General features: G+C 44.1%; 109 protein-coding genes, 4 pseudogenes and 2 riboswitches (1 of these 115 cut by a window edge). Of the genes and pseudogenes, 59 read left to right on the top strand and 54 right to left on the bottom strand.

Annotated features, from left to right (window positions below; translation table 11 throughout):
- The 4 genes from napA to R7Z50_RS01635 form a co-directional block, all read left to right on the top strand.
- Positions 1-372: the final stretch of a periplasmic nitrate reductase subunit alpha gene (gene napA, locus R7Z50_RS01650; RefSeq protein WP_005389060.1), read on the top strand. Its footprint begins 2,118 nt before the window's first position; only the last 372 of its 2,490 coding nucleotides appear in the window; its start codon lies beyond the left edge, outside the window; its stop codon occupies positions 370-372.
- A gap of 78 nt (positions 373-450) precedes the next feature.
- A complete protein-coding gene (locus R7Z50_RS01645) occupies positions 451-906 on the top strand; it encodes a nitrate reductase cytochrome c-type subunit (protein ID WP_005389061.1) in 456 nt (151 codons plus the stop codon).
- Positions 907-934: 28 nt separating this feature from the next.
- A complete protein-coding gene (locus tag R7Z50_RS01640) occupies positions 935-1,513 on the top strand; it encodes a NapC/NirT family cytochrome c (RefSeq protein WP_005373542.1) in 579 nt (192 codons plus the stop codon).
- An 11-nt stretch (positions 1,514-1,524) separates the two neighbouring features.
- On the top strand, positions 1,525-1,659 hold the full coding sequence (locus tag R7Z50_RS01635) for a TIGR02808 family protein (RefSeq protein ID WP_005373546.1): 135 nt from the start codon (positions 1,525-1,527) through the stop codon (positions 1,657-1,659).
- 170 nt (positions 1,660-1,829) lie between these two features.
- Here the strand turns inward: R7Z50_RS01635 and phaC are convergent, their stop codons facing one another.
- The 4 genes from phaC to R7Z50_RS01615 all read right to left on the bottom strand — a co-directional run bounded on the left by phaC (position 1,830) and on the right by R7Z50_RS01615 (position 6,025).
- Positions 1,830-3,605 carry a class I poly(R)-hydroxyalkanoic acid synthase gene (phaC, locus tag R7Z50_RS01630; RefSeq protein ID WP_005373548.1) on the bottom strand — a complete coding sequence of 592 codons (1,776 nt, stop codon included), beginning with the start codon at positions 3,603-3,605 and terminating at the stop codon, positions 1,830-1,832.
- Between the two features lie 66 nt (positions 3,606-3,671).
- A complete protein-coding gene (locus R7Z50_RS01625) occupies positions 3,672-4,019 on the bottom strand; it encodes a phasin family protein (protein ID WP_005373550.1) in 348 nt (115 codons plus the stop codon).
- Positions 4,020-4,063: 44 nt separating this feature from the next.
- Positions 4,064-5,272 carry an acetyl-CoA C-acetyltransferase gene (locus tag R7Z50_RS01620; protein WP_161440639.1) on the bottom strand — a complete coding sequence of 403 codons (1,209 nt, stop codon included), beginning with the start codon at positions 5,270-5,272 and terminating at the stop codon, positions 4,064-4,066.
- A 12-nt stretch (positions 5,273-5,284) separates the two neighbouring features.
- On the bottom strand, positions 5,285-6,025 hold the full coding sequence (locus R7Z50_RS01615; RefSeq protein ID WP_005373555.1) for an SDR family oxidoreductase: 741 nt from the start codon (positions 6,023-6,025) through the stop codon (positions 5,285-5,287).
- Positions 6,026-6,764: 739 nt separating this feature from the next.
- On the opposite strand from R7Z50_RS01615, the gene R7Z50_RS01610 reads away from it, so the two are divergent.
- Together R7Z50_RS01610 and R7Z50_RS01605 are read left to right on the top strand one after the other, a co-directional pair.
- Positions 6,765-7,385, top strand: a complete 621-nt coding sequence (locus R7Z50_RS01610; RefSeq protein WP_021035942.1) for a LysE family translocator — start codon at positions 6,765-6,767, stop codon at positions 7,383-7,385.
- Between the two features lie 15 nt (positions 7,386-7,400).
- Entirely contained in the window at positions 7,401-7,667 is a 267-nt protein-coding gene (locus R7Z50_RS01605; protein ID WP_017635186.1) for a hypothetical protein, read from the top strand.
- Between the two features lie 58 nt (positions 7,668-7,725).
- On the opposite strand, the gene secF is transcribed toward R7Z50_RS01605, so the two are convergent.
- The 4 genes from secF to R7Z50_RS01585 all read right to left on the bottom strand — a co-directional run bounded on the left by secF (position 7,726) and on the right by R7Z50_RS01585 (position 11,950).
- Positions 7,726-8,628 (bottom strand): protein translocase subunit SecF, encoded by a 903-nt coding sequence (gene secF, locus R7Z50_RS01600; protein ID WP_005373567.1) that lies wholly within the window; start codon positions 8,626-8,628, stop codon positions 7,726-7,728.
- 2 nt (positions 8,629-8,630) lie between these two features.
- On the bottom strand, positions 8,631-10,469 hold the full coding sequence (gene secD, locus R7Z50_RS01595) for a protein translocase subunit SecD (RefSeq protein WP_017635185.1): 1,839 nt from the start codon (positions 10,467-10,469) through the stop codon (positions 8,631-8,633).
- A 164-nt stretch (positions 10,470-10,633) separates the two neighbouring features.
- Positions 10,634-11,113, bottom strand: a complete 480-nt coding sequence (locus R7Z50_RS01590) for a hypothetical protein (protein ID WP_318148818.1) — start codon at positions 11,111-11,113, stop codon at positions 10,634-10,636.
- Between the two features lie 168 nt (positions 11,114-11,281).
- Positions 11,282-11,950, bottom strand: a complete 669-nt coding sequence (locus R7Z50_RS01585; protein ID WP_005385650.1) for an SH3 domain-containing protein — start codon at positions 11,948-11,950, stop codon at positions 11,282-11,284.
- A 103-nt stretch (positions 11,951-12,053) separates the two neighbouring features.
- Here R7Z50_RS01585 and R7Z50_RS01580 point away from each other — a divergent pair, with 103 nt between their 5' ends.
- Positions 12,054-12,602, top strand: a complete 549-nt coding sequence (locus tag R7Z50_RS01580) for an ATPase (protein ID WP_318148817.1) — start codon at positions 12,054-12,056, stop codon at positions 12,600-12,602.
- Positions 12,603-13,128: 526 nt separating this feature from the next.
- Here R7Z50_RS01580 and R7Z50_RS01570 read toward each other — a convergent pair.
- Together R7Z50_RS01570 and R7Z50_RS01565 are read right to left on the bottom strand one after the other, a co-directional pair.
- A pseudogene (locus R7Z50_RS01570) lies at positions 13,129-13,753 on the bottom strand (class I SAM-dependent methyltransferase).
- Positions 13,754-13,758: 5 nt separating this feature from the next.
- The gene (locus R7Z50_RS01565; protein WP_005373581.1) at positions 13,759-14,214 is read right to left on the bottom strand and encodes an Lrp/AsnC family transcriptional regulator; all 456 of its coding nucleotides are present in this window, start codon (positions 14,212-14,214) and stop codon (positions 13,759-13,761) included.
- Between the two features lie 148 nt (positions 14,215-14,362).
- Between R7Z50_RS01565 and R7Z50_RS01560 the strand changes: the two genes are divergently transcribed.
- Positions 14,363-15,289 (top strand): DMT family transporter, encoded by a 927-nt coding sequence (locus R7Z50_RS01560; protein WP_017635181.1) that lies wholly within the window; start codon positions 14,363-14,365, stop codon positions 15,287-15,289.
- Positions 15,290-15,383: 94 nt separating this feature from the next.
- Positions 15,384-16,046, top strand: a complete 663-nt coding sequence (locus R7Z50_RS01555; protein ID WP_064369362.1) for a flagellar brake protein — start codon at positions 15,384-15,386, stop codon at positions 16,044-16,046.
- 2 nt (positions 16,047-16,048) lie between these two features.
- Here the strand turns inward: R7Z50_RS01555 and R7Z50_RS01550 are convergent, their stop codons facing one another.
- The 8 genes from R7Z50_RS01550 to R7Z50_RS01515 form a co-directional block, all read right to left on the bottom strand.
- Positions 16,049-17,086, bottom strand: coding sequence for a DUF2955 domain-containing protein (locus tag R7Z50_RS01550; protein WP_065275183.1), 1,038 nt, complete (start codon positions 17,084-17,086; stop codon positions 16,049-16,051).
- Between the two features lie 12 nt (positions 17,087-17,098).
- Complete coding sequence (locus tag R7Z50_RS01545) at positions 17,099-18,157, bottom strand: HlyD family secretion protein (RefSeq protein WP_065275182.1); 1,059 nt, start codon at positions 18,155-18,157, stop codon at positions 17,099-17,101.
- Between the two features lie 35 nt (positions 18,158-18,192).
- The gene (slyA, locus tag R7Z50_RS01540) at positions 18,193-18,648 is read right to left on the bottom strand and encodes a transcriptional regulator SlyA (protein WP_017635177.1); all 456 of its coding nucleotides are present in this window, start codon (positions 18,646-18,648) and stop codon (positions 18,193-18,195) included.
- A gap of 295 nt (positions 18,649-18,943) precedes the next feature.
- A complete protein-coding gene (gene luxQ / locus R7Z50_RS01535; RefSeq protein WP_158155831.1) occupies positions 18,944-21,520 on the bottom strand; it encodes a quorum-sensing autoinducer 2 sensor kinase/phosphatase LuxQ in 2,577 nt (858 codons plus the stop codon).
- Positions 21,520-22,617 (bottom strand): autoinducer 2-binding periplasmic protein LuxP, encoded by a 1,098-nt coding sequence (locus R7Z50_RS01530; RefSeq protein ID WP_005385634.1) that lies wholly within the window; start codon positions 22,615-22,617, stop codon positions 21,520-21,522. The genes luxQ and R7Z50_RS01530 overlap by 1 nt, the downstream gene beginning before the upstream one ends.
- Positions 22,618-22,948: 331 nt before the next feature.
- Positions 22,949-23,266 (bottom strand): GIY-YIG nuclease family protein, encoded by a 318-nt coding sequence (locus R7Z50_RS01525; protein ID WP_132937186.1) that lies wholly within the window; start codon positions 23,264-23,266, stop codon positions 22,949-22,951.
- Positions 23,263-23,913, bottom strand: a complete 651-nt coding sequence (locus R7Z50_RS01520; RefSeq protein ID WP_005373594.1) for a YceH family protein — start codon at positions 23,911-23,913, stop codon at positions 23,263-23,265. The genes R7Z50_RS01525 and R7Z50_RS01520 overlap by 4 nt, the downstream gene beginning before the upstream one ends.
- Before the next feature lie 165 nt (positions 23,914-24,078).
- Entirely contained in the window at positions 24,079-24,303 is a 225-nt protein-coding gene (locus R7Z50_RS01515) for a hypothetical protein (RefSeq protein WP_005385630.1), read from the bottom strand.
- A gap of 220 nt (positions 24,304-24,523) precedes the next feature.
- Here R7Z50_RS01515 and R7Z50_RS01510 point away from each other — a divergent pair, with 220 nt between their 5' ends.
- Entirely contained in the window at positions 24,524-24,838 is a 315-nt protein-coding gene (locus R7Z50_RS01510; protein WP_005373603.1) for a DUF496 family protein, read from the top strand.
- 121 nt (positions 24,839-24,959) lie between these two features.
- Positions 24,960-26,297 carry an MATE family efflux transporter gene (locus R7Z50_RS01505; RefSeq protein WP_054574588.1) on the top strand — a complete coding sequence of 446 codons (1,338 nt, stop codon included), beginning with the start codon at positions 24,960-24,962 and terminating at the stop codon, positions 26,295-26,297.
- Between the two features lie 74 nt (positions 26,298-26,371).
- Here R7Z50_RS01505 and R7Z50_RS01500 read toward each other — a convergent pair whose 3' ends face one another.
- Positions 26,372-29,008 carry an ATP-binding protein gene (locus tag R7Z50_RS01500; protein ID WP_318148816.1) on the bottom strand — a complete coding sequence of 879 codons (2,637 nt, stop codon included), beginning with the start codon at positions 29,006-29,008 and terminating at the stop codon, positions 26,372-26,374.
- 615 nt (positions 29,009-29,623) lie between these two features.
- Between R7Z50_RS01500 and R7Z50_RS01495 the strand changes: the two genes are divergently transcribed.
- On the top strand, positions 29,624-31,057 hold the full coding sequence (locus R7Z50_RS01495; RefSeq protein ID WP_017819877.1) for a glyceraldehyde-3-phosphate dehydrogenase: 1,434 nt from the start codon (positions 29,624-29,626) through the stop codon (positions 31,055-31,057).
- 240 nt (positions 31,058-31,297) lie between these two features.
- Positions 31,298-31,519: a hypothetical protein gene (locus R7Z50_RS01490; RefSeq protein ID WP_005373607.1), complete on the top strand. Its 222-nt coding sequence runs from the start codon at positions 31,298-31,300 to the stop codon at positions 31,517-31,519.
- Positions 31,520-31,644: 125 nt separating this feature from the next.
- Here the strand turns inward: R7Z50_RS01490 and R7Z50_RS01485 are convergent, their stop codons facing one another.
- From R7Z50_RS01485 to R7Z50_RS01470, 4 genes are all read right to left on the bottom strand, one after another.
- A complete protein-coding gene (locus R7Z50_RS01485) occupies positions 31,645-31,974 on the bottom strand; it encodes a hypothetical protein (RefSeq protein WP_213915845.1) in 330 nt (109 codons plus the stop codon).
- Positions 31,975-32,303: 329 nt separating this feature from the next.
- Positions 32,304-32,918, bottom strand: coding sequence for a LysE family translocator (locus R7Z50_RS01480; protein WP_017819876.1), 615 nt, complete (start codon positions 32,916-32,918; stop codon positions 32,304-32,306).
- A 109-nt stretch (positions 32,919-33,027) separates the two neighbouring features.
- Positions 33,028-33,942 (bottom strand): LysR family transcriptional regulator, encoded by a 915-nt coding sequence (locus R7Z50_RS01475; protein ID WP_017819875.1) that lies wholly within the window; start codon positions 33,940-33,942, stop codon positions 33,028-33,030.
- Positions 33,943-33,982: 40 nt separating this feature from the next.
- Complete coding sequence (locus R7Z50_RS01470) at positions 33,983-34,438, bottom strand: Lrp/AsnC family transcriptional regulator (RefSeq protein ID WP_005373615.1); 456 nt, start codon at positions 34,436-34,438, stop codon at positions 33,983-33,985.
- A gap of 327 nt (positions 34,439-34,765) precedes the next feature.
- On the opposite strand from R7Z50_RS01470, the gene yjeH reads away from it, so the two are divergent.
- Positions 34,766-36,028 carry an L-methionine/branched-chain amino acid transporter gene (gene yjeH, locus R7Z50_RS01465; RefSeq protein ID WP_005373616.1) on the top strand — a complete coding sequence of 421 codons (1,263 nt, stop codon included), beginning with the start codon at positions 34,766-34,768 and terminating at the stop codon, positions 36,026-36,028.
- Here yjeH and R7Z50_RS01460 read toward each other — a convergent pair whose 3' ends face one another.
- Complete coding sequence (locus R7Z50_RS01460; RefSeq protein WP_213915846.1) at positions 36,029-37,474, bottom strand: PLP-dependent aminotransferase family protein; 1,446 nt, start codon at positions 37,472-37,474, stop codon at positions 36,029-36,031. It lies immediately after the preceding gene.
- Between the two features lie 100 nt (positions 37,475-37,574).
- Between R7Z50_RS01460 and R7Z50_RS01455 the strand changes: the two genes are divergently transcribed.
- The gene (locus R7Z50_RS01455; protein ID WP_064369367.1) at positions 37,575-38,231 is read left to right on the top strand and encodes a pyridoxamine 5'-phosphate oxidase family protein; all 657 of its coding nucleotides are present in this window, start codon (positions 37,575-37,577) and stop codon (positions 38,229-38,231) included.
- Here R7Z50_RS01455 and R7Z50_RS01450 read toward each other — a convergent pair.
- Together R7Z50_RS01450 and R7Z50_RS01445 are read right to left on the bottom strand one after the other, a co-directional pair.
- Positions 38,212-39,534, bottom strand: coding sequence for an ATP-binding protein (locus R7Z50_RS01450; RefSeq protein WP_005373622.1), 1,323 nt, complete (start codon positions 39,532-39,534; stop codon positions 38,212-38,214). The genes R7Z50_RS01455 and R7Z50_RS01450 overlap by 20 nt on opposite strands.
- Before the next feature lie 3 nt (positions 39,535-39,537).
- A complete protein-coding gene (locus tag R7Z50_RS01445) occupies positions 39,538-40,230 on the bottom strand; it encodes a response regulator transcription factor (RefSeq protein WP_005373624.1) in 693 nt (230 codons plus the stop codon).
- A gap of 366 nt (positions 40,231-40,596) precedes the next feature.
- Between R7Z50_RS01445 and R7Z50_RS01440 the strand changes: the two genes are divergently transcribed.
- Together R7Z50_RS01440 and R7Z50_RS01435 are read left to right on the top strand one after the other, a co-directional pair.
- Complete coding sequence (locus tag R7Z50_RS01440) at positions 40,597-42,138, top strand: hypothetical protein (RefSeq protein ID WP_031777160.1); 1,542 nt, start codon at positions 40,597-40,599, stop codon at positions 42,136-42,138.
- A 12-nt stretch (positions 42,139-42,150) separates the two neighbouring features.
- Positions 42,151-42,840 carry a hypothetical protein gene (locus tag R7Z50_RS01435; RefSeq protein ID WP_065275176.1) on the top strand — a complete coding sequence of 230 codons (690 nt, stop codon included), beginning with the start codon at positions 42,151-42,153 and terminating at the stop codon, positions 42,838-42,840.
- A gap of 86 nt (positions 42,841-42,926) precedes the next feature.
- Here R7Z50_RS01435 and R7Z50_RS01430 read toward each other — a convergent pair whose 3' ends face one another.
- Positions 42,927-43,928, bottom strand: a complete 1,002-nt coding sequence (locus tag R7Z50_RS01430; protein ID WP_053304538.1) for an AraC family transcriptional regulator — start codon at positions 43,926-43,928, stop codon at positions 42,927-42,929.
- Positions 43,929-44,035: 107 nt separating this feature from the next.
- On the opposite strand from R7Z50_RS01430, the gene R7Z50_RS01425 reads away from it, so the two are divergent.
- From R7Z50_RS01425 to R7Z50_RS01360, 14 genes are all read left to right on the top strand, one after another.
- Complete coding sequence (locus R7Z50_RS01425; RefSeq protein WP_017635162.1) at positions 44,036-44,362, top strand: MFS transporter; 327 nt, start codon at positions 44,036-44,038, stop codon at positions 44,360-44,362.
- Positions 44,362-45,585, top strand: coding sequence for an HlyD family secretion protein (locus tag R7Z50_RS01420; protein WP_054577755.1), 1,224 nt, complete (start codon positions 44,362-44,364; stop codon positions 45,583-45,585). Before R7Z50_RS01425 ends, R7Z50_RS01420 begins: the two co-directional genes overlap by 1 nt.
- Before the next feature lie 101 nt (positions 45,586-45,686).
- Positions 45,687-47,009, top strand: coding sequence for an ABC1 kinase family protein (locus tag R7Z50_RS01415; protein ID WP_158173404.1), 1,323 nt, complete (start codon positions 45,687-45,689; stop codon positions 47,007-47,009).
- A 112-nt stretch (positions 47,010-47,121) separates the two neighbouring features.
- The gene (locus R7Z50_RS01410; RefSeq protein ID WP_158173403.1) at positions 47,122-48,468 is read left to right on the top strand and encodes a magnesium transporter; all 1,347 of its coding nucleotides are present in this window, start codon (positions 47,122-47,124) and stop codon (positions 48,466-48,468) included.
- An 805-nt stretch (positions 48,469-49,273) separates the two neighbouring features.
- Complete coding sequence (gene codB / locus R7Z50_RS01405; protein WP_158173402.1) at positions 49,274-50,512, top strand: cytosine permease; 1,239 nt, start codon at positions 49,274-49,276, stop codon at positions 50,510-50,512.
- A 9-nt stretch (positions 50,513-50,521) separates the two neighbouring features.
- Positions 50,522-51,799 carry a cytosine deaminase gene (locus R7Z50_RS01400; RefSeq protein WP_158173401.1) on the top strand — a complete coding sequence of 426 codons (1,278 nt, stop codon included), beginning with the start codon at positions 50,522-50,524 and terminating at the stop codon, positions 51,797-51,799.
- A gap of 248 nt (positions 51,800-52,047) precedes the next feature.
- Positions 52,048-52,686, top strand: coding sequence for an HD domain-containing protein (locus R7Z50_RS01395; RefSeq protein ID WP_017819864.1), 639 nt, complete (start codon positions 52,048-52,050; stop codon positions 52,684-52,686).
- Positions 52,687-53,445 carry a helix-turn-helix domain-containing protein gene (locus tag R7Z50_RS01390; protein WP_104980491.1) on the top strand — a complete coding sequence of 253 codons (759 nt, stop codon included), beginning with the start codon at positions 52,687-52,689 and terminating at the stop codon, positions 53,443-53,445.
- Between the two features lie 146 nt (positions 53,446-53,591).
- The gene (locus R7Z50_RS01385) at positions 53,592-55,445 is read left to right on the top strand and encodes an MFS transporter (RefSeq protein WP_104980487.1); all 1,854 of its coding nucleotides are present in this window, start codon (positions 53,592-53,594) and stop codon (positions 55,443-55,445) included.
- A gap of 117 nt (positions 55,446-55,562) precedes the next feature.
- Positions 55,563-56,180, top strand: a complete 618-nt coding sequence (locus R7Z50_RS01380) for a hypothetical protein (RefSeq protein WP_005373653.1) — start codon at positions 55,563-55,565, stop codon at positions 56,178-56,180.
- 104 nt (positions 56,181-56,284) lie between these two features.
- Positions 56,285-56,425: riboswitch (FMN riboswitch) on the top strand.
- Between the two features lie 113 nt (positions 56,426-56,538).
- Complete coding sequence (gene ribB / locus R7Z50_RS01375) at positions 56,539-57,195, top strand: 3,4-dihydroxy-2-butanone-4-phosphate synthase (protein WP_005373655.1); 657 nt, start codon at positions 56,539-56,541, stop codon at positions 57,193-57,195.
- Positions 57,196-57,300: 105 nt separating this feature from the next.
- The gene (locus R7Z50_RS01370) at positions 57,301-57,846 is read left to right on the top strand and encodes a glutathione peroxidase (protein ID WP_033906358.1); all 546 of its coding nucleotides are present in this window, start codon (positions 57,301-57,303) and stop codon (positions 57,844-57,846) included.
- 10 nt (positions 57,847-57,856) lie between these two features.
- The gene (locus R7Z50_RS01365) at positions 57,857-58,300 is read left to right on the top strand and encodes a DUF3429 domain-containing protein (RefSeq protein WP_064376220.1); all 444 of its coding nucleotides are present in this window, start codon (positions 57,857-57,859) and stop codon (positions 58,298-58,300) included.
- Positions 58,301-58,452: 152 nt separating this feature from the next.
- The gene (locus R7Z50_RS01360) at positions 58,453-58,698 is read left to right on the top strand and encodes a hypothetical protein (RefSeq protein WP_005373664.1); all 246 of its coding nucleotides are present in this window, start codon (positions 58,453-58,455) and stop codon (positions 58,696-58,698) included.
- Between the two features lie 70 nt (positions 58,699-58,768).
- Here R7Z50_RS01360 and R7Z50_RS01355 read toward each other — a convergent pair whose 3' ends face one another.
- Positions 58,769-59,368, bottom strand: a complete 600-nt coding sequence (locus R7Z50_RS01355; RefSeq protein WP_005373667.1) for a thiol:disulfide interchange protein DsbA/DsbL — start codon at positions 59,366-59,368, stop codon at positions 58,769-58,771.
- Between the two features lie 83 nt (positions 59,369-59,451).
- A complete protein-coding gene (locus R7Z50_RS01350; RefSeq protein ID WP_005373669.1) occupies positions 59,452-59,832 on the bottom strand; it encodes a hypothetical protein in 381 nt (126 codons plus the stop codon).
- A 278-nt stretch (positions 59,833-60,110) separates the two neighbouring features.
- Here R7Z50_RS01350 and R7Z50_RS01345 point away from each other — a divergent pair, with 278 nt between their 5' ends.
- The 10 genes from R7Z50_RS01345 to R7Z50_RS01300 all read left to right on the top strand — a co-directional run bounded on the left by R7Z50_RS01345 (position 60,111) and on the right by R7Z50_RS01300 (position 69,147).
- Entirely contained in the window at positions 60,111-60,407 is a 297-nt protein-coding gene (locus tag R7Z50_RS01345; protein ID WP_017635151.1) for an isoamylase early set domain-containing protein, read from the top strand.
- A 213-nt stretch (positions 60,408-60,620) separates the two neighbouring features.
- Entirely contained in the window at positions 60,621-61,334 is a 714-nt protein-coding gene (locus R7Z50_RS01340; RefSeq protein ID WP_005373673.1) for a response regulator, read from the top strand.
- Positions 61,334-62,632 carry an ATP-binding protein gene (locus tag R7Z50_RS01335; protein WP_017819858.1) on the top strand — a complete coding sequence of 433 codons (1,299 nt, stop codon included), beginning with the start codon at positions 61,334-61,336 and terminating at the stop codon, positions 62,630-62,632. Before R7Z50_RS01340 ends, R7Z50_RS01335 begins: the two co-directional genes overlap by 1 nt.
- Positions 62,633-62,751: 119 nt before the next feature.
- On the top strand, positions 62,752-63,144 hold the full coding sequence (locus tag R7Z50_RS01330) for a hypothetical protein (RefSeq protein ID WP_005385575.1): 393 nt from the start codon (positions 62,752-62,754) through the stop codon (positions 63,142-63,144).
- Positions 63,145-63,271: 127 nt separating this feature from the next.
- The gene (locus tag R7Z50_RS01325) at positions 63,272-63,628 is read left to right on the top strand and encodes a diacylglycerol kinase (protein WP_017635149.1); all 357 of its coding nucleotides are present in this window, start codon (positions 63,272-63,274) and stop codon (positions 63,626-63,628) included.
- A gap of 21 nt (positions 63,629-63,649) precedes the next feature.
- Complete coding sequence (locus R7Z50_RS01320) at positions 63,650-65,305, top strand: phosphoethanolamine transferase (RefSeq protein ID WP_170890196.1); 1,656 nt, start codon at positions 63,650-63,652, stop codon at positions 65,303-65,305.
- A 123-nt stretch (positions 65,306-65,428) separates the two neighbouring features.
- Positions 65,429-66,361, top strand: coding sequence for a Gfo/Idh/MocA family oxidoreductase (locus tag R7Z50_RS01315; protein ID WP_318148815.1), 933 nt, complete (start codon positions 65,429-65,431; stop codon positions 66,359-66,361).
- Between the two features lie 218 nt (positions 66,362-66,579).
- Positions 66,580-67,011 (top strand): YccF domain-containing protein, encoded by a 432-nt coding sequence (locus R7Z50_RS01310; RefSeq protein ID WP_005373685.1) that lies wholly within the window; start codon positions 66,580-66,582, stop codon positions 67,009-67,011.
- 692 nt (positions 67,012-67,703) lie between these two features.
- Positions 67,704-68,042 carry a hypothetical protein gene (locus R7Z50_RS01305; RefSeq protein ID WP_318148814.1) on the top strand — a complete coding sequence of 113 codons (339 nt, stop codon included), beginning with the start codon at positions 67,704-67,706 and terminating at the stop codon, positions 68,040-68,042.
- 256 nt (positions 68,043-68,298) lie between these two features.
- Positions 68,299-69,147, top strand: coding sequence for a patatin family protein (locus tag R7Z50_RS01300; protein WP_318148813.1), 849 nt, complete (start codon positions 68,299-68,301; stop codon positions 69,145-69,147).
- Positions 69,148-69,289: 142 nt separating this feature from the next.
- Here R7Z50_RS01300 and R7Z50_RS01295 read toward each other — a convergent pair whose 3' ends face one another.
- Positions 69,290-70,138, bottom strand: coding sequence for a pirin family protein (locus tag R7Z50_RS01295; protein WP_318148812.1), 849 nt, complete (start codon positions 70,136-70,138; stop codon positions 69,290-69,292).
- 401 nt (positions 70,139-70,539) lie between these two features.
- Here R7Z50_RS01295 and R7Z50_RS01290 point away from each other — a divergent pair, with 401 nt between their 5' ends.
- The 5 genes from R7Z50_RS01290 to R7Z50_RS01270 all read left to right on the top strand — a co-directional run bounded on the left by R7Z50_RS01290 (position 70,540) and on the right by R7Z50_RS01270 (position 73,433).
- Positions 70,540-70,749 (top strand): cold-shock protein, encoded by a 210-nt coding sequence (locus tag R7Z50_RS01290; RefSeq protein ID WP_005373691.1) that lies wholly within the window; start codon positions 70,540-70,542, stop codon positions 70,747-70,749.
- Positions 70,750-70,989: 240 nt separating this feature from the next.
- A complete protein-coding gene (locus R7Z50_RS01285; protein WP_005373692.1) occupies positions 70,990-71,199 on the top strand; it encodes a hypothetical protein in 210 nt (69 codons plus the stop codon).
- A 50-nt stretch (positions 71,200-71,249) separates the two neighbouring features.
- Positions 71,250-71,390 carry a PA3496 family putative envelope integrity protein gene (locus R7Z50_RS01280; RefSeq protein ID WP_017633782.1) on the top strand — a complete coding sequence of 47 codons (141 nt, stop codon included), beginning with the start codon at positions 71,250-71,252 and terminating at the stop codon, positions 71,388-71,390.
- 237 nt (positions 71,391-71,627) lie between these two features.
- Positions 71,628-71,727: riboswitch (purine riboswitch) on the top strand.
- A gap of 89 nt (positions 71,728-71,816) precedes the next feature.
- Positions 71,817-72,833, top strand: coding sequence for an adenosine deaminase (locus R7Z50_RS01275; RefSeq protein WP_017819853.1), 1,017 nt, complete (start codon positions 71,817-71,819; stop codon positions 72,831-72,833).
- Positions 72,834-72,959: 126 nt separating this feature from the next.
- Positions 72,960-73,433, top strand: a complete 474-nt coding sequence (locus R7Z50_RS01270) for a peroxiredoxin (protein ID WP_005373699.1) — start codon at positions 72,960-72,962, stop codon at positions 73,431-73,433.
- Between the two features lie 50 nt (positions 73,434-73,483).
- Here the strand turns inward: R7Z50_RS01270 and R7Z50_RS01265 are convergent, their stop codons facing one another.
- From R7Z50_RS01265 to yghU, 3 genes are all read right to left on the bottom strand, one after another.
- On the bottom strand, positions 73,484-73,891 hold the full coding sequence (locus R7Z50_RS01265) for an SPOR domain-containing protein (protein WP_005373701.1): 408 nt from the start codon (positions 73,889-73,891) through the stop codon (positions 73,484-73,486).
- Positions 73,892-74,103: 212 nt separating this feature from the next.
- On the bottom strand, positions 74,104-75,273 hold the full coding sequence (locus R7Z50_RS01260) for a D-alanyl-D-alanine carboxypeptidase family protein (protein ID WP_171342685.1): 1,170 nt from the start codon (positions 75,271-75,273) through the stop codon (positions 74,104-74,106).
- 1,183 nt (positions 75,274-76,456) lie between these two features.
- Positions 76,457-77,314 carry a glutathione-dependent disulfide-bond oxidoreductase gene (gene yghU, locus R7Z50_RS01255; protein ID WP_005373705.1) on the bottom strand — a complete coding sequence of 286 codons (858 nt, stop codon included), beginning with the start codon at positions 77,312-77,314 and terminating at the stop codon, positions 76,457-76,459.
- Between the two features lie 253 nt (positions 77,315-77,567).
- Here yghU and R7Z50_RS01250 point away from each other — a divergent pair.
- Positions 77,568-77,687: pseudogene (locus R7Z50_RS01250) on the top strand (dihydrofolate reductase); the annotation flags it as partial.
- Positions 77,688-77,751: 64 nt separating this feature from the next.
- Here the strand turns inward: R7Z50_RS01250 and R7Z50_RS01245 are convergent.
- The 3 genes from R7Z50_RS01245 to R7Z50_RS01235 all read right to left on the bottom strand — a co-directional run bounded on the left by R7Z50_RS01245 (position 77,752) and on the right by R7Z50_RS01235 (position 81,766).
- A complete protein-coding gene (locus R7Z50_RS01245; RefSeq protein ID WP_042523221.1) occupies positions 77,752-79,206 on the bottom strand; it encodes a sucrose-6-phosphate hydrolase in 1,455 nt (484 codons plus the stop codon).
- Between the two features lie 31 nt (positions 79,207-79,237).
- Positions 79,238-80,161, bottom strand: a complete 924-nt coding sequence (locus R7Z50_RS01240) for an aminoimidazole riboside kinase (protein ID WP_053349293.1) — start codon at positions 80,159-80,161, stop codon at positions 79,238-79,240.
- 165 nt (positions 80,162-80,326) lie between these two features.
- Entirely contained in the window at positions 80,327-81,766 is a 1,440-nt protein-coding gene (locus tag R7Z50_RS01235) for a sucrose-specific PTS transporter subunit IIBC (RefSeq protein ID WP_062731055.1), read from the bottom strand.
- Positions 81,767-82,001: 235 nt separating this feature from the next.
- On the opposite strand from R7Z50_RS01235, the gene R7Z50_RS01230 reads away from it, so the two are divergent.
- Positions 82,002-82,988, top strand: coding sequence for a LacI family DNA-binding transcriptional regulator (locus tag R7Z50_RS01230; protein WP_053349295.1), 987 nt, complete (start codon positions 82,002-82,004; stop codon positions 82,986-82,988).
- Between the two features lie 63 nt (positions 82,989-83,051).
- On the opposite strand, the gene R7Z50_RS01225 is transcribed toward R7Z50_RS01230, so the two are convergent.
- The 5 genes and pseudogenes from R7Z50_RS01225 to R7Z50_RS01205 all read right to left on the bottom strand — a co-directional run.
- Positions 83,052-84,425: a carbohydrate porin gene (locus R7Z50_RS01225; protein ID WP_054574597.1), complete on the bottom strand. Its 1,374-nt coding sequence runs from the start codon at positions 84,423-84,425 to the stop codon at positions 83,052-83,054.
- A gap of 742 nt (positions 84,426-85,167) precedes the next feature.
- Entirely contained in the window at positions 85,168-86,046 is an 879-nt protein-coding gene (locus tag R7Z50_RS01220; protein ID WP_017819845.1) for an alpha/beta hydrolase, read from the bottom strand.
- A gap of 32 nt (positions 86,047-86,078) precedes the next feature.
- Complete coding sequence (locus tag R7Z50_RS01215) at positions 86,079-88,022, bottom strand: TonB-dependent receptor domain-containing protein (RefSeq protein ID WP_033906196.1); 1,944 nt, start codon at positions 88,020-88,022, stop codon at positions 86,079-86,081.
- 151 nt (positions 88,023-88,173) lie between these two features.
- The gene (locus R7Z50_RS01210; RefSeq protein ID WP_017819843.1) at positions 88,174-89,127 is read right to left on the bottom strand and encodes a LysR family transcriptional regulator; all 954 of its coding nucleotides are present in this window, start codon (positions 89,125-89,127) and stop codon (positions 88,174-88,176) included.
- A 196-nt stretch (positions 89,128-89,323) separates the two neighbouring features.
- Positions 89,324-89,647 (bottom strand): annotated as a pseudogene (locus tag R7Z50_RS01205) (IS1-like element transposase); the annotation flags it as partial.
- A 394-nt stretch (positions 89,648-90,041) separates the two neighbouring features.
- On the opposite strand from R7Z50_RS01205, the gene R7Z50_RS01200 reads away from it, so the two are divergent.
- Entirely contained in the window at positions 90,042-91,646 is a 1,605-nt protein-coding gene (locus tag R7Z50_RS01200) for a S8 family peptidase (protein WP_225477487.1), read from the top strand.
- 257 nt (positions 91,647-91,903) lie between these two features.
- Here the strand turns inward: R7Z50_RS01200 and fabG are convergent, their stop codons facing one another.
- The 4 genes from fabG to R7Z50_RS01180 all read right to left on the bottom strand — a co-directional run bounded on the left by fabG (position 91,904) and on the right by R7Z50_RS01180 (position 95,798).
- Positions 91,904-92,623 (bottom strand): 3-oxoacyl-ACP reductase FabG, encoded by a 720-nt coding sequence (gene fabG, locus R7Z50_RS01195; protein WP_206970363.1) that lies wholly within the window; start codon positions 92,621-92,623, stop codon positions 91,904-91,906.
- Positions 92,624-92,923: 300 nt separating this feature from the next.
- On the bottom strand, positions 92,924-93,718 hold the full coding sequence (locus R7Z50_RS01190) for a metal ABC transporter permease (protein WP_206970364.1): 795 nt from the start codon (positions 93,716-93,718) through the stop codon (positions 92,924-92,926).
- Between the two features lie 3 nt (positions 93,719-93,721).
- Positions 93,722-94,666 (bottom strand): metal ABC transporter solute-binding protein, Zn/Mn family, encoded by a 945-nt coding sequence (locus R7Z50_RS01185; protein WP_318148880.1) that lies wholly within the window; start codon positions 94,664-94,666, stop codon positions 93,722-93,724.
- Positions 94,656-95,798, bottom strand: coding sequence for a hypothetical protein (locus R7Z50_RS01180; protein WP_017633595.1), 1,143 nt, complete (start codon positions 95,796-95,798; stop codon positions 94,656-94,658). The genes R7Z50_RS01185 and R7Z50_RS01180 overlap by 11 nt, the downstream gene beginning before the upstream one ends.
- A 208-nt stretch (positions 95,799-96,006) precedes the next feature.
- Between R7Z50_RS01180 and R7Z50_RS01175 the strand changes: the two genes are divergently transcribed.
- A complete protein-coding gene (locus tag R7Z50_RS01175) occupies positions 96,007-96,678 on the top strand; it encodes a cupin domain-containing protein (RefSeq protein WP_206970367.1) in 672 nt (223 codons plus the stop codon).
- A gap of 73 nt (positions 96,679-96,751) precedes the next feature.
- On the opposite strand, the gene R7Z50_RS01170 is transcribed toward R7Z50_RS01175, so the two are convergent.
- Positions 96,752-96,991 (bottom strand): YdcH family protein, encoded by a 240-nt coding sequence (locus tag R7Z50_RS01170; RefSeq protein ID WP_005373737.1) that lies wholly within the window; start codon positions 96,989-96,991, stop codon positions 96,752-96,754.
- 228 nt (positions 96,992-97,219) lie between these two features.
- Between R7Z50_RS01170 and R7Z50_RS01165 the strand changes: the two genes are divergently transcribed.
- Complete coding sequence (locus tag R7Z50_RS01165; protein WP_025767963.1) at positions 97,220-98,023, top strand: SDR family NAD(P)-dependent oxidoreductase; 804 nt, start codon at positions 97,220-97,222, stop codon at positions 98,021-98,023.
- A 77-nt stretch (positions 98,024-98,100) separates the two neighbouring features.
- On the opposite strand, the gene R7Z50_RS01160 is transcribed toward R7Z50_RS01165, so the two are convergent.
- Both R7Z50_RS01160 and R7Z50_RS01155 read right to left on the bottom strand, forming a co-directional pair.
- Positions 98,101-99,003 carry a LysR family transcriptional regulator gene (locus R7Z50_RS01160; RefSeq protein ID WP_206970368.1) on the bottom strand — a complete coding sequence of 301 codons (903 nt, stop codon included), beginning with the start codon at positions 99,001-99,003 and terminating at the stop codon, positions 98,101-98,103.
- An 80-nt stretch (positions 99,004-99,083) separates the two neighbouring features.
- Positions 99,084-99,953, bottom strand: a complete 870-nt coding sequence (locus R7Z50_RS01155; RefSeq protein ID WP_033906341.1) for an AraC family transcriptional regulator — start codon at positions 99,951-99,953, stop codon at positions 99,084-99,086.
- A 124-nt stretch (positions 99,954-100,077) separates the two neighbouring features.
- Between R7Z50_RS01155 and R7Z50_RS01150 the strand changes: the two genes are divergently transcribed.
- Positions 100,078-101,226 carry a PLP-dependent aminotransferase family protein gene (locus R7Z50_RS01150; protein WP_017819834.1) on the top strand — a complete coding sequence of 383 codons (1,149 nt, stop codon included), beginning with the start codon at positions 100,078-100,080 and terminating at the stop codon, positions 101,224-101,226.
- A gap of 411 nt (positions 101,227-101,637) precedes the next feature.
- On the top strand, positions 101,638-102,666 hold the full coding sequence (locus R7Z50_RS01145; protein WP_206970369.1) for a hypothetical protein: 1,029 nt from the start codon (positions 101,638-101,640) through the stop codon (positions 102,664-102,666).
- Between the two features lie 79 nt (positions 102,667-102,745).
- Here the strand turns inward: R7Z50_RS01145 and R7Z50_RS01140 are convergent, their stop codons facing one another.
- Entirely contained in the window at positions 102,746-103,072 is a 327-nt protein-coding gene (locus tag R7Z50_RS01140) for a DUF4156 domain-containing protein (RefSeq protein ID WP_206970370.1), read from the bottom strand.
- 42 nt (positions 103,073-103,114) lie between these two features.
- Here R7Z50_RS01140 and R7Z50_RS01135 point away from each other — a divergent pair, with 42 nt between their 5' ends.
- From R7Z50_RS01135 to R7Z50_RS01125, 3 genes are all read left to right on the top strand, one after another.
- The gene (locus R7Z50_RS01135) at positions 103,115-103,270 is read left to right on the top strand and encodes a hypothetical protein (protein WP_206970468.1); all 156 of its coding nucleotides are present in this window, start codon (positions 103,115-103,117) and stop codon (positions 103,268-103,270) included.
- A gap of 27 nt (positions 103,271-103,297) precedes the next feature.
- Positions 103,298-104,005: a biotin/lipoate A/B protein ligase family protein gene (locus tag R7Z50_RS01130; RefSeq protein ID WP_225477489.1), complete on the top strand. Its 708-nt coding sequence runs from the start codon at positions 103,298-103,300 to the stop codon at positions 104,003-104,005.
- A gap of 289 nt (positions 104,006-104,294) precedes the next feature.
- Entirely contained in the window at positions 104,295-105,863 is a 1,569-nt protein-coding gene (locus R7Z50_RS01125; protein ID WP_064369387.1) for a DEAD/DEAH box helicase, read from the top strand.
- A gap of 89 nt (positions 105,864-105,952) precedes the next feature.
- Here the strand turns inward: R7Z50_RS01125 and R7Z50_RS01120 are convergent, their stop codons facing one another.
- A complete protein-coding gene (locus tag R7Z50_RS01120) occupies positions 105,953-108,832 on the bottom strand; it encodes an MGH1-like glycoside hydrolase domain-containing protein (protein WP_318148811.1) in 2,880 nt (959 codons plus the stop codon).
- Positions 108,833-109,052: 220 nt separating this feature from the next.
- On the opposite strand from R7Z50_RS01120, the gene R7Z50_RS01115 reads away from it, so the two are divergent.
- Complete coding sequence (locus tag R7Z50_RS01115) at positions 109,053-109,964, top strand: LysR family transcriptional regulator (protein ID WP_206970374.1); 912 nt, start codon at positions 109,053-109,055, stop codon at positions 109,962-109,964.
- Here R7Z50_RS01115 and R7Z50_RS01110 read toward each other — a convergent pair.
- Positions 109,917-110,852: a LysR family transcriptional regulator gene (locus tag R7Z50_RS01110; RefSeq protein ID WP_136976622.1), complete on the bottom strand. Its 936-nt coding sequence runs from the start codon at positions 110,850-110,852 to the stop codon at positions 109,917-109,919. The genes R7Z50_RS01115 and R7Z50_RS01110 overlap by 48 nt on opposite strands.
- A 216-nt stretch (positions 110,853-111,068) precedes the next feature.
- Here R7Z50_RS01110 and grxB point away from each other — a divergent pair, with 216 nt between their 5' ends.
- Positions 111,069-111,698: a glutaredoxin 2 gene (grxB, locus tag R7Z50_RS01105; RefSeq protein WP_054576145.1), complete on the top strand. Its 630-nt coding sequence runs from the start codon at positions 111,069-111,071 to the stop codon at positions 111,696-111,698.
- 10 nt (positions 111,699-111,708) lie between these two features.
- Complete coding sequence (locus R7Z50_RS01100) at positions 111,709-112,833, top strand: alkene reductase (RefSeq protein WP_318148810.1); 1,125 nt, start codon at positions 111,709-111,711, stop codon at positions 112,831-112,833.
- Between the two features lie 82 nt (positions 112,834-112,915).
- Here the strand turns inward: R7Z50_RS01100 and R7Z50_RS01095 are convergent.
- The 3 genes and pseudogenes from R7Z50_RS01095 to R7Z50_RS01085 form a co-directional block, all read right to left on the bottom strand.
- Positions 112,916-113,973, bottom strand: a pseudogene (locus R7Z50_RS01095) (zinc-binding dehydrogenase).
- Between the two features lie 4 nt (positions 113,974-113,977).
- Positions 113,978-114,490 carry a 2,4'-dihydroxyacetophenone dioxygenase family protein gene (locus R7Z50_RS01090; protein WP_104976255.1) on the bottom strand — a complete coding sequence of 171 codons (513 nt, stop codon included), beginning with the start codon at positions 114,488-114,490 and terminating at the stop codon, positions 113,978-113,980.
- 40 nt (positions 114,491-114,530) lie between these two features.
- Positions 114,531-115,292 carry an SDR family NAD(P)-dependent oxidoreductase gene (locus tag R7Z50_RS01085; RefSeq protein ID WP_064354539.1) on the bottom strand — a complete coding sequence of 254 codons (762 nt, stop codon included), beginning with the start codon at positions 115,290-115,292 and terminating at the stop codon, positions 114,531-114,533.
- Positions 115,293-115,343: the final 51 nt, after the last annotated feature.

Here is a 115,343-nt window from a genome sequence, read left to right as displayed (position 1 = left end):
GTACCGAACGATGAATTTGATATGTGGTTATGTACTGGTCGTGTTCTTGAGCATTGGCACACAGGCACCATGACTCGTCGTGTACCTGAATTATACAAAGCAGTACCAGACGCAGTGTGTTACATGCACCCAGAAGACGCAAAAGCACGCAATGTTCGTCGTGGTGAAGAAGTACTCATGGCAAACAAACGCGGTGAAGTACGCGTTCGTGTTGAAACTCGCGGTCGTAACCGTCCGCCAAAAGGCTTGGTATTCGTACCGTTCTTTGATGCACGTATTTTGATTAACAAGCTTATCCTAGATGCGACTGATCCACTGTCTAAACAGACAGACTTTAAGAAGTGCCCAGTCAAAATCACTAAGATTGCTTAACCTTCAGATACTGAATGCTACGGCCGTCATTATGGCGGCCTAATAAAGAATTTAAGCCATAAAGGCGGAGATGAAATGATGAAAAAATTACTTGTCGCAGTTTTATCTGTAGGTGCGTTAGTGACAGGCATTGCGCAAGCTGAGTTGGATAATCCTGGTGGTATTGGTGGTCTAGAATCTTTACGTGGAATGTCTCAATTGGAAGATACGCGTCCAGCAGACGAGTTCAAAGACTTCCCTAAAGATCAAATTGTTGAAGACAGCTATGTTTATCAACCACCGTTGATCCCACACAGTATTCGTCACTACGAAATTTCGTTAAATGCTAACAAGTGTCTTGCATGCCATAGCTGGAAAAATGCAAAAGAGTCAGGTGCGACTAAAATTAGCGTAACGCACTATGTAAACAGAGAAGATGCGGTACTGGCAGATATGTCTCCACGTCGTTACTTCTGTTTGCAATGTCACGTTCCACAAACGGATGCAAAACCACTAGTGGAAAACGAGTTTAAGGCAGTCGATTCGCTTCAGTAATTGAAACGCGAGTACTAAGAGGTTACTTATGAAAATACTTAAAGCGTTTTGGAAGAGACTGTCGAGCCCGAGTAAAGCTGCCGCTGGTGTGGTTTTATTTCTAGGCTTCGCTGGTGGCCTTCTATTTTGGGGCGCATTCAACACAGGTATGGAAGCAACCAACACAGAAGAATTCTGTTCTGGCTGTCACGCGCCGATCGTTGCTGAAATTCAAGAAACAATTCACTACTCCAACCGATCTGGTGTTCGTGCGATTTGTTCAGACTGTCACGTTCCTCATGAATGGACGGATAAGATCGTTCGTAAAGTACAGGCATCTAAAGAGCTATTTGCACACTTCGTAACGAAGACGATCGATACGCCAGAGAAGTTCCAAGAGCGTCGTGGCCACCTCGCAGAGCGAGAGTGGGCACGTATGAAGAAGAATGACTCTCTTGAATGTCGTAACTGTCATGAGTTTGATTTCATGGATTACTCTCAGCAAGGATCACGTGCGGCAGAACAACACTCCACCGCTCTCGCTTCAGGCGAGAAAACATGTGTAGACTGTCACAAAGGTATTGCGCACAAACTACCAGACATGAGCGGCGTTGAAGGCTGGCACTAAGGAGACTTACCATGAGTACATTAGAATCTGTAATTTGGCATATCCTTGGCTACAGTGCTATGCCAGTGATTATTCTTTCCGGCTTTGTGGCGGTAGCAGCAATCTCTCTCTGGCTGCTGTCATTTGGTAAGGATAAAGAGGTGTAACGTAACGCATCTCTACTCGTCAACTAGCCTATTTGTTGACACTGAGCGCCGAGCAAATGCTCGGCGCTTTTTATTTATTGCTCAATGGTACTTGCCAACAATAAACAAGCAATCATACATAAAAAAAGCGACCATAAAGGCCGCTAAGATTTACTGCTATAGGGAGTTATTTAAGATTCTTTTACTGGCAGAACCTGTTTGACGTATTGTCCTGGCGCTTCATCAATAACCGGATGGTTTTCTGAGCCAATAGGGAAAGGCTCAACTTGCTCTTTAGGGTTGAATTGGAGTAACCACTCGTTCCAGTGTGTCCACCACGATCCCTCTTTGTGTTCCGCGTTATTCAACCACTCATCAGCAGAGTCATCCAAATTATCGTTCAACCAATAACCATACTTATTTTTAGCTGGAGGGTTCACGATGCCCGCAATATGACCAGACTCACCGAGGACAAATGTTTTGTTGCCACCCGTGTTCAGCGCACCACGGTAAGTTCCCTGCCATAACGCAATATGGTCTTCTTTCGTTGACACAAAATAGCTAGGAATTTTGATCTTATTTAGATCAATCCACACTCCACCAATTTTGACGCCTTTATCTTGCACTAGCTTGTTCTCTAAATAGAGCTCGCGAAGCAAGAAATTGTGAGATGCAGCGCTGACGTTGGTGCTGTCACTATTCCAGTACAACAAGTCAAAATCGACTGGGCTATTGCCTTTCAAGTAGTTGTCTACGTAGTAGTTCCAGTACAAGCTGTTTTCACGCAGTAAACTAAACGTCACGCTTAAGGAACGGCCGTCCATATACCCTTTTGCGTTATTTTGCGCTTCAATTGCACTAACAATGGTGTCATTGATATACGCGCCGACTTCACCTGGTTGAGAGAAGTCGAGCAACGTGGTGAAGAAAGTGGCAGACTTGATGCGCTTCTTCATACGTTTTGCAGCGTAGTACGCAACCGTGCTTGCTAAAACAGTACCACCAATACAATAACCAGCCGCATTGATTTGCTCTTGTCCTGTTATATCTTCAATCGCAGCGACGGCTTTCACCACGCCTTCTGTCACGTAGTCACCAAACTCTATGTGCGCTTGAGCCTTGCCTGGGTTACGCCAAGACATCATAAATACACTGTGCCCCTGCTCTAACAACCATCGAACCATTGAGTTCTTTGCTGTTAAATCAAGGATGTAGTATTTATTGATGAAAGGTGGGACGATGAGCAGCGGCGTCGCATTCACTTTCTCTGTTAGAGGTCGATATTGAATCAACTCAAACAATTCGTTTTGAAAAACCACATTGCCCTGTGTCGTCGCAACGTCATCGCCCACGCGGAATGCATTGTTATTCGTCATACGAATTTTTAAAATGTCTGCGCTCGACTCAACGTCTTCTTTCAACTGTTCTAAGCCTGCCAGTAAGTTTTGACCGCTTTGCTCAAGTGTCAGCTTCAAAAGCTCTGGGTTAGTGGCGATGAAGTTGGAAGGAGAAAGGGCGTTAATGGCTTGGCGAGAGAAAAAAATAATACGTTCTTTCGTCTTTTCATCTAAGCCTTCCAAAGACTCGATGGTGTCCAGATAGGTCTTACTAAATAAAAGGTAGGATTGTTTGATGAAGCTATACATGGCTTCATTTTGCCACGCTTCGTTTGAGAAACGCTTATCCCCTTTTTCAGCTTCGACGATTTGTGCTTGGTTCCCTGCCAATGCAACATTCTGCCAAATTTGCAGCTGCTGTTCCCACCACTGTGCTTGCAGCTTTAAAATCGCAGCAGGCTGATTCGCAGCTTGTTCGAACAGTTTGGCAGTATCCTCAAAGTTCACTTCTTGCATGGCCTTGTTTAAAGGAGAGTTCACGACTGCCTTGTTCACTTCGAAATCATGCCACCACTGATGATTGGTTTCCTGAAGCTTCACAAGATAGTCCGAAAAGAAGTGTTGAAACATAGTCTTACTCCTATATTCGGAAAAAACAACGCCGCCCAAATCTAGGGGCGGCGAGAATCGGACAAATTACGCTGGAGTAACAGTCTTTAGATTTTCCGAAGTCATTTTCTCAACGTCTTCTTTGAACTCTTTTGCAATCGCTTGAAGCTTGTTGCTGTCATCCATCATTTGTTGAGAAAGTTTAGTAAGTACGCTTAGTTGCTGACTGTTGAAAGCAGTCAATGACGTTACGTCTTTGATTTCTGTCGCTGCTTTCATCTGGTTTAGACCCACTTCACTGTATGTGCGAATGGCGTTCAATTGAAGCTCGGTCAACACTTCTACGTTTTTTGTCACTAGCTTGTTGAACTTCAAGTAAGGTTCTAGATTTTTTTCAGTTTGATCGCTAAATGTTTTGAAGAAATCTGTGTACATGGTTTGTCTCCTAGAGAAAGAATTAAAAATGTCCGTTTAAATAATTACTTAACTGTCTTTACAACCACAGCCGTGCCCATGCCGCCGCCCACACAAAGTGAAGCAACGCCATATTGACCATTTTGTTTATGAAGCTCGTGAACCAGCGTGACTAAGATTCGGTTTCCAGATGCACCAAGCGGGTGTCCTAGCGCGATAGCACCACCGTTAAAGTTCGCTTTATCTTGAATCGCGTTAACTGGAACTTGGTTTGTTTCCGCCAACTGATGAATCACGCCAAGTGCTTGCGCTGCAAATGCTTCGTTTAACTCGTAAACGTCGATATCATTTACTGTGAGTTCTGCTTTTTCGAGTGCTTTATTGACCGACTCAACAGGACCTAGGCCCATGATCTTCGGATCAAGACCCGATTGCGCGTAGCTTACGATCTCAGCAAGCGGCGTTAATCCATGCGCTTTAACTGCGCTTTCAGACGCCACGATAATCGCACTCGCTCCATCGTTAATGCCTGATGCATTACCCGCAGTCACAGTGCCTTCGCGGTCAAAAGCAGGACGTAGCTTGCTTAAGGCTTCCATTGTCGCGTTCGCTTTTGGGTATTCATCCGTATCAAACATCACGGCTTCACGGCGTTGCTTTACTTCCACTGGCACAATTTCGTCTTGAAATTTGCCAGCTTCGATAGCGGCTACCGCTTTCTGTTGGCTAGACAGCGCGTATTCGTCTTGCTGCTGGCGAGTTAAGCCGATTTGTTTTGCTACGTTTTCTGCCGTCACACCCATGTGATATTGGTTGTAAACATCGGTTAAACCGTCCGCTACGAGCAGATCTTTTAGCTCCAGATTGCCCATTTTGTTGCCATCACGAATGCTGCTTGGTGCAGCAAACGGAATCTGAGACATGACTTCAACACCCGCTGCTACAACGATCTCAGCATCGCCACTACGGATATGGGACACGGCATCCATGACCGTTTTCATGCCACTACCGCAAACCATGTTTACGCCATATGCAGGAACAGATTCAGGAATCCCCGCAAACAGTGCCGCTTGGCGGCCAACACCCATTCCTTGACCTGCACCAACAACGTTGCCAACAATCACTTCGTCAACCTTGTCGCCAGGCAACTTTGCCGCTTCCAACGCGCCTTTAATCGCTACTGCTGCCAGATCGCCAGCAGAAGTATTTTTCAGGCTGCCACCAAAAGCGCCGATTGGGGTACGCTTCGCCGCTACGATAAATACTTTTTCCATCATCTTATCTCCTTAGTGCATGTATAGGCCGCCGTTCACCGACAAAGTCTCTCCGGTGATATAGGCGCCCGCATCGCTGACCAAGAAGCTCACTGATGCTGCAATTTCTTCTGGTGTCGCAAGACGTTTCATTGGAATTTGGTTCGTGATAGATTCCAGCACTTCTGGCTTCATTTGCTCAACCATTGGCGTACCCGTGTAACCCGGCGCGATAACATTAACTGTTACACCAGAGCGAGCACCTTCGTATGCTAAGGCTTTAGAGAAACCGATCATCCCAGCTTTCGCCGCCGAGTAGTTTGCTTGACCAAACTGCCCTTTAAGACCATTGACTGAAGAGATATTGATGACACGACCACCGCCTTTTTCGCACATTGCAGCAAAGAGGGGTTGCGTAACGTTGAATAAACTATTGAGGTTGGTATTGATGACATCATTCCAAGCTTGCGCAGTCATCTTTTTAAACACGCCATCACGTGTAATTCCTGCGTTGTTGACAACAACATCAATGGTTCCTTCCTCCCCAAGCAATTGCGCCAATTTCTCTGCACACTCTGTCGTGTTTGTTACATCCAACTCAAAAAGGCGAACCTGATCTTTGGTAAACCCTTTGCTGTTGAACCACTCCAGCGCACATTCGTAGTTACCTGTGAAATAAGTAGCGATTACACGGTAACCGTCATTGACTAATTGAGAGGAAATAGCAGAACCAATTCCGCCTTTTGATCCAGTGATCAAAGCGACTTTCTTCATTGAAGACTCCATTCTTAACGGCATTTAAAAAGCAAACTTAATACACTGATGAAATAGTTCATCAACTGACGTGTTTATTTATTCTTTTGACAACCAATCCCGTGCTGCCTTTATTTTAAGTTAACCTAGAAATATTACATTTCAAATAAAAAACTCACCCAATTGCATAAGATTGATTTAGATCTCATTACTCGTGAAATGTTATAAAATGGTTAATTTTATATAAGCCATTGTTTTAAATCACACTTCCACAAAAGCCACACCAACAGAAATAGAAACATAATTATTAAATATCATGCACTTACATACAGAATGGTAGACGTTAAATTATGTCATGATTTAAGATCTGAATTTTAAGCCTATATGATTACAACAAACTTGAGATTAGAATAATAATTCAATTATCAGTAAAAATAATTATCAAACATATCATTTAATTACTGCATTTAATGATAATTTAGTTATCAATTCGATTATTTTAATACAGTGATGATTAATACCGATAAAATATAATAAGTTAAATATATTTAATCTAAAAATGATATAAGAGCTTGTCTCATACTGGTGCAATACGCACTATTATGACGCATAGATTAAAATATAATTTCATTTTAAATTTATATATTCGAAGAACATCAACTAGCTACTAGTGAAAGTAATCGCTCGCTTTGTAGTAGCATCCTTTTCCACTTTGCACTATCTTTGTGGCTTCTCTTTAATCACTAAATCATCAACAGATATGAATCTTGCATTGCTCAGTATGTTCATCCCTACTTTCTTTTTTGTCTCAATCACGCCTGGTATGTGCATGACTCTCGCCCTAACGTTAGGTATGAGTATCGGTTATCGTCGCACGTTATGGATGATGATAGGAGAGCTTCTCGGTGTTGCGCTGGTGTCAGTCTCTGCGGTGTTAGGTATCGCTGCGATTATGCTCAATTATCCTTGGATGTTTATCGCGTTAAAGTTCATTGGTGGCGGTTATTTACTCTATCTTGGAGTTGAAATGTGGCGATCGCGAGGGAAACTTGCGATTAATGTCGACAACTTAGAAACACCAAAGAGTGACAATATCGCACTTATCATGCAAGGCTTCGTTACCGCAATCGCAAACCCAAAAGGCTGGGCATTTATGATTTCTCTTTTACCGCCTTTTATAGACCAAAACGCAGCGCTTGCACCGCAACTGATCATACTTGTCTCCATTATTTTACTGTTTGAGTTCATTTGCATGTCTCTGTACGCTACTGGTGGTAAAGGGTTGAAACACGTATTAGGTCAGTCTAAGAATGTACGCCTAATGAACCGTATCGCAGGCACTTTAATGATGGGAGTTGGTGTCTGGTTGCTACTAAGCTAAGGCAAACTGGAAACAATGAAAAATATTCTGAATAAAATCGCTAAAGTCATGGGTGAAGTATTGGACTTTCAAGCCCGAGTTTGGGTTGTGAACGTCTATAGCGGTGAGCATAAAGGCGAGTCTTATGTCGTTAATGAAGATGCTTTCTCTGTACCTCTTCAGTGGATGAAGAAGAAAGGCTACCAAGAGTCGATGTTGAATAAAGTCGAAGCAATGAAGCGCTCACAAGTCTTAGAGTTCGATTTGGGACTTGTGAAACATCGCTTGATGCGCGTGAAATAAGCACAAAAAAGCGCCACTCAAGATGAGTGGCGCAAGCACTTTTACCTTAAAAATAATGCTACGGCGCTGCGTCAATCTCAACTGGAAGATAATGTTTCGGCTCCAGTTTCAACCACTCCGGCAGCACAGTACCAATCGAAATCGAAGACCATGTACCCGACAGAACGCCAATAAACATGGCGGTTGAGAAACCAGCCAAAGGCGCTCCTCCCATAATCCATAATGCACCAACAGTGATCAATGTCGTACCAGATGTCACCATAGTGCGTGAAAACGTCGCGATAACAGCTTGATCATTGATGTCTTCTGTTTTCCAACTCTGTTTCGCAATCAACAGCTCACGGATTCGGTCTGCAATGATGATCGAGTCATTCAATGAGTAACCTAAAATTGCTAACACCGCTGCAAAAACGGTTAAGTTGAACTCCATTTGAGTAATTGCAAAGAAACCAAGCACTAAGATCACATCATGGGCCAAAGCAAACAGTGAACCACTGGCCAAACGCCACTCAAAACGGAAACACAAGTAACCGAGAATACTCAACACACAAATCAACAATGCTAAGCCACCTTGTTCAAACAAGTCTTGGCCAACTTGAGCGCCAACTATACTGTTGCTGACAACATCAACTTGGTGAGAGATTGGCTTCAACACCTCTTCTACACTTGGCAACGTTTGTCCATCTTCCGGCGCAGAGTAACGAATCACCCAACGGCCATCTTCACCAGAGCGTGTCACTGACGCAGATTCACCAAGCTTTGGTTGCAGAACGTCAAGCAGATCATGGTTAGTTAGCTGCTTATCTACCTTTACTTCTGTCACCATACCGCCAGTGAAGTCCAAACCTAGGTTCAACCCTTTAAAGCCTAGAGCGACGATCGCGATCACCGTTAAAATGATGGAAACTAGCGTAGTAAAGTAGCGAATTTTACGAATATTTTGTTTTAGCATTTCGACCATGATTAAACCCTCACATCACGACGGGCATCGCGGCCCCAAATTAAATTGATCATTGCTCGAGAGGCAAATACGCCTGTAAACATACTGGTTAACAAACCTAATCCGAGTGTTAAGGCAAAGCCTTGGATTGGGCCATTACCGATGGCGTACAAAATCACGGCGGTGATCATGGTAGTAATGTTGGCATCAAGGATGGTCGAGAATGCGCTGTCAAAGCCAAGATCAATCGCTTGAGCGAAGCTGCGGCCTTCACGCATTTTATCCTTAATACGTTCAAAGATAATAACGTTGGTGTCTACTGCCATACCGACGGTTAACACTAAACCGGCAATACCCGGAAGCGTTAGAACCGCTCCTGGTAACAAGGCGATTAAGCCAAGCAAACAAAGCATGTTGGCGCAAAGCGCCACGTTCGCTACCCAACCTAAGCGGCGGTACCAAAGTGCCATAAAGGTCAGTGTTAGTCCCATACCTAAAGCCAGTGCTGCAAAACCGTTTTCAATGTTTTCTGCACCCAGAGAAGCACCGATTGTTCGCTCTTCCACAATAGTAACCGGCGCGGTCAGTGACCCCGCGCGAAGCAATAGCGCCAACTGCTGCGCATCGTCCATGCTACCTGCCCCAGTAATACGGAACTGGCTACCAAGCTGAGATTGAATAGTCGCGACGCTGATAACGCGCTCACTACGCTCAGTTACACCGCGATCGTTTGTTTTGTATTCACGGTAAACGGTCGCCATTGGCTTGCCGATGTGAGTTGCTGAGAAGTCACTCATTTTCTTACCACCAGCGTGGTCAAGAGAAATATTGACTTCTGACATGCCCATTTTGTCGACACCAGCACGAGCGTTCACGATGTGCTCGCCCGTTAGAACTGGTCGTTTTGCCAAAATCACAGTACGACCATCATTATCTTGAAGAACAAGATCTTGGCTGCTGTGTGCTTGGCTCGCATCTTTCACTTCATAAAACGCCAAGCTTGCTGTTGCACCAATAACGTTTTTCGCTTGAGCAGGATCTTGTACACCAGGGAGTTCAATTCGAATACTCTCTTTACCTTGGCGTTGCACTAGTGCTTCTGTGATACCAAGTTCTTCAATACGACCACGCATGATCTTCAGGTTTTGTTGAAGAGTCGACGATTGAAATTCTTGGATATTTTGTTCACTCGGTTCAAGCACAAAGCCACGAGATGAACTTTTTGAAATCCAGCCCGGGTAATTTTGACGCAAGAACTTGTTCACTTCCGACAATGCTTGCTCGCTGTCACTGTTTACCGTAATTCGGTTGCCGCTTTCTGCTCGAACTTGCACACCACGAACACGTTGATCACGTAGGTTCGCTTTGATTTCATCAATCAATGCATCACGTTGTTCTTCAAACGCTTTATTCACATCAACATTCAACAAGAACTGAACGCCACCACGAAGGTCAAGACCGAGCTTAATTGGGCTAAAGCCCATCTCATTCAACCATTCTGGCGCAACCGATACGTATGAGAAAGTGATGCTGTCGTCTTTATTTAGCTCTTTGTTTAACAACACACGAGCTTTACTTTGCGCATCTTCACCATCGAATACAATGGTTGTTTTGCCGTCTTTTTCGATGATTTTGTCGGCTGAAATATGGTTGGTTTTTAGCAGTTGATTCAAATGAACAACCGACATTTCACTGTTGTTTTGCTCCGAAAACGTCAACTGGATAGAAGGCTGTTCGCCAAACCAAGTTGGTATAGCACTTAGGGTTAAAATAATGACCGTCGTGATTAATACTACATATTTCCAAGCTGAGTAGTGATTCATCAGCTTTCTGTTCTTTTGCTGCTTTGGTGTTTTTTTCATGTAAACATCATCCCTTCACGATGAAGTGAAGCTTTTAATAACAAGGCTTAACACACGACAGATGCTCCCAGAATAAATTCAGGGTATGAAATGCTCAGAACGCTCACGTCCTGTCGAATACAATCGTCGTGTTAAGAGTGCACAATGGTGCAAATAAATGGTGTTTAGGCAGAAAACTGACTATTGAGTGCGACGTACATGGCATTGGTCTCTTTCCAACCAGAGATGCGATGATCGCTTGTGAAATGATAAAATGTGGACTGGTTGTGACGCCAGTTAATGTCCATCAAGCTGTATGCGTAACCCGCATCAGCGTAAAACGGAGTAGTGAGATCGCCGACAAAATCTACGTGCTCGTCATCAAGCCCTTCCCGTAAGTAAGACGTCCAGCGCTGAGAGTTAAACAAAGCAACGGAATCGAGACTTGCATGGCCTTCAGATACTGGAGATTGAGAGCTTTCTTCTGAAACTTCAGAAAAATCGACGGAAGAGTTTGGCGATACACTTGCGGCTACAAAAGGTTGTAGCTTAGAAAAGTGCGGTACGTGAGCCTTGTGGCCGATTTGCGCAGCAGATACATGCACTGGTAGCAATACCATTGCAAATAGCAGCAAAATCAATTTTCTAAGGTAAATCCAATGCATAGGAACTCACTAAAAACACAAAGAGCCAAGTTAGGTCACTTGACTCGTTGATAGTATTCCTATTGATTATGGTTCACAACTAAAAAGTTATAAATCTCTGATTTCAGGTTTGCATCGTTATTGCATTTATCAAAACGTCTTTAGAAAACGAGTGTAATTGGTGGTGAGTTATCGATAAAAAATATCGCCCTTATCAACATCTAAGTAGATCTTGTTCTCTTGCTCCAAACCGCCACAATAGATGAAGTAAACGTTGCGCTTTTTGAACGTCACAGAACGAACCCAGCCTCCGAGCTCCTCAAAATCACTCGGATCACAGGTTTCATCGTCTAACAATTGCTGTGTTTTCTTACGGAAAATATCCAAGTGAACTTTTAAATCATCCGACTTCTGTAGGTATTCATCCAATATCTCTAAGCGCTCTTGCTCTTTAATAACTGGCTCTGCATCAGATAACCCTTCAGCATTCAACCATTCGGCTTTTTCTTCTCCACCCTCTTCATAGACAAGATAGCCGGAGATTCGGTACCACCCATCTACTTTTTCTAACACCGATACTTTTTCTCCCTTATAGAGCGTATCGACAACTAAAGCATTAGGGTTAGGCTTGTTGTAAACATTGACACGACGCTCAATAACGTAGTACTCGGTAACTTCCGGGGGAACGGCTTCTAAATCCAGAATCGGTTTGGATGTTTCTTTTTGCAGTGACGATTGCTCGACTTGTGTAGCCTTTGGTGCTTCAGGTTCATCTTTCTGCATAAAGAAGAAATAGTATCCAGCCCCCGCTCCGCCAAGCAACAGCATGACAATCAATGCGACGAGAATTTTCTTCATGCCCTTTTCCTTTTCATTCTTTATTCTTATCCCACCAGCAGCACGCATGTCGTAGAAATTTGGGTATATACTCAAAAGAGCAGGTCAACTAACGCGAGCAATAATGATCAACAGACTCAATTGGATACTACTATTTCTTCTGTTCCCGATAACGGGGCACGCCAATATTCAATGCAACCCATCGTCGTGGAACGACAATCTTACCCAATTCAATCGTTTAGAGTCCAATTACAATCAGCATGTTGAGGTATTCAATACACTTTTAACCGAACATAAGCAGCGTCAGTTATTGTCCAAAACCTTTTCACTGCATGAGCTCGTGCTACTTTGGCGTGCCAAGTCGAACCAAAATGTGTTCAAAGCGCAATTAAAAGCATCGATTCAATACAAAGAAGAGCTCACAACTAAAGCGAATCAGCTGCTTAAATTGAGCACACAATCCCAATGGTCAGCTAATGGGTGGGAGATCCTGGCCCAAAAGTGCCGCGAGTCAAACAAAACCATCAATCAAATAACTGCGGAATGGTATAACACCAACGCTTTGGAACTTGCTGAAGATTACAAGCGCCTCTCTTCACAATATCAAACTCTGTCACAAGTCTATGATAAAGAAGCTCGAGCGCTTCAATACGCTCAAGATGTTTCGAAGTAAAAACAGAGCCAGTTTTGAATAGACGATGTTGGTTTTTCACTCCAATATTGGACGTTATTCGTGCTTTTTATCTTTCCTTAGTCGTGAATGATATCAAATATAAATAATGGGATTGTTCCCTTTGACAAACTTGACTAAACCATGACCAAGACAATCAATTTATAGAGACATACGTCACATTAATGCTTTACTTATGGACATTTTTTGGTTAGTTTAGCCATTAATAAAATTTAATAAAAAGTCACATTTGGCTGGAGATGATGCTACAAACATGGTTATCAATCGATTAAGTAACAGGGAATGTCCTAATGCTACCAAAGCCAAGTTTTTGTCAGTAGTTAGGCACGTAAAAGAGTTCGGTTCAATCAGTGATTTGGATCTGTGTAAAATCTTCGGAGAAACAATATGGAGTGATGGGAGGGAATACCATTCAGCCGCGTTCTCATTCAAGGTTGATAGATACACAGGTAACTGTGAAATCTCACAATACAAAAACCAATAAGGCTTAAGAATTTATAAAGCGGAGTCAGGAAACGGACTCCGCTTTTTTGATCATGGCAATCGTAAAGTCGTGTTCGGAGTACCCCTCAATCAATCGTGTATTCGGACACAGCAACCGACAATAGCGAAAGACACCTTCTTTATTGTGCGACGCTAACATTTTCATGCTGGGTAGTTTGGATTCATCCAACAAGTTAAACACACAACCTTTCTCTGTCGTTCGGAACATTTTATCAATAATTTCAATGGCATGATTTGGGTTGGTGGATTGATAGTTCAATGATCCGGAAGCAAAAACAAAATCGCAACGAGGCAATACCAACGTTGAAAAGTCACCGCATATAAACTTACTTTGCGTGCGAAAATCTCGTTTTCTGGCTTCAGAGATAAACTGTTTTTGCTGATCAATGCCAATGTAGCTTTGAGGAAGCCCCCCCCGTAAGTTCGATAAACGCTAACAAGTCTCCGTAGCCGCACCCAATATCTAAAATACTTGAACCGTCTAACGTTAACCCTCGGCACAACGCCTCAAAACGGCTGATCTGACTATACTTATCTGCCCATCCCAGAGTTCGGGCTCTGTCTTTACCAAACTGTCTATATCGCTTTCGATGATAGTGGGCAATCTTAAGTCTATCGAAAAATTTCATCTTTCTTATGCATAAATCGGCAAACTGCCATTTCCTTTCACTTGTCTAATCGCTAGGTGGGTATGAATATCTTTCACATTTTCTAATCGCTGTAACTTTCTAGTAAATGTTTCATAACCAGCGAGATCTTTACTGACCACCTCTAACAGGTAATCATAGGCCCCTGATACGACATGGCATGAGATCACTTCATCCATCTCAACAACGGCATGTTCAAACTCATCAATCGAAGAAGCTTGGTGGTTATTTAAACTCACTTCAACAAATACAGTCATCGCGATGCCTACAGTGTCTCTGGACACAATAGCTCGATAACCACTAATTACACCTTCCTGCTCCAAACGCTTAATGCGCCTTGCACAAGGTGATGCCGATAGCCCTACTTGGTCAGCAAGTTCTGCAGTTGTCAGAGTGGCATCCTTCTGCATTAGGTTGATAAGTTGCCTGTCAATTTTATCCATTTATTCTTCCGTGCCTTTAATCACTAATAATTAACATTTATACGCAATTTATCACCAACATCAAGCCTAATTACGTCAAACTTTGCCTCCCTTTGGCAAGAGTTTTATTCAACAATTAACACATCATTTACAAATGGACATGTCGATAATGATCTTGGGATACGCTGCTATATTAACGACCTTACTGCTTTGGTCTGGTTTCTTTATTTCTTTAAAAGGGGGCGCAATTTCTGCCTTGCAGCCAGCCGATATCGCGTTAGTTCGCTTTCTAATCCCAAGTATAATTTTATTACCATTTGTGATTAAGCATAAACAGTCGCTGCGCGTAGTGCCTAAACGCTACCTGGTTGGTGTTGTGGTTGGAAGCGGCCTTCCCTATCTTCTGGTCGTCGGAACGGCTATGCATTTCGCTCCCGTGGCGCACGGCAGTGCATTAGTACCTGGCACTTTGCCATTGTTTGTTTCTGCTATCGCGGTACTTTGTTATCAACAGTCGCTGAGTGCTCACCGCTTAATCGGGCTTTCTACGGTGTTGTTAGGGATTTTCGTATTCCTTCTTTCTAATAGCGGCGCAGAGTACAACTGGTCTCAGTTGCAAGGGCATATCCTGTTTCTAACTGGCAGCATCATGTGGGCTGCTTTCACCATCAGCGCTCGTGTCGCCAATCTTAATGCACACGTCTGTGCAGGATTCGTTGCAATCGCGTCTTTGGCTCTGCTCATCATCGCCGTTGGTTTCGGGTGGGTAGACAGTTATTTGGTGGTAACACCGTTCAGCCAGTGGCCATGGGAGGAGTTATTTGGCCACGCGATGCTACAAGGTGTTGGCGCAGGTTTAATCGCTTCTTTCACTTTCATTTATGCAATTAGGATCATCGGTGCCGAAGCCAGCGCAGCTTTTGGTTCATTAACTCCAGTTGTCGCGACACTTCTTGCCGTTCCAATTTTTGGTGAACAACCAGATTCTCTCACTTGGTTAGCGCTGATGTTGGTCACATGCGGCAGTATTGTGGCAAGCCAAATCTTTATGAAAGGTGGAATGAGCCAAACTTATCGCCCACCACTTCACAGATAGCGATGATTTTACAAAAACTTATGCCTTACTATCTTGAATAACAAAATGGCGTTTTGATAGCCTCAGCTTAACTAATAATTAAAACGCCAATGTGATGCCAGCCACTCATACTAAAGATGAACTGCATAGGTTTCTCAAACCGGGAATGAAACTTTCTACTAATTTCGAATTTGGGCCTAAGGATCAATATACGTATTCCACCACCTATCTGGGGATGAAAGAAAATGCTTATTTGATTCTTGATATACCAATGCGTTTGCTTGAAGAGCAAGTGATGAGAAAACTCCCCAACGCCGATGTCATCGTGCGTGGTGTATCAGATACGGAGTTAGGCCATGTCATTGCGTTTAAGTCCAGCGTGCTGACGACGACCGTTCGACCATCCCCCCTTTTGTTTATCCGCATTCCAGGAACATTTGCAACCAAACCAGTTCGGGAACATGAGCGTTACAAGTTGCAAATGGACTGTAACGTTATTCATGCAGGGAATGTCTACGACGGTAGCCTTATCGATTTCTCTCTAGCAGGTGTTGGTATATCAACCTTGATTGAGCCCGAATTCAACGTGGGTGAGAGTGTTACCATCGAATGCCCGTTAAGCCACTATATCGGAGAAGAAAATCGATGTGTCATTGCCAACATTAAGAAATTGGTGAAGGGATGGGTAGTTGGAATTAAGTTTGCCAGTCCCATTGCGATGACTCACGAACTAAAAACAGAGTTACTGGAGCAATCCTTTCTAACCAGTAACGTCTGAACTTACTGCTCGCTAAAGCGCGTCGCCTCAAAGCTGTTGAGTATTCTGTGAACCGTATAGGTCACAAGCAGCGTCGCAACAATAGCAAACAAAATACTGCTCACGCGATACAGCGCACTGAACATTAAGTCACCATCCGGAGTAAGATATTGGCCGAACAAAATGCCTAATGTGGTTAAACCGCCAAATCCGGCTCCCGAACCGCTAGACTCTTTCACGTGCATATAACTGAACATCATTGCACCAATCCAAAGCAATGGGACGATAAACAATAAGGTATCCGACCAATCGTATAATACAAGTTGTCCGACAACACCAAAGGTCACCCCCATCAAGGTCCCCATTGCTCTTTTTCGCGCATACCCTAAAGCACCGTTCCAATGCATAGGAAACAATAAAAGTAAGGTTGTCGCCTGAGCAGACATAGAGTCACTGAGGTCAAATAGCTGGAATACAAGGAAAGACATTGTAGCGATACTCGCCCCCATAAGGGCTTCATGACGCATGCGATGACTCTGTTTAGGCTGCGACGGTTTCGCAGGTGGCTGACGAGGTTCCGCATCGGGAATCAAAAATGTCACCACATAAGCAACGATCACTGAAATAACATTCGCTTGCAGATTGCTAAATATTAGGTCATTTAAGTCAGTGGTTGGATAACTCGCAAAATGCAGCATGATGCTTAAGCTCAGTACGCTGTTCGCTCCAAATAAGAATAAGCTCCCTTTTGACATACAGGCGAATTTATACAGAAACAACCCGAATGCAATGATTGTCATCATGCCAGGGTGCCCACCAAATAACCCACCAAGAACACCAACTTCTAATCCACACACAACCGCTGAAAAAATCAGTTGTCGTGCGGCATGTAGACTCATGACTGGCACCATTCCAAGTAACAGCATCGGGGTTACAGTAAAGAATACGCCATAGTTCCAACCAAATACTTTACATAAAGTGAAACCAATGGTCGCACCAGTTGCAATGCGCAAACACTGACGGAAGTCGTTTTCCGACATGGGGTGGTCCCATAACTTCATATCGCCTCCTCGTTAATAAATATAATGAAGAAGACTCAAGAATTGGATCTGGCACCTCGCTAACCAGCCAGATAATGCGTTTTCTGGCAACAACTGCACGGTTGCTCGTGCCCCTGCTGGAAATGCGCGCTGCTGAGGTTCATCGATAGCTAAATGTAAACGTAAGCGCTGCGCGTCTCTCACCCAACGGTTTGAGTCAGTTGGTGTTGCTAAGCGGCCATCCGCATCGAATTGACCCGAGCTGACCCCGGCATCCACACTCGTAATACGAGCTTCAAATACATCACCAGGTAAGCTATCAAAAGCCACTAACGCACGGCTGTTCTGATTAAAGTGTCGTAAACTCTTTTCACGAAAGTCGGCAATGATATCCACGTCATCGGAGACTAAAGCGACAAGAGGTGTACCAGCTGCTGCATAGGCCCCCGTCTCCAGCTGCAAGTTAGCGACAACGCCATCATGTTCCGCCGAGACTTGAGTGTAAGACAGATTAAGTTCCGCTTGTTTTAGCTGGTTTTGCGCCACGCGGATATTCACATTCGTCGCGCCTAAATCACCGCGGTTTACTTCCAACTCTTTTAAACGAGCACGTGCGGCCAGTAAGTTCGCTTTAGCTGCCGTTGCGCTGCTCTGTGCGTCATCGCGCTGTTGTTGCGAAGTACCATTACGGTGAAACAGGGTATTAAGACGTTTCGCTTCGCGAACTTTTTGTTCCGCCACGATTTTGCTCGCTTCAACGTCTGCTTTTGCCGCCGCAATAGAAGCATCAAGTTGTTCGTTGTTTTGAATCACACGCTCAAGGTTAAGTTGAGCCTTTTCTACGGCGAGCTGATAAGGCAGGGGATCAATCTGAAATAGTAGATCGCCTTGGCTTATTTCTTGGTTGTTGGCAACATAAAGATGCGTAATCTGCCCACTCACACGGGGGGCCACTTTAGTTACCACACGCGTTGCCATTGCCTGAGGCGTCAACGGCATGGCGAGATCTGCAACTAGAAAATAGGCAAAGACAAGGACAAACGCGACGCAAGAATATTTGATCCAACGTGCGAATTTTTGATCTGGAGTCATAGGCGTTTACTTCTCTTTTTATTCGGTTTTCTGACTTATTCGCTAAGTGAATCAAGCGCATTGTGAGCAATCTGATCAAGAATCAATGAAAGCTGTTGAAGTTCCTGGTCGTTGATGTCCGTTAGGAGCTTGCTTCGAACTTGAAGAATTCGAGCCTCCATTTGCTTTAGTAGGGTTTTCCCCTCTTCTGTGAGGCTAACAATACGTGCTCGCTTATCGTGTTCACAGCAATGGCGAACGATCAGAGATTGCTCTTCTAATAATTTTAATGTTCGCATCAACGACGCTAACTCGATCTCAAGCGCTTCAGCCAAATGCTTCTGACTGATGTTGTCACCCATTCGATAAAGCTTCCATAACGCAGTCCAACGCGGATACGTTAGGTTTAAAGGCTCTAACTCGCGATCTGCAACCATTTTCCACAAACGAGCAACACGAGATAATTTTTCAGCCAGAGAAAGGTCTCGCAAACTGTTGATGTCTTGAATCATAAGAACTACTCAATTACTTAGCGTGCTAAGTAATATAAAATAGTTAGCACGCTAAGTAAATATTTTTTTGTGATTGAAATCACATTGGGTGTGTCAGTGAAGGGGCAGAAATCTAAGTAACACAACACTATGTTTGAATTTGAAATGCAGCGATGTACACAACAAACGTCGAGACCAATAAAGTCTGATTTGTATAAGAGTAAAAGGGTCAGATACAAAAAAGCACAACCCACAGTCATGGTGTTGTGCTTTTCAGATAATGAATAATTGGGTTATCTCGTAGTGAGCCAATTATTCATGTTCGCTCGACTAAGAACCGCTGTTTAAAATCCACAAATGCTTCATGGAGCGCATTTTCTTTAATCGGCTTGAGAAGCACGTAATTTGCACCCGATTCCATAAAGGCGTCACTGGTTTCTTTCGCGGTGTCAGCAGTACACGCATAAATTGGCGTGCCTAGTTTTAGCTTTTGTCGGATCTCTTTGGTCGTTTCAATTCCACCAAGATGCGGAAGTTGGTTGTCCATCAGTATCAAATCGTAAGTATGATCTTTTAAGAATTCCATTGCTTCTAACCCATCTTTCGCCCAATCAACCTGCATTTTGTACTTGTTACAAAACGCTTTTAGAATGAATGCGTTAGTATGGTTATCCTCTACCAACAACACTTTGAGACTCTCTGCAAATAGTTCACCTGGCTTAACTCGCAAACTCGAATCAAGAGGGGTGAGTACTCGCTCACGATCTTTCACTGGCATTGTAATGACAAAAGTCGTTCCTAAGCCTTTCTGACTGCGGACTTGAACATCACCTTCCAGCATGTCGACAAGGCTCTTCACAATGGTCAGCCCTAAGCCACTGCCACCGTATTCTCGAGTCGTTGTTGCTTCTTCTTGAACAAAAGGTTCGAACATTTGGTCGAGTTTGTCAGACTCGATGCCGATACCTGTATCCGTAATTTCCACGACCAGCACGCTATTGTCAGCACCATAGAACTGCTCCAGTTCAGCATGCAAGCGCACGCTACCCGAGGGCGTAAACTTTACTGAGTTACTGACTAGGTTGAATAAAATTTGGTTCAGACGAACTTGGTCAGTAAAGATTTCAACATTGGGATCTATTTTGTTTTCAATGACAAGGTTGACGCCTTTACTTTCACAAATAGGACGATAAATGTTTTCTAACGTTCGAATTGTATCAGTGAAAGAAAACGGGTGCTTTTGGATATTAAACTTACCCTGCTCAATCTTCGAAAAGTCCAAAATATCATTCAAAACAGCAAGTAAGTGCTCACCACTATGTCGAAGTACGTCAATTTGGTTATTCTGCTCTTCTGTTTCCACAGAGTCTTTTAGCAATTGAGCAACCCCTAAAATTCCATTGATTGGCGTTCGGATCTCATGGCTCATTTTAGCCAGAAAGTCGGCACGGGCTTGAGCAGATTTCTCTGCTTCTTTGCGCGCCAAGTTACTCTGTTTTTCCGCCTCAATTAGCGTGGTTATATCCTGACCTTGAACAATAATACCGCTAATATCTCCATCAACTCGAATCGGCGATAAGTTCCAGCGATATACTTTGTCTCCAATTGGCACATTAACGCCTGTCAACGTAGCTCCCTGAGCCGCCATGCGAAGGTGTGGCATCAACTTTTCTTTGAAACCTTTGAACACTGGGTGCATGGTTTCAATATCGTTTTCCATGACTAACTCTTTGCGTGCTGCCGGATTGATTTGGATAAGTACACCCGATTCAGACCACACCATAATAGGTGATAACGCAAAGTTAAACAGGTCTCGGAAAGACCGCTTTTGTGCTTCAAGCTCTTCAAAAGTGTTTTCTAGTGTCGAACCAATATGATCGAATTCCTCAATATCTGACCCCTCAAAACGCTCAAATCCTTTTTCTTCACGAGCCGAGCGGGTATATGCCATCAGGGATCCTAACTCTTCAACTACTCGATTCTCGATCCATTCTTTAGTCATTAGCGCAATCATAACCATACCGATAACTGAGGCTAGCATTGCTAGCAGGTGTTGGATTTGCAATGTCACCACGCTCTGATTGTCTTGCACAGTAAGCAAGCACAAGTCAGTCTCGGCGGCATTTACCTCAATAGGGGTTTTGATGATCAATAATTGGTCAAGCTTGTGCTGGGACTCTCGTCGTTTGAGTACGTCAAATATTTGATAAGCCTCATCTCCTACTAATGAGCTTGCCAATGGTGTGTTGTTAGCGACCAACACAACATTGTCGACGTTGCCTTCATTTTTTAACCTTTCCATCAACCCAAAGTTATTATCTAAAACAACAACATTGTAAGAGTACCCCATCACTTCACCGGTTTTAGGTTGTAAAACGGGTACACGACGAAGTAAAAGATGGCGAGTTCCCATCGGGGTCTGTGAGGGTAGATAATACCAGTTGTTGCTAAAGGTCACTTGACTGGCAAGTCGGCTAAGTATCAGGTTGTTGATGCCATAGAAATGCGCGTTGCCATCGTCCCAAATAATACCTTGATGATCGGTTAGGAAACGAAACTCCGGTGTATGGGAAGGATCACTCTGGTCAATACTCATGAAAAAGTAATTGAGTGCCTCTTCATCACGTTCTGTATAAAAATCCAATACAACATCACTTTTCGAATTGCTGTTGTGATGAATCTGAATCGCTGCAAAATGGCTATCAAAAATGTTCAGGATCAGGGCAGAGGTCTGCTGCTTGGTTCGGTCGACTTCCTGCCAAATAATCTGCTTCGAGAAGTAATAACTCTGAACAAAGATGCCTAGAATGATCGGAGCAAGTACGAGAATAATTATTTTGGTAATAAGCGTCGACAGTGAGCGACGCTTTCTTGTTTTTGATGTAGTTGTCATCAATTATCTGAGTATCTAAATGCACGTTTTCTTAATGCTTCAATTCTTTCTGGAGAGTCCGATTTGGTAACGACTTCAAAATCACCAGAGTAAACAGTGGGAACTGGCTTTCCTTCTAAATCCCACTTAATGGCCTCAGCCATTGCAATACCTGTATCATCGTTCATACGCATAACGGTAACGTCTAACTCCCCTTTAGAAAGCGCCTCTAACTCTGCTGAACCGCCGCCCCAACCATTGATCATGACATCATCACGACCTAACTCTTTAAGAGCGTCAACAGCACCTAATGCTACATCGGTAGAACACGCGTAAATGAAGTCAACGTCCGGATACTTCTCCAAACTGGCTTTTGCAGCTTCATACCCAGATTGCTTTGTTGCTTTGGTGTAGTAAGCAGATTGTAGTTCAAATTGATTATCGCGGTTCACTTGGTTGATAAAAGTGTTGCCTCTGATGTCACTAATGTAGCCCTCTGAGAAGTAGAGAACACTATAGTGGCTATGTTTAGGGAAACGCTTGCCAAACTCAACGGCCAATTCACGACTTCCTTCTGCGTGGTCGAAACCAACATAAAGAAACGGCTGATGATGTTCCCAATCCCTAACAGGTGTGGTGATATTTTGTAAAATTAACTTGGTTTTCTTTGAATCTAAGACATGCTCAACAAACTTACGATGTCTTGTGGTATCTAGAGTAAAGATCAAGTAATCGGAGTTGCTTTTCAGCGCCTCCATTAAAGACAAACTTTGCTGCTTTATATCTGCATTAGGACGAGTAAACACTTGATTTAGCTGATAGTCGATATCAAGCTTATCTAGGCGTTTTTCAAACGCGTCGATGTTTCGAATCCAATAATCAGAGATCTGCTGCCCTGGATAAACAACAGAAATTTTCAGTGGACGCTTTTTGTCTTTTGCTACGGGTACAGGGGTTTCTCTTACCACTTCAGCCAACGCACTAGTTAGCTGCTTCTGTTGTGGAAACTGGTCTAAAAACTCTTGATATGCCCAATACCCATTAAGAACTTGGGTGGCCTGCACATTCGGCGCAAAAGCGGCCATTGAAATCAGGGAGAATACTAACGCTTTTTTCATCTACTGCTCTTTTAGCTTTTTTATGAGCCTAATTCAGCTCTATTCATTACCTAGCCGAGTCATCCTATACTCTTGTAATCTACCTTCCTCTTAGTGCCTGTTTCAATAGTAAATTAGTTCTTGGTCTGAGTGGATGCAAATGAAAGTACATTGAGTCGCTTCCTTTGTCTCGATGACGCAAAGACATTTCGCGCTTTTCATATTCAGGACCTGTAAACAGAACACCAGCCCATTATGCGTCAGTTTATTCCTACATGGTACTCCAAAAACAAAAAGAAACCGCCAATGTGACATGGGCGGTTTCCGTGTATCTTTGCGTAGCAAGGGCTTATCAGAGTGCCACTATCTCTAACATCATTTGTTGATGTTCGTCGACGACAATATTTGCTTTTGACATAACGAGCAGCTCTTTTTTCGCTTTAGTTAGTTGCTTAATATAGTACTCTGCTCGCATGGCAAGCGTCTTTGAGTCAAAATCCAATGACCATTCCAATACCAAAGGGCCTTTTCCCTTCAAAGCTTTCGCTCCTTTTCCGGTTTGGTGCTGATTGAATCTTCGTTCAACATCATTGGTAACACCACAATACAACGCGTTGCGGTTATTTCGTATCAGGTAGACACTCCAACGCTGCGTTGTATTTTCCATCATGAAAGCAGTGACTCAACCTTAGCTTTTAATTCATCCAGCTCTTCTTTCAGCTGAGCGACTTCGAGCTCTAGCTGACTTACTCGATCGGAGCTCGAGCTTGCAGCAGACACAGGCGCTGCAAGTTCGGACGCATCAACATCACCACAGAACAAATGCATATAACGCGACTCCCGCTTACCAGCCTCACGTGGTAATTTGACCACTAATGGTCCTTTCTCTTCGCTTGCTAAATGCTCAAGGACCGTTTCCACTTCTTTTACATCATGAAATGTCGCGAGACGATTAGTACGAGTACGAATTTCCCCAGGTGTTTGAGCACCGCGCAAAAGCATACAGCATACAATGCCCTTCTCCTGCTCTGTCAGCTTTAAATCACCAAATTCCGTATTACAGAAACGGTGTTGATACTTGCTGACGCGGCTGTTGAACGCACTTTCGTCACTGACGAGCCTGCGCTCAATAAGAGCATCAACGGCATCGAGAACGTCTGACTCAGAGAGTGACATCACGGGATCACGGTTGCTTTTTTGATTACACGCGTTGGTTAATGCGTTCAGGCTGAGGGGGTAAAGATCTGGGGTAGTGACTTCTTTTTCGATCAAGCAACCAATAACTCGTGCTTCAATTGCCGTTAGCTCAACTTTCATAATGCATTTCCTTATTATTTTTGCATTTGACTTTGTACCTAAATCGCTTCGAAATCATACGCCATAAATTCACACAGCAGTGCAAGAAGCGTTAGCGGTTCAGGTGTTGGTGTCAGGCTAAAGCATAGCGTAAGACCTGACACCCCTTACGAATAGGGTCAGGTATCAATGCTCCGAGAGAATCGGCACTCTCGTCAAATTGCCATCTTGGTCGACCATCATTATTTTTGAACGATTAAGCTCAACTTCGATGATTTCGAGTTGCTCACGAGCGTTGATATACGCCGTTTTTAACTTTTCAGCCACAGAGCGAGTGACTTGCTCATTATCTTGACTATTTACTTGCTCCGCAGTGTTACCAGAGTCCATATCAAGTTCATCATTTTGCATTCAATGGTGTTGATAATATAGTGAAGGCCACGTTATGACAATGAATCGATGGATTCTACGTTGTTGGCCAAAACTCGAAGAAAGCAGCACGATTATATGGACACAGCGCAATTGGTTGAGAAATGTTCAACTCTGCATTGCTATTGATCTAAAGACTGTTATGCCACTGGATGTTGTGCTTTAATCGAGGAAGATATTCATAAAATTAGGAAAGAGAACTATGAGTAGCGTATTTGAAATCGTTAACCAAGCTCGTCGTAAAAACAAACTAAAACGTGAGCTTCTTGATAACGAGAAGAAAGTTCGTGATAACCGCAAACGTGTTGATCTTCTAGAAAACCTTCTAGACTACATCAAACCAGAAATGACTCACGATGAAATCGTCGCAATCATCAAAAATATGAAAGCAGACTATGAAGATCGTGTTGATGACCACATCATTAAAAGCGCTGAGATCTCTAAAGCACGTCGTGACATCAGCCGTCGCATTCGTGAGCTGACTGAAGAAGACAAGCAAACTAGCGGCAAAAAATAAACGCGTGAGCTAGATTTTCGAACCCCGAGCAAGAATATCTTCCTCGGGGTTTATTTTTGTCTCTAAACTAACCGCCGTGTACAATCAATCTAACTCTTATTCCTAACGCATTCAGCTTTCTATGTCTTCAACTACGACAAGTACACAACCAACGCTTGCAAAACAATTATTTACGATGACCTGGCCAATGCTTTTTGGCGTTCTGTCTTTAATGAGCTTTCAGCTTGTGGATAGCGCGTTTATCGGTCAGCTCGGCGTTTTACCGTTAGCCGCTCAAGGTTTCACTCTGCCTTTGCAAATGGTCATTATCGGCATTCAAGTCGGTCTAGGGATCGCAACGACAGCGGTCATTTCTAAAGCTCTTGGGGCGAATGAAAGCCAGTATGCCAAACAACTTGGCGGATTGGTATTGATGATCGGCTCAATTGGTGTCGCTATTTTTGGCGGGCTAATTTGGCTTTTGCGCTACCCCATTTTAGCTCTATTAAGCGCTCCAGAATCTGTTATGCCGATAATCGACAGTTACTGGCCTTGGTGGTTATTAAGCTCATGGACTGGTGCGGTTTTGTATTTTTATTACAGTATCTGCCGAGCTAATGGCAATACAATGTTACCTGGCACAATGATGATGATAACCAGCGGCGTGAACCTTGTGCTCGACCCGCTATTTATTTTCACGTTTGACTTGGGTATTAACGGAGCGGCAATAGCAACCATCGTCGCTTTTGGGTTTGGTATTTTAGTCGTCGCTCCTCGCGTGAAAAAGAATCACTGGGCAACGACACAATGGCAAGATCTTAACGTAGCCAAAAGTGTTGCATCTATCGGTAACATTATGGGCCCCGCGATGATTAGCCAACTGCTGCCACCGTTGTCTTCCATGCTAGCAACAAAATTATTGGCAAGCTTTGGAACCGCAGCAGTCGCCGCTTGGGCACTTGGTTCACGCTATGAGTTCTTTGCTATCGTTTCGGTCTTGGCGCTGACAATGTCTATGCCTCCAATGGTTGGACGCTTACTTGGAGCAAAGAACTATGAAGATATCCAAAGGCTCGTCAGTATTGCCGTAAAATTCATTCTAGGTTTCCAACTTTTGATTGCTGCCATTACATTTGCCGTCGCAAACCCACTCGCATTATTGATGACAAGTGATGTGCAAGTGGAGCAAGTCTTGGAAATGCATTTACTGATAGTGCCGATCAGTTTGGGTTCGTTAGGGGTTTGTATGCTAATGGTTTCTCTTTGTAATGCATTAGGCAAATCTTACACCGCGCTCACTATTTCAGCGCTGCGCTTGTTTGTCTTTTTCCTACCGTGCTTGTGGGTTGGCGCTCAAATGGATGGAATCCGAGGTTTACTCTTAGGCGCTTGTATCGGCAACCTGTTAGCTGGTGTTTCCGCATACCTAACCTATCGCCAAACCATACGCAAACTCGCAGGCGCTCAAGCCAACGCGTAACGATGAATAATCAGAACTAAGCCCCTGAAATGGGGCTTAATCGTTTTGACACCTTGTCTAAGTTGAAATGTTAGCTAGGCGAGTTTTAATTCACTAAAGAGCTCAAATAACTGGTTCGATTTATACGGCTTAGGTAAATAAGCATCCATGCCTGCCGCAAAACAGTTGTGGATGTCTTCTTCCAAAACACTCGCAGTGAGTGCGATAATCATCGTTTTTTCACGTCCTGCTTTCTTTTCCCAACGACGAATTTCTTTCGTCGCGGTCAGTCCATCCATCACGGGCATCATGCAGTCCATTAAAATTGCATCGAATTCTTCTCCCTTTGTGATGGCTTCTAACGCTTCTTGACCGTTGCTTGTTATCAAATAGTCATAACCTGCTTTATCCAGAAAAAAACTCGCTATTTTCTGGTTCATCAAATTATCCTCCGCAATTAAGATCCTCCGATGAGAGCGCGACGCTCGATATTCAGAGCTGACAACATTATTGGTGACATTGTCACTTGATATAGTCTTTTCAACCTTAGCTAAATCATCAATGACATGCTTAAATCGATTGCCAAGGAAAGGTAATGTGAGTACGGCATGTACTTTTTCTGCATTTTCGTAGGGAGTGGATAAATGATGCTGGCAAATAATCACACGGCGAAGATCGTAATTAAATGATAGATTATCCAAGATTTCATCGGTATTAGCGTCGTTACTGTGGCACAGAAATATGACATCAAAGTCATCATTTATCGCTTGCACTTCATTCACATTATTAACACCAAAGAGATTGATTTTCGCTAAGCGACACTCTTTTAATACTTGGTCGGCGTAGTCGTAATTTGAGCAGATCAAAAGCCCTTTATTAATCATCTCCGAACGCCAGCCAAACACCGGAATTGCTTCAACCTCAATCGAGAATTCAAAGCATGTGCCCACTCCTTTTGTAGATGTTGCTACGAGCTTGCCCCCCATCATCGACACAAGCTGACAACAAATTGCCAAACCCAACCCTGTGCCGCCAAATTGCCTCGACACTCCTTCATCTTCCTGAGTAAAGGGTTCAAAAATCGTGGTTAACTTATCTTGATCAATGCCTATTCCGGTATCTTCTACTTTAAACGTCAGCACTCCACGTTCTTTCTCAAGTAACTCCTCATAACTAACATCAACGCATACATGCCCACTTTCGGTAAACTTAACCGCATTCGATACCAGATTCGTAACTACCTGTTTGACACGATGATCATCGACCATCACGCGAATGGGGATATTTTCAGCTAAATTAATACCTAACTTTAGCTGTTTAGATGTTGCTTTGGATTGGAATAAAATCATCGACTGATACACGACTTCTCGGATATCCGCTTCTACTAGTGACAGCTCCAATCGTCCAGACTCGATTTTAGAGAGATCCAATATATCGTTAAGTAAAGTGAGCAGTGTTTGAGATGAGGAGTCAATGTCATCAACAACTTCTTGTTGATGCGAAGACAACTCACTTTGAGAGAGTATTTCTGTCATGCCCATGATCCCGTTAAGGGGCGTGCGTATTTCATGTGACATGTTGGCAAGAAACACAGATTTTGCACGATTAGCCGATACTGCTGACTCTTTTGCATGCAGTATTTCTTCAGTTTGTCTCTGCATTTCTTCAACCACTCGATTCACTTGCTGAGCAAAAATGGTCAGTTCATCACTTCCATCAACTTTGACTTTTGTTTGCTTCTCTTCGGAGTTGATCAACGCGTTTAAAGTATGAATGATCGCATCGAGTTTGCTGTTAACTCGGAACCAAGTACTAAATCCGAGCCAACAAAGCAGGATAACCACTAAGGCGACGCCAAAACTGATCATCGCTATATTGGCCTTTTGTTCATGAATCTGCGTGAGAAGCGACTGCTCAGTTTGTTTGGTGAACCCATCAATGAGCACTTGTAAGCGCTGCACACGAAAATCGAGTTCTTTTAAATACGCGGCGTAGTCACTTTGTGACATGTCTCCTGACATTAATTGTCCACGAGACGCCAAGTTTCTCTGATATCTCGGCGAAGTAAACAAGCCAAGCAATTTATCCACTTGCTCGTATGACCCACCTAAGTTTAAAAACGCATCCAAATTTTGCTGCTGTCGGTCAATCGCCTGATAAAACATACTTTGACTTAGCCAACTCTTAGGGTCTTGGACTAAACGGTTCGTCAGCCAAGCTTCTTTCTGTGTCCAAAAAGAGAGCTGAGCAAAGTAGGCAATAAAATTTTGCATGCGAATGCCATCGTCACTGCCATACCATTGATGATTTTGCAACAAAGAGCGCGACATATTTTGGAGCTGTTGAAATGCCCAATCACCCAGGTCGTCCATCTCACTCAATCTACCTGACAATACCCCCAGCATGGCTTCTTTCAGTTCATCAGCATACTCAGCAGTATTAGGGTTACTCACAAACTTTTGATGCAAAGAAGAAATAACTTCACCTTGCTCTTCAATATTAATGGCTGCAGAGACTTGAAGATCAGGCTGTCGGCGTACTTTCTCTATGGAGTAAATAAAGTGGGAGGCCTTGGATATCAATTGGAAACCTTGAATATTGCTAACCGTTTGATTGAGACGGCTCACGCGCAACGCATTATCAGAAAACTGCTGAACTGCAAATACCACTATTACCACAGCGGGTAATAGTGCGAGGAGTGCTAAGCGTGTTTTTATTGATAATCTCAACATCCATCAGCCTAATGGTTGATTTCATCCGTTTATTTAATATTAGACTAGTTTCTTGCATTGAAAGGCATATACGACATTGTTACTTTCAAACAACATTCACCTACCTAGACTATGGTTATTGTGAGTGTTTTATCATCGGCTAATGCAGTAAAAATTGTGATTTAAGTCATATTTTTTGATCTTAAAGTTGGATGCAAACAATAAAGTTTCACTCACAACTAAGAGTCGCATCACTTTTCAGGAAATCATCTATTGTATGTTTACCTATTGAGTTGCCTTGTCGAGTCAAATCACACAAAAATGCAAAATATCCATTTTTGTCAACAAAACTAATTTGAAAGCAAACGTTATCATCGCAAAAAAAGTAAGTTACTTTCTAAATGTCAATACGTGAAAACCACTGCTTTAGTCACATTAATCCACCACTAACGTCCCCTTAAGTAGTGTTTTACACTGGATTTAATTTTCCTAGCAGAATAAGGACTCCGACCTTAGAATCCGCACACATAACTATTACAACCCGATTACATAACCCACCACACTCTTGCACGCTGCCGAAGAGGCAACAGCAGAGAGTATGGTTAGCCCCCAAAACGTGAAAGGTCTAATACAACAATGAGTCCAGAGAAATATCTCCAAGACTGGCAAACTAGCCAAACGATTGCTGAATCTATTTCCCCTCTAATTGGTAAGCTATATCGTCAAAAAGGAATCGAAGTGGTTCTGTTTGGTAAAACGCTTATTAATGCTACTACTATAGACATTCTCAAAACTCATCGCGTTGCAAGACGTTATACCGGTAACCCACTTTCGCTTGAGCACACGATGCCTATTATTCAAGCGCTTTGTGAAATGAGCATTTCTTCATGCCGTGTCGATGTTGGCCAATTGGCAACTATGTACTGGAATGAACATGACGATACAAGCTCTCTAAACGATTTCCTTATCACTGCACTTGATGGCGCTCGCGACGCAGATTCTTCATTGAAAGCGCGTGATGTGGTTCTTTACGGGTTCGGTCGCATTGGTCGACTACTTACTCGCCTTCTCATTGAGAAAAGTGGTCCAGGTTACCCACTAAGACTACGTGCGATTGTGGTTCGTGGCGGTAAAAAAGGCGATTTGGGTAAGCGTGCTAGCTTGTTGCGTCGTGACTCAGTTCACGGTCAGTTCAACGGTAGCATTGTTATCGATGAAGAGCGTAAAGCACTGATCGTTAACGGCAACTACATCCAAATCATCTACGCAAATAACCCAAGCGAAGTGGATTACTCAGCTTTCGGTATCAATAACGCGCTAGTTGTTGATAACACAGGTGTTTGGCGTGATTCTGAAGGCCTGAGCCAACACTTAGCGTGTCAAGGTGCAGAGAAAGTACTGCTAACAGCACCAGGTAAAGGTGACATCAAAAACGTTGTATTCGGTGTAAATGAGTCGGTAATTAAAGAAGATGACACCATCATCTCTGCGGCAAGCTGTACAACAAATGCAATCACGCCAGTCCTTAAGGCTCTGAACGATAAATATGGTGTTCTTTCTGGCCATATTGAAACCGTGCACTCATACACAAACGACCAAAATTTGATTGACAACTTCCACTCTGGTGACCGTCGCGGACGTAGTGCTTCACTAAACATGGTTCTGACTTCAACAGGTGCGGCAAAAGCAGTTGCTAAAGCATTGCCAGAGCTTGCAGGCAAGCTAACAGGCAACGCGATTCGCGTACCGACACCAAACGTTTCTATGGCAGTCGCTAATCTAAACTTAGGTGAAGACGTAGACCGTGATTCACTGAACGATTACTTGCGTGAAATGGCGTTGAACTCTGAGCTTTCGGCACAGATTGACTACACCGATTCAACAGAAATTGTATCAACTGACTTAGTTGGTTCTCGTCATGCAGGCGTCGTAGATGGTCAAGCGACTATCGCACAAGACAAGCGTTGTGTACTTTACATCTGGTACGACAACGAATTCGGTTACAGCTGCCAAGTTGTGCACTGTATGGAACAAATGATGGGTGTTCGTTACCAAACATTCCCTCGATAGGTGAACTTTGCTCCACAACGTTAACCACATAGCGTAGCGGACAATATCTCATATTTGTTCTAAATAATAAGCGCCATGCGCATTACTAATATTTTTCCCCGTTTATACGCCTGATCACCCTCAGGCGTTTTTTCGTTTCATTCATTTGACACTCTCCGGACAAAGTGAACGTCAGCATTCATGTTTTGTTCATGTTCACAGCATTAATCTGAGCACATAAATTACAGAGAGGTCATGATTATGAATCGGATTATTGTAACTGCACTAGCACTGATTACCGGCTTTTTTACGTTAGTATTTAGCTTGATCATTGCGATTCCGTTGACCATCGCAGCATTAATTACCGGCAAGCGTATTGAAAAGCGCGTCAAGAAAATGCAGAGAGAAATGCACGAAGAGTATGAGTTTAATACAGGTAAAGCAGATGCGATTGAAGGTGAATTTGAAGAGGTTCGCCGGTAAGTAAATAAGATTTAGATGAGTTTCTCTCCCCCGACCGCTCCTGAGAAACTTCTTGCTTTCACCCTGTCCTTAAAATGGCAGGGTGCTTTTTTGAAAAGCACAATGTTGAATAAGCACCTAGCGGTTTATTGCTTTATCTTTTTGTTGTTGGAGGCTGTGTAACCAGCCTCCCATAAATCACCATCGACACCAGAGTATGGGTTGGATTCTTTCGGAGCGCCGCTTAGGCAAGCATCTTTGCCTTCCTTCTTAATTTCATCGATGTGATTTAAAACAAAGTCAAAGTGTTTAGGATCAGCCTTTTGTAGTAACCCGTACAAAAGGCCAAAGCCAAGCATCGTAAATACAAACAGTTCAAAAAACACCCAAATGCTCTTTGTTGAAAAGAATATCCAAGCAACGCTGCAAACACTGGTCAAAATTACTACTAGAGCTAGATCTACTATTCTTTGCATATTGCTCTCACCTTCTAAACGGTCATGAAGTCTCTACCCCTTTCATAGGGTAAGTAAGAGGAAAGTCCGTTTTTATCCAATAAAGCACTCTCGACTTAATATGCGACACTGTTAGTATTAACGTTAAGTGGCTATCGTTCTCATTATAACAATGCGTTGGAAAGTAGCTTTCACAGCAAATGAGAATATGAACCAAAGTAACACTATTGATAATATTAATTTTAGCAACGTTTAGCGTCAGAATTACGTAAATTGTGTAAGGGTTACTGAGAGTAGACAAAAAAGCAGCCACACGGGCTGCTTTTAGTATTTCTGTCTTGCGAGCTTGTCTATACCGTTACGACCACTCTAAGAGCCAGCAGCATGAGTACTACCCCTGACAAACGATCAATCAACACTGCCTTAGAGCGAATTCTGTCAACGACTTTAGAGCTCGATAGCACTAGGGTAATAAAGGTGTACCAAAGCCCATCCACAACAAACGGCGTGGCAACAATGATCATCTGATTACTCAAATCATTACCGAGCGCGACAAACTGACTGAATAATGCGATAAAAAACAAAGCAATTTTGGGACTTAAAATCGAGATAAAAAAGCCTTCTCGCGCAGACTGGATTACCGTTGTCTCCTCACCTGACTCCAACTTCGCAGCCACACCACCTTTTGAACGCAAAGCATTAAACCCTAAATACGCAAGATATGCCGCACCCACAAGGCTAATCGTCTTGAACAGCATCGGGCTTTGCTGCAAAACAACAGCGAGACCAATCAAGGTAATAAACGCATATATACCAATGCCAAACGCATGAGCCCAAGCCGTAGCTAATCCATGGATACGTCCACCAGCCAACGAGTGCTTAGCGACAATAGCTAAGCTGGGACCTGGTGACATAGCCCCTAATAAACACACGGTAAAAAGTGATAACCAAACTGTTAGTGTCATAAGAATCTCCCCTCTTTGAAGCTCACTCTATCAACGGAAGAGGTATAATTAGAAATCAAAGTTATTCATACTAATCATGACTTCAAGTCATAGCTAAACGGTGTACGTATTAGCGAATGGAATATTCAGAAATTTGCATTACTGAGCGAATCTCTTCTCGCACCCATTTATGCGCAGGATCCGTGTCGTATTTGGGGTGCCACATTAACCAATATTGATGAATAGGTGTTTCGAGTGGTAATGCTTTATGGGTTAAGTCCCAATGCTTAGCGAGGTTAACGGCAATATGTTCAGGAGCCACCATCAGGTGCTCACTTGCAACTAAGCGATTGATCGCAGCAGAGAAGAATGGAACCTTAAAGGTAACGTGGCGGGTGTGCCCTAGCTCTTTCAATGCTAAATCAGTGTAGGAATCTTTGTCTCCGCCGCCAGTCACTTTGATGTGTGAATATGAAATCAAGTCTTCAATACTGATCTGGTCCTGCTTTGCTAACGGATGAGAAGATTTCATCAAACAAACTGATGAATCCTCACCAATTTTAACGCTCGACACACTCTGTGGTTTTTCTGGATACATAGAAGACGCGATATGGATGCCCGTCTCATGAAGTTTATCAAGAAAGTTGGGTTGCCACAGTCGGTACGCCATATCTAACTGTGGCGCTTGTTCACCCAAGTGAGAGGCAATATCGGGCAATACGTATTGCGCCACGTAGTCACTAGAAGCAATAACAAGCTCACCTTGCCACTGCCGCGGCTCAAAAGGTTGGTCATCGAGTAAATGGTCAAACTCAGCCAGTAATGCATCAAGCTTTGATTTTAACGCTATTGCTCGTGGCGTTGGTATCAGTTGATTACCTTGACGAATAAGCAGTGGGTCACCACACAGATCGCGCAATTGTGCAAGCTGTCGACTGACGGCAGACTGCGTAATGTGCAAACGGTCTGCGGTCCGGCTGACATGACACTCCTCTAAAAGTACATGCAAGGATCTAAGTAGATTCAAATTAATGTTGTTTAACATATTCGCTCAGAAGGGTTTTCAACATGGCATCCATTCATGGTCACTTCACAAACAGGTTCCCAGTCGTGTTAAAGAATTCAGCTAAGACGGTATGAGTCATCAGGTTTCGAAGCTCTGGATATCGTTGAATTTGATCTCTGATTTCGTTCAAGCGAGCCATCGTAGGCACTTCGACAAAAACCATCATGTCCGTCTCACCGCTGATCGCATGACACCATTTTACGCCATCAATTTTGTATAACTCGTCCGCGTATGATTCGCAATAATACGTAGAGGTTGATTTATCGAACTTTAAGGCAAAATAGGCGCAAATCGAATCCCCACCCGAAGGCGCAATTTCAGCGTGATACCCTAGAATCACTTTGTCATGCTCTAGCTTACGAATACGGGCCGTTACCGCAGAACGAGAAAGGTTTACTTTATCCGCAATTTCAGTCACCGACAGCCGAGCGTTGTGCCTGAGCAGATCCACAATCTTATGATCAAACTTGTCCATACCGTTACCAAGCTTTCCTTATTTTTCTCATTCTATACCGATTCTAACTGCATAAGAAACCAACATTTTGTTGGAATTATTTAAAACAACCGTCATATTGACGGTTTAGTAAATCATTTTGTTATTAACATTTTGGATATGCTATTTGGTGGGCATGAGATGAGTGCTGTTATCCATTTCAACAGAAAATAGATAACACATTGAAATCAAATTCCCAACTTAAGTACTCAGCACATAAATAGCATCGCTTAAACACATAAAACGAAATAACCAGAAGCCACAAGCTTTTTCGTAATAAGCCTCATAACATTGGATGAATCAATTCGCATAGAAGAGCTCAAAAAAGACATTTCACTCACATCAGGTATCGCACAGTTATCCACCACATTAATGGGAACGGGGCTGTTTATGATCCCGGCTATCGCAGCAGGTATAGCTGGCCATTTTTCACTATGGGCTTGGATTTTATTGTTCATCGCGATTTGTCCTATTGCGCTGACTTTTGCTCAACTGGGTAAACGATACCCCAACGCGGGCGGAACAGCCTTTTTTGTACGCAAAGCCTTTAACGCCAAACTGGAAAGTAGTGTCGCTTGGCTATTTGTTAGTGTCATTCCGGTAGGGGTTCCGGCCGCGATTGCACTCGCCGCAGGCTTCCTACAACAAATATTGCCAGAGCCTATTAGCAACAATCTGTTTGCACAAGTTCTCACGGTAGTACTTCTTGTGTTCGTCAACTTGATGGGCACAAAATCATCAGGTCATTTACAAACTCTTATTGCTTTGAGTGTCTTCGCACTTGTTGGCGCATTTTTATGGAAAGGCGACGTTAACAACGCCGATCTTGTGATGCCCGCCATCACACAAGAGTCAATTTGGCCTATTACCGCAGCGTTAGGCGTGATGTTCTGGTGTTTTGTTGGCATAGAGGCTTTTGCCCATATGGGGGAAGAGTTCAAAAACCCTCAAAGAGATTTCCCTATTGCCATTGTGGTCGGTTGTTTTGTAGCAGGGGCTACCTATTGGGCATGCTCTGTCGTTATTTTAAAATTTGGCGCGTATGGTAACGCTCAATTTGATAACGCATCCATCCCCTGGCTTAGTGCCCAACTACTAGGCGATGGAGCCAAATGGATAATCAGCTTGATAGGTTTCTCCGCTTGTTTCGCGAGCGTTAACTTATACACACAGAGCCTAGCGCGAATGGTCTGGGCTCAAGCTCGTGAACATCGTCCTTCTAGTCCACTAGCCAAGATTTCACGTCGTGGTGTCCCTTTCTCAGCCACCATATTAGTTGGCGGCATATTATTGATATCTTGTGTGATAGGAACCCTATCACAGCTCGATCTGGAGTTTTTCCTAAAACTCGCGAACAGTGTATTCGTTCTGGTTTACATGTTGGCGATGTTAGCCGCTTTCAAATTGCTTCGAGGATTTGGTAAAACACTTGCGGGACTGTCCCTACTGCTTTGTACCGGTGTTTTTATATGTTTAGGCTGGTCAATGTTTTATGCACTTGGCATTTTTACTCTACTTTTACTGCCTTGGAAACAGTGGCGACATAAGCGACAAACACGTGTAGTTGAATAGTCATCGCTTCCCATTTCGAAATATGTGAGCTAAACGTTGGATACCAGCGTCTATGTTCTCTAACGCGATATTGCCGTAACCAAGCACGGCACCATGCCAGTGACGTGCTTGAAAATCTGGGTATTCATAATAGCTCAAAGGTCGCAAGATGATCCCTTCATGCTCTGCTAGTTTCGTAAAACGCTGCTCATCCATACCGTCTTGCCATTTCAACGTAATATGAAGCCCCGCCGCTTGGCTAACGACGCAAACACGGTCGCCAAAATGCTGTTGAATGGATAAATGCATCTGTTCATGCTTAGTTTTGTACAGTCGACGCATTTTTCGAATATGACGTAATAACCCACCTTCAGTAATAAAATCTGCCAATGCTTCTTGTGTATGCGTCGGCGAATCACCACTTAACGCATCCTTAACCACCAAACATTGCTCTACTAAACGTTCAGGAGCTACAAGGTAGCCAAGCCGCAATCCGTTAAACATCACTTTACTGAAGGAACCCACATACAACACACGCTCATCTCGACCCATTTGAGCCGCTAGCCCCTGTAAGCTGGTATAGGGACGATGAGCAAACTGGAATTCGCTGTCATAATCGTCTTCGATGATCCAACGTGACTGTTCGACTGCCCAGTTGATGATCTTCCCTCTTTGCTCAGTATTGAGTGTGGTGCCCATCGGATATTGATTGCTTGGGGTGATATACAGGGCATCGGCATCGCTTGTGGTCACCGCTTCCACATCAAAACCTAATGTCTCTCTTACGAACAAAGGCTCAAATTGATAGTTTTGGAACTGAATCAACTTCCGCATTTGCGCGTAACCTGGTTGCTCCATCAGAACCTTATCACCTTGTTTGAGCACTACCATCGTCGCAATCGACAACGCTTGCTGCGCCCCAGAGGTAATAATAATGCGCTCTGGAGAACAATTCACTGAACGGCTTGATGCGAGGTAGTCAGCTAAAGCACAGCGCAATGCCCAACTACCCTGAATATCTTGATTCCCCAACAAGCAAGTACGAGACATATGGCGAGTGAGTAACTTTTGCCATTGCGCCATCGGAAATGCGTCCAAATCCGGCACACCCGGTGCAAATGCGCGGTTGATATCAAAGTGAGCTTTCGGTGATGAGTCTCTCTGAACTGAACTAGGTTCAGGCAGGTACTGCTCTGGCAGTTCTACGGCAACATAAAAGCCAGAACCTTTTTGGCTGTTCAAGTACCCTTCCGCCACTAACTGTTCGTAGGCAGAAATCACGGTATTCCTACTTAGATTAAGCTCTTGTGAAAGCTTCCGCGTAGAAGGCAGCTTCCCATTCTTCACCCACAGTCCTTGAACAATTTTCTTGCGAATAGCCAAAAACAACGCTTGCTGACGCGTTCCTTCACTGTCTTTTAAATGTAGGTCACCGATATCAATCAAAGACAAACTGGATCCATCCATTAGTTAAAACTGGCTCTCTTTAAGCTACCAGTTAAACGCTACATTGCAATCAAAGAATGAGGATAAATCGCTCGTAATCGTGAGCAAGCAAGGAGAGAAAATGCTATCCAACACCAATAGAACGGAAATTAAGAAAGGCGCACATAAAGCCGTCTCTGATGTTAGCAAACTGCACGCCATCATAGATGAAAGCCTAATCGCTCATATTGCGATAACCAACGAGTCAGGCCCTGTGGTCATCCCTATGCTGGCATGGCGTGTCGATGATTACGTGTATATCCATGGTGCCAACAACAGTCGACTGTTACGCTCACTCAAACAAGGAGTGCAAACGTGCTTAACCTTTACTTTGTTTGATGGTTGGGTATTGGCTCGAAGTGCGTTTCACCACAGTGCGCATTATCGCAGTGCTGTGGTCTTTGGCCAGTTTGAGGTGGTGGAAGATAACCAAGAGAAAGACAGGTTGCTGAATCACTTTATTGAACAGATCGCTCCGGGGAGAACAGAACAAATCCGTTTGAGTAATGAAAAAGAACTCAAAGCCACCATGCTGCTGCGTATTCCACTCACAGAAGCATCGGTGAAAATCAGCAATTTTGGCGTCAACGACGATGCGGAAGACATGGACATCCCTGTTTGGGCAGGTGTCCTACCCTACCAAACCGTCGTAGGTCCGCTGCAAGCTTGTGACGATTTGTATGAAGGTATCGCAGAGCCAGACTACCGCAGTGCCTACTCTAACCGTTGGCAGGAATAAGCACCGTAAAACGTGCGCCGCCTAAGTGACTCTCGCCGACAGAAAGCTCCCACCCCAGTTGCCGCGCTGCACTGGTAGCGATGGCAAGCCCTAAACCAAAGCCTTTCATGTCGGCGTTGCGGCTTTTGTCTAAGCGCGAAAATGGCATAAATACTTCTTCTCGCATCGCCTCAGGGATGCCCGGACCATCGTCCTCAATATCGATGCTCCAGCAATCCGCTACCGTTCGAATCGTCACCTCAACGCAGGACTCACCATAACGCTTGGCGTTTTGCAGTAAATTATCGAGGACAAGGTTACCCAAAGTAGGCTGAAAGTGAATCAATTGGTTCGCGAGTTTATTTTCTGCTCTCAACATGGCGGACTCTAAGCCTAGGTAATTCATGCGGCTTTTACACCAAAGTGGCAGTTCCATGGTTTCAACAGAATCGATCCATGAGTGGTTTTTCACACTCAAGCGAGACAGCATGACAATGTCGGACGTTAAATCCGTCACGACATCAACGTATCGTTCAATATCGTCATGTAACTCTGCCTGCATTTCACCACTCGTGCGTCGAGCTAAATCCGTCGCTAGCTGAATACGACTCAGCGGAGTGCGCACTTCATGAGGAATAGCTTGAGTAAAGATGTGTGTTTGGCGCACTCGTCTCTCAATCTCTTCAGACATGCAGTTGAAGCCTTGGGCGAGCTCTTTCACGGGTTGCGAAAATTGCTTTAGCTCGACTCGCGTATTCAACTCACCAGAACCAAATTGTTGTTGCGCAGCCGTTAGTTGCCGAATTTGGCGGTCAAGACGTCGTACAGGTATGTAAACCATAATGCCTAAACTGCATACAACAACCAAAAGTAGAGTAAGTATAAATACAATCTCAGAATCTTCATTCCAATCAACGTGTGGGCTAAAGAAATCCGTTTTTTCTTTGAAAACTAAACTCTTCGAAGTGTTAGGCAAAGGGAATACCGCAGCATAGGTACTGCCATCAATAAGATAAACAGGTATCCCTTGCATACGGTACAGCAGATTACAATCTCGACAAGGCGGTGATCCGTCCCAGTTTTCAACCAATGTTAAATCAAAGATAAAGAAATCTTGCTTGCCGTTTTCGGTTAACTTCTTGTAGAGAGAATCCGGAGTGCCTCGTTGCTCAATGTATTGATCGACAAAATAAGCACCGTCACTCAAAAAAACACCGACTTCTGTTTTGCGCATGTACTCTTCCCCCATAAAGAGAAACAAAGCAACAGTCAGCGCAAGGCCAGTAACTAACCCCACATATAGACGAGTAAACAGGGAAAACATGCGTCATTTACCTGTCAGCATATAGCCGTGGTGACGTATGGTCTTAATGGTAGCAGTATGGATATGAGCCTTAGAGAATTTCTTCCTTAGTGAGGATATACGCATATCAATCGAACGATCAGTAATGCAGTATTCAATGCCTCTGGCAAGACGGCAACATGATTCACGAGATACTGGTTTATCGACATTCAGCATCAGGAGCTCTAGAATTTCAAACTCAGAGCTCGTTAAACCAATATCTTTTTGCAAATAAAATGCTTGGGAGCGACGAAGACAAAGACTAATGCCATATCGGCTCAGCTTTTCTTCTTCAACGATATCAACTTGACGACAATAGCGACGCAACGCTGCTTCAATACGGGCGAGAAGGATATTGCCTTTTATCGGTTTGGTAAGGTAATCATCAGCACCGAACTTAAATAAGCTCACCTCGCTCATTTCATCATCGGTCGCAGTCAAAACAATGATAATACCATGATAAAACTTACGCGCCTCTTGGCATATTTCTGCGCCATTTTTTCCTGGTAACATCAAATCTAACAGCACTAGGTCCGGCTTGAGCCCCTTAATCGTTTCTAATGCATTTTGACCGTTATCGATGACAGTTACCGTATATCCTTCGGCTTCGAGGTACATTTTGGTTAATCGAGCAATCTCTGAGTCGTCTTCTACCAGTAAGATTGTATTACCCACCATGAATCATTTACTCCACCAATATGATGGAGGGAGTATATCGCTCGTCCTATACTGCGCAACCTACTTAAATGATAATTTTAATAAAACGCAGGCTTACATACGCTTACAAACCATACATATACGATAATCCTAATCATTCTATACCCCTAAAACCATGCAATAACCTGAGGTTTTATTCATTATCAGAATATAGCTTCACATAGAAAATAAAATTCGGAATAAAAATCCACTATATTTTTAAATATATCGAATAATAGGTCTTACCAAAAAACAATATCAACATATATGACTTAGTTTGCTTATATAGACAGGACTTTATGTTGCTTCTAAGTTTCCTGCTCTAATAAAGTCTACGAGTAACATGAAATGAGATATTCCAAATTAACACCTTTAGCCATATTTTGCGCGATAAGTCTAACTGCTTGTGGCGGCAGTGAATCTAATTCGAAACCATCGACAACGACACCTCCAACACCACCAATGCCAACATTGAGCACTGTCACAATCCCAACTGTCGTTTCTACAGAGTTTCCGGCCAAGTTAAAAGTGGCTGCTGATTCGGGCTTCACCCACTATGTGAAAATCTCCCTTTCCGAAGCAAACAACAACGATACATTTCACATTGTGGCTGTTGATGACGGTGCGAATAATGAAAAAATCTTTCGTGCAGCCAAAATCATCCAACACCTTCTCACAAACCAACCAGACTCTAAGTACGGTGCTGACAAGTCTCGTATCGCTAAGACATTAGCCGAGCGTGATGCCACACTAATGCTGACCGAAAACGACGAACAGAATGATGAGATGTTAACCAAAATCTTTATCAACGAACTGATTCGCCAAGGCAAATTGAACGATGCAGTTACAAGCTCGGGCTTAGCACACTCTTTTGATACTAGTTCTCTAGAAAAGTTTGTTGTAAGCATGATGGTACTTAACGAAGATGATATGGATACACTTGTCACATCTATCGCGTCAACATTAGTAACTAGTAAAGAAACACCAAACTGGCTAAGGAATAGCCAATCTTTAATGTATCGAGAACTGACAGTTGAAGGCGATTGCCATTACATGAGTAATTTTGCCGATTACTGCGCCAATCTTGGTAAAAAAGCCGAACGAGACGCCGCTTTTGAAGAAATTTTACACTTGGTCCAAGCGCAAGGTATTGCACCTAACACGGCGACTGCGGCACTGCAAAATGACATTCAAGCTCATGCGTTAAGCATCTATAACGATATTCAATCGGGCAAACCGACGGTGTGGCGCCCTACTCAGTATGACTGGGACGATTGGAAATCGGACGACTTCGACCCTGAAAGTGTGAAACAAACGGGCCCTTCATATTCTCACGAATATTTTGCTGCCGCTTTTGAAGCTTACATGGGTGTAGCAAAAGCAAACGGACATGGTTTAGATGGCTACCAAGCGTTAACGCGTGAAGAAATGCAAACCCAAGATCCACAAGCCGTTGATTGGATCAGTGGCTTATTCCACGGATACTTGCAATATACCGCGAATATCGACTCTGCGGGCGTCAAGCTCTACACAGAAAAGACAAGTCCAGGCACAGTACCTACCTTCCGTATGGCTCCCAACAAAGACGGTTTGATAGAAGCGTACACCTACAAATCTCAGTGGCTAACAAAAGTGAAGATCATTGGCGGCGACGCGATGAATGTGATCGGTAATGATCAAAACAATACTTTTGAAGGCAACAGCAAAGACAACAGCATTTATGGTGAAGGCGGTATCAACACCTATATAGTGCCACACAAACTGGCGGAATGTACTGTTATCAAAGCAAAGAGCGTTTCTGTTGAGTGCCCGAGTACAGGCACTGACGAGTTGTACGACATTCAGAACATCCAATTCACCGACCAAACCCTAGATGTAACCAAGCTATAAAAAATGAAAAACATGAAGAAACTTATTCTATTCGCTCCCTTGCTCCTTGCTGGTTGTGGTGGCCTAGCCGTCATGGATCGTACTGATGCCGTAAAAGCACAACCAGAAATGCTGATCAAAACCGACGGTGATTTTTGGGGATTCGGTGCGGATGGCCATTTTGATTTTGCTGGTAAGTACAAAGGCAAGTATTCACGCAGTGCTTCTAACTCAAGTTGGTTTAACCGTATCTCTTTCAAAGAAGGTTCAATGGGCGCAGAAGTGATTCGTATCGACAGCGGGGAAACTTGGCTTTTGAACTGCACTGGAGGCGGTATGTCGGTTAACTACATGGGCGTCGATTTTGGTGGGAATGATCCTTACACCTGTGACATTACTCAAGATGGTAAAAAAGTCGGTGAGTTTGCGATGGAGCCAAAATCCGCTCTCATCGACATCAGCTTTGAGAAAAAAGAGACAGGCGTAGTGCGTATTGGTAGCACCCACTTTAATGTAGAAACTGTACATACTAGTCCTGACGCCATGATGGCGGTAGACATTCCATTGGGTTATAGCTTTAAGGAAGGCACACAAGAAATTGCCGCAGTGCAGACGAACGGTACCATTGCGGTACAGATGCTCCCTGAACTTAGCGAACAAAAAAAGGATGTAATTGCCATCGGCGCTGTTGCAAGTGCACTAAGTTGGCGTCCTAAGAAATAGCCACCACATAAAACGACACAAAAAAATAACAAAGCCCTCAACTTTGAGGGCTTTTATTGCTTGTACTCATAGAGATAAGTGGAGCACTACTTCTCTAATCTTCCCGTATACTGCTTGGGCGTTAATCCACGATGTTTCTTAAACATACGATTGAAGCTCGCCACATTGGTGTAACCAAGGCGCGTGGCAATGTCATCAATACTCACGCGCTTACTCAACAAACCAGCTGCAATATTACTCAATACATAGCCAGAAACCGTCGAAAAATTGAGCCCTAATTTATGCAAACGACGTTGAAACTGCTGTTCAGATAAATCAAGCAGAGAAGACACGCGCTCTAACGTTGGCAATCCATAATGGCTGCTGTAGTTCACCACTTCATAAATCACTTTCAACTCGTCTTCTGGATCGGGCATATTAAGCAAATCATCCAAATCGGAAAAACTCATCGCTAGACGGCTGTCTTCTCGATGGCTCACTTGGCGAGAAGCTAGTCGGTCATCTCCCGGGATCCATATCTCTGTTTTTGGCTGACTCCATTCCACCTCGCAGCCGAAATATTCCCGGTATCGCTCAGTATTTTTTCTCGAGCCTGAAACCTTGACACGTAAAGGCTGGTAATCTTTGCCAAGAAATTCGCGTAACACCTTAATCATAAATACCGCACAGCGGATACTATCGTGCACCTTTACTGACGTTTCTATAAACGGGTTGTGGTAAGTCCATTTGATGATTTTACCCGACTGTTCGCCAGCAAAAAACGCCCCTGATTGTAGGTTGCTCACACCATAATTCACTCGCCGAATGGTACTGGCTAAATCATTGCCGGAGAATAACCAGCGTCCCACTGGCCCTAGCTTTTGCAGTTCAATACCTCGGCTGAGACTCAACACCACATCCGGGTCACCACTAGCTTGTTCAACACAACGATACCATTCCGCAACGGCTTTTAGCGGGATCAGTGTCATTGGGTTACGAAACACCGATGCTGGGATCCCTAACTCATCCGAGTCCAAATTGTATTTAGATAACGCGAGGTTATGCATGTTTAGAATGCCCATCGCGCGAATAAATCGAACCGTTTTCATGACCAATTACATCAAATTTAATCCTATAGTGATTGAATCTGTCACAAATAAAGCCGTAAATCAAATTCAGATCACAATACGCCAACAGTTTGATAGAGGAGTGTTTAATGAGTTTACTGAGTGTCCCATTTGTCGGTACAGGCGCAGATACGGCGTTACATGTTGTCGCTGCTGTCGTTTTAATCGCGAGTGTCGCGGGCGCGTGTTACGGCTTTTGGAAAATCCATGAATTACCTATCAATAAAGCACACAGCAAAGACCATCATCAGATAGGGCTCATCACTGCGCTTACCTGGATAGGGTTTGTCTGGCACTGGGTTTGGGTGCTAGCCGTGATCTTTGCATTCGTTGATATGGAAAAAGCCATCATCAATCTGCGTGATACATGGAAAAGTAAACCGCAAACAGAAACACAGCCAAAAGAGGAAGCATAATGTTAGAAGGTTTAGCGGTATGGGCACTCTTCATCTATCTGTTGCGTTTGGTTGGCATGCCTTGGAACAAAGCAACCAAATCGTTCGCTTATCTTGGCGGCTTGGGTTGGCTAATGTTCGTCTGGGTAGGTTTGATTAACTTCACCCCGATGGATTTATCCGGCGGTTCTGTCGTGCAGTCACCACACATCCAATTGCGTCCAGATTCAACCAATGTAAAAGGTAAAGTTGACCACATTTACATTGAGCCGAATCAGCAAGTTAAAGAAGGTCAGCTCATTTATGAACTTGACCCAACGCAATACAAAATCGCATTAAATCAAGCGAACGTATCCGCTGATTCTGCTCGCGTTGCATTAGCTACAGCAAAAGGCGACATCGAGATTGAAGAAGCTAACCACGAAGCGCTAGTGCAAGATCTAGAAACATCAAAGAGCCAGTTGGAAGCGGCGAAAGTTGACTACAAATTGCAGAAAAAAATGCTAGATCGTTATGTTGAGCAAAACCGAGTGGTGCACAACACCATCACGGAAAGCGATATCGACAAACAATCGAGTGCGGTTGATATGGCACGTCACAACGTGTTGACCCTTGAGTCTCAAATCAAGAAGAAACAAGTCGATATTTCCCGTGCAAAACTGGCGATTCATAAAGCGGAACTTGCAGTTGAAACTAAACAAGCCGAACTGCGCCAAGCTGAAGAGCAAATTGCAAAAGCGCAATGGGATTTGAATAGCACAAAAGTTCATGCCCCAACAGATGGCTTTGTCACCAACTTTATCCTGCGTGAAGGTCAGCGTGTATCAATGATGCCGCGTATCAACATGTACACCAACGAAAAGTACGTACTAATGCGAGTGAACCACCAGGCGATTCGTAACATCAAACCGGGTCAGCCAGCGGAATTCTCTTCGTCCGTTTACCCAGGTAAGATCTTCTCAGCGACCGTCGAAGGCATTGTGGAAGCAACAGGTGAGTCACAAGGTAATCTACTGGGTTTCGATGATTCCGTACGTGTCACCACTGGAAAGAACTTACAGAACAAACACCACTTTGTTCGTCTTAAGATTGATGAGCCAGAAGGCTACGACATCCCTGTTGGCTCTGTTGGCCTCGCATGGGTCAGCGGTGAAAAACCGATAGGCTTCATGGCCTTCTTAGATGTGATTCGCGGGATCATCATCCGAATGAAGTCTCAACTGTACTTCTTCTACTCTATCTAAACTCGCAAACCGCCAGTTACGCTGGCGGTTTTCTTTTCATTTGTATCCAAACATATCCTTTTCCCGTATAACAATTAGTTAGTAAATAGCGGAAAAGATTCATGTCGGCAAAGGAAAGAAGCCTACCTACCCATCGCATCTCAAGATTCAGCAAGTTCGCTTCACTTGCTACCCGTGTCGCAGGCAATGTGATTGCAGAAGGCACGAAGCAGATAGCCAAAGGCAACAAACCAAAAGCGAAAGACCTCTTGCTGACGCCACAGAACATCGCGCGCTTAACTGACCAACTTGCTCACCTGCGTGGCGCTGCAATGAAGCTTGGTCAAATGCTATCAATGGATGCTGGTGATGTTTTAGAACCTGAACTTGCCGATATTCTTTCCCGTCTTCGTTCCAACGCAGACCCAATGCCTGCAAAACAACTCAACGCAGTAATGGAAAGTTCGCTGGGAACGAATTGGAAAGCTGAGTTTCTGTCATTTAACTTCAAACCAATCGCCAGTGCATCAATAGGACAAGTGCACCAAGCTTACAGCGATGCGGGCGATAACCTAGCCGTCAAAGTGCAATATCCGGGCATACGGAAAAGTATCGATAGCGACGTCGATAATGTCGGTACACTGCTCAAGGTCGTTGGGTTGATTCCCGAGTCTGTCGACTACAAAGGATTGCTCGAAGAAGCGAAAAAGCAGCTACATGACGAGGCCGATTACGCACGAGAGGCACAATTTGCCATTCGTTATCATGACGCTTTGAAGGAGCACCCTCATTTTGTCGTACCGAAGATTCATACTGAAAGTTGCTCAGACTCCGTTCTCGCGATGGAATTCATTGATGGTAGCCCGATTGAGCAAATCGAACATTATGATCAGAGTACACGGGATTTTGTCATGCACAGCCTACTCGAATTACTGTTTCGAGAGCTGTTCGAATTTAAGATGGTACAAACCGACCCAAACTTCGCCAACTACTTATATATCGAAAACACTCGTCAAATCGGCTTGCTAGATTTCGGGGCGACCCGCGAATACAGCGAACGGTTCAGTACCGGCTATCGCCAAGCTTTTGCGTCTGTCGTGAATAATGACGAACAAGGCTTAAATGATGCGCTTGAACAAATAGGCTTCTTCAGCCAAACCATCCTTCCAGACCAGCGCCAAGCGATTCTCGATCTAGTGAAAATGGCATGTGAACCGATGTTAGTTGATGAGCCTTATGACTTTAAAGCCAGTGGCTTAGCACAAAAGCTTCGCGAAGCTGGCACTATTTTAAGCATGGAACAAGAATACTGGCATACTCCACCAGCAGATGCCCTATTTTTGCACAGAAAAATAGGCGGAATGTACTTGCTGGCAGCCCGTATTGGCGCAAAAGTGAACATTCGCCAATTGGTACAGCCATATCTCACCATCAACAGCAAATAGCCTATTGTTTTTCTGTTACTTTCAAGTACCTTGAGCAAGGTTAAGATGCATAGTTGTGCATCTCAATAACATGCCATACTTCCATAAAACGAATTAACTATCGGGGTGCTCGGTGAGCAAGTTTCAAGATCTCTCCACTCTAATCCAGCAAATTGGCCAAGCCGAAGAAGCGGATCAAGTCGCAACGCTCAATGAATCTATTGAAGCGGGCCTCGAGCCCGGCGCGGTTGCCCTGATTCTAGAAGCATTTCCAATCGACGATCGTGTTCGCTTATGGCGAGCTTTACCACTAGAGCTACATATCGACGTGTTAACGGAAATGCGTGCGGACGTACGTTTCTCTATCATCAATGCGTTATCTGAAGTCGAGCTAAAGCTCACTCTCGCTAAACTCGACAACTTGTCGCTCATCGAATGGGCCGATTCGTTGCCAGAGTCGATCATCAACGAAGCGCTCTCGTTGATAGAAAAAGATGAGTTGGAACTTTACGATCAAGCAAACGAGTATGCTGATGAAGAACTCGGCCACTGGGCTGAACGTAAGATCATCACCCTGCCCTTCAACATTACGATTGGGACAGCTAAGCAGTTAATGGAGCGCTATAGCTACGACACGCCTCAACAGGTGTATCTGATTAATCGTAATAAACAGTATCGTGGAACGGTCAACTACTTCGATATCTTACGTGGTGACCCCGATACTCGCTTAAAAACACTCGTTATTGAGGCTGTGACGGTTCTAGACAGTAAAATGATGCTTCCTGAAGCGGTAGAGGCATTAGAACACAGCGCACTGCCCGCTCTCCCTGTAACTGATGCAGACCAAACACTGATCGGTGAAGTCGATTGGCAGTTTGCATTGAGTACACAGCGTGAAATCTACGAAGCACGTTTGATGGCCGGTACAGGTATGGATGAAGGCGATGACTTGTTTGCGCCAGTATTAAAAAGCTCGCAAAAGCGCGGTGTTTGGTTAGGCATCAATTTGCTTACTGCGATTTTGGCGTCTGTCACTATCGGACTATTTGAAGATGTAATTGCGCAGGTGGTGGCTTTGGCGGTGCTCATGCCAATTGTTGCATCCATGGGGGGCATTGCTGGCAGCCAAACGCTCACTCTAATGATTCGTGCGATGGCGCTTAATCAGATCACCCCAGGTAACCGCTTCAAGCTTTTGAAAAATGAGTTGGGTATTGGCTCTCTGAACGGCATTGCTTGGGCGTTAATCATCGGCGGGCTCGCCGGATTGTGGTTTCAATCTCCGGTTCTTGGGGGAACCATCGCGCTGGCCATTATCGTCAATATTATTACCGCAGCTTTATTTGGTGTGCTGATTCCCATTATTCTGGATAAGTTTAAATTGGACCCCGCTTTGGCTGGCTCGGTGATTCTAACAACAGTGACAGATGTAGTTGGTTTTTTCGCCTTTTTAGGAACGGCGAGTTTAGTCATGCTTTAAAAGGTTCATTGTTTATTAATCAATCATTAGCATAATAGAGTCAAATTGCATAACGCAGTTGCAAATTGCAAACATACTCAAACTTTAAGCAACGCATGTCACAGAAACTACGTATTTTAGGGCATATTAAAGTTGGCACAGTAACTGCATTATATAAATCGACCCTTCTTAAGCCGAGGGTCACCTAGCCAACTGACGTTGTTAGTGAACTTGATTTTGTTCACATGTATATAAGCCAATCGCACTCTTTGCGGTTGGCTATTTTTTTATGTGGCTATTGCCCTCTTATCCTCTGACCGAGCTCGGTTGTACTTTTCTTACCCACAACAGATTGTTTACTGTTTATAAAATTCAAATATTCGCCCACTAAACCATTAGAAATACCAGCTTCAACAAAAATAAATCACCTACATAAAATAAAACCAAGAAAACACACCCAAGAAAAGAACAAATAACGTCCAAACCAAAAATCTCATCATGAAATCGTTTTCTTTTCATAGAAATCGACTGAACAATCCAGAGTTATAGATAAATTTAATCCATAAAAACAAATGGCAATTCAAAACACTAATTTCACATAGAAAACCTGTCTATAAATCATAGAAAATACGTAAAAATAAATTTTTCAATTTTAGAATTTAAAAATTAAACCATTGTTATTAAAGGAAAAAATACAAACCAAAAACCAAGCAAACGTTTAAATTTCAATTTTATCATTGACTATTAAATTTACATCACGATAATACGCGCCGTTTGCCTGAAAACCAGGTGCTATAATTAAATATTTCAATGTGCGGAGGTAATAATGGCTGGAGACAATAATTACAGTCTTGGACCAGTTCCCAACACGGCCAGAAAAGGCGTGGCATCACTTACAATGGTGATGTTAGGACTCACTTTTTTCTCCGCAAGTATGTGGACTGGGGGTTCTCTCGGTACTGGGCTCTCCTTCAATGATTTTTTCCTCGCTGTTCTCATCGGTAACCTAATCCTCGGTATTTACACTTCTTTCCTCGGTTACATCGGCGCTTCTACTGGTCTCTCTACTCACCTTCTTGCTCGTTTCTCTTTTGGTTCTAAAGGCTCTTGGCTTCCTTCCGCTCTTCTTGGCGGTACTCAAGTTGGGTGGTTTGGAGTTGGTGTCGCGATGTTTGCGATTCCGGTGCATAAAGCAACGGGCATCGATACCAACACGTTGATCCTTGTATCCGGTTTGCTCATGACCGCGACCGTTTACTTTGGCATCTCCGCACTGATGGTGTTGTCAGCAATTGCCGTTCCTGCCATTGCGCTACTTGGCGGCTACTCTGTCATCGAGGCAATAAATAGCGTTGGTGGTATTGGCGAACTACAACAAGTTCAACCAACCGAGCCACTCGATTTTTCAATAGCTCTCGCGATGGTTGTCGGCTCTTTTGTCAGTGCTGGTACATTAACGGCGGATTTCGTACGCTTTGGTAAAAAGCCGCGCAGCGCCGTGATGATCACCATGGTGGCATTTTTCATCGGTAACTCGTTAATGTTTATCTTTGGCGCGGCAGGTGCGTCGGTGACGGGTCAATCAGACATTTCTGAAGTGATGATCGCGCAAGGTCTTCTTATTCCAGCTATCATCGTTCTTGGCTTGAACATCTGGACGACCAACGACAACGCGCTCTACGCATCGGGTCTTGGATTTTCCAACATCACAGGCTTACCAAGTAAATACATCTCAATGGCGAACGGTCTTGTTGGCACACTTTGCGCTCTCTGGCTCTACAATAACTTTGTTGGCTGGCTGACCTTCTTATCTTTGGCAATTCCACCGATTGGCGGTGTGATCATCGCTGACTTCTTCACGAACCGTAAACGCTACGCAAACTTTGAAGCCGCCCAATTCCAAAACGTTAACTGGGCTGGCATTATCGCTGTCGTGATTGGCGTTGGTGCGGGACACTTCCTGCCTGGCGTAGTGCCGATTAACGCTGTACTTGGCGGCGCAATTAGCTTCCTGATTCTTAATCCTATTCTTAACAAAAAAGCACTGGCTACACAGCCAGCGTAAGGAACCATCATGACAACACTACTGATCAAAAACGTAACGCTAAAAGGACAAGAAGGTCTGCAGCAAATTTTGATTGAAGATGGTCAATTCAAGCACATTGAAAGCAACGATGTGGAGCTTAGTCATAACGGTGACATCATCGATGCTGAAGGCGGTATGGCGGTTGCGCCTTTCTGCGAGCCACACATTCACTTAGATACAACTCAAACCGCAGGCGAGCCAAGCTGGAACATCTCTGGCACATTGTTTGAGGGTATTGAACGTTGGGCTGAGCGCAAAGAAATGCTGTCGATTGAAGACGTGAAAGCGCGCGCAAAACAAACCTTAAAATGGCAGATAGCAAACGGCGTACAACACGTTCGTACCCACGTCGATGTTTCAGACCCTACCCTAATTGCCCTAAAAGCGATGGTAGAAGTGCGTGAAGAGATGAAAGAATGGGTAGATATCCAAATCGTCGCCTTCCCGCAGGAAGGAATTCTCTCTTACCCAAATGGCAAAGAGCTGCTAGAAGAAGCCGTCAAATTAGGTGCGGACGTGATTGGCGCGATTCCACACTTTGAATTCACACGCGAATATGGCATTGAATCGCTGCACTACGTATTCGAGTTAGCGCAAAAATACGACCGCCTGATCGACGTGCATTGTGATGAAATCGATGACGAACAATCTCGCTTCGTTGAAACACTGGCAGCATTAGCGCACAAGTTTGATATGGGGAATAAAGTCACGGCCAGTCACACCACAGCGATGGGTTCCTACAACGGTGCATACGCATCTCGCCTGTTCCGTTTATTACGCATGTCCGGTATCAACTTCGTGGCAAATCCATTGGTGAACATTCACCTACAAGGCCGTTTTGATGATTACCCAAAACGTCGCGGCGTAACACGAGTGAAAGAGATGCTGAATGCCAACATCAACGTCTGCTTTGGACACGATGATGTATTTGACCCTTGGTACCCACTAGGCACTGCAAACATGCTGCAAGTGCTGCATATGGGTCTGCACGTGTGTCAGGTGATGGGTTACGACCAAATCAACAACTCACTGGATCTGATCAGCACCAATTCAGCACGTACACTGAACATTCAAGACAAGCACGGTATTGAAGAAGGCAAACCAGGTAGTTTACTGATTCTTCCCGCAGAAAATGGTTTTGACGCAGTACGTCGCCAAGTGCCGGTTCGCTACTCTGTTCGTCACGGTAAAGTGATTGCAGAAACAAAGCCTGCGACGACTCATATTCATCTTGAACAAGCAGAGCAAGTAACGTTCAAACGCTAAAAAGATCGGCGTGACGAAAAAGGCCTGACGACATCGTCAGGCCTTTTTTCTACTGGTAAACATCACTGCTCGCTCTGTCTATTCTTGTCTCATAAACCACTGAACACATTGAAAGGCCATATAAAACGGCTCAGTACCAAACGTTGCACAAGGTTCTGGTGGCTGAATCTCAATTACACCATCGCACTTGGAAATTATTCTAAGCGTTGGGCATACTTCTGACTTCATTTTAGTTGTAGATATGAACCATGACGTCATTAAGCCAGATAGAACCACAATTTTTGGAATTTATGCAGCAAGAGATGCAAGTAGATGCAGCTCATGATCTTAAACACGTAAAACGCGTGGTCAAAACAGCGAAACAGCTCTGCAAAGAAGAAAATGCAGACATCGCGATTGTATTACCGGCTGCCTATTTGCATGATTGCTTTACTTACCCGAAAGATCACCCAAATCGCAAAGAGAGCTCAATCATCGCAGCCAAAAAAGCGGTCGCATTTTTAGAGAGTATCGATTATCCGCAGCAATATCATGATGCCATTGCTCATGCGATAGAGGCACACAGCTTTAGCGCAAACATCAGGCCAAATACGTTGGAAGCCAAAATCGTCCAAGATGCCGACCGTCTGGACGCTTTAGGCGCAATTGGCGTGACGCGATGCATTCAAGTCAGCACTCAATTTAACGCGCAACTATACAACGACAGCGATATATTTGCCGAAGAGCGTGAACTTAACGATAAACAATTCACTCTGGATCACTTTCAAACCAAGTTATTCAAAATCGCTGAAACCATGAACACGGAGTCAGCGAGACGCGAAGCGCAAAAACGCAAAACCTTTATGCAAACGTACCTAGAGCAGTTACACGACGAGGTAACAGCGTAAATGTCAGAAAGCTATACGTTAATTAAAGAGCTTAAACGCCAACTAAAGTTAGCTGGGCTGCATTATGCGGATGTTGCACAACACCTTAATTTAAGTGAAGGAAGCGTCAAACGTTTACTCGCTGAAGGTCAGCACATTAGCCTTGAGCGCTTAGAACGAATTTGCCAATTGATTGGTTTAGAAATGGCGGAACTATTTAAGCTCGCGGCTGCGCACAATAAAGGTCTAGAGTCGCTAACGTTAGAGCAAGAAAAGCAGCTGGTTGACGATAAAGCCCTGCTGCTCGTGGCGATCTGTGTTGTAAATGGCTATCAGTTTGAACAAATCGTTCAGCAATATACCTTCAATGAGTTGGAACTGGTGCAAAAGCTTGCTCATTTGGATCGGCTGAACATCATCGACTTGCAGCCAAATAACAAAATTCGTTTGCGTATATCTCCGACATTTAAGTGGCAGATGGGCGGCCCTATTCAACGGTTCTTCCAACAGCAAGTTCAAGACGCCTTTTTCCAAAGCTACTTTTCTGGTGAAGATGAAAAGTTCTCCATGGCAACAGGATTGATGAGTGTACCAACCAACAAGAAGCTACAACAGAAACTGCAAAAGGTCATCGATGAGTTTTATCAGGCTTGCCAAAGTGATAGCTCTCTCGATATGGACGAAAAACACGGCACCTCTCTGATTATTGCGATGCGTCGCTGGACGTTCCCTTTGTTTGAACCATGGGAAAGAAAACTCCCCAATAAGTCTCGCAATTAGTAACTCAATAAATAAATGGAAATAAAAGTAACGAATTTCGTTACTTTTGGTGGCGTACAACGTCACTTGAAAGAGAAAGCTGGTTTAATCGTTCATTGAGCATAAAGTGCTCCCATCTCATTCGACTTTGTTTAATCGGGGCCCGTATGTTTTTCTCAAAACGCTTTTTTCCTTACTTTGTGACGCAATGCCTTGGCGCACTCAATGACAACATCTACAAAAACGTTCTGTTATTGATGGTGACATACAGCCAAATTGATAACCTACCAATATCCGTCAATCTATTCGTTAATTTGGCGGCAGGCTTATTCATCCTACCTTTCTTTCTATTCTCAGCGCATGCTGGTGCCGTCGCTGACAGCATGGACAAAGCCAAATTAATCCGACGTCTAAAGCTCATCGAACTAGCTATCATGTCTTGCGCAGCAACCGCTATTGCCACCCAAAGTGCCATGCTGATGCTGGTATTGCTGTTTATGACAGGCACTCAATCGGCCTATTTTGGTCCCGTGAAATACGCCTTGTTACCACAAGCGCTCAAACCAAATGAGCTTGTTAAAGGAAATGCTTGGGTTGAAATGGGCACGTTTCTTTCGATTCTTATAGGTACGCTTAGCGCAGGCCTGCTGCTAGCCATTCCTAATGGTACCTTGATTGCTTCTTGTACCGTGATTGCCTTGTCTTTGCTTGGGTTCATGAGCAGCGTGAATATTCCAACGATGCCTAGCCAATCGAATGACAAAGCGAAATTTGAACCGATTTCTGGTTTAAAGAACACGTTAAAAGTGGCAAAAAAACAGAGAGGCATCTGGATGTCTATTCTTGCCATCAGTTGGTTCTGGTTCATGGGTGCGACTTACCTAACTCAATTCCCTAACTTCGCACGCGAACATTTGTTCGCAGATAGCACTGTCGTTTCTTTACTGTTGGCATTGTTTTCGATTGGTATCGCGACAGGCTCTTGGTTGTGTGAAAAACTTTCTTTCAACCGCGTTGAGCTTGGTATTTTGCCATTCGGTATCCTTGGTCTGACAGTCTTTGGCGTCGACTTGCTATGGGCAGTCCCAAGTTATCCATCACTTCCGGTGCACTTTTATGATGTGCAAAGCTTCGTTGCTGAATCAAAACATCTGCGCGTCATGATTGACCTGTTCCTTGTTGGTGTAAGCGGAGGTGTCTTTATTGTTCCTCTTTATGCGTTCATCCAATCGCGTTCAAACAAAGGGGAGTGTGCACGTGCCATTGCTGCTAACAACATCATGAATGCGTTGTTTATGGTGGTGTCTGCTTTGGTTTCGATCGTTGTACTCAGCGTACTAGAGCTTTCTATTGTGGAACTGTTTGTCATGATGGCAATAGGTAACTTCTTCGTGGCAATCTATGTCTATCGTCAAGTACCGGAATTCACACAACGCTTTATCAGTTATTTACTCAGCCATTGTATGTATCGTGTGTCCGTAAAGGGGCGCCAACATATTCCTGAACAAGGTGCTGCGTTAATCGTGGCTAACCATGTTAGCTATGTCGATGCATTGATTTTGATGGGAACCTCTACTCGCCCGGTTCGTTTTGTGATGGACAAATCCATCAGCGAGCTACCTGTTCTTAAATATGTATTCCGTCATGCCGGTGTTATCCCGATCTGTTCTCCACGTAAGTGTGCCGACACTTACCGACGAGCATTTGAACAGATTGAACAAGCACTTAACGACGGTGAGGTTGTCTGTATCTTCCCTGAGGGTCGTTTAACGTCTAACGGTCAATTGGGTGAGTTTCGCCCTGGTGTAGAGAAAATCCTTGAACGTAACCCTGTTCCTGTCATCCCTATGGCGTTAAAAGGGCTTTGGGGTTCTTTTTTCAGCCACAAAGGCGGACATGCTCTCACAAAACGACCGACTCGTTTTTGGTCAAAAGTGGATGTTGTTATCGGTGAAGTGTTAAGTCCTGCGTCTTTAAATCGTCATCAATTGCAACAACAAGTACAGGATTTACTGGGCTGAGTCGCTTGCTACAGCAGTCAAACTTTGCAGCAAAACGTAAATATGCACCACAAAGCACAAGTAGTTTCTTGTCAATTAGAGTAGGATATCTACGACGTCATAAATCTAGGAGGTATTATGAAAATCATCATCTTACATGGTCTTTATATGCATGGGCTGGTCATGCAGCCTCTTAGCCAAAAGCTGAGAAAACTCGGATACGAAACGCAAGTACTCAGCTATAACACTGTTGCTATCGATGAGTCTTCACTGTTTGATTCTATTGATCATTCGCTTAATCCACTGACCACAAACGTGCTCGTGGGACACAGCTTGGGGGGCTTGATGATTAAGCGCTATCTCGCCAACAGAAAACCGAGCACTAACTTAATCTCTCATGTTGTCGCTATCGGTTCGCCTCTTAAAGGCGCGTCCATTGTAGGTCGAATTCAAGATCTCGGATTGGGTGCAATTTTAGGCAATTCGCCACACCACGGATTAAACAAACATGATGACGCCTGGGATTTCCCTCAAAAACTCGGCAGTATCGCAGGAACGATGCCGATTGGCGCTCGCCCATTGTTGATCCGTAATGACAACACCATGTCGGACGGTACCGTTACCGTAGAAGAGACAAGACTGGACGGTATGCAAGATCATATCGAAGTGAAGCAAACGCATACGAGCCTGATTTACAACACCTTCGTGCCGCAGCAGATTGATCACTTTATTCGCACAGATTATTTCCGTCGATAGCACACTTTTCCATCATACAGATGGAATCGACTTTCCAAGCTATTCAGTTCGCAGTACTATCCTAGCTCCACTTCTTCACAACTTGGATGAAGTGGTACATTTTTAATTGTTCTCAGGGCGGGGCGAAATTCCCCACCGGCGGTATACTTTTTCAAGTGAGCCCGCGAGCGCTCGATTCGTCGAGGTCAGCAGATCTGGTGAGATGCCAGAGCCGACGGTTATAGTCCGGATGAAAGAGAATAAGAATACACCAGCATAGCGAGTCAGATCGCTAAGAATGCTGGTGCACTTCTTTTTGATCGTATTTTACGGCGATCTCTCATACCGCCCTGATTCTGGTGAAATTTAGGAGTTAACCATGAATCAGTCATCACTACTTGCCGAATTCGGCGACCCAATTACTCGCGTTGAAAACGCACTTATCGCTTTAAAAGAAGGCCGTGGCGTACTGCTTCTTGATGATGAAGATCGCGAAAACGAAGGCGATATCATTTATTCAGTCGAGCACCTCACTAACGAGCAAATGGCATTGATGATCCGCGAATGTAGCGGCATCGTTTGTTTGTGCTTAACAGATGCTCAAGCAGACAAACTGGAACTGCCTCCAATGGTGGTAAACAACAACAGCGCAAACCAAACCGCATTTACGGTTTCTATTGAAGCGAAAGTTGGTGTAACAACGGGTGTTTCAGCAGCAGACCGCGTAACGACCATTAAAACGGCGGCAAACCCGCACGCAAAACCGGAAGATCTTGCTCGCCCGGGTCACGTATTCCCTCTGCGCGCACGTCCAGGTGGTGTAATGACTCGCCGTGGTCACACAGAAGGTACGATTGATCTGATGCAAATGGCAGGGCTTCAACCCGCTGGCGTACTGTGTGAAGTGACCAATCCAGATGGCACGATGGCAAAGGCACCGGAGATCGTAGCATTCGGTCGCCTGCACAACATGCCGGTACTGACGATTGAAGACATGGTAATGTACCTGAACCAGTTCGAGTTGAAACTGGCATAGTCAGATCTCAGCTCTTGAAAAAAGCCTCGCATTTGTGCGGCTTTTTTGATCGATCCTCTTTGCACTTGAGTAGTTATACTTATTGAAAACAAGGGGAACAACACCATGAAAGGATTACTGAAACTCGCCGCTCTCGTTAGCTTTCTCTCCATGAATTCGCTTGCTCTTGCATCTGAGTGCCCTGATATTCTTCAAGGTAAGCAAAGGTTGTTAAACTCAACGGAAGAAGTCGATCTATGCGAAAGCTTTAAGGGAAAGACACTACTAGTCGTCAATACAGCAAGCCAGTGCGGCTTCACTCCTCAGTTCGAACAGTTAGAAACCCTCTATCAAACTTACAAAGACCAAAACTTCACCGTTATCGGTTTCCCGAGCAATGACTTTCGACAAGATAGAGGAAGCGAAACAAACACTGCGAAAGTCTGTTATCTCGATTACGGGGTAACCTTTCCAATGATGGCTCGCTCTTCAGTATTAGGTGTAGATGCGAACCCAGTCTTCAACCAAATTACTAACCAAGCAGGCATAAAACCAAAATGGAACTTCTACAAGTTTCTGATTAGCTCTGAAGGTAAAGTTATTGCTACTTTTCCAAGCTCCACATCACCGACAAGTACTACGCTTACCAATATGATAGAGCAACAATTGTAAGGTGACGACCATGACAACACGCTCAACCATGCTACAACTCGGTTACTTAGGCCTGGTTCCATTTGTGTTTAGTTTAGGGCTGATTTTCACTGACATCTCACTCTTCAATTTAAGTGGTCAGAAATTTTTCATCGCATATAGCGCCGTTATATTAAGTTTTTTATCTGGCATCCTTTGGGGTAATGGCATTGAGCATTACTACCACCGCCTTAGCCGAAATGTATTAATTCTCAGCAACCTTTTTGTCTTACTGGCTTGGGGCGCATTACTGCAGGGCCACAAACATTACGCGGTCGCTACCCTACTCTTAGCAATTGGGTATCTTGCTGTTTGGTATGCAGAAAAGCTCGTGAGGAAAGTCGAACAAGACGCCGAGCCCAAGGGATATCAAGGAATGAGGAGCAAACTGACCTTCGGCGTAATCGTAATGCACGGATTGGCTTTAGTTTCATAACCTGGTCTGTCCAGTACTAAGATCACAAAAAAACGTCTTTTTATAAAACAATGTTCATTTCGTGAATGCACACATATTTTGAACACTGTTTTGTTTCATTTATGAATCAATCCACATATAAGTAATTCAAAGCATTCACAAAGGATATGAATATGTTTTTTCGCAAACTTTTGTTTAGCACTGCGATGATCAATGCAACGACAGGTTGCGTGTCTTACCAGGCACAACAAGCCGCCGCTCAAACAGTAAATAATACAGGTGCCGTGCTTACCAATGTGATTAAAACCACGATTGCTCAGCCATGTAATGTTGCAATCACTGCTGCTAGCTTGTTTTATCCGCATGCCATATTTATGACTAGTGTTCCGACTCAAGCATGTACAAGCGTTCTTAGATAATACGAGTGTGATAAGCATAAAAAATGGCGACTCTACCGTCGCCATTTTTAAGCATCAATGCTATTTACAGTTACAGCGTCAATAAGTAATTAACTAATTGATTGTACTCGTCGTAAGTACGAATTTCGTTGGCCAAAACAATGTATTTATTGTTCACAACCACACCCGGAACCCCTCTTAACGTGCTGGCAGAAAATTGCTTATCAAAACCTTTCTGCATTGAGTTTACGGCGAAACTGTTGTAAGCCGCATCAAACTTCTTACCTTCTACGCCATTATCAACGAAGAGTTGTTTCAGCTCAGCTTCGTCTTTTGGCGCTTGTCGCTTTTGATGAATTTGGGCAAACATGGCAGGAATCATTGTATCTTCAACCCCGAGCGACACCATCGTCGCGTAGGACTTGGCCATCGGAATCGCCATATCTCCGCCCATGAACCCCACATGTACCTTTTCAAACTTTGCCTCTTTTGGCAGAGCAGGTTTTAAACGCTCAATAAGCGACTCAAACTTGTAGCAATGTGGGCAATAAAAAGAAAAGAATTCCGTCACAACAGGTTTCGATGCTTTCTTAACATCCAGAACTTTGTAGTGCTTCCCTTCTTCAAATTGCGCTGCATGAGCGGTAAAAGTCAGTAAAAGTGCACTACATAAGGCAAGTAGTTTTTTCATTGTTTATTTCCTTGTGGCATTCAAATGCCAAATCATTTCATTTGGTAAGAAGGGGTAAACCCCAAGTAATTTGAGATGAGGAATTAAACAATCGGAGGACGATAAAGCTTGGTGATCACTGTCACTACTTTTTCGACTAGAGGCCTATCAATCAAAGCAAGGCTATAAGGAAGAAGCAGTAAGTCGTTTTGAGATAAGTTGGCGGGAATTTTGACCATGCAGGAAGAGCTACAACTCGTGTGAGATTGTTGTGCCTTATTGATGGCTGACTCATCGTGATGTGATTCTACGCAGTCGTCATTGACGCCAAGTTGTTTGTGTAGAGCAGCCTGTTGAACAATAAGATCGCGTACTTCAATTGTTTTCATCGGAGCGGAAGCCTGCGCCACAGGAGCGACACTACTCAAAAGCATAGCAACTAAGCAAACTATCGCAGTCAACAATGTACGGTTAAACTTCAACATAGCTACATCAAGGAAAATGGTGATTTAAGATAATACATGATAACGGTTTGACTTCAAGATACGGACTCTCGGCTCGCTAACAAACTCTGTTCTTTGACTATTTTAGGCTAGTGAATTTTCTCTCTAACGCTCCCTCAGTACACGAAACCAGCACAACGAGCTATTCACCGTTCGGATACTCCCCTCATCAGATACCAGCAACAATTCTATAAAACTTGAAATCATTATGAAACACGAGTAATAGTTAGAACAGTTTTTGTACGAACAAGGAAAGATCAATGCTTAAAAAAAGATTCTTTAAGACAAAAGATGAAGTCGAAGTCACGTTCGAGCTAGATAAAGATCAGTGGGACTCTGTCCAAATTGCTGGAGACTTCAACAACTGGCAGCCAGAACCGATGAAATTAGTGAAGAAAAGTCGTCAGTTTAAATTTAAAACCCGCTTACCTAAAGCGCAGAATGTTCAGTTCCGTTACTTGCTCGATGATGCGAAGTGGGAAAATGACCCACAAGCTGATGCTTACGTTCCAAATGTTTTTGGCAGCGACAACAGCGTCGTGTGTACCACCGAATAAGCGGTAATTTCGCTTTAAGATTCCATACCTAGGCGCAAACGTTGCGCCTTTTTACATCTCCCGAAATGTGATTGGTGATTAGATTTAAATCATTAATTGGCAATTTTATCCAATTAACTCATCCGATAACCTTATTCTGAGAAAGCTTTATTTGAAATAATTCGTAAATTTGTTTAAGTTCCATTGATATTAAATATTGTATACATCACTTAAATGAACGCACAACAAATCAAACCATCTCTAATCATTGTGGAAGACGATCCCAAATTACAAACTATGTTGGGTGAGTATTTTGTTGAACAAGGTTTTCAGGTCAAATGTATCGACAATGGGACGGACGCACCCAATGCGATTATTGACACACAACCAGACGTGGTGCTGTTAGATTTGATGCTACCCGGGCAAGATGGTCTGAGTGTATGTCGTCAAATCCGAGAATGCTACAAAGGCAAAGTGTTGATGCTGACAGCAAGTGATGATGACTTCGATCATGTCGCCGCATTAGAAATAGGCGCAGATGACTTTGTTACTAAACCCATCAAACCTCGCGTATTGCTGGCTCGTATTCGCATGCTATTAAGAAGAAAAGAGGCGGCGCCTACCGAGTCCGAAAACGGCCTACAAATTGGTGTTCTGTGTTTAAACCGGTTGCGTAAATCGTGCGTAATGAACCAAGAAGAAATTGCGCTGACAGACGGCGAGTTCGATTTGTTGTGGGTTCTTGCTACGCATGCTGAAAAAACACTATCACGTGAGTGGCTGACCAAAACACTGCGTGGTATTGAATACGATGGCACAGACCGAACCATTGATAATCGCATAGTGACACTGAGAAAGAAGCTAGGCGATGCTTCTTGCTCACCACAAAAAATCATTACCGTTCGCGGCAAAGGCTACCTATTTATGCCTGATGCATGGAATGAATAATGAGACGGATTTATCTGGAAAGCTTTGTTGGCCTTATCATTCTGTTTATGGCTAGCTTGTGGGGATACGAGTTCTTAGTTTATGAGATCAACACAGATTATGACTACCTATTACAAGAGCATGAGGGGCAAGCTTTTCACGATCTGATCTATCCTATCTATAAAGAACACGGATTAGAATATACTCAACAACAGTTGGAACAATTTGCCACATCAAGCCATCGTTTGTTGGTGCCTCATACGCTTGAAGAGCTTCCAACAGACATCAAAAAGGCGTTTGAAAGTGATACCTCCGTTAACGTCGCTTACGATGAAGAAAGGGATATCTGGTTCCGCCTAGATGCGAGCACGCCTATCTTTAAAATGAGCGATAATCCGAATAGCCCTGTGGTTAAAGCAGCCAACTTTGATGACAATATCGTTTGGTTGTTCTTTTTAGCTGGATTTGCTCTGTATTGCATATTGTTGATCTGGTTCTTAAGCCGTCGGATTCGAGAGCTAGAGAGAGTGACCGTTGAGTTTGCCTCAGGTAACTTCAAGGCTCGAGCTAGTACCTCAAGCGCTAAGTCTGTTGGGACGTTAAACAAAAGCTTTAACACGATGGCCGATAAAGTATCTCGCTTGATCACTAGCAATAAAATGCTAACTAACGCCGTTGCACATGAATTGCGTACCCCAATCTTCCGCTTACAATGGCAAGCAGATTTGTTATCGGATTCAACCTTAACTGAACAACAGAAAAAGTATGTTTACAGTATCGTCGAAGACATTGACGAGATGGAAGAAATGGTTGAAGAATTGCTTTACTACGCAAAGATGGAGCGTCCTGACACAGCATTACAAACTCAAGAAGAAGTCGTCCTATTCAACTTAGTCAAAGAATTACGACAGAGATGGCAAAAAGAGACTACGCTCGGTATTTCGCTTCAAGAAGTAAACTCAGAAAACGTTCTCGCGTTTGCTGACCCAAAATTGTTAAAGCGAGCCTTAGATAACTTGCTGCGCAATGCAATGCGGTACGCGGATAAGCAGATTTTAGTAGAGATAAAACACGATCAGCACCGCTGCTTCATCAATGTTCATGATGATGGCATAGGTATTGAAGAAAAGCATTGGCCTCATCTATTCGAACCATTTTACAGCGCGGATGAATCTCGCAACAAAAAGACGAGCGGGTTTGGGCTCGGTTTGGCGATTGTCAGACAGATAATGGAGCTTCAACGTGGAGAAGTTTCGATTTGCCATAGCCCACTTGGAGGAGCTTGCTTCACACTTAGCCTCAAAAAATCAGACAGTTAACTTATCCTTCCTACCCCATTTACAGAAGACGACACTTCAATACACTCAAGCGACAGAGCCCAACAATAAAACAGTGTACATTTAATCCATAAGATTCACACACTAAATGGATAGTACTCATGTATAAATCTTTTATCCTGATTATGGCGCTTACTTCTACGCTTACAGCTTGCGCCTACAACCAAAAACCTGTCGTCGACATGACCAATGTCGACCCTAGTACATATGAACAAGACTTTCTTTACTGCCAAGGCTATGCAGAAAATGTCGACAAATCAGAGGCAGCGAAATCTGAAGCCACTAATGGGGCAGTTACAGGCGCATTGATCGGCGCAGCTGCTGGTGCGCTAGAAGACGGATTAGGTGGAGCGGCTGTCGGTGCTGCTGCCGGCGGTGCTGTAGGAGCTGGAGCTGGTGCTTTGAGTGGAACAAATGATTCAACCAAAACTCAATCTCTCGTATTGCGTAAATGCCTCCAGCACAAAGGCTATACCGTCTACGATCTTGATTAAATAAGCACTTTTCTTAAATTATCGCGCGATGGATTCTATTCACAAATGTTTCACGCTGTAACGATTAATCTCGTTACCTCTCTGGGATATGTGTTCCATCCCAATGCTTAAATAGTAAGGTCATATTTTGAAGCCAGGTAAAACAGGTATACGCCGTGTCATGGATGCGACCGGCTATTCATTTCAAGGATTGAAAGCCGCATGGACACACGAAGCCGCTTTTAGACAAGAACTGATTCTCGCCTTGGTGCTTTCCGTCTGTGCTTTTTTCCTTCCTGTCACCACATACGAAAGAGTGCTGATGATCAGTAGCCTGTTCTTGGTATTGATCGTCGAACTCATTAATTCCGCCGTAGAAGCGGTTGTCGACCGTGTTAGCGATGACTGGCACGAGCTCAGTGGTAGAGCCAAAGATATTGGTTCAGCAGCAGTATTTGTTGCGTTAACTCTTGCCCTTTTTATTTGGGCTTCGTTCTTGCTCTAATTTTTATTCAAGACACTCATTATGAAGACACATGATTTACAACAGAGAGGTATCTCTTACGTTACCTTTACTTTCCTGTTGGCGCTGTATTTCGCTCTCGTCGTAAATATCCCTATTTATAAAGAACTGATCGGCATCTTTACACACTTAGATAATGTCAAGATTGGATTTATTATCACAATACCAATTTTCTTTCTTGCCGCGCTCAATTTCCTTTTTAATTTATTTAGCTGGCCTTGGATCGGCAAGCCGTTCTTTATAATTTTAATCATTGTTTCAAGTATGGTGAGCTACGCAAGCTATAACTATGGCACACTTTTCGATTCTGGAATGATTGCCAATATTGTTGAAACCGATTCGAGCGAGGCGAGTTCTTACCTGAGTGCTCACTCTGTAATTTGGACGCTGATTATGGGAGTTATCCCAGCGATGATTGTCTTTAAGGTCAAGCTGCAATCTCAACGTCACCAATTACTGTACTTCTCTGTTACCAAATTAGTATCGATGCTGTCGTCGCTAGCTGTCATCGCCGTCATTGCCAGCGTGTACTATCAAGACTACGCATCTGTAGGGCGCAACAATAGCCACCTAAAAAAAATCATCATACCCACCCAGTTCGTTTACAGCGCGACCGGGTATGTGAAGGAGAAATATTTCACCACGCCACAGCCATATCGAGAAATCGGCACAGATGCAAAGCAGTCAGATAGCGCCGTACAGCAAGCACAGCACAAACCAACACTACTGGTTTTTGTCGTAGGAGAAACCGCTCGAACGCAGAACTACCAACTCAATGGCTATACACGAGAGACAAACCCTTATACTAGTAAATTGGATGTTATCTCATTTCAAGACGTCGCATCTTGTGGCACCGCGACTGCTGTATCTGTGCCTTGTATGTTTTCACAGCTCACGCGAAACGAGTTTGAACGCACCAAAGCGGATAACCAGGACAATGCTCTCGATATAATGCAGCGCGCCGGGGTTGACCTCATTTGGAAAGAAAATGACGGTGGGGATAAAGAAGTAGCCCACAAGATCAAGAAAATCGAAGTGGATCGAAAGCAAGTAAGCCCTATGTGTAATGGCCAAACTTGTTACGACATGGCGCTATTAGATCATTTTGATCAGGAAGTCGCGGATATGCACGGTAACCGAGTGGTCGCCATGCACCTTATAGGAAGCCACGGTCCGACCTACTTTCAGCGTTACCCAAGAGACAACGCCTTCTTTAAACCAGACTGTCCACGTGCAGATATCGAAAACTGTAGCATCGAACAAATAGTGAACACATATGACAATACAATACGCTACACCGATCATGTATTGGCAGAAACCATCAAAAAACTTAAAGCGTTAGAGTCTGAGTATAATACCGCGCTAATTTATATATCGGATCACGGTGAGTCACTAGGCGAAAACGGATTGTTCTTACATGGTATGCCTTATGGCCTTGCACCAGATTTCCAAAAACGCGTTCCTTTGATCATGTGGCTGTCTTCGGGCTTTAAACAAGCGAAGCAGATCAATACCGACTGTTTGTATAAACAAGCACAGAATGCAGGCCAATACTCACATGATAACGTATTCCACTCTTTATTAGGCATTATGGATGTACAAACTCAAGCCTACGATAGCAAGTTAGATATATTCAAAGCCTGCCGAGCCGTTTCCTAAATCATTCAATAAAGCCTGGCTCAAAGTGTGAACCAGGCTTTTTCTAACAAGGTATTTAAACTCATCGCCACGCCAAGCGTTATACTGACAGTCCGCGATCCATACATCGAGATAAGGACTAGGATGAAAATTGGTATTATTGGTCTAGGGGATATCGCTCAGAAAGCATACCTTCCTGTTATCACTCAGCTTCCAAATATCGAACTTGTATTTTGTACCCGCAACCCAAACACACTTGAGAGCCTGGCTAAGCAGTATCGAGTCTCAGAGATCTGCCAAGACTACCAGCAACTTCTACACTTTGGCGTCGATGCCGTCATGATTCATGCGGCAACAAGCGTACACCCTCAAATAGCGGCATTTTTTCTGCAGCATGGAATTCCAACCTTTGTCGACAAACCATTAGCGAATAGTGCTGATGACGTGGAAAAGCTGTACGACATTGCCGAAAAAGAGAGACAGCCACTCTATGTGGGCTTTAACCGTCGTCACATTCCACTTTACAACCAACATATGCCACAAGTGCAGCAAGGCAACATATATGACTTAAAGTCGCTACGCTGGGAAAAGAACCGTCACCAACTACCGGGGGATGTTCGTACCTTTATATTTGATGATTTTATTCACCCATTAGACAGCGTTAACGTCACAGCCAAAGCCGATCTAAAAGATGCTTATGTAACTCATCAACTTGAAGGTAGTCAGTTGGCGCGTTTAGATATTCAGTGGCAACATGGAGATACTTTGCTCCACGCCTCGATGAATCGCCACTTCGGTATCACTACAGAGCGCGTTCAAGCTTGTTATGCAAACAAGGCAGTTGAGTTCGACTCCTTCGTTGAAGGCAAACTATGGCAAGCTAACCAAGAGCAAAAAATCAATTTGAAAGACTGGACGCCAATGCTGACGAGTAAAGGTTTCCATTCGATGTTGCTCGATTGGTTTGGCGTCGTTGAGTCTGGAAATATTGCTGATGAAGTAGTAACACGCAACATTGCCAGCCATCGATTGGCAGAGCAAATTTGTCAATATCTCGAGAAAGTTGTCTCTAGATAATGCGATTCTTGGCTATATGCTTGATTGAGTATTACGCTCTATACTAAAAAGACTTGCATTAAGGAAGGCATTCATTCTCTGTTAAGACTACGGCGATTATTCTATCAATCAGGTGAATGAGGGCACAAAAGCACACATTGACAAAACAGACGGTTTAGATTTGTTTTACGGTGCTCTCAGGTATCTGAATCATCACATTCAAGAATAAAGGAAATAGAATGAGAACACTTGGTAACATCATTTGGTTTGTATTTGGTGGCGTATTTATGGGGTTGCTATGGTGGTTTTTTGGTATTTTGGCCTTTATTAGCATCATCGGAATACCTTGGGGGCGTGCGTGTATCGTTATGGGTAATTTTTCCTTTTTCCCATTCGGTAAAGAGGCCATCTCACGCGATGAATTGACCAATGAAATGGACATTGGCACGAGTCCGCTCGGCGTTATTGGTAACGTCCTTTGGTTTGTGTTTGCAGGCCTTTGGTTAGCTATCGGTCACGTACTTTCTGCCGCAGCATGCTTTGTCACCATAATCGGCATTCCGTTTGCGCTCCAACACCTCAAGCTAGCGGTTATTTCACTCGCACCAATTGGTAAAACGGTTGTATCGTCAGAAGAAGCTGCAATGGCTCGATACAACATCAATCGTTAGCAAAAAGCTAATGCGCTTTCTATCCTCTGGGCAGTCATGCTCAGAGGGTAACGCCCGTCAAAAGTAAGCCTATAATCGCTATCGCATATTCAATAATGGCTGATTGTATATTCATACCGTCACCTTTACGTTGAAGTTTATCCTAGCTCAGCACTGCTTTACTTTTATAATTAATCAATACACCCAAGTGAGTTCAAGATGCTAGACTCATAGCGTCGTCACTGATTCAAACTCCAAGAACGACGTAACGAAAAAGCGAGCTATCCTATGCTCGAAATATGGGTTCTTTCCCCCTCGAAGTAGAGTTCAACAACAAAAAAGACGAACTATAAGCATAGCCAAAATTAATGCTTTTCGACCTAAAATATCTCACATCAATCAAAGAAAGCTTCTAAGATTTTCTCTTTTTGAGTAAATATAGACAGTTACAGTAGCGAAATTCTTCTCGGTAAAAATCCCCACTCAATCTCATGATCAGTTTTTTAAAAAAACAACAAAAATTCGTTGTTATCTAGAGTAATTATTTTATTTGTCGCAGAGCAATTCCATCAATATCATTTGCGACATCGGAGTGCTAGAGCATTGAAATTTTTAGCATTTATCACAGGTATAGAACGTAAAAAACCTTTTATTACTTATTTTTCTTTTTTACATATGTTCTAACTCAACGTCTATTCAGACAGGAATATACCGTGGATAAATATCAAGCAGCTTATGCTAAACGTCTAGAGAAACTAAATGGGGATCCATCTCCTAAAACGATAGCCCGCCTTTCGGCTTGGGATGCGTTTTTTAACAAGGAGTACGAGCTCCAAGACTTGGAATACCAGCTATCGGACGCTGCGCACCAGCACTATGAACAGTCGCATGCGAAGAGCGACATTAGCTTCAAAGAATTCAAACGAGCGTTCTATAATGAATCCATCAAAATTTACAATTTAACTGATGGCGCTTCTATCCAGAAAGTATTCACCCCATTACTTTTGCTTACAATGCTCTGGATAGTGTTTGTATGCCTATTTAACAAGTGATCATCAAACTATTCCAACAACGATCAGTATGGGACTACAGGTATGGCTCTATGTAAGGGGGCTAATTGACTCGGTCTCCTTCACTAAATTAGCGACTCAATTACCCGCAATTCCATAGGCTAAAAGTGACAAGGGCATCCGTTGATGCCCTTTTATTCAAAGGAACGCAACCTAGACCTTTGGCCCACTTGGGTATAAAACCATTATGCGTTAAGCTGCATGCTATTATCCGATTGATAAAGAGTGGAGCGAAGTGATGGAAAAAGTAGGCTCTCGAGCATTGATTGTCGAAGGTGGAGCCATGCGAGGCGTATTTTCATGCGGCATACTCGATCATTTTCTTGCTAGCGAGTTCTCTCCATTTGATAGCTTTTGGGGAGTGTCTGCGGGTGCTAGCAACTTGGCTGCCTACTTAGCTAAAATGCCCGGACGTAACTTAAAAATCTACCTCGATTACAGCTTAAGAAAAGAATTTATCTCTCCATCTCAACTTCTACGTGGTGGTGATATGATGAACTTAGACTGGATGTGGAATGTCACCCTCGAAGAACTTGGCATCGATAAATCTGCGCTCAAAGCTGATTCACGACCTTTCTTTTTAGGCGTGACGCGTCAAGACAATGGGCAAGCGGAGTACCACCTTCCTGATGTCGACGACTTGGCAGAAACAATGAAAGCCAGCAGCGCACTGCCTGTACTTTACCGAAATGGCGTATCACTGAACGGAATTCAATACGTTGATGGTGGCGTCTCAGACGCACTTCCTGTTGCAGAAGCAATAAAGCGAGGAGCCAAAAAGATTATGGTTTTACGCAGCCAGCGCGCAAGCTATCAAAAGCCAAGAGGAAGATTCAGCGCCCTAACTAGGAAGATGTTGAAAGAAACGCCCGGATTAATTGAACCGATGTTGACACGTGAAGTTCGCTACAATCAGACCTTAGCGCTGATCAACAACCCACCACCTGGTATCGAAATCATTCAAGTGTGTCCTCCTGAAACATTCAAGTTGAAACGGCTGAGTCGATCGCCAGCACCACTGCGTCATGCTTATGAGTTAGGAATTGAAGCAGGAAAGGAAGCCATCATACGCTGGAGTCAGAAGTAGAAAAAAGCCACGTGGATTAAACGTGGCTAACGCAAATTCGATGGCAGTGGATTATCGTATTTGCTTCTGGTCGAGCCCAATATTCAGGCTCAAAACTGTTTTAATTTGCTCGCTAACTGAAAAAGCGAGTAGGCAGTCCAAACTAGTAAGTTTCAAACAACCCAGAGTTGTAATCTTGGATGGCTTGTTCTATCTCTTCCATGCTATTCATGACAAAAGGGCCATAATGCACCACGGGTTCATTAATTGGCTCACCAATAAAGATCAGTGCACCACTCTCTTTTTCGGCCTGCAATTCAACCCATTCACCTTTCGATAAAATGGCCATTTCGCCTTGATTGATCTCACGACCTTTTAATTGAATACGACCTTTATAGACATAGAGCATCATGTTGTTGTCTTGATCCGTGTTCAAATTCAAAGCTTGCCCCCCCATCGCTCTCCAATCGGCTACCGTGGCAGCAACACCTGTCTCTGTTAGCGGCCCCTGAATTCGTTCGTTGTTTATAGTCATATAACCCGCAATCAAACGTACAACCCCCGTATTCGGAGTATCAAACTCAGTGATCGTTTCAGGTTGAAAGTCATGATATTGAGCTGGCTGCATCTTATTTTTCGCAGGCTGGTTAATCCAAATTTGGAAACCATGCAATTCGCCTTCCTTCATAATAGGCATTTCGCTATGGATGACGCCTCTTCCTGCCGCCATCCACTGTGCACCACCGGAACGAAGCTCACCAACATTATCCATATGATCACGATGCTGGAAATGACCTTTCAACATATAAGTAAGCGTCTCAATACCGCGGTGCGGATGCGGAGGGAAACCGCCGATATAGTCAGCGCGGTCTTCTGATTTGAGTTCATCCATCATCAAAAATGGAGAAAAGCTAGCATGATTGAAACCCGCTACACGGCGAATTTTCACTCCATCACCATCAGCAGTAGGTTGCGCAGGAATAAGCTGACGAATGTCTCTGAATGTACTCATACTAGTTCTCCTAGTTTATCTTTGTGACCGCTTGCAAGTCGCATGTTCAATCTATGGCTATCGATAAGGTTCTATTTTAGGTTGATGAGCTAAAATTATGAGCCATACTATTCGTTCTACTTATTCAACTTTTTCGAACAATACAATTTATCGAGTTAATAATGAGCACATTTAATTTATCTAAAATAAATGTAGCTATTTTCTAAACAAGGTGTATAGTGTGCCTTGGCTCTTAGAAGAGAGCTGTTAATGCAACATTTAGTTTAAGTTTCCTCTCAGTAAAATCTTGAATCCCCAATTCAGACACCTGCGTACAACTTCCTCTTGATTGAACATTCAATAGCTTAGAAAAGATCCACAAAACAAATCATAATTTTAATGTTTAATTCAAAGGTATTTTTATGTCTAAAGTAACTGGTTCAGTAAAATGGTTTAACGAAACTAAAGGCTTCGGTTTTCTATCTCAAGACAACGGCGGCCAAGATGTATTCGTACACTTTAACGCTATCGTTTCTGACGGTTTCAAAACACTGACTGAAGGTCAGAAAGTAAGCTTCAATGTAGAGCAAGGTAAAAAAGGTCCTCAAGCGACTGAAGTAACTCCTCTATAAGACTGCTTTTCTTGGTGTAGCATGCCCATGCTGCACCAAACCTCTCTCCTTCAAAAATATTCTTTCATCAATCACTCAGCCTAATTTTAGGCATTGCTTTGTGCTATCTAAAATAAACTGAATAGTACTGCTTAATTTATTATTTATAGGAAAAATCATGTCCTCAAAAAGAACTGGCCGTCAAAGGCATTGGTATCAATTACTTAACAAAGAGAAAATCACTAAAAAACAGGAGAATAAATGTTAGAAATTGAATTTAATTTAGAACAACCTCAAACCTCTTGGAACGCTAAAATACATCAATTAAATGGTGATATTTTACGAAGGCACGTATTACCGAAACTTCTTTCTCATAGCTTCATGATCGATTTTGAATATTGTGAGAAAACGCAATCTGGAACTATTCTCTGTGATTCAGGTTCAAAGTTAGGAAGTTTTACTGTTAACTGATTCAGTTTTCATGCATTAATGGATAATGCAACTAATTTGGAAGGTATCCAATGGCTAGAAAAAGTAAGAAGCAGTCAGAAAAAGACAAAAAAGAGTCTGAACAAAACGCGGCGGCGGTAAAGCAGAAAACTCGACGCCGCATAGAAGACATTATGGAACAAAGAGAATTTGATAAGTTATTCGATCTATAAATGCTCTCTAGTGCTTTCTCTGCCTTTATCGTTGTGCAAGGTACCGCCACCTACCTTTGCTCAAACGAATCTCCACTCTTTTAGACTACTCTTCTAATTAAACGTGCCTCTCACACACGCAAAAACAACTGGCTCCTCTATACTCAAGTGACTTGCAAATAGTCGTTTCGCTCACAGGAAAACCCGTGACTAATGACAGTTAGGTTATTTGCGTATAGCCAAAGCGATATTTTTGCGTATAATCCCTCTCGTTTGCTTCGTATAACCCCAATGATATGGTTTGGGGGTCTCTACCAGTTCCCGCAAAGTGCTGATTACGAAGAGTTGAGATCATCGTGGGTCTTACTCTTTGTGATAGCGTTCGATTTATTTCTATCTATACCTATTCTTAGAGTAACTGCATCCACAATACACATAAGGTGGAATATGAACGCATTTATTCAAGGTCTTCCAAAAGTAGAGCTGCACTTACATATCGAAGGTTCACTTGAGCCGGAACTCTTATTCAAATTAGCAAAACGAAACGGCATCGAGATCCCTTACTCTTCTCCGAGTGAACTACGCAGCGCATATCAGTTTACAGACTTACAATCATTTCTCGACCTCTATTACCAAGGAGCGGGAGTTCTGCGTACGGAGCAAGATTTTTACGATCTCACTTGGGAATACTTACTGCACTGTAAAGAAGACAACGTTATTCATACCGAAATCTTTTTTGACCCTCAAACACACACAGAACGCGGCATAGACTTTGACACTGTTATCAATGGAATCGCTCGTGCGCTAAAAGATGGTCACGAAAAACTTGGCATTACCTCGCAAATTATTGCGTGTTTTCTCCGTCACCTTTCAGAAGAGAGCGCCATAGAGACCCTACAGGCTATTCTGAAACACCGTGATAAGATCATTGGTGTTGGACTAGATTCTTCAGAACAAGGTCATCCGCCAGCTAAATTCAAGCGCGTATTTAAACAAGCAGTAGAAGAAGGCTTACTTACCGTTGCTCACGCAGGTGAAGAAGGCCCCGCACAAAATATTAGCGATGCAATTGAAATGCTTTACGTGAGCCGCGTGGATCACGGTGTTCGCTGTGTTGATGATGAAGCATTAGTTGAATCCTTAATCGAAAGCCAAATGCCACTGACAGTGTGTCCGTTATCGAATCTTAAGCTATGTGTATTCGACGATATGAAAGATCACAATATTGTGGATTTGCTACGAAAAGGGGTCGCCGTAACGATTAACTCAGACGATCCTGTGTACTTTGGTGGCTACATGACGGATAACTTTCTGGCCGTCAACAACGCACATCCAATGAGTAAGAGTGAACTTGCCCAATTTACAATGAACGCGATTGATGCCAGCTTTATCGATAACGAGTTAAAGGCGAAATATCGTCACCTTGTTAGCCAATACGTAAACCAGCACGAAGCTTTGCAATAAAGGCATCAGTGCCACGCCTTAGGCCAAACGCGTAGGTATTAAAACCCTACAAAAACTCTGTGGTTAACCGCATTTATAAACGCTAGACTGAGAAAGCTAAACTAGCACACAAAAAGGAATAGAATCATGATTCAACAAGGCCAAGCTCTACCAGTTGCAACTCTAAGTGAGTTGACTGCCGATGGTATGGTGAACCACGACGTTACAGAACTGTTTGCGAACAAGAAAGTCGTACTCTTTGCTGTACCTGGCGCATTCACCCCTACCTGTTCAGAAGCCCATCTACCAGGCTATGTGGTATTAGCTGATGAGCTAAAGGCAAAAGGTGTTGATTTAATTGCGTGCGTTTCTGTAAACGATGCATTTGTGATGCAAGCGTGGGGCGAAGCTCAAAACGCTTCTGAGATTTTGATGTTGGGTGATGGCGACGCTAGCTTTACTAAAGCATTAGGTCTTGAAATGGATACAGGCGGCTTTGGTGGTATTCGCTCACAACGTTACGCAATGATCATTGAAAACGGCACAGTGACTAAGCTAAACGTTGAAGAGCCAAAAGAGTTTGAAGCAAGCAAAGCAGAAACGATTTTAGCGGCGCTTTAAGCTTACTCCTAAATACAAAAACGGAAGCCATCGCTTCCGTTTTTTGTTGGTTAACGCATTCTCACAACACTCGTTTGTTGCTTACGCTGCATTTCCGCAAAAGTCAGCACAAACGGGGATGACTGCTTTACACGGCTTGGTAATGAAGAAAGCGCATTGTAGGCATCCTGCTTCGTTTTAAAATCACCAACAGTTACCGTATACCAACGCGTGCCTCGGCTGTTTTTCCAGTTAACCCAAACCGGATGCTTAGGATCGATATAGCGAATATAATCTTTCACATCTTTTTCTTGCTTTAGCGCGAGTACCTGCATCGTGTAATGGTTTGGGTTTAAATAACCATATGCATCCTGAGAGGTCATGACTCCAACACATTGGCCGCTATCGACCTCCTGCTGGTAAGGCATAGCGCAGCCCATGAGCGATAAAATCAATGTCAAAGATAAAATCTTGTGCACGTGTCACTCCATTCTTGTTCTAGTTTCTTTTCTCTCGCACCCAAAAACACAAAACGCTCTTGGTCAGGTAAAAACACACCCTTACAAGAGGGCCTGTGTTTTAACGCAACGAGTATTCCAAAAACGTAAGGCGACCACGTTGGTCGCCTTAGTAAACTGATTTAATAGAAAATTAACAAGATAGAGTGATATAGACAGAAGTTCGCTACTGTTTAGAACCAGCTAGCGACCAATTGCTTAAACCAGTCTAAAATTCGCTTGAATAAACTGCCTTCCTCCACGGACTCCAATGCAACGAGCTCGGCTTCATTTACGACCTTACCGTCGACTTTGTAAAGCACTTTACCAACCACTTGTTGCTCAGAAATTGGCGCAACTAAATCACCGTTGTATTCGACTTCCGCTTGCAGCTTTTTTACATCTCCTTTTGGCAAAGTGAGATACACATCGTTAGCTACGCCGACAGTAAGCTCGTCTTTTTCGCCCATCCAAACTCGAGCTTTCGCAAGTTCCGCACCCGCCTCAGTCGGCATTACCGTATCATAAAAGCGGAAGCCATAACTCAACAGCTGCTTGCTTTCTGATTCACGAACATTCTCACTCTTCGCTCCCATCACTACAGCAATCAAACGCATATCACCTTGTGTTGCAGAAGTCGCTAGACTATAACCCGCGCCGCTTGTATAACCAGTTTTCATGCCATCGACATTCATACTACGATCACGAAGCAAGCCATTACGGTTGTATTGAGTGATGCCATTGTAAGTAAACGAGGTTTCGCTATACAGCGGATAGATATCAGGTAAGTCACGAATAATCGCTTGGCCCAACTTGGCAATATCATAAGGTGTCGAATATAAACCGTCACTGTCTAGGCCGTGAGGGTTGGTGAATGCCGTGTTAGACAATTCAAGCTTGGCGGCCCAACTATTCATCAAACTCACAAACCCTGATTCACTTCCCGCAACATGCTCAGCAATAGCAACACTGGCATCGTTACCAGATTGAACAATCAGACCACGGTATAAGTCAGACAAAGAAACGGAAGTATTGACTTCAATAAACATTTTTGAAGAATCTGGGAAGTTTTTTGCCCAAGCATTTCTGCTGATGACAACCTCATCATTCAACGTAATATTGCCTGTATTAATTTCTTGACCAGCTACATAAGCAGTCATCAACTTCGTTAAACTCGCAGGGTTTAAACGTTTGTGGGCATCACGTTCAACCAGTACTTTCCCCGTATGGAAGTCCATCAAAACATAACCACGAGAACTGAGTTCTGGCGCATTTGGCACAACTGAAGGCGCAGCATAAGCCAACGAGGATACAGCAGCGAACCCTGTAATTAACACTGTGTGTAATATAGTACTTTTTCTCATCATGACATCTTATCTTAGTAGCATTTAAGGCTTACAAACGGTACCCGAATGAATTCAAAGCGCGGGATTACCTAGTTAAAAAACGAGTATATTGAAACGGCGCTCAGTTACAGCCACCTTGTTACGATTGGTTACTTTTACTCAATGTTTGTCGAAAATAATGAGAGGTAGGTAGAGCTTTCGTCTTGAAGAATGAAACAGGAGCGAAAATAATTCCGTAACGCTATGTTTTTTGAGAGGAGAGAAAAAGCGCACAAGTCAATTCAGGGAGTAAGTTGGTATAGGAAAAGTAGTTGAGCTTTTATCCATATCTAAATAGGAAACAACAAAAACAACCAACAATAAGCCCAGTTAATTACTTACCAAGAAAACATATTGAAAACGCATCATAAAATCGTAATTAATTATCGATAAATTTAAAAACCTAATATTATAATTTATGTAAATTTCATTTATTATTAAACTGGAGAAAAATACAGCTTTCCTTTTTTAAAACTAAGAGACGATTTTTTCGATGTTTTTAGGTTTATCTCATCAGAGAACTTGGTATAACAGTGAGGGATAAGGCATCCGGACTTAGCGCGAAAGGATAACCCACTGTTATTTAAGTTCACACGCTGCTTTTTAATGACTAGAGACTTTAAACTGCGGTTACCTTGGGTTTGTGCGGCTATTCTTTGACGTATCCCAACCCAGTACGACTCAAACGACGACATCATACATATCCTCTTTCATGATATAAGCATTAATAATTAAACATCGCTAAAAGCTAAGCTTGCCAGAAATAAAAGTATTAGAAATTAATTTTATTTCATCAAAACAAATCAACCCGCATATTCCACACAAAATTAGTGGTTATGTCAAATATTAGTTATCATTAATTTTATTTATAATGAATATAAAATCAGTTTATAAACCTCTAATAATTTAATTATTATAAATCAAAATAACCAGTCCATATTTAACATGGAAATATGAGCTTTGTTTTGCATCATAATATATAAATACATTAAAGATTCATCTACGAACTAAATGCTCTTCAAGAGGTGATATAAATTAGCATTTCGAGACTAAATGAGAATAAAAATAGCGCACCGTATATGGTGCGCTATAGATTTGATTAAGGTCACTGTATAAGCATAAATAAAACCAAACTCATTTGACGTAGCTAGGCCAAGATTGCTTATGGTTTAAGTTTCAATACTTTATCAATATCTTCTGCGCTGTGGCGCTCAGGTAACTGCTCCCATTCTTCACCCCATGAACGGTTCACAATTCGACCACGTTTTACCGCTTCACGCTCATCAATTACTTTTGCCCAACGCACAACGTTTTTGTAGCTTTCTACGTCTAAGAATTCAGCCGCATCGTAAGCACGACCCAACACAAGGTTGCCGTACCATGGCCATGTTGCGATATCAGCGATGCTGTACTCATCGCCACCTAGGAATTCATTGTTCGCAAGACGCTTGTCTAATACATCTAACTGACGTTTTGCTTCCATTGTAAAGCGGTTGATTGGGTACTCGAACTTCTCTGGTGCGTACGCGTAGAAGTGACCAAAACCACCGCCTAGATATGGCGCAGAACCTTGCAGCCAGAATAACCAGTTCATTACCTCAGCACGCTTAGCGCCTTCTTTTGGTAAGAAATGATCAAACTTCTCTGCTAGATAAAACAAGATGTTGCCAGATTCAAACACGTTCACTGGCTCAGAACCCGAACGGTCAACCAATGCCGGAATTTTAGAGTTTGGGTTAACAGCCACAAAGCCAGAGCCAAACTGGTCACCATCGCCAATCTTAATCAGGTACGCATCGTATTCTGCTGCCGTTACGCCTGCCGCTAAAAGCTCTTCAAACATGATCGTCACTTTCTGACCATTTGGGGTACCCATTGAGTAAAGTTGGAATGGGTGCTCACCAACTGGAAGCTCTTGCTCATGACGTGCGCCAGAATCCGGACGGTTGATGCTCGCCCACTGACCGCCGTTTTCATTATCGTTTGTCCAAACTTTTGGTGGAATGTATTCGTTAGCCATTGTTTTCCCTTATTGTGTTTGAATGCATCTTCAAACTGACGGGTCTTACGCGCCAGCAAGCATTATTAACATCACCTCTTCGCCAACTGCGATTAGGCATACTCAAGATATTAGGTCGAATTCGCTAAATAAAAGTCCTGCAATCTCTTTTAGTTAGAACCTTTGGTTATGGGATTTTCTTTCACGCTATAAGTAAAAACGTCGCGATAATGTGAACTAGGTTCGAGATGCCAACGATGAGTAAGCTACACTCGGCGGCGCACCTCTATTTGGGGATTTAGAACAACCGCTAAACTTCAAAGTCACCAAGAGTGAAGTTGTTTTGGATACTTTAGTTCAAACAACTTACGTGCGTGATAGGCAGTTAAGTTAGATAGTTAGAAAGAAAAACGCCCTTCACTAAATCAATGAAGGGCGTTTTAATGTATTCAAAACCGTTACTTAGCTGATTCAAACAAACCAGAAATACCTTTCAAAGGGAAAAGCCTTGCTTGCTCCAACCCTCTCAACGTTACCGTATTCAGGTCATCAATAAAGAAACGACTGGTCATCGTGTGTTTGCCACCATTAATGAAAATCTCGATGACAGAATTGTCGATATATATATCAATCGTCTGCTTAGCGTCCAATCTTGGTGCTTTTCGAATGCTACCAAATTCTTCTGCGTACAAATGAGACATGTGACGACGGTCCAGCATAAACTCGTGCTTTGTCGCACTAAAGACGATGTTGTCACCTTTGAGGTTACTCAGCTCAAGTTCAAAGCCATCGCCCTCAAGGTCTAATTGGATCAAACAACTTGTGCTTTCCAGTGTATGGGACTGTGCAAAGACTACCTCTTCTTTTCTTAAACTCTCCAATTCAGGGAGTGGAGTTTGAACAAGAAAACCATCTTTCAACGTTAGTTCTCTAGGAAGAGACAACATTCCTGCCCACTGGTGTGTGACCGATGGCGTGTCGATTTCTGGCAACCCTATCCATGCAATAAGAATGCGACGCCCATTCTCATCTAAATAGGTTTGTGGGGCGTAGAAATCAAACCCATAATCTGGCTGTAAAATATCTTGGTGGTTTTCTAAAGTCATCGACTCTAGGTTCAACTGATCACCCACGATATACGCGACAGAATAGATGTTTTTGAAATCATAAGGATTACTACTGCTCACGCCCTGTGGAGAAAACAGCATCACCGATTGACCATTAATCTCAAATAAATCAGGACACTCCCACATGTACCCAAGGTCAGAGAACTTGGTCTTGATAGGACCTTTATGCTGCCACGTTTTCAAATCTTTGCTTTGATAGAGCGCCATAGAACCATGCTCGGTTTTGGTTTGAGCACCCACCACCATCAAATAGTCGTCGCCTTTCTTCCAAACTTTTGGGTCACGAAAGTGCTCCGTGTAATGTTCGTTCTCAATGACTACACCGTGCTTTTCAATGCTGCCGTCTGAATCCATGGTGGCAAAACACTGTGTTGGGATTCGATTCCAGTTTTGGTCACGCTTGTTGCCAGTAAAAAACAGCAAAGCCTTGTTGTTTTCCACCAAAGCGCCGCCCGAATAGACACCATGTGAATCGTAGTCTTGGTCGGGATGAAGACCCACGCCATGATCAGTAAAATGGATGAAGTCTTTAGTAGAAAGGTGATACCAATACTTCATTCCATGGACTGGTCCCACAGGCGTCCACTGGTAAAAGATGTGGTGCTCACCATTGAAATAGCACAACCCATTTGGGTCATTTAACAGCCCAAATCTAGGGGCGATATGAAAACTAGGAAAGCCTTTATCTTGCTGACGTGAAAGTGTCATTTCTTCGATATCACACTGAGGGATTTGCTCAAGTCGACGATATCTTTGCTCTACAGTCCAACGGTTGTTTAAGCTCATAATTTTTCTCAACTGAAATTGGATCTGAAGATCATTGCCCAATAAATTGCAGCAACTCTGTCTGGGTCGGAAGCGCGGTCATTGCGCCTTTTTGCGTCGTCGCTAATGCACCACAGCCATTTGCCCATTGAATCGCAGAGCTAACAACAGGATGATTTTTCCAATCGTCATGCCGAGACAGGCATGCCAGTAGCCCTCCGACAAAAGCATCACCCGCACCTGTGGTGTCAATCGGACTAACGACTTGACCTGTGATCAGTTCACTCTGACTTTCAAAGACGCGCCAAACACCTTTCGCACCTTGTGTCACCAAGACCAAAGCAATATTCAAAGAGGCTATTTGTTGTAAACCTTGCGCCATCGACGTTGAGTCAGTTAAGAACAAAAGCTCTTCTTCAGAGAACTTAACCACATCGGCCATCGCTACAGCCTTCATCACGACAGCTTGGATTTCTGATTGATCTTGCCACACTTCATCACGCAAGTTAGGGTCAAAGCTAATGAAACCACCAGCGGCTTTTGCTCTTTTGATCGCCTCAAATGTGCTGCTTCTACTTGGCTCATTTGCCAGTGAAATTGAGCAAACGTGTAGCCAGTCACCTTGCTTAAAGTTTGGGATGTCTTCAACAGACATAAACTGATCAGCGCTCGGTTTTACCATAAACGTAAAGCTGCGTTCACCTTGATCATCTAAATCCACCACCACTGTTGATGTTCTTTGCTCTGGGTCTTTAACGAGAAACTCCGTGCTCACGCCCTCTTGATCGAGCGTTGATTGCATGAAGCGACCAAATGGGTCATCACCTACACGTCCAAAAAACGCACTCTTACCAGATAGACGAGCAATTGCTACGGCGACATTCGCTGGTGCACCACCGGGACATTTGAGTAAAGAAGTCTCAGATTCCGGTATTAGATCGACAACTGCATCACCAGTTACCCATACTTGATTCATCTTGCTTACCTTAAAATTAAAGCCCTGATAGTCCAACGTGTTGAACACCTTCACTACCAAGTAAAAATTGAAAAAGGCTAGCCAAGCCATTAGTGCTTGGCTAGCACCCCAAACATTTAGGAAAAGAAGTGGATTTTGGGGGACTCCACCCTTAAGGAGTTCAGATTAAGCCGCTGCTTTTTTACCGACTTTAGCGCGGTCACGCATACCAAGAACAATGGTGAGAACAAATGCGGTCAAGAACGCGATCACCATACCCGCGATGTAGTACCCAATCTTCTCTGGCGTAATGGAAATGATGCCTGGAAGACCAGCTGCGCCCAATGCCTGAGCTTTCACATTAAACATTGTGATGAACGCACTTGATAACGCCGCAGCGCAAACTGCCGCAATAAATGGGTAACGTAGTTTTAAGTTAACACCAAACATAGCCGGTTCTGTAATACCCAGCAAACCCGTAACACCCGATGGAATCGCAATACCTTTCATCTTCTTATCTTTGCTCATCACGCCCACCGCCAACGCTGCCGCTCCTTGAGAAACGTTAGACATCGCCGCAATAGGAAAGATAAAGGTGCCGCCCGTCGTCGCAATATCCGCAAGAAGTTGAGTTTCAATCGCAATGAAGCTGTGATGCATACCAGTAATAACAAACGGAGCATAAATAAGACCAAATACCGCACCACCAACAAAGCCAGCTGTGTTGTATAGCCAGTTCAGACCATCACCCAATAGGAAACCGATATCACGCGTGAACGGACCGACGACAGTAAACGTCAGCAAACCCGCTATGAAAATCGCCAGTAATGGCGTTAAAAGGTTGTCTAAAACAGAAGGGATGACTTTACGTAAGCCTAGCTCAACCTTCGCAAGAATGAATGCCGATACCAAAACCGGTAACACCGAACCTTGGTAACCCACTTTTTGGATTTCAAAGCCAAGAATATTCCAAACCGGAATGTTGCCAGACACAGATGCGCCGCCGAATCCCCAACCATTCAGCAAGTCAGGGTGAACCATCAACATACCTAGCGCCGCCCCTAAATATGGGTTACCGCCAAACTTCTTACTGGCTGAAAATGCCAGCAGAATAGGCAGGTAAACAAACGGCGCGTTCGCAAACGTGTTGATCATGTTCGCCAAGTCTGTCAGTCCTGGGTTGGCATCAATCAAAGATTTGCCATCAATGAACAAGCCTTGAGCAGTCAATAGGTTATAGATACCCATCAACAAACCACCAGCGACGATTGCTGGAATGATTGGAACGAAAATATCAGACAGCCCTTTCACCGCGCGCTGAACAATGTTTTGTTTCTCTGCGCCAGCAGACGCAACGTCGTTGGTGGACATTTCACTCATCCCCGTCAACTTCGCCATTTCTGCATAAACTTGGTTTACGATGCCAGATCCAAAAATGATTTGGTACTGACCCGCAACTTTGAACTGCCCTTTTACTCCTTCAAGGCTATCAATCGCTTGTTCATCTATTTTTTGCTCATCTGCAACGGCAAGGCGTAAGCGTGTCGCACAATGCGCAAGTGCGGTGATGTTGCTTTTACCACCTAATAGAGTTAACAACTCTTTTGCTACTGCCGGATAATTCATTTCATACCCCATTGGATTATTATCTGAGCTTGCGAAATTTTCGGGAACGTTTGCAAAACAGATTTTTGCTCAATAAAACCAAATGATCAAAGATAAAGCAGAGAGAATGTGAGAATGATCGTCAAATTCTCTCCCTAAGAGCAGTATAGGAGGTTAGAATCGCTACTTATCAAAGAGCTTTTCATCTTCTCTTTGCAAACAATCCCAAAAACGAAAAACAGAATGGATAGGAACAATGGCGAGTCTGCATGATGTCGCCCGTCTGGCTGGCGTATCAAAATCAACAGTGTCACGGGTTATAAACGATGAATATGGCGTAAAAGAAGCGACAAAACTGAAGGTCCGCCAAGCAGTAGCGGAATGTGGCTATGTGCCGAACCAAGTCGCTAAAGATCTAAAATCTCAAAAGACCAATCTGGTTGGTGTCATTGTTCCTCGGGTTTCCTCTCATGCCACATCCCAAGGTGTCGATGGATTAACCGATGTCCTTGAAAAAGCCGGGAAACATGTCTTACTTGCTAGCACTCACCAAGCCCACGAAAAAGAACTGGAATACATTCAGATCTTTAACCAAAAACGGGTTGAAGGGATCATTCTTTACGCCACCCACCTCGATTCCAAGCTGGTAAAAGCAATTCAAAACTCAGCCGTCCCAGTTGTGCTCGTCGGTCAAGATGGTTCCATGTTTAATATTCCAAGCATCATTCATGATGACGCACGAGTAGGGTTTGAAGCGGGAAATAGACTGGTTGAAAAAGGTTGCCAAACCATGGGTTTTATTGGTGTGCAAGGTGACGATATCGCGGTAGATAAGCAACGCTCTGAAGGATTTGTTCAAGCGCTACAGCATCATGGTTTTGAGCTCGCCTTCCATGCTCGTGGTGACTTTACCATCGATTCTGGCTATTCATTGGCAAAACAACACTTAACAAAGAACCCTAAGCTAGATGGCTTGTTCTGTGCGACAGACCGTATTGCTATCGGTGCGATGAGAGCGATTCAAGAGCTCGGGTTAACACCGGGTAAAGACGTTTTAGTGCTAGGCGTTGGTGATGATGAGCTCGCATCAGTGTGCACCCCAACCTTATCAACATTTAACTATGCATTTGATAAAGCAGGGGAAAATGGTGCGAAACTGTTACTAGATAGAATTGCCAACAGAAGTTTTGAAATGAGTAAGATGGTACTAACCTTCAAAACTATTGAGCGTCAGTCCTGTTAATGAAAAAGCGCCAACTGAAATCAGTTGGCGCTTTTCTTATTACTCTTTGTAGGTTAGGTCCCTTTAGAACCAAGTTTCCATTTGCAGTGCAAACAGAACTTCACCACCATCACCCATCGTTGCAGCACCCGCATCCTGGCTAATCGAGTAGCCATTCAAGTCTTCGCTCCAATCAACGTAGCTAACTGCAAAACGTAGCTCCGGACGGTCAAAGAAACCTGCAGCGGTAGACATCTTAAGCGTTGGTGCAATTGTCGCTTTGTAAAAACTGCCACTTGCTTTATCAATCGCATTGTCTAGGTCCATGTATTGGTATGAGCCTTCATAAACCATCTCAAAGTTCTGCGTAAACTCTTGCGCTAAGCGGATGTTGAACGATGCCCACGTAAATTCATCATTTTTAGCAAAGCGATCTTGGCTGTGTTCTGCTAGCAACGCAGGTGCTACACGCCAGTTGTCGCCGATGCGTGTTACACCATAGCTGAACAAGCGTACGGCTTTTGCGTCTTCTAACAAATCTCCGTTTGAACCGATGCCTTTAAGTTCCGCACCCAATCCATCACCCATCAAAATACCGGTTTTAGAGAAGCCTTCACTCATGCCAAAGAAGTTATCGCCATGGTAGGCAAACATCGCATGTAAACCTTTGTCCGCTGCTCCTTCTACGCGATCATTGTTATCAGCTGACGTCATGCCGCTCAGCATCAATTGCCAATTACCGAAGCGGTTGTTCATTGTCGCGATATAGTTTTCAACATCCGTTGACGAGCTATCAATCTCACCAAAATCACGACCATAGATCGAGAAGTTTGCTTTCCATGATTCGCTCATTTGGACGTCATACACACCAGCACCAGTGCCAGATAAGAAAACAATATCCGAGTCAAAGAAGTGAATGTCAAAGTTATCACGGTCAAATCGTTTACCAGCCCAAAACGTCGCGTCAGCAAACGCACTTGATTCAGAGAACATGCTCAACTTGTTTAGCTCAGCATATACCTGACGAACGTTTAATTGACTCTCGCTCGCCGTCCATTCGTTATTGGTTTCCGTACTATCTGCCAACATGATTCGGAACAATGCGCTGGAACCATCATCTGCAAAACGTTTGTGAATAAGGTTTGCTTCCACATAATGATCATCCTCTACCCCTAATCGCCCAACTGGAGCGCCAATAGCACCAGCTGCCGTCATGTAAGGACCAGTGCCCACTGCACCATTCAGATCGTCATTAATGAGCAGCCCGGAACGAGCGTAGCCATGAAACTCAAAGCTTGAGGCTTTCTCATTTGCTTCTGTGGATACTTTTTCTGTCTGTTCAAGTCTCTGTTCTAATTCATTAATTCGCTTTTCAAGAGCGTCAACATCTGTTGTTGCGAATGCAGGTGCTGTAACCAGCCCAAGCGCTACTGCCATCGTCAAAGTGTGTAGTTTCATTTCCATAGTCTCACGTAAATTTATACTTAGGTTATTTGCAAACGTTCCCAAGTAAAATTGCAAACTTATGGTGACTTTAAATACCCATCTAAAGTCTGAATTTCAGAGCGCTCGTACTCAGAGCGTATCTACCACTTGTATCAATGAGGGCGATAATATATAAACTTTTCGGGAACGTTACCGTTAAGAGGCCATTTTGTTACTTCTATCACGTTCAATTGTGTTACTTACAGAAAAATCATTAACCAGCGCACATTTGAATTAATTGTTAGCGCTAGAGGAAGTAGTTTGAAGGTGACAGGCTACAAAGAAGGGGTTTAGTGTTCATTTGAGAGAATAGTGCTCACTCGCTTCCCTATGCTACTTGATGGTAACTCATCTCTATTTGTTGATGAAAAGTAGCAGCTAAGGTTGAACGTAACTAAGAGCGAAGCGGATCTCGATACCTCATTTCAAACAACTTGAAAGGCTGTTAAGACGAGATAAACGACCTTCATTTTCTGTGAAGAGCGCTTTGTTGTTCTAATTCAAGCTAACGAAACACTTTTTTGGACAGAAGTACGTTAGAATACATACCCTAAAGTAGTCATAGATTTATTCAACCACTGCCTGAAAATGGGCCAGCCGCTCCCATTAATCAGAATGATAAAATGCCCAATAGAGATACATGAAAAAGCCAACTGTAATCACAGTTGGCTCAGTATTTCCCCTTGAACTTTTAAGCCTTATATTGACTAGAGCGTTAGTTCGGAAAGTGTTTATTTAAGAAGTCCAAAACATGAGTAACGTACTTCTCGGTATCAAAGACAGGTGCACTGTGTCCTACACCTTCTTCAATGAAAAGTTGGTTGGTAACTCCATGCTCATCAAGCTTAGCCTTAAGTATCTCACTTTGAGATAGAGGCACTCGCTTATCCAAGGTGCCGTGTAACTGTATATATGGTGGAGTATTTTCATTCACATAACTCGTCGTTGATGCTTTCTTGGCAAGCTTTGGAATATTGTTTGGAATATCTCCTAAGAAACGAGATACAGACGATTTTTTGCTGGTTTTCTTGCCACCTTTATTACTTAACTCAAGTAAATCGGTAGGGCCAAAAAAGCTTACTACGGCTGAGACCTTGTACTTTGGTGGCTCATAGAAATCTACTTGGTTGTATGCCGAGTTAGTCGCACCAATAAAGCCAGCGAGGTGCCCGCCAGCAGAGCGTCCCATTATCACAACATTGTCCGCTTTAATACCGAGCTTTTCAGCATTGTCGTACAAATAGTTCAGTGCATCATTAATGTCTTGTACTGGTTGAGGAAAGATCGCTTCTCCACTTAAACGATAATCAACTGAAGCTAGCGCATAACCTTCATTCAACACAGACTGAAGTAATAATGGGTTCTTTTCTGGGATGGCGTCTTTGCTCCCACGTTTCCATGCACCACCATGTACCCAGACTAATAACGGGTACTGAGTATTTGATTCAACCGAAGGAGTATAAAGATCGAGTTTAATCTCTCTTTCACCTACAGTTTTGAACAAGATATCCTTCTCTACATTGAACTCCCCAGCCAAACAGACAAAGGGCATAAGTAGCAGAGAGGTCATCGCAGACTTAATTTTCGTATTCATTGTTTTGTTATTCGCTTAAAAAAGTAAGTAGATTAGAAAGTCGCTTCAGCAGCTAACCAGTAGCGTCGGCCATCTTCAATGTAGCCAAACTCTTCCTCTGTGATTTGCTCATCGAACAAGTTATAAACCGCTGCCATTAACTTCACATTCTTAGTTACACGCCAGTTCACACCGAGATCCACGTAAGTAATAGAAGGTGCCAACGTTCTTGTGCTATCACTAGTGATGTTGTTTTTCTCTTTGCCTTGATAGTTCATGCGGGCCCATGAAGCAACATCATCACGCACTGCCCAATCACCATTAAGTGAGAAGATATGTTCAGGTGCTTGTACAAGAGGCAAGCCATCATCATCGTCATTAGTGTTCTTTTCACTACGAGTATACGAGTAGGTTGCACTTAGTGTAATTGACTCTGTAATACCCTTAGATACGGAACTTTCTGCACCATAGCTGTTCGCATCATCAATGTTGACGTAAGTGCGGTCGCAACTTCTGCTATCAGTACACGTCGGATCGACAAACTCACTTTCGATCTTGTCTTTGAAGTCGCTGTAAAACAAAGTAATGTTTGCAGAAAGGTCTCGCTCATTAACGTAATACAGTCCCATCTCTGTATTGATGGAGGTTTCTGCTGTTAAGTCTGGATTACCGTAAATAGAACAACGCCCTCTACAGCTCTCTTGAACCCACTCTTCGTCCATTTGTGTCAAACTAGGTGCTCGATAACCCGTAGACACACCACCTTTTAGCGTCCAACTAGGGTCAATAGACCAGACCCCGTAAGCTCTTGGGCTAAATTGCCCGTCAAAGATCTCATTGTCGTCGTAACGTAAACCAAGGGTGAGAGCGAATGTATCCGTGAGATACCACTCGTCCTCAGCAAATACTGCCCATTGCTTGTTTTTAGAGGTCAATGACAGTTTATTATCAGTCAGATCCTTTTGCTCGAAAGATGCGCCCAGTGTTAAGTAGTGAGCATTAAGAGGCAGACCCCATTGCGTATTAATTTGACTATTCTCGACTTCTTTATCTGCACCGATATTTTTTACTGTTTCATTACTGATAAATGAAGAACTTGTACCCCAAGAGTAGTTTCCGTCGTGGCTAAAACCAATAGATTGGCGTTCATATTCTCGTACTGCAACTTGAGACTCTCGCTCCACTGATTTACCTAGAGTGGTCTCTCGCTCTTGGTTATGATTGGTGAACTCCAGAGTAAAAGTGTCATCCGAGGTAGGTGTGAGGTACAAAGAAGCTCGATAGTTGTCGAGTGTCTTACCTGCATAACCACCTTCAATTTCATCTTCTTTTCTTTCCTGATACAGTCCAGTCAAAGAAGTACTCAACAGACCATCAATGACAGGGCCAGCAAGGTAAAGCTGCCCTTGATAGCTATTTCCAGATTTTGAATTTTCTTGAAGCGTCGTTTCTGCACGCAAGCTTCCGTGCCACTCTTGATAATTTTTACGCGTAATAATATTAATCACACCCCCCAAAGCATCAGACCCATAAAGGGTTGACATAGGGCCACGTACAACTTCAATACGTTCAATTGCACTCAACGGGGGAAGCCAGTCTTGTTCAGTAAACGTACTACCATTAGTTTGAGTTTCTCGACCAGACTGCTTCCTGCCATCAACAAGAATGGCCGTATATTGAGCAGGCATACCTCGAATTGAGATATCTTGGCCATCACCACCTCCTGTAACGGTTACCCCAGGTATATCACTTAAAGCATCAGTCAAATCTTTATATGAGCGATTTTCAAGTTGCTCTCGGGTGAGAACACTTATTGTTGCTGGCGCTTCTGTGACATTCTGTTCGTAACCAGAGGCTGTAACCACTACGGTTTCCATTGCTGTTGTATTGATACCAGTCTCAGGTAACTGGTCATTTGCAACAACGACCATAGGTACAGTAATACAAGCAGAAACAACTGATGTAGAAAATAGAGAGTATGTGAAAAGAGGCTTCATATTGAATAGGCTTAAAATGTAATTGCATTTAATAATTATTATCAATTAAACCTGATTATCATAATCACTGACAAGTTAATCACTATCGAGAAAAGAGAATATCACTATCCAATATACGAATAGTTAACCACGAATTACCCGATATAAGCATTTAAGCTAAAGTATCGGTTCCAACATAGAGCTGTTTAAAGATCTCTCGTACCCATTCACACATAGGATCATCGTTAAAGCGTTTGTGCCAATATAGGAAGACTTCTTGAAAGTCCAACTGTAGCTCGGCAGGTACTTCTCGAACGATCAAGCGAGGGTCTTGACAAGCTGCCTCTGCAAAAGGTGTCGGTAGATGAAATATAATCTCAGTCTCCGCAGCGATACTTGGAGCAGAACTAAAGTTATTCAGTTGCACTGGCGCTGATAAACGCTTTTTTTTGTTCGCTAACCCTAGCTCTTGGTATTTATGCTCAAACGACAATCGCTTCTCACCCTGCAAAGAGACTTGTCCAAAGTCAAATTCGGCCAAACGCTCTGGAGTTAGCTCTAAATCGGCCAGTGGATGATAGCGGCTCATAAGCAAACGGAAAGTACGCTTAGCAACAACCATTCGATAGATATTTTGCTCAGAGCTTGGCGGTTGATGAGAGGAAAGTGCGAAATGAACATCTCCAGCCACCAACGCATCAAAATGACGTTTTGGTGCTGAGTCCAAACTGACCTTAAGGTTTGGAGCCTCTTGCCGAATCTTAGCGATAACCTTAGGCATTAAGGTATTAATCTGAGGAAGAAGGCCGTAAACCTTAACGGTGCTTGATACAGTGCTCGGATCAAACGAGTCTCTATGGGCAAGTTTTTCTAAACTGGTAATCACATTATTGATGTCTTGCCTTACTGACTCTGCTTTTGGAGTCAGTTCATAGCCGTATTTCTTGCGCACCAGTAATTCGTCATTAAAGAAAACTCTCATTTTTTGCAGTGCTCGACTTACCGCAGACTGGCTCATATTTAAAGCCATAGCGGTGTTAGATACATGCTTCTCTTCGAGCAAGTGCTTTAAAACAAAGAGCAAATTCAGATCAATTTGAGATAAGTTCACGTCAATACCACCCATCAAGCTTCCAGTAGGTGGTATAGTACATAAATCTCTAGAGTTTGTGGTAAGTGTTTTCGATACTACAAGGCACTATTGAAACACAAGTCTGGTAGCAGGACAGTTTCCGTGCTAACACGAAAAGGGGCAAAAGTGTGTTTCAGTTCTTAAATGGGGAAGTGTTTTCCTCATATACCTCAACCAATACAGCTAGCCTTTCAAGTTTACAAATTAGTCTTATATTTGCTTTATCGAAAGGCATTGAGGTTACTTACCTTGGCGAGATTTTTTAAAGTACTCAATACTGTGTTGTATACGACATTCAACACTTGTACTGTTTCCCTAACGCCAGAGCTATTCATTGACATATCAACAGTTTTTTCTTTTACATCTGGCTTGCGGGCTTCGTAAACGTAATCGAGTTAAAGCTCTTTCGACACTCGATACATCTGGAGCGAGGAGAGCCAGAATGCCCTTTTCCATGTTCACGAACGGGCTCTGTTTTATTACAGAAACGATATTGAACTTGGATAGTAACCATGAGTTAAAAACATCAGAAATCAGGTGGCTATATTAACATCTATCAACCGATTTGAGTTATGACCAATAAAAGGATAGTTAGGTTTTTATTGCGTAAATTATCGGTAAGATGAAGTCATATAACAGGCAATATGTCAGGTGTGTAGAATTATTCTATTTTAGGGATTTTGCTCTAAGTATAAATGAATCTTTGCATTTCAATTTCAATAAAGCTTGGTTATTGATCATGTTTCTGAGTATGCGAATTATTACCAGTTATGCATATGATTGCTCATTGTCTAGTTTGACTTGTGTAACGTCACTTCAGCACGCACTACGCTGATTGTCTGTGTTTTCGTGTTGACAGTTTGGTACTAGGTAAAAATCAACAAGACTATGATTTCAAGGAACATTTTATGTTAAAGAAACTACTAAGTTGTTGTATCACCTCCGCGCTCTGTTTTCATTCTTCTCTCGCTTTTTCGCAACCCAATGAGATTGCGGACAGTACAGAGTTACAACAAGCTCCCGACACATTGCCTGCCACTTTGATGCTTGCACCGGACGACATCGCCATTGCAGATCGCTATATTGTGGTATTTCAACAGCCGCAAATGATGGTGAGCAATTCAACGGAATTCGAGCAATTCACGCAACAATCCGTAGACCGCATGTCTGGTTTGTATTCGATACAAGTGGAGTCGGTTTTTGACCACTCGATAAGTGGATTTGTCGCTAACTTGAGTCCTGAGCAACTAAAAGATCTGCGTTCTGATCCTCGTGTGGACTACATTGAGCAAGACAGAATCCTATCGCTTGACCCAATAGTCTCGGCAGACGCAAATCAAACCAATGCCATTTGGGGACTAGACCGAATCGACCAACGAAACTTGCCACTCGATAACAACTACAGTGCCAACTTTGATGGGACTGGGGTAACGGCTTATGTTATCGATACTGGTGTGAATAACGCGCATGTTGAGTTCGGTGGTCGCTCAGTTTCAGGGTATGACTTTGTCGATAACGATGCAGATGCAAGTGACTGTAATGGACACGGCACACACGTAGCTGGCACCATTGGCGGCAGCTTGTATGGTGTTGCGAAAAACGTCAACCTTGTCGGCGTGAGAGTATTGAGCTGTACTGGATCGGGTTCTACTTCTGGTGTTATTGCCGGTGTGGACTGGGTGGCTGCGAACGCTTCCGGACCTTCAGTCGCCAACATGAGTTTAGGCGGCGGTCAATCCGTCGCTCTGGATAGTGCGGTGCAAAGTGCGGTTCAGTCAGGTGTCAGCTTTATGCTAGCAGCAGGTAACTCCAACGCCGATGCGTGTAACTATTCTCCAGCACGCGTTGCTTCCGGAGTAACTGTCGGATCGACCACTAGCACGGATGCACGTTCGAGTTTTTCAAACTGGGGCAGTTGTGTGGATGTATTTGCGCCAGGTTCACAAATCAAATCTGCATGGTATGACGGTGGCTACAAAACCATTAGTGGCACTTCGATGGCGACGCCACATGTGGCGGGTGTAGCAGCATTGTATCTTCAAGAAAACAGTTCACTGTCTCCAAGCCAAGTAGAGGCCTTGATCGTTAGCCGCGCAACTAGCGGAAAAGTGACGGACACAAGAGGCAGCGTGAACAAGCTACTTTATAGCTTAACGGATGCAGATTGTGGCCAAGACTGCGGTGGCCCAGATCCAACACCGGACCCAGAAGGCAAATTAACCTCGGGCGTGCCAGTAAGTGGTTTAAGTGGTTCAACTGGTCAAGTAGCGTATTACTATGTTGATGTAGAAACTGGGCAGCGCTTAACCGTACAAATGTATGGTGGCAGTGGCGATGCGGATTTGTATCTCCGTTTTGGAGCAAAACCAGCACTGAATGCATGGGACTGCCGACCTTTCAAATACGGTAACAATGAAACATGTACGGTCAGTGCGACGCAAAGTGGACGTTATCACGTCATGATTCAAGGTTACTCAAACTATAGCGGTGTCAGCATTCAAGCGAGCTACTAGTTATTCTTCTCTTTACTAAAAGAGAACAAAGCCCGCTTTTCGGTGGGCTTTTCTTTTGGGAATACGGTGCTTTAGGGAATGCAGTGTTTAAGAGGAGACGCTATTCAAACGTATTGGCCTTTTGCTTCAAAAACTCAACTCGAAGCGGCATCGAAGCTTTCTATTAGTTAGTAGTACTCGCATAAGTCGGGTTCCTCAAACAAAAAAGCCCTTTACATAAGTAAAAGGCATTTTTATTTTAGATTTTGATTAACGAGCTATAATACCAACCCACCGTCAATCTTGAGCACTTGGCCTGTGATGTAGGCGCTCTTGTCTGAGGTTAGGAAAGAGACGCCACTGGCAATATCTTGAACTGAGCCCATGCGCCCTAATGGGGTTTTGCCTTCCATCATTTGAATGACTTTCTCTGGCAGGTTCTTGGTCATGTCGGTGGCGATAAAGCCTGGCGCGACACAGTTGACGCGTATCTGTGCACCCTTTCTTGAAAGTTCTTTCGCCCAGCCTTTGCTCATTGAGATGACGCCGCCTTTACTTGCGCCGTAGTTGCTCTGGCCGATATTACCATCCGTTCCCACTATAGAAGAAATGCTAACAATACTGCCTGTGCCCTGCTCTAGCATGACAGGAGCAACACGTTGGGTGAGTAAGAACACCGCTTTTAGGTTCACGTCGATCACGCTGTCCCAGTCTTGCTCTAACATATCTGGCAACAATGCATCTCGAGTGATGCCCGCGTTGTTAACCAGAGCATCGATTCTTCCGTGCTGCTCTACAACACTTTCTACTACTTCACTGACGGCTTCGGCATCACACAAGTTGACTTGATAACTGCTTAGCTGCGCCGACTGACTCCATTCCACGGGCGCTATATCTAGCCCGACAACATGGAATCCATCCTCCAGTAATTGTTCACAAATCGCTTGGCCAATACCACGAGCCGCACCAGTGACTACTGCTACTTTTTCCGGTTTCATCTTGGTCTTCCTTAAATGTTGAGATTACAAATTCGCTTGTATCCCTAGCGTTTTTTGTTTTTATGCCTAGTCGCGTTACAACTGCGCTTCTCATACGCAGGGTCTTTTATATCTTATAAAAACTATAGAAACAGTCTGGGAGTCGGATGTGAACTAATCAAGGCAACTTGATGACTATGGCAAGATCAACGTAAGAAAGTGTGCTGGAGGGCGCAAAGTTAAACGATTGGAGGACTTGGATAGAAAAGTATTGGTCTGATTACTCAAATACTACTTCATCAAACCAATATTACTTGTCTCTTAATCTCTTACAAAAGCTGGTTTTGTTATTTTCACCAGAAAAGGCTGAAGCAAGAGATTAAACAACATGCCAGCAATAAACAGGGTGATCACAATACTCGCACCACTCGGTAAGTCATAGCGAGCCGATGCGGCAATACCCGATAAGATCCCAACAATACCAATGCTGATACTAGCGACAAAGAATCGAGTTCCCTTCAATGCTGCCGCACATAAAGCTGGAATCACCAACAAAGCAAATTCTAAATAAATGCCGGTTAACTTGACCGTAATGGGCATCAGAATAGCAAAGATCAGATAAAAACCACTACCGCGCATAAACGCAGGTTTTAACCAAACCAATAGCAACATCGCAGTGGTAATGAGTGCCAAAGGCCAAACGTCTGCCCAAGTCGCCCATAACAGTTGCCCATTAAGAATGCCTTGAATAAAGTCTCCGCCGTGTGGGTCTTTGCTCACCAGCAGGATTGCCAGCGATGCAGACACGACAAACAAGCTGCCAATCATGGGCTCTAAATGCTGCTGGTATCGTTTCTCCATTAAGGCGATCAAACCGCAAAGCATCAAAGACATCACCCAAGGGCCAATCATTTCGCCAAAGAATGAGCCTGAGAACAGCGCGTATTGGCTCAACCAGTAGTGGCTTAGTGCTGCCCCCAATGCCGCGACTTGCGCCACCGCCAAATCTATAAAGATGATCTGACGATTAAGAACTTGTTGCCCCAGAACGATGTTGCCAACTAACGCAATTAAACCACACAAAACCGCAGGTAAAAGCCATGCATAATCAGCCATGGCTTAGATCTTCTCAGGAACGGGCGGCACTAACACATCCAGTAAATCATCAATGACCTGATCGTACATCTCATCCAAGCTTTCACTCTCAGAAACGGTCAATGGCAGTTGAATCACAGGTTTGTCAGTATGATCTTGCAACCAGTTCGCTGGACGCTGATCCTGATGAGAGGAGTAAACAATCGCATCAAAACTGTCAGCATCTAACTTGGTGAGTGATTGCAGGTGAGATGTGGTCGGTGAAATGCCCGGTTTAGGTTCGAGATCGGCAATCTGCTTCATTCCGAGCCAATCGTACAAATAACGATACGTCGCGTGATAACCGACAACTTGCTTACCCTTTAAAGCAGCCCCTTTCTCATTCCATTCTTTAAGCTTTTTACGCCAATGAGCACGAAACTTCATACCATTCACTTGGTAACTTTGTGCGTTGTCGGGATCAATCGCTTTTAGGCGCTCCGTGACTTTACGAGATAATGGAATCATGTCATTTGCCGCAAATTGAACATGTGGGTTACCGTGAGCGTGTATATCTCCCATGCTACGGTCAACGTGAGCATGAGTATCTAACATGCGCACGAAGTCCGTCGCGTAGATCATGCTCGGCGCACCATTTTGCACCGCCGCATTGCTGCTACGAACTTGCAGCATAGGTAACCACCCCACCTCTAGCTCTGCGCCCGAACACATTGCCATGTCCGCTTGGCGCATCTTCGCAATCAAAGAAGGACGAGCTTGTACGTAATGTGGGTCTTGCTTAGCCGTTGTCGCTGAATAAATACTGGCATCTGGCGCGTGGCTTTCAAGAAAGGCTTTCCATTCTGGCTCACAAACGAAAATGTTTAGAGCCGAAGCAGGCGAAGCAGGCGAAGCAGGCGAAGCAATGATGGCAGCTCCTGCCGCCATCATCACCAAACTGCATTTATTTAATGTCAGCTTAGAACGCATGAGCACCGTGCGCTCCAAATGTCATCACGTATTGCAGAGTGAACACGTTGTCTGTCTCACTGTCTTGGTTATCAATGCGAGTGTATTGCGCACGGATAGTACCGAAGTGAGAAGAATCCCATGCGATCATCGCATCCATTTCTTTATCATTCAGCTCAGTAAAATGCATGTGGTCGCCATGTGCATGACCATCGTAGCTTTCTGCTTCGCCGTAACGTAGACCTGCTGACCAGCTTGGGTTGAAGCGATAAACACCCGAAACATAGTAAGCGCTTAAGTTGTCTGGTGACTCTGCATCGTTTTTATATTTGCTATCTACCACACCGTCTAACAGCATGTATTCAGCCGATAGCGTGAAGTTGCTGTATTTGTAATTACCGTCTGGTGCCCATTTCCAAACAAAATCAGCACCGTAAAGGTTCGCACCTGTCACTGCTGCGCCATGATGGTGATCGTGCTCATGCTCTTCTTCATGACCGTGGTCGTGATCTTCGAATTCTTTAACCTTGCCGTTTTCGTTACGCAGGTAACTTAAACCAAACTGCCAACTTGAAGATTCGGAGAAGTCACTACCAAGCTTCAGCGTCGTGGTGTACACGCCAACTTCAGAACCATCTTCGACAGAAGACATTTTGCTACCACTGAGCGCTTCTACACCAAGTTTTACATAAAGGTCGGTTGGCAACACGATGTTTGCACGTACACCATCATCGTAGTAGTGCGAGCCAAGGAAAGTACGATAAGCAATTGGACGCTCAACAAAGCTATCGGTGTGCATGTGTTGGTTGTTCAGGTAACCAAAGTCAGATAGGAATCGGCCAGCGCGCACGTTTACACCATATGGCAATGCCAAAGTTTCGATGAATGCCTCTTCAAGCTCTAATTCTGTCTCATCACCATGACTTTCAAGAACCGCGGTCAATGCGCCGTAAAACTTGTCGTCGATATTTGATGAGAAGTTTAATTCCGTATGGCCTAGACCAAAGCCTTCTTCGCGCTCAGAATTATGACGTTGGCCATCTTGGTAGTAGCCATCAACAACAACACCAATCTGTGGGTTCGATAGTGTGTCGGCAAAAACAGGGGATGCAAAAATGCTACCGATCACGAGAGACACCAATTTCTTATTCACTACTATTTCCTTTTTGTTATGTTATAACATTTAATTTTGCGATGTTATAATATAACAATTCTCATTACACAAGCAGAAATTTAAATTAGGCTCCGATTTCATGTTCGTACTCAATCCATGAATTGGGCTATCAACAAATGAATCAATTGATGTTTTTTATACGTATACTAATGAGAATTAGTAATTAAATAAGTAACGGAATTTCAATATGTTGAATATGGATTTTTCAAAAAGAATCGTGATAGATACTGCTCAACAGGAGTGGATCGCCAGCCCTTCCAAAGGTGTGTGGCGCAAACCTTTGGAACGAGAAGCCAAAGAATCAGGGCATACCACCAGCGTCGTTAAGTACGAGCCAAATTCGCAGTTTTCGACTCATCCTCACCCTCAAGGAGAAGAAATATTGGTGCTCGAGGGGGTATTCTCTGACGAATACGGTGACTATCCTGCCGGCACTTACCTTCGTAACCCTCCAGGAAGTCAACACGCACCATTTAGCAAAGAAGGCTGTGTGATTTTAGTTAAACTAAATCAGTTCGAATCTGAGGATCTTGAAACAGTTCGCATTAATACAAACCAAGCGAGCTGGCAGAGTGGTGTCGGTGGGTTGCAAGTCATGCCGCTGCATAATTTTGAGCACGAACATGTCGCATTGGTTAAATGGCCAAAAGGTAAGAAGTTTCAACCACACCGTCACTTTGGTGGTGAAGAAGTTTTCGTATTGTCAGGAGAGTTTAGAGACGAGCTAGGTACCTATCCCGCTCTCTCTTGGATTCGAAGCCCACATATGAGTGAGCATTTTCCTTTTGTAGAGCAAGAAACGATCATTTGGGTAAAAACTGGTCACCTGCCGCTCCAAGCTCCTGCTCAGCACTCCTAGTGTTTGCACACTTGGCATCGTCCATTGGAACTAAAATCGGCCCGCAATTTACGAGCCGATGATCATTTCGTCACTAAGAACCCATTATTCGCGAGTGGAGCCAGTCTTTGAGCTCAGCCCGGTTATGTTTTAACACGTTCATTTCGTGATCATCAATCGGGCTTCCTTGAAGTTCTAGTACGCGGATTTCCTTATCTAAAGCATTGTAGTTTTTAACGGTTTCAGCAAATGATGCATCGTTTTCGGTAAGCTGAGTAATGGTATCCAAATGTTCTGGGAATTCATGAGTTAATGAGTGATTTTCACCTAACATAGAGACCTCTTGGCTATTATTTGAGTACAAAATAGTGCCTAATTTTTGAGCACCACATGTATAACCGTAGCATCTAATGAGACGTTAATTCGTCGCACCGTCCACAAAAAGAACAACAAAGTTATTTTCAATTTTTCCTAGAAAGTGTTTTCTTTTTAGTCTCAATAGTCGAATGCAAAAGATGCCACTATGATCGTTCTATATTAACCTTCAACAATGAGAGCGATCATGCGAAAGACAATTCTAGTTACTGGATCTACTGACGGTATTGGTTTAGAAACCGCGAAAATGTTAATTAACCGTGAACAACACGTAATAATCCATGGCCGGAATATAGAGAAAGTTCAACAAGTTGAGCAAAGTTTGAGGGAGATGAAAAGTGGTAAAGTTGAAAGCCTTGTTGCTGATTTATCCTCTCCCAATGCGGTAAAACAGATAGTGATGGAGATAACAGAACGGTTCAATCATTTAGACGTCATCATTAACAATGCTGGTGTGTACGCAACACCAAATCCAAGAACTAAAGAGGGTCTTGATGTACGCTTCGCAGTCAACACCATTGCTCCCTACTTACTCACTAGAGAGCTATTGCCGTTGCTCGGAGATACGGGTCGTGTGGTTAATTTGTCTTCAGCTGCACAAACAACAGTAAACACTAGCGCTTTACTCGGTAACAAACCATTGTCAGATGGCGAAGCATATGCCCAAAGCAAATTGGCATTAACGATGTGGTCACGAGCAATCGGACTAAAGCTTAAGAACACTGGCCCTATGTTGGTATCAGTAAACCCAAAATCATTCCTAGGTAGTAAGATGGTTAAAGATGCTTATGGGGTTGCTGGTGGTGATATCCGCTTAGGAGCAGATATTCTAACTCGCGCTGCGCTATCAGAAGAGTTTGCTCAAGCGCATGGTATGTACTTCGATAATGACATTGAAGCATTCGCGCCCCCACACCCTGATGCATTAGATCAAAGCAAAACACAGCAGATAATTGATACTATTGAATTAATCTTAAGCAAACTCTATTAATAACAATTAAGAATTATCTTGAGGTTCGTTTTTATTCGGACCTTAAAAACAATGTATTCGATAAGTGAAACTTGTTATCACTTTTCCGCAAACTCCCAATAAGGTGGCGTACCATAGTATTCAGCAAAGTAATCAATAAAGGCACGCACCTTAGGCGCAATTAAACGAGAGCTTGGGTACACAGCCCAAATCCCAGCATCCATCGCTAAAGGGTGATCTTCGAGTACTTCCACTAGCTGACCACTTTGTAATTCTTGATAAACACTCCAAACCGAGTTGATAGAAATACCTAACCCGTTTACCGTCGCGTCTCTCATCGCATCACCATTATCAGTTTTAAAACGACCAGAAGTTCTTACATTGACCATTCCATCTTTTGTATTGAATGACCAATTATTCATTCCAACTAAGTTAATACACTCATGATTCGTCAAGTCTTGGGGCTTGTTGGGTCTTCCAAATTGTTCAATATAATCTGGTGATGCAACGATAATACGACGATCTGGCGCAAGCTTTCTTGCGACCAATGAAGAATCTTTCAACTCAGCGACACGAATGGCGACATCAAAACCTCCCTCAACCAGATCCATAATGGAATCAGAAAATCGGCAGTCCACGGTTAACCCTGGGTAACGCGCCATAAAACCTTTTAATGCGGGCACAATATGCAAGCGACCAAAAGTTGCAGAGGCGGTTATACGTAATACTCCCGTTGGCGCACTCTGCCCTGAGCCAACAGCTCCCCTTGCTGCCTCCACTGTTGCAAGGACCTCCTCCGCGTGAGGTAAAAAAGCCTGCCCTTCTTCAGTTAAGGAAACTTTGCGTGTGGTGCGATGAACTAAACGAACTCCTAAGCTGTCCTCAAGTTTGTTGATGTGCGCACTAGCGACAGCAGGAGAAAGTCCAAGCTCCTGACCAGCCATGCTGATGTTGTGTGTCGAAGCCAAACGGACAAATAGCTTTACATGATCGATGTTCATTTAATTTTCAATTATTTGTAAAAAATCACCATATAGAGCTTAGCATTTTCTTCCTTACGGATAGTAAATAAATACTCCAGTTAGAAAAAACTGATGGGCAGATAGAAGTCCAGCTCAAACGCCTCATCATGGCTAAGGAAATGGTTTTTATGATAGTGAACATAAGCGGGAGTAGAACGCTGCTTAAAGCCTGAATTCGGCAACCACTTTTCTAACACCATACTCAATTGAGGAAGAAGCTCTCCATATACCCCTGTTAAGCGAAAAACAGCATGCAAACCACCCGGAATCGTCATTTGATTCACGACACCGCGTACTTTAAGCGGCTTATCAATCGCCATACAAGCCACATAGCGACACTTATCGAGCTCAACCCAAGCGGGGTTGGAGTGATGCAAACCGTATTGAACCGAAAAGTCCCGATTCTCAGAGCTTGCCCACGCCTTCAAAATCAGCCACGCATTGCGAATGGAACGGCTATAACCCTCATGCCGCACATAAGCCGCAAAGCGTTGTGGAACCTCCATAATTTTAGGTTCTGGCAACTCGCGTTTAGCAACCCGATGATAACCCGCAGCCACTTCCGGATCTTTTAGATACGGCTTTTCTGCGACTTGTAAATCATGTTTTCGCCACGCGCCAGGAGACATAGCGAACGTTGCTCTAAACGCTCGGCTAAAAGAAGATACCGAGCTAAAGCCGCACTTGTTAGCAATGTCTAACACCGATGAGCTGGTATCAAACATCAGTTGATTGGCGGCGTATTCCATTCTTGTGCGACGGATATATTGATGGACAGACTCCCCTACCACATCTTTAAAAATACGATGGAAGTGCTGTTCAGAATAGGCTGCTACATCTGCTAGCTCTTTAGCCGATAAATCTCTGCTAATGTCTTGGTGAATGTAAAACAGCACGTCATTGATTCTGGAAACTTGTTGATGGCTCACGGAGTAAACTTTCGCTTAAATAGCATAAATGGACATGTTTAACAGCATAAATGGACACACCAAGCTTGGCAATTTACCTATACTATTTCTGACATAAAAAAGACATTTACGAGAAGCACAGCACATGGAAATCGCACAGTCATTACAACAAACTAAGTCATCCTACATCCGAGAGATCCTCGCAGCAGCGAGCGATAAGAACGTCATTTCTCTTGCAGGTGGCTTGCCGGACGAAAAAACCTTCCCGATCGACTTAATGAAACCGACGCTCGAAAACCTCGCGAATATGCCAGAGGTGTTTCAATACGGCGCAACAGCAGGCTACGCCCCGCTACTTAACTTTTTGACCGATTATTACCAGCTGCCGGAATCTCATTTGGCTATGATCACAACGGGCTCTCAGCAAGGGCTAGATTTGATTGCGCGTGCGTACGTGAATCCGGGCGATAAAGTGGTGATGGAAGCACCGAGCTACCTTGGTGCTATGCAAGTATTCGGTCTAGTGCAAGCCAACATCGTGACCGTTTCACAAACCGAGTGTGGTCCAAACCTTGAAGAACTTGAACAATGCTTTGCTACACAGCAACCGAAAATGTTCTATGCTGTGCCCGATTTTCACAACCCAACGGGCGTGTGCTGGGCGCTAGAGACTCGCCAAAAAGTTGCCGAGCTTTGTATACAATACGACGTGGCATTCATTGAAGACGCACCATACCGCGAGCTACGTTTTTCTGGTGAAGCGCTTCCACTGGTTTCGGACTTCTGCCCACAGCACTCCATCGTATTGCGCTCTTTCTCCAAAATAGCTTCACCAGGCTTGCGTATTGGTGTAGTTACGGGCAAGAGTAGCTACCTTGAGCCACTCATCAAAATTAAACAAGGTGCCGATCTGCACTCTAGTATTCCTATGCAAGCTTTGCTGCATGGTCTACTGCAACATGACAACTTCGAAACGCACATTTCAACCATCTGTGCGCTTTACAAATCACGTTACGATGTCATGTTTGCTGAACTGCAAAAACAGCTGCCAGAAAGTTGCGTACTCAAACCCGTCGATGGTGGCATGTTCGTTTGGGTCGAGATTCCAGAATGCGACACCTTCGAACTGGCGAAAAACCTTCTCGCAAACTGGGTTGCCGTAGTGCCGAGCCCGGTCTTTTATCCAGAAGGTTCAAAGGTAAAAGCCGCTCTGCGTCTTAACTTTACCAATGCCACACCAGAAGAACTGACGACAGCTGTCTCTCGACTCGCGGATGTCCTCAACACGTTGTAATTGAACGCGAGTGTAAGAACCTGCCTTTGAGATTCAAAAAAAGTCTCAAAGGCAGCATCAAAAAAGTTCCCCAAAAAAATTTATATTTTTCCTTCAAATCAACTCTCTACAGTAAGTGCCTGTTTTCTCTTGAACCTCTCACTCATATAAAAATGAGAACTCAATCACGTATTTGATGGTTAGAAAAGTTACGTCTATCTTTCAGTCAAAGACATCAACTTCGCAGCGTTAATGCTCTCAATTTCAGACACTTTATCAATCGTGGCTTAGCGGTTGATAAACGACTAAAAAAGCATCTGTGGGCATACCCACTACGAAGGGTTGACCAGAACCATTCTGAATGTCGCGAGCCAATCTTTTGATTGGCAATTACGTCAGTGAATCGCACCAAATGACAGAGGGGTTATCAGGATGAATACTCGAATCACGACAGGACTTGTCACCATCGGCTGGTCCGTTACACTTTCACTTTTTACCGCATTCGCCGCATATGCCAATACGTCGCCAAACTGTAGTGACGTATTAGCGGGCAACACAACCGCCGCATCGCAAAAAATGATGGTTTTATTGGGCGAAGACATCACCAAATCCAACCGTATCACTACGGTGATTCCTGCCGAAAACAATCCATTTGTGACCGAAGAACTGGTTTCGGTTTCTAACGACGTATCGCCAAACGGTCGTCTTTCACAAAAGAGTTTGGAAGAGATTCGGAAAGTCCGCTCAAATCTAGAGAAAGCAGCACAGGAAGTAAGCCGATTACAGGGCACTTTTGAAGTGGCTTTCATCAGTTTGATTGATGGTTACTGCCAATTTTCTAATCATAAACGTACTCAACATGCCAAAATCGACTTTGACCATTTGGAAGGCCTCACTTTGTATTCAATCCCCGCTTTAATAGCAATGGTCGATCAGTCGTACTACATGGCAAAGAATCGAATCGCTAATGAGCAGAAACAGTTAAGCGACATTGAAAAAGAGAAACAGAGGCAGAAACATCAAGCAACTGCGGCGGCAGCCGCTCGTTACCAAGACAGTAACGTACTTGTAAGAGTCGAGAACTTTGATGGCGCTAATGTGACATTTTCCGTTACTAACATTGGATCACAAGGATCATTACAACCAAATTTCAACACGTTTAATGCATATCGCACAGAAAGTGGAGAATTAATCTACAAGTCAGAATCTTTACTACACCTGGCGGATACTGCAGGTAACACACTTGAAACAATGGGTATCGCTGAGCTCTCATCACAAGGTGGAAGTGACATATCGATCTCTCCTGGAGAAACCCGAAAATTCGTTACTAGCATTGCTTCAGAAGTCGCGCCACATACGCAGTTGAGCTTAGAGTTTCCAGCCAAAGTGCTTAATACCGAGCGAGACTTTACATTGTTGTTTTCTGATACATCAGCGGTGGCGACAGCAAACGTCAATTAACGCAAAGTCGCCAGTATTTGTAGAACGCATCAAAGACAGGCGAGCAGCGCCTGTCTTTCAATGATGAGCAAGCAAATCGCTACTGTTTGCACTTGTAAGCATTTGCAAACATCGTCACTGACGTAGAAAAGCTCAACGGTTGATATAAGTACAAGGTATCCGCGCCTAAATCCGCCGCCTTGATGCGCATTTGGTTTAGCGTACCCCAAACCATGTCTTTATCTGTGTGAAGCCAGTAGTCGTAAAAGTGTCCTTCTGAGCCGATCACGGTACCCATTAGTTCACAGTTTTCAATCGCATTCACATTGTCCCAAAGCACCTGTACTTGCTCAGATTCTTGAGTTGGGAACGTCACACATCCCGTTAATGATGCCGCTAACGCGAGACACATCACTCGCTTTTTCATACTTATATCGCCAAAATTTTTCATAGATGGCAGATTTTATGAATGGCTGATGTGATGACTAGCAAAAACTTTTTATCGCGTGTTCAAGCAGAATTAATGGACAACGGAAAAGATCCAAAAGGTGATCATGCAGCTAGCGAGCAAAAACCTAATAATCACAGACCTAGCAATCAAGCTGTATCTGAGATACAACAGTAATGATTAAATAGCCGCGAGGGATAGAGTTTGGTTGCTAAAAATAAGCTAATTCGCTACACAGCTACGGAAGTCGCTGATGCATTTGACAAAGAAGATGAGCTCATTAAACAAGTTCAGTCCAACCAACTCTCGCAAGTGCTATTGCTTTGGCAAGTAAAAAGTCCAACGCTCGTGCTTCCCGCTGGTAAGAAATGGCCAGTGTCTAATGAGTTAGAACATGCGTTAAATACGTCTGGCTGGAAGCTCTTTTCTCGTAAAACCGGTGGTGCCCCAGTCCCTCAGGTGCCAGGTATTATCAATCTATCTCACATTTACCACTGGCCAGAAGGCGAGCCTTACAACATCAAAAAAGCGTATCTCGATTTATGTGCGATATTAACGGTTTTCTTTAAACAGCTCGGCGTGAAAGTGGATGTTCATGCTACGCCTTATTCCTACTGCGATGGCGAGTACAACCTCAACATTGGCGGGCAAAAAGTCGTGGGAACCGCGCAGCGTGTTTTACTTAAAAAAGGCGGCGGACAAGTGGTATTGTCACAAGCATGCATTCTGATTGATGCCGACGTCGGGAAGATTGTCGAACCAGTACGAATGTGTAATCAGCTTTGCGGTCACAGCGATGATATTCGTGGTGATGTCCACACACCGCTCTTCCATCATGTATCCGACCGCCCATCGGTAGATTCGCTCTTTCAGCAATTGACGAGTGCGTTTTTAACGCATGCAAAAAGCTGAGTAATGAAAGGAGCAAGCCTCCCCCACACTCCGAACAGCATTTGATAAACTCAAACTACATACCGTGATAGCGATGTAAGAATGGGCACCGCCAACGTAAAACCATTCAATCGTTCGACCAAACCAGTTATCAGTTTTGCCTGCCAAAAAGAAATGAGATCCAGTTCAAATATTTATCCATGACGGAATTAGTTGAAGCCTGCGCTTAAAAGCCTCAGAATGTCGCACTTTTCGCACCGATTTGTTTTCGGCGCGTTGTTATCTAACTCTACAATTGAGAATCATACATATGGGTTTTACCTCGTTAGGTCTATCTGCTCCAATCCTTAAAGCTATTCAAGAGAAAGGCTACGACACCCCTTCGCCAATTCAGGCAAAAGCAATTCCTGCTATTTTGGAAGGGAAAGACGTAATGGCAGCAGCGCAGACTGGTACAGGTAAAACCGCAGGCTTTACGCTACCGATTCTTGAGCGTTTATCGAACGGCCCTCGCGTTCGTGCTAACCAAGTTCGTGCACTTATCCTGACGCCAACGCGTGAACTTGCGGCTCAGGTGCAAGAAAACGTGTTTATGTACGGCCGTCACCTTCCACTAAGCAGTGCAGTTGTTTTTGGTGGTGTGAAGATCAACCCGCAAATGCAGCGTCTTCGCAAAGGTGCGGATGTGCTGGTAGCAACACCAGGCCGCCTGATGGATTTGTACAACCAAAATGCGGTCAAATTCGACCAACTGGAAGTGCTAGTACTGGATGAAGCAGACCGCATGCTGGATATGGGCTTTATCCGTGATATTCGCAAAATCCTAGCTCTGCTACCAAAACAACGTCAGAACCTACTGTTCTCTGCGACTTTCTCGGATGAAATCCGCGACCTTGCGAAAGGCTTGGTGAACAACCCGGTTGAGATTTCAGTGAACCCGGCAAACTCGACGGCGAGAACGGTTGAGCAAAGCATCTACCCAGCAGACGTGAAGAAGAAAGCACCGATGTTGGTTAAATTGATCAAAGACGGCGATTGGAAGCAAGTGCTGGTGTTTACGAAAACGAAACACGGCGCAAACCGTCTGGCGAAGTTCCTGATCGAACAAAATCTACCGGCTGCTGCCATCCACGGCAACAAGAGCCAAGGCGCACGTACCAAAGCACTGGCGGATTTCAAATCGGGTGAAATTCGTGTGTTGGTCGCGACGGACATTGCTGCGCGCGGTATCGATATTCCGCAATTACCGCAAGTGGTGAACTTTGAGCTACCGAAAGTGGCAGAAGACTACGTTCACCGTATTGGTCGTACTGGCCGCGCGGGCGAAGTAGGTAAAGCGATTTCACTGGTGTGTGCGCTAGAAGCATCTGAGTTGTTTGCGATTGAACGTTTGATTCAAGAAGTACTACCACGTAAAGAGTTGGAAGGTTTTGCGCCAACCAATGTGGTGCCAGAATCTAAACTGGATACGCGCCCAATCAAACCGAAAAAACCTAAGAAGCCAAAAAAACCAAAAACGCCAAATGCTGCAAGTGAAAACGCTCCAGCAACCGAAAAGAAAACAGGCAATGGTGCAAACAAACCTAAGCGTCGCTTCAACGGTGGTAACAACGGCAACAAAAACAGCACCAACCAAGGCGGTGCGGGCAAGCCTAAAGGCAACCGTGAAGGCCAAGGTCGTGCAAACAGTAAACCAGATGACCGCAAACCTAACGGCAACAAGCCAAATGGCAATAAACCGAGTGGAAATAAACCAAACGGTAATAAGAGTGGCAACGCTGGTAAACCGTCTGGTAACCGCAAGCCAAACAATGCTAAACCTGCAGGAAACAAACCATCAGGTCAGCGTCGTAAGCCTCGTCCACAGGCCACAAACTAATCTGCAAACAGCCCGATAGAAAATACAACAAAGCCGCTGATAATCTCAGCGGCTTTGTCTTTCTTAGAACACAGCTTTGTTAAAACAGCCTACATTAAAGGTGTGATTCGAATATCTGAGATTTGCGCTTCGTTCTTTTCACCCTCAATACCACCAGCGTAGATGTAGGCTTCATTCGATGTGAGGTAACTCATATTGAAGTGGTCCTTCAGCGCGATCTGATAGGTTTTCCCCTGCTCCAACGCCACTTCAATTGGCGTTGAGTACCGCATACCTTGGTTTTCACCAATATGGCCCATCTGCAAGTAACCTTGGCCAACCACCTTACCTGCATCATCCAATACCTCTAACAATTTCACGGTGTTCGTGATGCCAGTATTAAGTTGCCCTAGGTTATTGTTGTACCAAGCATCGAACTGGTAAGTGCTCGTTACAGGCGCTGTAAACGACTCTGCACCTTTTACGACGCCGCTGTCTTTGCTCACCGTAACCACTGAGACATTATCTTTGAGTGGCTGATATTCGCCATCAAGTTTGATGCGGATCTCTTCACCGACACAAACAGGTTGGCTTGGGTTAGAACGGAAGCCTTTATCGTTAATGCTTTCAGCCAAATAACAAGCAAAACCTGTTGGCGTATCGGAATAAGATTGAGCAATCACGTTCTTTTGAATCAGCTCGCCATTGCGATACAAGTTCACGTTGTACTTACTCGTCACGTCAATCGAAACCGAATTATCAACGCTTTTTACCACCAATGTTGGCTCTTGCGGAGAATAAACGCGACTATCTTCACTTGCGTACGGTTTCACACCAGAAACTAAAGTAATGCTGCTATCTACATTCACAAGCGCGCCCAATGTCACGTGGAAATGCCCCTCTTCGTCCATTGTGACATTTTCAACTGGGTAGTAACCTGTGTCATCTTTGCTTACTTCAGGCAAGTAAATGGTTACCGAGTAGTTCTTTCCTTTGAAGGCAAAGTTTTCCAACGTGATTTGTTCAGACTGAGCCAACAAGTTATTGCGCACCCAACTTGTGATAAACGGCTTCACTTCCAACTTGCCCGTTTCGGTATGGATGCCGAATAGGGTCTCTACCACCATGTTCAAGTAGCCACCCACAGACCAAAGCTGACGCTGAGAGTTAATAACTGGGCCATCCATGCTTGGATCTTCACCATGATCACTATGGATGATGAATGACTTACCAGAAAGCCACTCTAAGTTTTCCATGTTGGATAAATTAGTTGCCGTACCACGAACCAACGATTGAATGGCATTGTTCGCTGCTGCCACATTTTGTGTTTGATGCGCGGCGCGCAAGCTGTACGCGGTAACAAATGGCCAAATTGCGCGATTATGGTACACAGGCACGTCCGGTTGTTGAGGGAAGTAAACCGGCACGCCAAACTCACTGTGTGGGTAATTGGCCATGATTTGTTTCGCCTGCGCATCACTTGCCACGCCACTGATGATCGCCAACGCTTCGCCCAACATATCGTATTTGTCGACCGCGATGTCTTTGCCATTGTCAAACAAATAGCTTACGTACATACCGCGTTCGGCATTCCAAAACTGCTCGTTGATAGCGGTTTTTAACTGCTCAGCCCACTCGGTGTATTTGACCGCGTTGGTTGAATCGTACTTCTCTGCCAACTTAGCCGCGAGCTGAATCGCGCGGTAGTGAACCACGTTTGTCGATAACGCTTTGCTGCTACCAATCGCATTGACATCGTTTGGCGTCCACGTTGAGTAAGTTTGCTCACGCCAGTCGAGGAATGATTGCTCACCAGTGTATAAACCGGATTTCGCATCAAAAGCCGCCAGGCGATCGGCTTCAAGTGTATTACTGATAGCGTTATATGCGCGCTCGGCAAACTGGTTGTACTCTTCCCCATTCAATGCCGAAAGTAAGCGTTCTGCACCAAGCGCCCAAGTCGTGCGGTCGGTACTGATTGGCCAGCTGCCGCCAGTGCCCGTATCTTGCACAATCTGCTCGCCATCATATTGCTGATCGGTCGTGTCGCGAAAAGCGGACAATTTGAAATTCAAACCATTTTGCACGCGAGTTGGATTCATCAATGCAAGCGAAAGGTCTGCTGCGTACGCCAAATCACGCGTCCATACGTAATGCCACTTCGCGCCCGTTTCAAAAACTTCCGCTTTGATTGGGTTGTTGTAGTTGTAATTGCCGTCTTTGATTTCAGAAACAGCAAGCTGGCCTAGCTCTTTCATCGTCAATGCAAACAACGCGTCAAACGCGACATCACCCGACACCACTCGCGGCCCTGTTTGCTCATTAATCACTAAGCCTTGGTCGAGCGCATCACGCAATTCTGTCGTCGTTGAAATACCAAATTCACGCAGTTCAGCTTTAGGATCTTTCACCGAGAAAATCACGGTATCACTCGAGCCATCGTAATTGGCGAACAGTTTCACTTCTTTGCTCTGATGCCCTTCATGCACCATTGCAGGGTCGAGAATCGCATCAGAGTAGTATTTTTCCGCTTCTTCTTGCGTTGCTTTCGTCACAGTCATTGTCGCGCGACTTTCATCGGCAAAGCTCACAGAAAACTTGTAATACCCTTTGTCTTCAAACGTGATCTCAGAGTTGCAGTCATCGTTCATACACGCTTCATTCGTGTCTGGTTTTGGCAGGTACTCCTGAGCTTTATCGAACGCCGCGGGCTCCTCAAAGTAGGTGTATTGGATCTGCCAACCCGGATCAGCAATCTTGAACTGATTGCTACCTCGAGCGACGCGCAGTACGGTTTCGTACTCGTTATTACCCAAATAGTTTAGCTTGGCATGCTCTGCCGTGCCCCAATCCCCATTTAAACCACGTAAATATAAGTCGGCTGAAATAATTGGTTTGTCGACTGACACTGGCGCATCAGAGGAATCTGACCCACATCCAGCAAGACCAATACAAGACGCGACAGCAAGCGCAATAAAACTCGGTTTCATGTTCATCCCTTAGATTGTTGTTTTGGCGACAGTCTAAAGAACACCTTTTTGAGGGGAAAATAGGAAGTCAGGAGCGAGCTATAGATAACATCTATACGTCAGACCCCAACAGTGATGTAGATCTATGAAATGCGCATAATTTCAATCAAATGAGATTACAGATTTGTGATTTATAAATGAAATTGTGCAAAATACCCCTCGTTCTTAGAGGGGAAAGAAAATGGACAAATCTCTGCAGCAATTTTTACTGGTTGCACGCTGCCAAAGCATCAGCGCTGCGGCAAGAATGGCAGGGTTAAGCCAGCCAACGGTAACAAGCAATTTAAAGAAGCTGGAAGAGAATCTCGGCGTGACGCTGTTTGAACGTCACCCTAATGGCATGGTATTGACCGAATACGGACGCATCCTCTATCGCCATAGCAACGCGATGCAGCATGAATACAACCAAATGATGCAAAGCATTGATGAACGGAAACAATACCAAGTCGGAAAAATTAAAATGGGTACTGGCGATGCGTGGTGGCCGCTGTTCGTCCAAAAAGCACTCAATGACCATCTGACCAAGCAGCCTTCGGCATCTGCGCACGTCGAATTTGGCAACCACTTAGGCTTGATGGATTCATTAATCAACGAACAGATTGAATTCTTCATCGGCCACGAGATTGTCGGATTGTCGTCTAAATGCGATGTTACGTTTATTCCGCTATTTCAAACGGTTGATGCCTATTTTGTTTCCCCAAACCACCCACTTCTAGGGAAAACCGTCACCGAAGATATGCTGCACGAATACCCAGCTCTTTCGGTCACTTATGATGCTAAGAAATTCGCTCACGTCATCGATAACCCAATCCCGAAGCAAAATGAACGCGAAAGGCAGCAACTGGATGACAGACCGACTTACGAAGTGGATTCTCTGCTCGCCAGTATTGATGTACTGAAAGAAAGCGTCGCGGTGATGTCTTATACCCGCCACCTCAAACCGTATTTGGAATCCTTTGGCTTACGATGCTTAACCATGGAAAACGAACCAAACCCTGGCACCGTCGGGATTTATCGCCACCGCAGAGAAACCTCTGAATCACATCTAGATCTGATTGCTGGCATCACTCAGCGCGCTAAATTGCTCAACTAGAAAGTCCAAAAACAGGCGAACTCTTTTCGGTTGATATTGACGGCTTTGATAAATGACATGCAGATCCGCTTCAGCGCCTTGCGAAAAGGCGCTGAAGTTTTTCATATACCCATCCAAAACCGTTACTAAACGTTGTTTTTTGAGGTCTTGCTGAATATCTAAAATCGATTTCAACGCAATCCCCGCACCGTCCAACGCCCATTGTCGAATCACTTCACCATCATCAGAAAATCGCTTTGGCGTGACCGTGATCGATTGGTGAGACTCTTCATCTTTAAAGTGCCACGTTTTTAATTCTTCATTGCTGCGCACCATGGCTAAGCAGCGATGGTCCGCGAGATCTTGTGGACAGTTTGGGACACCTTGCTTCGCCAAATAATCAGGTGACGCGCACAGCACGCGTTGACTCGACGCCAGCCTGCGCGAAATGAGATTACTGTCCGCTAACTCACCGTAACGAATCACTAAATCGAGCCCCGATTCAGCCAAGTTCGATAAATTGTCATTAAGGTAAAGATAAGGCGTCACATCCGGATATTGCTCAGAAAAAGCCGACACCATCGGCGAAATAATTTGTTTGCCAATATCTCGTGGAGCTGAAATTTTCAACGTTCCGCGCACTTCCGAAATACCCGTTTGCAGCAAGTTTTCCGTCTCTTTCACGCTATCAATGATGTTCAGACAAGCTTGATGGTACATTGCCCCTGCGTCCGTAAGTGATACGTGGCGTGTGCTTCGGTTGAGCAGCTTTACGCCATAGCGTTCTTCTATCGCTTGCAGCCTTGCCGTTACCGTCGCCGGAGACAAACCCAACTCCCTTCCCGCCGCTGCCAGACCTTGATGTTTAACGATGCTGACAAACAACGTCATATCCGAAAACTTATCCACCTTCGCGCCCTTATTATTTGGAAAAACTGAATAATCAATTCAGATATAACCCAATTATCAAATTAAGTCGAATCCATATACTGACCCTATCAACATTGTTTAGACCCAGAACGTTATGTGACAGGGCAAAGTTAAACGCCGTAACGCTGTATTCGGCGTCACTGTGTTCAACGCACAACAACACGCCCTGCCCAGCCAAGAGATAGGAAACAAAAAATGAAACTGTACATTTATGAACATTGCCCCTTTAGCGCCCGCGTCCGTTTTGTTGCAGGCATGCTGAATATTCAGCTCGACGTCATCAACATTGCTTATGACGACGAGAGCACTACCACAAACATCATCGGCGCAAAACAAGTTCCTCTTTTGATCAAAGACGATGGCGAAGCGATGGCGGAAAGCTTAGACATCATCAACTACTTCCTTGAATTGGCATCTTCCAATGAAAGCAGCCAACCCTCAGCACCGGTTTTAGACTGGCAAAAACAGGCGTTTTTACCGCTACAAAAAGTCGGGTATCCGCGTTGGTCAAACATGACGTTACCGGAATTTGCAACAGAAACCTCTAAACAAGCATGGCGTGCAAAAAAAGAAACCGAAGCATTAAATTTTGAAGCCTTGATTAACGATACACCTGCGATTGCGAAAGAAGTCGCCGCTTTGATAGAACAAACCAAATCCTTGCTCAACCTAAGTTCAGAAAAGCAAACGTCACTGGTTGATCAGGCCATTATTTTCTCCATTCTACGCGGCTTTTTCAGTGCGCCCGAAGTGCAATGGGATCCAGCCGTACTTCATTGGATGGCAACCGCTCGTAAAGCGACCAACGTGCCAGTACTTATCTAAGGAGCGCAACATGAAACAAAGAACAAATAAGCTGTTTGAACCAGCTCAACTGAAATCGTTGTCACTACAAAACCGTATTGTCATGGCACCAATGACTCGCGCACGCACCACTCAGCCGGGCAACATCCCGAACGAGATGATGGCAACGTATTATCAACAGCGCGCTTCTGCCGGGCTGATCATTTCCGAAGCCACACAAATTTCGGACGATTCTCAAGGCTATTCGTTCACACCTGGCGTTTACACCGATGCGCAAGTGGCGGGCTGGCAGGGTGTGACCCAAGCGGTCAAATCACAAGGCTCAGCGATGTTTTGTCAGCTATGGCATGTGGGCAGAGTGTCTCACCCAACATTCCAAAATGGTGAACAGCCTATCGCACCATCTGCGCTCGCTCCGGTAGAGACGCAAGTTTGGATTGCAGATGGACAAGGCAACGGCAATATGGTCGATTGTGTTGAGCCTCGCGCCATGACACAAGCGGATATCAACCGAGTTGTCGGTGATTTCGCGAACGCAGCCAAACGCGCCATTGAATCGGGTTTTGATGGTGTAGAAATCCACGGCGGGAATGGGTATCTGATCGATCAGTTCATAAGAACCAACTCAAACCATCGAATAGACAACTACGGCGGTTCACGAGAAAATCGTATCCGTTTTCTTATCGAAGTAGTGGATGCAGTTATCGCCGCTATTGGTGCGCATCGAGTTGGGGTGAGATTGGCACCATTCATTACCTTTAAAGATATGGACTGCCCAGATATCGTGCCAACGATCTTAGAGGCATCAAAACAGCTACAGGAGCGCGACATTGCCTACTTGCACTTGTCCGAGGCCGATTGGGCCGATGCACCAACGATTCCAGAGACGTTCCGAATCGAACTTAGAAAGCGCTTTCGCAACGCTATCATTGTCGCAGGTCGCTACAATCCTCAACGAGCAAACGAAGTGTTAGAGAAAGGCTACGCGGATCTTGTCGCATTCGGACGACCATTCGTAGCAAACCCAGACTTGGTCTCTCGATTGCAACATCACCATCCGTTGGCAGAACTCGATGGCTCAACGTTGTTTGGCGGAAACGAACGAGGCTACACCGATTACCCTGCTCTGCAACAGGAATGCGCAGAACAGGCCTAACAAAAAAGCCCCAACCTAGCTGCTACGGTTGGGGCTGTCACCAAACTAAAATTGGTTTTAGCTAGCTAAATCTGACTAAGAGTTAAATCACTTCTAACGCGCCGCTGCGCCAAGGTTCGATAACCACTTTGATGTGGTCATTTGGCGTCATTAACTGTCTAAACGCGTCTTCGACACCGTCGATTCCCACTTTGGCGGTGAGCATTTTCTGCCAAGGAAACTTGTGTTCGGCAATCGCTTGTAGGCATTGCTCAAACTCGTGCGGTTGGTAGTAGTAAGAGAATCTCAAGTCGAGCTCTTTTACCGTCGCGTACGCGTAGTTAATGATTGCGGGTGTCGTATGGATACCCGAGATGACGATTCGCGCTCGGGCAGGAGCGCGGCGCAGAAAATCGTCAATCAAGGTATGCTTGCCAACACACTCATAAATGACCAGGCGTGAATTCATCGCGTACTGTGCCCCGACGGCGATCTCGTCTTCCTTGGTCGGGTGATCAATCGATTTGCGCCAAACTCACTAGCAAGTTGCAGTTTCTCTTCCTGAAGATCGACCGCAAGAATATTGCTCACACCACGTTGTTTCAGTGCAGCAATCACCGCCAGCCTTATAGGGCCGCAACCGACAACCAGCGCTGTTTCTTCCGTCTCGATTTCACTGCGATTGACCGCGTGCAAACCGACCGCCAGTGGTTCGGTTAATGCCGCCGCCTCAGACGGCATTCCGTCTGGGACAGGTAGCAATAACGCTTCATCAAGCAGGAAGTACTCAGAGTACGCGCCATAAGTACCCGGAGTAACACCAACGCCCGCGCCATTTTGACTGAGCAACATCGGCACTGAGGTGACTCGGCTACCAACGGACAACGTTTGCTGCGTACCGGCACCGTATTCGACAATTTCCGCACAGAACTCGTGCCCTAACATCACTTGAGCGTGCTCACCGGCTTCATCAGGTATCAACCCGAGCTGGTGGAATACATCAAATACCTCATCCGCGTGTCGAGTAATGTGAAGGTCGGAGCCACAAATGCCACAGGCAAGGCTGCGAACCAACACTTGTCCCGCTGCAGGTTTGGGGATTTCGACTTGCTTCAGGCGGACACTACCATCCTGCATTATGATACTGTTCATCTGTTGCATGGGGTTACTCCGCTAGCTCATCGCTTAGGCCAGCAATCGCACCCGGTTTGATGTAGCGCGCGGTGAAGCCTTGTGCTTTCGCTGTTGCAATAACAACTTGCTCAATCCAACCTGCATCCATGATGTTGATGAAGTTACCCTCGTCGTCAAAGTTAATGTTCGCACCTTGGATCACCATAAAGCCATCTGCACCACCCGACTCTTCTGGACAGTGAAAGGTATGAATCGAACCGCCCGGCTCATATAAGTAGCTACCAGAAGTTTGGACTTGATCTGGGTACTCAATGTAGTGCCAAGCGCCACTCAGCGTATAGAAATGCACCACGCCAGTGTGGAAGTGCTTAGGCAGAGTGATACCCGGTTTGAATTTGGCACGAATCACCCAAGTACCGTTTTCTGGGTCAAGAAACAACGGGTAAACATCAACACCCGGTAACGCGTCTTTGATGAGCGACTCCTCATTGGTATTAAGAGTTAATAAGAAATCTTGGTGCTGAATAACTTCTGGTAATGACATAACTTACATCCTCGCTATTGCTGTAATGTGGCGTACTCGCCTATCCCATAAGTGGGTACTTAAAATTCTCGAAACCGTCAGATGCGCTGATGGTACAACCGTTGATACAGTTGGCTTTCTCGCTGACCAGAAACGCCACCACATCAGCAATCTCTTCTGGTTGTGTGAAGTTTTGACGCATCTGTTCTTTGCGGATGTGGTCCCACAGGCCAATCTCTTCGTATTGCCTTAACATAGGAGTATCAACGCGTCCCGGAGCGACAGCGCAAACACGAATACCCAATGGTGCGAGTTCTAATGCGGCGCATTTGGTCATCATATCGACTGCGGCTTTACTGACGTTGTAGGTAAAGGTCATCTCAGACGCCATTCGTGCGTAAACAGAAGAAGTATTGAGGATCACGCCCGGCGTGCCTTGCGCTTGGAATTGTCTTCCAGAGGCAAGAATGCCGTAGTAAACGCCATTTTGGTTGACCTTAGAGATCGGCTCAAAATCGGCAATTGGGTCGTGGTCAAGCAGAGGTTTCGGCGCGCCAATGCCTGCGTTGTTGACCATGATGTCAAGCGAGCCAAACTGTTCGACCGCACACTTCACCATAGCTTCAACTTGTTGGTAATCGGTGACGTCCGCGACAAAGGTTCCCAACTGCTTTGGGTCAAAACTTGTGTACATTTGCAGTGATTGTTCTGAAATATCGACAGCAAGCACTTTGGCTCCTTGCTCTCTCAGCTTTGCAATGATGGCTTGGCCAATTCCACCAGCTGCCCCAGTCACAATGGCCGTTTTATTGATAAGTTCCATACACCTTCTCATCCATGCGTTGTTGTTATCAAAATGTAACCTAGATCAACT

This window comes from Vibrio sp. 1249-1, from assembly GCF_033340495.1.
This window is presented reverse-complemented; position numbering and strand designations above follow the sequence as displayed.

Excerpts from the sequence above, each read along its gene's own strand:
- R7Z50_RS01285 (WP_005373692.1), top strand. The coding sequence starts at position 70,990 with ATGTTAGAAATTGAATTTAATTTAGAACAACCTCAAACCTCTTGGAAC.
- R7Z50_RS01085 (WP_064354539.1), bottom strand. The coding sequence starts at position 115,292 with ATGGAACTTATCAATAAAACGGCCATTGTGACTGGGGCAGCTGGTGGA.
- R7Z50_RS01385 (WP_104980487.1), top strand. The coding sequence starts at position 53,592 with ATGTTTTTCTCAAAACGCTTTTTTCCTTACTTTGTGACGCAATGCCTT.
- R7Z50_RS01115 (WP_206970374.1), top strand. The coding sequence starts at position 109,053 with ATGGACAAATCTCTGCAGCAATTTTTACTGGTTGCACGCTGCCAAAGC.
- R7Z50_RS01370 (WP_033906358.1), top strand. The coding sequence starts at position 57,301 with ATGAAAGGATTACTGAAACTCGCCGCTCTCGTTAGCTTTCTCTCCATG.
- R7Z50_RS01380 (WP_005373653.1), top strand. The coding sequence starts at position 55,563 with ATGAAAATCATCATCTTACATGGTCTTTATATGCATGGGCTGGTCATG.
- secD (WP_017635185.1), bottom strand. The coding sequence starts at position 10,469 with ATGAAAAAAACACCAAAGCAGCAAAAGAACAGAAAGCTGATGAATCAC.
- R7Z50_RS01200 (WP_225477487.1), top strand. The coding sequence starts at position 90,042 with ATGTTAAAGAAACTACTAAGTTGTTGTATCACCTCCGCGCTCTGTTTT.
- R7Z50_RS01185 (WP_318148880.1), bottom strand. The coding sequence starts at position 94,666 with ATGCGTTCTAAGCTGACATTAAATAAATGCAGTTTGGTGATGATGGCG.
- R7Z50_RS01120 (WP_318148811.1), bottom strand. The coding sequence starts at position 108,832 with ATGAAACCGAGTTTTATTGCGCTTGCTGTCGCGTCTTGTATTGGTCTT.
- R7Z50_RS01345 (WP_017635151.1), top strand. The coding sequence starts at position 60,111 with ATGCTTAAAAAAAGATTCTTTAAGACAAAAGATGAAGTCGAAGTCACG.
- R7Z50_RS01270 (WP_005373699.1), top strand. The coding sequence starts at position 72,960 with ATGATTCAACAAGGCCAAGCTCTACCAGTTGCAACTCTAAGTGAGTTG.
- R7Z50_RS01460 (WP_213915846.1), bottom strand. The coding sequence starts at position 37,474 with ATGGATGGATCCAGTTTGTCTTTGATTGATATCGGTGACCTACATTTA.
- R7Z50_RS01220 (WP_017819845.1), bottom strand. The coding sequence starts at position 86,046 with ATGAATACGAAAATTAAGTCTGCGATGACCTCTCTGCTACTTATGCCC.
- R7Z50_RS01550 (WP_065275183.1), bottom strand. The coding sequence starts at position 17,086 with ATGAAGTTATGGGACCACCCCATGTCGGAAAACGACTTCCGTCAGTGT.
- R7Z50_RS01295 (WP_318148812.1), bottom strand. The coding sequence starts at position 70,138 with ATGAGTACATTCAGAGACATTCGTCAGCTTATTCCTGCGCAACCTACT.
- R7Z50_RS01230 (WP_053349295.1), top strand. The coding sequence starts at position 82,002 with ATGGCGAGTCTGCATGATGTCGCCCGTCTGGCTGGCGTATCAAAATCA.
- R7Z50_RS01610 (WP_021035942.1), top strand. The coding sequence starts at position 6,765 with ATGAATCTTGCATTGCTCAGTATGTTCATCCCTACTTTCTTTTTTGTC.
- phaC (WP_005373548.1), bottom strand. The coding sequence starts at position 3,605 with ATGTTTCAACACTTCTTTTCGGACTATCTTGTGAAGCTTCAGGAAACC.
- R7Z50_RS01615 (WP_005373555.1), bottom strand. The coding sequence starts at position 6,025 with ATGAAGAAAGTCGCTTTGATCACTGGATCAAAAGGCGGAATTGGTTCT.
- yghU (WP_005373705.1), bottom strand. The coding sequence starts at position 77,314 with ATGGCTAACGAATACATTCCACCAAAAGTTTGGACAAACGATAATGAA.
- R7Z50_RS01605 (WP_017635186.1), top strand. The coding sequence starts at position 7,401 with ATGAAAAATATTCTGAATAAAATCGCTAAAGTCATGGGTGAAGTATTG.
- R7Z50_RS01480 (WP_017819876.1), bottom strand. The coding sequence starts at position 32,918 with ATGACACTAACAGTTTGGTTATCACTTTTTACCGTGTGTTTATTAGGG.
- grxB (WP_054576145.1), top strand. The coding sequence starts at position 111,069 with ATGAAACTGTACATTTATGAACATTGCCCCTTTAGCGCCCGCGTCCGT.
- R7Z50_RS01590 (WP_318148818.1), bottom strand. The coding sequence starts at position 11,113 with ATGCATTGGATTTACCTTAGAAAATTGATTTTGCTGCTATTTGCAATG.
- R7Z50_RS01090 (WP_104976255.1), bottom strand. The coding sequence starts at position 114,490 with ATGTCATTACCAGAAGTTATTCAGCACCAAGATTTCTTATTAACTCTT.
- fabG (WP_206970363.1), bottom strand. The coding sequence starts at position 92,623 with ATGAAACCGGAAAAAGTAGCAGTAGTCACTGGTGCGGCTCGTGGTATT.
- R7Z50_RS01495 (WP_017819877.1), top strand. The coding sequence starts at position 29,624 with ATGAGTCCAGAGAAATATCTCCAAGACTGGCAAACTAGCCAAACGATT.
- R7Z50_RS01290 (WP_005373691.1), top strand. The coding sequence starts at position 70,540 with ATGTCTAAAGTAACTGGTTCAGTAAAATGGTTTAACGAAACTAAAGGC.
- R7Z50_RS01470 (WP_005373615.1), bottom strand. The coding sequence starts at position 34,438 with ATGGACAAGTTTGATCATAAGATTGTGGATCTGCTCAGGCACAACGCT.
- R7Z50_RS01545 (WP_065275182.1), bottom strand. The coding sequence starts at position 18,157 with ATGACTCCAGATCAAAAATTCGCACGTTGGATCAAATATTCTTGCGTC.
- R7Z50_RS01165 (WP_025767963.1), top strand. The coding sequence starts at position 97,220 with ATGCGAAAGACAATTCTAGTTACTGGATCTACTGACGGTATTGGTTTA.
- R7Z50_RS01505 (WP_054574588.1), top strand. The coding sequence starts at position 24,960 with ATGTCTTCAACTACGACAAGTACACAACCAACGCTTGCAAAACAATTA.
- R7Z50_RS01160 (WP_206970368.1), bottom strand. The coding sequence starts at position 99,003 with ATGAACATCGATCATGTAAAGCTATTTGTCCGTTTGGCTTCGACACAC.
- R7Z50_RS01425 (WP_017635162.1), top strand. The coding sequence starts at position 44,036 with ATGAGTTTACTGAGTGTCCCATTTGTCGGTACAGGCGCAGATACGGCG.
- secF (WP_005373567.1), bottom strand. The coding sequence starts at position 8,628 with ATGGTCGAAATGCTAAAACAAAATATTCGTAAAATTCGCTACTTTACT.
- R7Z50_RS01435 (WP_065275176.1), top strand. The coding sequence starts at position 42,151 with ATGAAGAAACTTATTCTATTCGCTCCCTTGCTCCTTGCTGGTTGTGGT.
- R7Z50_RS01190 (WP_206970364.1), bottom strand. The coding sequence starts at position 93,718 with ATGGCTGATTATGCATGGCTTTTACCTGCGGTTTTGTGTGGTTTAATT.
- R7Z50_RS01125 (WP_064369387.1), top strand. The coding sequence starts at position 104,295 with ATGGGTTTTACCTCGTTAGGTCTATCTGCTCCAATCCTTAAAGCTATT.
- R7Z50_RS01475 (WP_017819875.1), bottom strand. The coding sequence starts at position 33,942 with ATGTTAAACAACATTAATTTGAATCTACTTAGATCCTTGCATGTACTT.
- R7Z50_RS01530 (WP_005385634.1), bottom strand. The coding sequence starts at position 22,617 with ATGAAAAAAGCGTTAGTATTCTCCCTGATTTCAATGGCCGCTTTTGCG.
- R7Z50_RS01140 (WP_206970370.1), bottom strand. The coding sequence starts at position 103,072 with ATGAAAAAGCGAGTGATGTGTCTCGCGTTAGCGGCATCATTAACGGGA.
- R7Z50_RS01520 (WP_005373594.1), bottom strand. The coding sequence starts at position 23,913 with ATGAAAGTTGAGCTAACGGCAATTGAAGCACGAGTTATTGGTTGCTTG.
- R7Z50_RS01560 (WP_017635181.1), top strand. The coding sequence starts at position 14,363 with ATGATCTTGGGATACGCTGCTATATTAACGACCTTACTGCTTTGGTCT.
- R7Z50_RS01400 (WP_158173401.1), top strand. The coding sequence starts at position 50,522 with ATGACAACACTACTGATCAAAAACGTAACGCTAAAAGGACAAGAAGGT.
- R7Z50_RS01395 (WP_017819864.1), top strand. The coding sequence starts at position 52,048 with ATGACGTCATTAAGCCAGATAGAACCACAATTTTTGGAATTTATGCAG.
- R7Z50_RS01515 (WP_005385630.1), bottom strand. The coding sequence starts at position 24,303 with ATGCAAAATGATGAACTTGATATGGACTCTGGTAACACTGCGGAGCAA.
- R7Z50_RS01320 (WP_170890196.1), top strand. The coding sequence starts at position 63,650 with ATGAAGACACATGATTTACAACAGAGAGGTATCTCTTACGTTACCTTT.
- R7Z50_RS01145 (WP_206970369.1), top strand. The coding sequence starts at position 101,638 with ATGAATACTCGAATCACGACAGGACTTGTCACCATCGGCTGGTCCGTT.
- R7Z50_RS01170 (WP_005373737.1), bottom strand. The coding sequence starts at position 96,991 with ATGTTAGGTGAAAATCACTCATTAACTCATGAATTCCCAGAACATTTG.
- R7Z50_RS01175 (WP_206970367.1), top strand. The coding sequence starts at position 96,007 with ATGTTGAATATGGATTTTTCAAAAAGAATCGTGATAGATACTGCTCAA.
- R7Z50_RS01340 (WP_005373673.1), top strand. The coding sequence starts at position 60,621 with ATGAACGCACAACAAATCAAACCATCTCTAATCATTGTGGAAGACGAT.
- R7Z50_RS01565 (WP_005373581.1), bottom strand. The coding sequence starts at position 14,214 with ATGGATAAAATTGACAGGCAACTTATCAACCTAATGCAGAAGGATGCC.
- R7Z50_RS01275 (WP_017819853.1), top strand. The coding sequence starts at position 71,817 with ATGAACGCATTTATTCAAGGTCTTCCAAAAGTAGAGCTGCACTTACAT.
- R7Z50_RS01225 (WP_054574597.1), bottom strand. The coding sequence starts at position 84,425 with ATGAAACTACACACTTTGACGATGGCAGTAGCGCTTGGGCTGGTTACA.
- R7Z50_RS01150 (WP_017819834.1), top strand. The coding sequence starts at position 100,078 with ATGGAAATCGCACAGTCATTACAACAAACTAAGTCATCCTACATCCGA.
- R7Z50_RS01390 (WP_104980491.1), top strand. The coding sequence starts at position 52,687 with ATGTCAGAAAGCTATACGTTAATTAAAGAGCTTAAACGCCAACTAAAG.
- R7Z50_RS01210 (WP_017819843.1), bottom strand. The coding sequence starts at position 89,127 with ATGGGTGGTATTGACGTGAACTTATCTCAAATTGATCTGAATTTGCTC.
- R7Z50_RS01500 (WP_318148816.1), bottom strand. The coding sequence starts at position 29,008 with ATGTTGAGATTATCAATAAAAACACGCTTAGCACTCCTCGCACTATTA.
- R7Z50_RS01415 (WP_158173404.1), top strand. The coding sequence starts at position 45,687 with ATGTCGGCAAAGGAAAGAAGCCTACCTACCCATCGCATCTCAAGATTC.
- R7Z50_RS01455 (WP_064369367.1), top strand. The coding sequence starts at position 37,575 with ATGCTATCCAACACCAATAGAACGGAAATTAAGAAAGGCGCACATAAA.
- R7Z50_RS01525 (WP_132937186.1), bottom strand. The coding sequence starts at position 23,266 with ATGATGGAAAATACAACGCAGCGTTGGAGTGTCTACCTGATACGAAAT.
- R7Z50_RS01335 (WP_017819858.1), top strand. The coding sequence starts at position 61,334 with ATGAGACGGATTTATCTGGAAAGCTTTGTTGGCCTTATCATTCTGTTT.
- R7Z50_RS01135 (WP_206970468.1), top strand. The coding sequence starts at position 103,115 with ATGGCTGATGTGATGACTAGCAAAAACTTTTTATCGCGTGTTCAAGCA.
- R7Z50_RS01585 (WP_005385650.1), bottom strand. The coding sequence starts at position 11,950 with ATGAAGAAAATTCTCGTCGCATTGATTGTCATGCTGTTGCTTGGCGGA.
- R7Z50_RS01240 (WP_053349293.1), bottom strand. The coding sequence starts at position 80,161 with ATGAATCAAGTATGGGTAACTGGTGATGCAGTTGTCGATCTAATACCG.
- ribB (WP_005373655.1), top strand. The coding sequence starts at position 56,539 with ATGAATCAGTCATCACTACTTGCCGAATTCGGCGACCCAATTACTCGC.
- R7Z50_RS01445 (WP_005373624.1), bottom strand. The coding sequence starts at position 40,230 with ATGGTGGGTAATACAATCTTACTGGTAGAAGACGACTCAGAGATTGCT.
- R7Z50_RS01100 (WP_318148810.1), top strand. The coding sequence starts at position 111,709 with ATGAAACAAAGAACAAATAAGCTGTTTGAACCAGCTCAACTGAAATCG.
- R7Z50_RS01430 (WP_053304538.1), bottom strand. The coding sequence starts at position 43,928 with ATGAAAACGGTTCGATTTATTCGCGCGATGGGCATTCTAAACATGCAT.
- R7Z50_RS01365 (WP_064376220.1), top strand. The coding sequence starts at position 57,857 with ATGACAACACGCTCAACCATGCTACAACTCGGTTACTTAGGCCTGGTT.
- R7Z50_RS01490 (WP_005373607.1), top strand. The coding sequence starts at position 31,298 with ATGAATCGGATTATTGTAACTGCACTAGCACTGATTACCGGCTTTTTT.
- R7Z50_RS01510 (WP_005373603.1), top strand. The coding sequence starts at position 24,524 with ATGAGTAGCGTATTTGAAATCGTTAACCAAGCTCGTCGTAAAAACAAA.
- R7Z50_RS01280 (WP_017633782.1), top strand. The coding sequence starts at position 71,250 with ATGGCTAGAAAAAGTAAGAAGCAGTCAGAAAAAGACAAAAAAGAGTCT.
- R7Z50_RS01235 (WP_062731055.1), bottom strand. The coding sequence starts at position 81,766 with ATGAATTATCCGGCAGTAGCAAAAGAGTTGTTAACTCTATTAGGTGGT.
- R7Z50_RS01450 (WP_005373622.1), bottom strand. The coding sequence starts at position 39,534 with ATGTTTTCCCTGTTTACTCGTCTATATGTGGGGTTAGTTACTGGCCTT.
- R7Z50_RS01645 (WP_005389061.1), top strand. The coding sequence starts at position 451 with ATGAAAAAATTACTTGTCGCAGTTTTATCTGTAGGTGCGTTAGTGACA.
- slyA (WP_017635177.1), bottom strand. The coding sequence starts at position 18,648 with ATGATTCAAGACATCAACAGTTTGCGAGACCTTTCTCTGGCTGAAAAA.
- codB (WP_158173402.1), top strand. The coding sequence starts at position 49,274 with ATGGCTGGAGACAATAATTACAGTCTTGGACCAGTTCCCAACACGGCC.
- R7Z50_RS01330 (WP_005385575.1), top strand. The coding sequence starts at position 62,752 with ATGTATAAATCTTTTATCCTGATTATGGCGCTTACTTCTACGCTTACA.
- R7Z50_RS01420 (WP_054577755.1), top strand. The coding sequence starts at position 44,362 with ATGTTAGAAGGTTTAGCGGTATGGGCACTCTTCATCTATCTGTTGCGT.
- R7Z50_RS01640 (WP_005373542.1), top strand. The coding sequence starts at position 935 with ATGAAAATACTTAAAGCGTTTTGGAAGAGACTGTCGAGCCCGAGTAAA.
- luxQ (WP_158155831.1), bottom strand. The coding sequence starts at position 21,520 with ATGACAACTACATCAAAAACAAGAAAGCGTCGCTCACTGTCGACGCTT.
- R7Z50_RS01440 (WP_031777160.1), top strand. The coding sequence starts at position 40,597 with ATGAGATATTCCAAATTAACACCTTTAGCCATATTTTGCGCGATAAGT.
- R7Z50_RS01625 (WP_005373550.1), bottom strand. The coding sequence starts at position 4,019 with ATGTACACAGATTTCTTCAAAACATTTAGCGATCAAACTGAAAAAAAT.
- R7Z50_RS01635 (WP_005373546.1), top strand. The coding sequence starts at position 1,525 with ATGAGTACATTAGAATCTGTAATTTGGCATATCCTTGGCTACAGTGCT.
- R7Z50_RS01215 (WP_033906196.1), bottom strand. The coding sequence starts at position 88,022 with ATGAAGCCTCTTTTCACATACTCTCTATTTTCTACATCAGTTGTTTCT.
- R7Z50_RS01580 (WP_318148817.1), top strand. The coding sequence starts at position 12,054 with ATGATCAACAGACTCAATTGGATACTACTATTTCTTCTGTTCCCGATA.
- R7Z50_RS01485 (WP_213915845.1), bottom strand. The coding sequence starts at position 31,974 with ATGCAAAGAATAGTAGATCTAGCTCTAGTAGTAATTTTGACCAGTGTT.
- R7Z50_RS01300 (WP_318148813.1), top strand. The coding sequence starts at position 68,299 with ATGGAAAAAGTAGGCTCTCGAGCATTGATTGTCGAAGGTGGAGCCATG.
- R7Z50_RS01350 (WP_005373669.1), bottom strand. The coding sequence starts at position 59,832 with ATGTTGAAGTTTAACCGTACATTGTTGACTGCGATAGTTTGCTTAGTT.
- R7Z50_RS01620 (WP_161440639.1), bottom strand. The coding sequence starts at position 5,272 with ATGGAAAAAGTATTTATCGTAGCGGCGAAGCGTACCCCAATCGGCGCT.
- R7Z50_RS01245 (WP_042523221.1), bottom strand. The coding sequence starts at position 79,206 with ATGAGCTTAAACAACCGTTGGACTGTAGAGCAAAGATATCGTCGACTT.
- R7Z50_RS01360 (WP_005373664.1), top strand. The coding sequence starts at position 58,453 with ATGTTTTTTCGCAAACTTTTGTTTAGCACTGCGATGATCAATGCAACG.
- R7Z50_RS01355 (WP_005373667.1), bottom strand. The coding sequence starts at position 59,368 with ATGAAAAAACTACTTGCCTTATGTAGTGCACTTTTACTGACTTTTACC.
- R7Z50_RS01260 (WP_171342685.1), bottom strand. The coding sequence starts at position 75,273 with ATGAGAAAAAGTACTATATTACACACAGTGTTAATTACAGGGTTCGCT.
- R7Z50_RS01555 (WP_064369362.1), top strand. The coding sequence starts at position 15,384 with ATGCCAGCCACTCATACTAAAGATGAACTGCATAGGTTTCTCAAACCG.
- R7Z50_RS01310 (WP_005373685.1), top strand. The coding sequence starts at position 66,580 with ATGAGAACACTTGGTAACATCATTTGGTTTGTATTTGGTGGCGTATTT.
- R7Z50_RS01315 (WP_318148815.1), top strand. The coding sequence starts at position 65,429 with ATGAAAATTGGTATTATTGGTCTAGGGGATATCGCTCAGAAAGCATAC.